The organism is Halobacillus sp. ABH2_015 (genome assembly GCF_056158945.1).
This window is the reverse complement of sequence record NZ_JBSWUG010000002.1, coordinates 2,261,133-2,376,475: the sequence shown is the minus strand read 5'-3', so window position 1 is coordinate 2,376,475 and position 115,343 is coordinate 2,261,133. Positions and strand designations below refer to the sequence as shown.

Below are 115,343 nucleotides of genomic sequence, written 5' to 3'. Positions count from 1 at the left end.
TATCTGAATCGATTGCGGAGGAACACGCGGTCCTGTCGTACAATGTACAGATTCTTGGACAGATCGACTTCATGTTTGCCAGAGCCAAACTCGGACAGCAGATGAAAGCCTCCATGCCTGCCATGAATAATGAAGGCCGTATTAAGATGAAACAGGCGAGACACCCCTTGATTGACGGTGAGGAAGTAGTCCCGAACGATATCGAGATCGGAGAGGATTACACATCCATTGTCATCACCGGTCCGAACACCGGGGGTAAAACCGTCACCCTGAAGCTGGTAGGCTTATGTACGCTTATGGCTCAGTCCGGCCTGCAGGTCCCCGCGCTTGATGGATGTGAGCTTGCGGTATTCAAAGAAGTTTATGCGGATATAGGGGATGAGCAGTCCATCGAACAGAGCTTATCTACGTTCTCTTCCCATATGACCAATATCGTGGATATTTTAGATAAGGTCGACCATCAATCCCTCGTCTTATTCGATGAGTTGGGAGCAGGAACAGACCCGCAGGAGGGGGCTGCTCTTGCGATGTCAATCCTGGATGAGGTCGTTCAACGGGATGCCCGCGTCATCGCAACGACTCACTATCCTGAGCTGAAAGCCTACGGATATAACCGGGACGGGGTCATTAATGCGTCTGTGGAGTTTGATATCCAGACATTGAAGCCGACATACCGGCTGTTGATCGGCGTCCCGGGACGCAGTAACGCTTTTGAGATATCCAGACGTCTTGGTCTGAAGGAAAACGTGATTGAATCTGCGAAAAGCCATATCGGTGTCGATTCACAGAGTGTGGAAAATATGATTGCCTCTCTCGAAGAATCTAAACGTGAAGCCGAACGCGATTATGAAGAAGCCGAAGAGATGCTCGCCGAGGCAGAGAAGCTGAAGCGTGAACTGGAGGAAAAATGGAACCAGTTCGAGAATCAGCGGGAAAAGCTGTATGAAAAAGCGGAGCAGAAAGCGGAAAAAGCGATCCAGCAGGCCCGTGAAGAGGCAGAAACCATTGTCGGCGAAATCCGGAATATGAAAACCCAGTCGCAGATGAAAGAGCACGAGTGGATTGAAGCCCGGAAGATGTTCGACGAGGCGCAGCCAGAACTGGCGAAGAAAAAAGCCAAGGAAGCTCCGACACCTAAAAAGAAAGAAACAAAAGAACTGAAGCCGGGTGACGAAGTGAAGCTGCTTACACTGAACCAGCAGGGCACCATCGTGGATCAGACGGGAAAAAACGAATATCAGGTTCAAGTTGGAGTTATGAAAGTAAAAGCGAAACGAAAAGAACTGGAATTCGTAAAAGCTAAGGAGCCTTATAAAGAAAAGCCGATGGCGACGGTCAAAGGGAAAAGTTTTCATGTAAAACCAGAACTGGACCTGCGCGGGGAGCGTTACGAAGATGCCCTGAACCGGTTGGAGAAGTATGTGGATGATGCACTGCTTGCCGCATATCCGCAAGTGTCCATCATTCACGGAAAAGGTACAGGAGCGCTGCGGACAGCGGTTCAGAACTATGCGAAAAAACACCGGAGCATAGCCTCCCACCGTGCAGGGGGTATGAATGAAGGTGGAAGTGGAGTCACCGTACTGGAACTCCGCTAATGTTCAACGAAAAGGGGAGCGGGAGCGAGTATGACTGATTTTTGGGAACATCCATTAGTGGAAACAGCCGCCAGTTACAGTGTTGTCGTCCTGTGTCTGGTCGTATTCATGGCGATTTTTGAAATTGTGACTTCCTATAACAACTGGGAGGAAATAAAAAAAGGCAATCTCGCCGTAGCTATGGCTACGGGCGGGAAATTATTCGGGATCGCTAACATATTCCGCTTCTCCATTGAACATAATGATGCCCTCACCCAGACGATGGGATGGGGCCTTTACGGCTTCTGTCTTCTGATTGGCGGGTATTTCATCTTTGAATTTTTAACGCCTTCGTTCAAGATAGACGAGGAAATTGCTGCGGACAACAGGGCTGTCGGTTTTATTTCCCTTATCATATCCGTCGGTCTTTCCTATGTGATCGGGGCGAATATTATTTAGGGAGCGAGTCGTTTGGAAACCTTAGCGAAAGTCCTCATGGTCGTTGCCGCTCTATTTCTCATAGTCGGTATTTTGTATTTCATCATTTAGCTGTATCGTGTACTAGAAGAGAACGATTGAATTCATCGGAGACGGACTCCGGTGAATTTTTTTATTTTCTGTAGATTCTTGTCAAATATTCTCAAAATTTTAAATTGTATTTCAAATGTTGGGGAAGTGTCGTTATAATAGAAGAGAAGATAAAAAAGGGGGCATGTGAGTATGACAGACTTTCAGCGTCCATGGCACAAGTACTACCCGCCGGAAGTACCGGTGGAAATGGAGTACGACCAACGTCCACTGCAGGATTACCTGCGCGATACCGCTCAAGCTTACGGAGAAAAGAAAGCGCTTTATTTCATGGGGAAGGAGCTTTCCTATAAGGAAGTGTACGATCAATCCCTGGCTGCAGCCAGTTACCTGCAGCAGCTGGGTGTGGAGAAGGGGGATCGTGTTTCGATCATGCTGCCCAACTGTCCGCAGTCGGTCGTTGCGTATTACGGTGTGCTTCTTGCCGGTGGGATTGTCGTTCAGACGAACCCGCTGTATATGGAGAGGGAACTGGAGTATCAGATGAAGGACTCTGGGGCCAAGGTCATCATTTGTCTCGATATCCTGTATCCGAAGGCGGCGAATGTGAAGCCGGAAACAGATCTGGAACATATCATAGTGACGGGAATTAAGGATTACCTTCCATTTCCTAAGAATAAGATTTATCCTTTTATACAGAAGCGTCAATATCAAGTTCTCGTTAAGCCCGAGCAATCGACGGACACCCATCTCTGGACCCATCTCTTAAAGGAGAGCACACGGGAAGTAAAGCCGGTTGATGTGGATCCTTTGGAGGATTTAGCGCTGCTGCAGTATACCGGCGGCACGACTGGATTTCCAAAAGGGGTAATGCTGACCCATTACAATTTGATCGTCAATACACAGATGGCGAAGAAATGGCTGTATAAATGCAGGGACGGAGAAGAGCGGGTGCTTGCCATCCTGCCATTTTTCCACGTGTACGGCATGACTTCGGTGATGAACTTGTCGGTCATGATGGGCAACAAAATGATCCTTATGCCGAAATTCGATGCGGAAGCCGTATTGAAAGTCATCGAGAAACAGCGTCCGACGCTTTTCCCTGGAGCACCTACCATTTATATTGCGCTGTTGAACCATCCGAACTTGAAGAAGTATGATCTATCCTCGATTGAAGCCTGCATCAGTGGTTCTGCGCCTCTTCCGGTTGAAGTGCAGGAACAGTTTGAGAAAATCACCGGCGGCCGTCTCGTGGAAGGCTACGGTTTGACTGAAACGTCACCGACCACGCATTCCAACCTTATCTGGGGCCATCGGGTCAGCGGAAGCATCGGTATTCCATGGCCGGACACAGACTCGAAAATTTTCAAGATGGATGCGGATGAGGAAGCGGATTATGGAGAAATCGGGGAGATTGTCGTCAAAGGACCTCAAGTCATGAAGGGATATTGGAACCGTCCGGAGGAAACAGCTCAGGTGTTGAGTGAAGATGGCTGGTTCCGGACCGGGGATATGGGCTATATGAACGAAGATGGATATTTCTATATCGTGGACCGTAAAAAGGATATGATCATCGCCGGTGGGTACAACATTTACCCGCGTGAAGTGGAGGAAGTGCTGTATGAACACTCCGAAGTGCAGGAAGCGGTTGTAGTCGGAGTACCGGATCCGTATCGCGGGGAAACCGTCAAAGCTTTCATCGTAAGAAAGCAGGACAGCGATATTACGGAAGACGAACTGAATGAATTCTGCAGGAAGCATATGGCGGCCTTTAAAGTACCGAGGTTATATGAATTCAGAGATGAGCTTCCGAAGACGGCTGTTGGTAAGATTCTGCGTCGTCAGCTCGTCGAGGAGGAGAAGGCGAAATATGAAGAATCCGAAAGTATTCAATAAACATAAAAAAGAAAGTTGACAGAATATTTCCTTGAATGTAATATAATAAGTGAATGATGATTCATTCATTTTCAGTATACAGATCAAGGAGATATCCACATGAAAAAAAACAAACCGAAATTCAAACAGATTATAGATGCAGCGGTCGAGGTCATTGCTGAAAATGGGTACCATTCCTCACAGGTATCAAAGATTGCTAAAAAAGCAGGAGTGGCGGACGGCACGATTTATTTATACTTCAAAAACAAGGAAGATATCCTCGTTTCACTGTTTCAGGAGAAAATGGGGCAGTTCATAGAAAAGATTGAGCAGGAAACCACCTCCAGGCAGTCAGCGGATGAAAAGCTCCATACGCTGATCCATACGCACTTTGAGCAGCTGGCTGCCGATCACCATCTGGCTATTGTCACCCAGTTGGAGCTGAGACAATCAAACAAGGACTTAAGACAGAAAATCAACAATGTCTTAAAGCGCTATTTGAATGTCATCGACCAAATCGTCGAGGAAGGTGTGGAGGAAGGGCTGTTCCGAAATGGCTTGGACCGCCGTCTCGTACGTCAGATGATTTTCGGGATGATGGATGAGACGGTAACCAACTGGGTCATGAAGGATCAGCGTTATAACATAGTAGACCAGGCAAGTGAAGTCCATAGCTTAATTATCTATGGATTAGCCCGGAATCGTGAAGAAGAGGAGAGGTAATGTTGTCAACATTAACGATGGAAATCCAAAACCATGTTGCAGAGATCACCCTGCAGAGTCCTCCGGCCAATGCTTTGTCGAGCCATATTCTAAAGGACCTCTCTGCAGAACTGGATAAGGTGGAGCAGGACGCATCCGTCAAGGCCATCCTTCTGAAAGGCGAAGGAAGATTTTTCTCGGCCGGGGCAGATATTAAGGAATTCACGACCCTGCAGGGCGCGGATGATTACAAGTCCCTGTCCTCCAAGGGACAGAAGCTTTTTCAGCGGATCGAAAACTTCCATATCCCAGTGATTGCATCCATACACGGAGCTGCCCTTGGAGGCGGCCTGGAACTGGCGATGGCGTGTCACATCCGCTACGCCGCAGAAGATGCCAAACTTGGACTTCCGGAAATCAACCTTGGAATTATACCAGGCTTTGCAGGGACCCAGCGGCTTCCGAGATACGTCGGAGCAGCTAAAGCGTATGAAATGATTTTGACGGGTGTTCCAATCACCGGGCAGGAAGCGGCGGCCAGCGGGCTGGTCAACAAGAGCTTCTCTGCTGAGGAAGTGCATGGAGAGGCGGCAAAACTGGCCGCTGCTATTGCAGAGAAGAGTGGTCCGACGATTCATCATGTGATGAATCTCGTTCCTCTGACACATAATCCTCAGTTCGAGGAAGGGAACCGCGCTGAGGCGGAAGCCTTCGGCGATGTCTTTGGGAAAGAGGATGCCAAAGAAGGCATTCAGGCGTTTATTGAGAAGAGGAAACCTGATTTCAAACATTAATGCTTTAGGAGGTCATAGACAATGAACATTTATGTACTGCTTAAAAGAACGTTTGATACAGAGGAAAAGATCGCGGTCAATGGTGGAGCGATTGCTGATGACGGAGCTGAATACATCATCAACCCTTATGATGAATATGCCGTGGAGGAAGCGATCAATCTCCGTGACGCCCACGGCGGTGAGGTTACGGTCGTGACGATCGGCGAAGAGGACGCTGAGAAACAGCTTCGTACAGCCCTGGCGATGGGGGCGGACAAAGCCGTCTTGGTTAATACAGAGGATGACCTTGAAGAAGGTGACCAGTTTACAACCGTCAAGATTTTGGAAGCCTTTTTCGAGGATAAGGAAGCCGACATCATATTAGCTGGTAATGTCGCGATTGACGAGGCCAGCGGTCAGGTCGGCCCACGCCTGGCAGAACGGTTGGATATGGCCTGTGTGACGACGATTACGAAGATCGAAGTCGATGGCAGCACCGTGAATATCGAGCGGGACGTGGAAGGGGATGTAGAGAAGGTGGAAACTTCCCTGCCATTGCTCGTTACGTGCCAGCAAGGGTTGAACGAGCCGCGCTATCCATCTCTTCCTGGAATCATGAAAGCGAAGAAAAAGCCGCTGGAAGAGCTGGAGATAGATGATCTGGACTTAGAGGAAGATGATGTAGAAGCAAAAACAACCACCATGGAGATTTTCCTTCCACCTGCGAAAGAAGCTGGCAAGGTTCTTGAAGGGGAAGTCGACGATCAGGTGAAAGAACTGGTTTCTTTACTAAAAACTGAAGCGAAAGTCCTGTAAATAGACAAAGGGAAAGGAGAATGGGTTATGAGCAAAAAAGTATTGGTCATTGGAGAAGCGAGAGAGGGATCTCTCCGTAACGTCACTTTTGAAGCAATTGCTGCAGCGAATCTCGTCAGTGATGGCGGCGAAGTGGTCGGTGTCCTCTGCGGAGACGGGGATTTGAAGGAAATGGCACAGGAAATGGTGTATTACGGCGCCGCACGTGTCATCACTGTTTCAAACCCGGAATTGAAAACGTATACATCTGATGGATATGCCCAGGCGGTCCATCAGGTGATTGACGATGAGTCTCCGGAAGGGATCATCATGGGGCATACCGCCATCGGGAAGGACTTGACGCCGAAGCTTGCCAGCAGGCTGGAGTCCGGGCTGATTTCAGATGCAACGGAAGTTGTAGTCGAAGGCGGAGACATCGTCTTCACCCGTCCCATTTATTCTGGTAAAGCTTTTGAAAAGAAAAAGATTACAGACGGACTGATTTTTGCTACCATTCGTCCAAATAACATCCCGTCCCTGAATCGTGATGATTCCTTGACCGGTGCGGTATCAGAGAAAGAGGTCCAAATCTCCAACATCCGCACAATCATCAAAGAGGTCCTGAAAAAATCCTCCGATGGCGTGGATTTATCCGAAGCCAAAGTCATTGTAGCCGGAGGACGCGGGGTGAAAAGTGCAGAAGGATTCGAGCCGCTTGAACAGCTGGCCGAAGCGCTCGGCGGAACCGTAGGGGCCTCCCGTGGTGCGTGTGATGCCGGTTACTGCGACTACTCCCTGCAGATCGGTCAGACAGGGAAGGTCGTTACACCGGACCTCTACATTGCCTGCGGGATTTCCGGTGCGATTCAGCACTTAGCGGGAATGTCCAATTCCAAAGTCATTGTAGCCGTCAATAAAGATCCGGAAGCGAATATTTTCAATGTAGCTGATTACGGCATCGTCGGTGACTTGTTCGATGTCATCCCGAAACTGACCGAAGAAATCAAGCAGATGAAAGTAAACGCATAGGAAAAAGCCGGAGCCGATCATTTGGCTTCGGCTTTATTCCATGTTTAAATAGGGTATAAACAAAATATTAGTCACTAACAATAGATAGTGATATACTCTTTACAGACTAAAAGGTCGAGGAGGAATTATAGTATGGCAATTGTAAAAGCGACTGATCAAACATTTACAGAAGAAACAGGCCAGGGACTTGTCCTTGCAGATTTCTGGGCACCTTGGTGCGGACCTTGTAAAATGATCGCTCCTGTATTGGAAGAAATCGATGCGGAAATGAGCGACCAAGTAAAAATCGTGAAACTCGATGTTGATGAAAACCAGGAAACAGCTGGTAAATTCGGCGTTATGAGTATCCCGACACTGCTTCTTTTCAAAGACGGCCAGGTTGTTGACCAGGTTATCGGCTTCCAGCCTAAAGAAGCGCTAACTGAAATCATTACGAAACATGCCTGAGTAAAAAGGTGATCGTAGAAAGCCGCGCTGTATGCAGCGCGGCTTTTATCATGCATAAATGTACCGGTCGTGTGGTATTTTCATTATATATCCTTCTGACAGTATGGAGTGAAAACAATGAATTCAACGATTAAGGAGAAACTGGCCGTTTTACCAGACCAGCCCGGCTGTTATTTAATGAAAGATAAGCACGGGACAATTATTTATGTGGGGAAATCCAAAGTATTGAAAAACCGCGTGCGCTCCTACTTTACCGGAGCCCATGACGGAAAGACCCAGCGTCTTGTGCGGGAGATCGTCGATTTTGAATACATTGTCACCACCTCTGAAATAGAGGCGCTGATTCTTGAGATGAACCTGATCAAAAAGTATGATCCGAAATACAATGTTCTATTGAAAGATGATAAGACTTATCCTTATTTGAAAGTGACCGGTGAACGTCATCCCCGGCTGATCGTAACGAGGAATGTGAAGAAAGATAAGGGGAAATACTTCGGTCCCTATCCGAACGTCATTGCGGCAAGGGAGACGAAGAAGCTGCTCGACCGGCTGTACCCTCTGAGAAAGTGCAACACGATGCCGGACCGTGTGTGCCTGTACTATCATATGCACCAGTGCCTCGGCCCCTGTGAGTTCAAGGTTACAAAACAGACGAATGATGAAATCGTCCAGCAGATTACATCCTTCCTGAACGGTGGTCATAAGGAAATCAAAAAAGACTTAAAGCAGAAGATGCTCGATGCCTCAGAGGAGCTGGATTTTGAGCGGGCCAAGGAGCTCAGAGACCAGATTGAACACATTGAATCGGTCATGGAGCAGCAGAAGATGACCATGAACGATCAAGTGGACCGGGATATTTTTGGATACAGCTATGATAAAGGGTGGATGTGCGTGCAGGTCTTTTTCATCCGCCAGGGCAAGCTGATCGAACGCGACGTCTCGCTGTTCCCGTTCTTTGATGATCCGGAAGAGACCTTCCTCAGCTTCATCGCCAGGTTTTACCTGCATCAAAACCACCCGTATCCAAAGCAGGTGCTCGTGCCTGTGGCGACGAACGTTGATGTTCTGGAAGGCGCCATTGATACGAAGGTGATGATTCCGATGCGGGGGCGCAAGAAGGAACTAGTGGAACTGGCCATGAAAAACGCCAAGATTTCCCTTGAAGAGAAGTTCGCCTTGATTGAGCGTGATGAAGAGCGGACGATCAAAGCCGTGGAATCGCTGGGAGAAAAACTTCATATCGAAACCCCGCACCGGATTGAGGCGTTTGATAACTCCAATATCCAGGGCGCGGATCCGGTTTCAGCGATGGTCGTCTTTACGGACGGCCGTGCCGATAAAAAAGAGTACAGAAAATACAAAGTCCGGGATGTTAAAGGCCCGGATGACTATGAAACGATGCGTGAAGTGATTCGCAGGCGGTACCAGCGTGTCTTAAAAGAAGACCTCCCGCTGCCGGATCTGATTGTGGTAGATGGAGGGAAAGGGCAGATGTCCGCCGCCCTTGATGTGTTGGAGAACGAGCTTGGGGTAGATGTTCCGCTCTGCGGCCTTGCCAAGGACGATAAGCACAAGACGAGCGAACTCCTGTATGGAGATCCTCCTTCGCCGGTGGATCTGGATAGAAAATCGCAGGAATTTTACCTCGTCCAGCGGATTCAGGACGAAGTCCACCGATTCGCCATCTCCTTCCACAGGCAGCTGCGCGGAAAAGGAGCCATCCAGTCCGAGCTGGATGAAATTCCTGGTGTCGGTCAAAAGCGGAGACGCCTCCTGCTTCGTCATTTTAAATCCGTGACAGAAATCAAAGAAGCAGATATTCAGTCAATTACGAAGCTCGGAATTCCGGAACCTGTAGCCAACACGATCCTCATTCATTTGAATGACAACCAGGACGATCCTGATGAACAAGAAGAACCAGCTGAGGAATAACAGCTGGTTCTTTCTTATGCTTTCATCGCTTTGATTTCCACGACATTGTCTTTTTTGTTTACTTCTTCAAAGCACTCATATGTATCATCGGTCATTTGTGTAATGGATTCGGAAAGAAATCCGCATTCCAAACGAAAATCCACGTCCAGCAGTTTTTGGTGGAGGCGTTTTTCGATCATGTGCCCTTTCAGGTGAAAGGTGTATTCGGTCTTCTTTTCTTTTATTTTAACGAGCTCTCCCCAGCCCATGTACTGGAAGAATTCAAAGAGCTCATCGAAAGTTTCAAGACTGGTCTGACGGGCCATGTTTTTCCCCATGTAATAAAGGAGATAAGGGGCATCTTTTCCGAGAAAGTCAGGGAGGGTGAAGTAGCGCATTAAATCGAACCCTGCTCCGGTGCCCACAAGCGATGAAATGTTGCTTGTTGTTAGTTTCGTAGATTCTTTCAAAACGCTCATTCCTTTCTCTCTTTATTATCACTCGAAATCTTCAGTGGTGCAATATGATTTCTTTCATTTTATCAAAAGGAAATAAATGTGTATTTTTGAACATTTTATAATCCCGCTTTCTTGACGCTTATTCGGGATAGAAGTACAATAAACATGTCACAAATTGTACATTCGTCAGACAAGTTTAGGGAATGGGGCTTTTCCTATAATTTTTTTAAGCGGAATTAAAGCGCTTAACTGTCTGAAAAATGTCCATATTCAATCTGTTACTATCTTGAGGGGGGTAAATATGGCGGGAACGCGCGGATACGTCAATCGAAGACTACATTCATTACTGGGAGTTATTCCAATCGGGATCTTTTTGATTCAGCACTTGACTGTAAACTATTTTGCAACACGTGGTCCACAGGCATTCAATGATGCGGCACACTTCATGGAGAGTCTGCCTTACCGGTATGTGCTGGAAACCTTTATCATTTTCCTACCACTGTTGTTTCACGCAATTTACGGTGTGTATATTGCCTTTACAGCCAAAAGCAATTTGTCTAATTTCAGTTATTTCCGTAACTGGATGTTCATTTTCCAAAGAATCACAGGGATTGTTACGCTGATCTTTATTGCGTGGCACGTCTGGGAGACACGGATCGCCATCGGTTTTGGATGGGCGGATCTTAACTATCAGTTGATGGAAGGGATTTTAACGGAGCCGTTCTTCTTCTGGTTCTATGTAATTGGTGTAATTTCCACAACCTTCCACTTTTCCAATGGACTGTGGTCCTTCTTTGTCAGCTGGGGCATCACCGTGTCACCACGCTCTCAGAAGATCATGACCTACGTAAGCATCATCGTTTTCGTTGCCATTTCCTATGTTGGAGTGCGCACGTTGATTCAGTTTGCCTACGGAATTTAAACTATGAACATAACAATGGCAGTTTTATAGATTTTCAGTACTTAAGGGAGTGAGCTTCAATCATGACAAATAAAAATATTGTTGTTGTCGGCGGCGGCCTGGCCGGCTTGATGGCAACAATTAAAGCAGCAGAACAAGGGGTTCACGTAGATCTTCTATCTATTGTGCCCGTTAAACGTTCTCACTCTGTATGTGCCCAGGGCGGAATTAACGGGGCCGTCAATACAAAAGGGGAAGGGGATTCCCCGTGGGAGCACTTTGATGATACGGTCTACGGCGGCGACTTCCTCGCCAACCAGCCACCGGTCAAAGCGATGTGTGATGCAGCGCCCGGCATCATTCACCTTTTGGACCGTATGGGAGTCATGTTCAACCGTACGCCGGAAGGGCTTCTCGATTTCCGACGTTTCGGTGGAACGCAGCACCACAGGACAGCCTATGCCGGAGCTACGACAGGGCAGCAGCTGCTGTACGCCCTTGATGAACAGGTCCGCCGCCACGAGGTGAACGGTCTTGTAACGAAATACGAAAACTGGGAGTTCCTTTCCGCGATTATCGGCGACGATGGTGTCGGCCGTGGAGTGATCGGACAGAATTTGAGCACCCATGAAATTAAAGCGTTCCCTTCCGATGCCGTCATTATGGCAACCGGAGGTCCCGGGATTATCTTTGGCAAGTCCACCAACTCGGTCATCAACACGGGCTCTGCTGCCGGATCCTTGTTTCAGCAGGGTGTGAACTACGCCAACGGGGAGTTCATCCAGATCCATCCGACTGCTATTCCCGGCGATGATAAACTGCGCCTGATGAGTGAGTCGGCACGTGGAGAAGGTGGACGTGTCTGGACATACAAAGACGGGGAGCCTTGGTATTTCCTTGAGGAAAAATATCCGGCATACGGAAACCTTGTGCCGCGTGATATCGCAACGAGGGAAATTTTCGACGTTTGTGTTAACCAGAAACTGGGAATCAACGGAGAAAACATGGTATATCTTGATCTCTCCCATAAAGATCCTAAGGAACTGGATGTTAAGCTTGGCGGCATCATAGAGATTTATGAGAAGTTCGTCGGTGAAGATCCGAAGAAGGTTCCGATGAAAATTTTCCCAGCCGTACACTATTCGATGGGCGGCATGTGGGTCGACTATGATCAGATGACCAACATTCCTGGTATTTTTGCCGCTGGTGAATGTGATTATACACAGCACGGAGGCAACCGTCTCGGAGCCAACTCGCTTCTTTCCTCCATTTACGGCGGTATGGAAGCAGGTCCGAATGCTGTGAAATATCTGGATGGTCTTGAAACCCTTGCGGACGATATGAGTTCAGCGCTGTTTGACAAAGCCGTCAAAGAAGAGCAGGACAAATTCGAGAACATTATGAGTATGGACGGCGACGAAAACGCCTACCAGATTCATAAAGAGCTTGGGGAATGGATGACGGATAACGTGACCGTTGTCCGTGATAATGACAAGCTGCTGGAGACGGATAAGAAGATTGTTGAGCTGATGGAACGTTATGAACGCATCAACATCAACGATACATCCCGCTGGAGCAACCAGGGAGCGATGTTTACCCGCCAGCTTTGGAATATGCTGCAGCTGGCCCGTGTCATCACACAGGGGGCCTATAACCGTAATGAAAGCCGCGGTGCCCATTATAAGCCTGAATTCCCGGATCGTAACGATGAAGAATGGCTGAAGACAACGGTAGCAAGCTACGACAAAGAAAATAACAAGCCGGTTTTCCGTTATGACGATGTCGATACATCCTTAATCGAGCCTCGTAAACGTGACTACTCGAAGAGTAAATAAAGGAGGTAACGATCATGAGCGAAAATAAAATGATTACGATGATCATCAAACGACAGGACGATCCTGATCAGTCTCCGTATGAAGAGAAGTTTGAAATTCCGTATCGTGAAAATATGAATGTCATCTCTGCGCTTATGGAAATCCGCCGTAACCCTGTCAATGCTGATGGGCAGTCGACGACACCTGTCTATTGGGACATGGGCTGCCTGGAAGAAGTATGCGGGGCCTGTTCTATGGTGATCAACGGAACACCACGACAATCCTGTACAGCGCTCGTGGATCAGCTGGAACAGCCGATCCGCCTGGAGCCGATGTCCACGTTCCCGATCAACCGTGACCTTGCGGTTGACCGGAGCCGGATGTTTGATTCCTTGAAGAAGGTCAAAGCCTGGATCCCGATCGATGGAACATACGATCTTGGTCCTGGACCACGTATGGCCGAAAGCAAGCGTCAGTGGGCCTATGAGCTTTCCAAATGTATGACATGCGGTGTCTGCCTGGAAGCCTGCCCGAACGTAAACAGCAAGTCCGACTTTATCGGACCTGCACCATTGTCCCAGGTGCGCCTGTTCAACTCCCATCCGACAGGAGAAATGAACAAGAGCGAGCGTCTGCAGACGATTATGGATGGCGAAGGTCTGATGGGCTGCGGGAACGCACAAAACTGCGTACAGTCCTGTCCGAAAGGCATTCCTTTGACAACATCCATCGCGGCACTGAACCGTGATACCGCCGTTGAATCTTTCAAGAGCTTCTTTGGCAGTGATAAACAGGTATAAATCCCTGCGAAGGACCCCGGAGCCGACCGGGGTCCTTTTTTTACTGTCATTGTCAGGAGGTGGACAGAAAACTTACAAGTTCTTCTGACTATAAGGGGGTTGTAGGACTTGAGAAGGATAGTATAATAGATGTGACTGAAATTCGCTCAAGTAAGAAGGTGAGCCGTAGTATGAAAAACTTCAAATGGTCTCAATGGATTGTTTTGACCTTTTTTATTGTATCAGCGTGCTATTTAATAATCTTATCCGTAACCCAGCCTTATCTTGGGATTGATGCTGAACAGCAGGAAAGCGGCTGGGTCATAACCGACATAGAGAGTGGGGGCTGGGCGGACAGGCAGGACGTCCCCCCGGGATCTGTTATTCTCTCTGTGGATGGGGGGAACCCGGGGCTTCACCATTCTCTTTCTATGTTCAATGAACTGGAAAATGCCCAGTCCTTCAGGGTGGAATCTTCCGGACAAGTACGGATGTACAGGGACATCGACCAGTTCAGCCGGGTCCACTGGGTGTTTTATATTCTGCTTCCTGCGCTATTTTTTGTGGCGATTCTAGGAATCTCTTATCTGGTTCATAAACGGGTGCCTAAACGGTATTCGGCCGAACAGCTGATTTTGTATTTCCTGGCAATTGCTACGGCTTATTTGAGTAACAGTGGAGCCGTGAGGGATGACTTGTATAGTCTTGTTTTGAATACCAGTTTATTCCTGATTGCTCCTGTTATCCTTCTCCATTTCCTGCACAATTACTTTCAGGAATTGAAGGTCGTCTGGTTCTCTAAGAACATTCTCTATTTCTTATACGCTGCCATGGCAGGTGTTTCCCTGCTGGATACGTATTATTTAGTAACTCTTCAAAACCCGTCCTACTTTCAACTGGTGCCGCTCACGTGTCTGCTTGGGTTGTATATCATTACCTTTGTGATCGTCTACAGGGGGGTATATATTTACCGGCATGCCGCTGTCGGACCGGTCTTTAAGTATATGGCGATCGGAATGACCGTTGCGTTTTTCCCTTATATTCTTCTTTACTTGATCCCTGTCCTCGTTTCCGGCGTGACCATTGTGTCGCTGGAGTTCGGTGCCATGTTTCTGATTGCTATTCCAGCCACATTCATGTATTTGATTACACGGGAACAGCTGATTGATATCAATTTCATCATGAACCGCCTGCGCTATTACTTTATCCTTTCTGTCCTCCCGTCTTTCGTACTGACAGCTGTTATCGGGTGGATTGTATCCGGCTTGTCGATGGTGTCCTATATCCAGCTGTATTTATTGATGCACACAGCGTTGATTGCTTTCTTATCCTTAAAGGAAGGGCTTGACGTCCGTATGCAGCGGTTTCTCTTTTCAGCACGGTACAGCTACCAGGAAAGTATGCACCGGCTGGCCAGCGACATGAAGGATCAGTCCAATGCGGTTGATTTGATGAAGGTCGTGAGGGATGAAATTAAAAACGTGATGAGTGTACGCGACATCTACATTTTCTCCAAACACAATAAGCGGAAGATGTACTGTGTCTACAATGAAATTCCCGAGGGGATTGTCGACCATTTTGACGACCACCTGTTCCATCACCCTTATGACATCGGCTCCATCATTGAAACGGATAAAGGATTTGGTGTCGTCGTCGGGCTGTCACTTGAGAAGATGACGATGCTCTGGTGCAGAGGGAAAAAGGACTTTACCACTTTAAACCGGGATGAAAAAACGTATTTACAAACCATCTCCCATCATGCCAACATTGCGATAGAGAATATGAATTTGATTGAGGATCTGGTCAAGGAGCTACGCACGTTAAGAAACGATCAGACGCAGAAGTATCCGGCATGGCTGTCCCGGCTCTTATTTACGATTGCGGAGAACCAGCGGAAGCAGCTGTCGATCGATATCCACGATACGGTGCTCCAGGAGCAGCTGTATCTGTACCGTAAAATGGACGACCTGATCCGCAACCGGACCGATTTATCCACGAGTCTTCATGCTGAGTTGAAGATGTATAAGGAATCTCTTCTGGACAGTATCCACCTCACGAGGGAAACGTGTAACGAGCTGCGGCCGGCCTTCATCGAAGAACTTGGACTCGTGCAGTCATTGAAGAATTTGATCCATCAGTATCAGCTTCGTTCCAATTTCACCGTTTACTTTTCTCATGAACGGTTTGAATCAGAGCTGGATCAAGAAAGGATTCTCGGAATTTTCCGGATTGTCCAGGAACTGTTGACGAATGCCATGAAGCATTCCGAAGCAAAAATCGTCAAACTCTCTCTTTTCAATGAGAAGGACCAGGTGGTTCTCTATTATTCAGATAATGGAAAAGGAATGGATTATTCCATGAAGCGGGACCTGTTTTCCCATATCGGGCTTTCGGGAATTGAGCAGAGGGTCAACGGTTTAAATGGAAGTCTGGAAATCACCACAGCACCAGGGGAAGGATTCAGGACGACCATCACTTTCCCCTATCCGTCACACAAGGAGGTCCAGCACGTATGATTCACGTATTAATAGTCGACGACCACCCCGCTGTTGGAGCAGGCACCAAAGCGATGCTCGAGCAGGAGGGGGATATGCAGGTGGATGTCATCCACGAAACCGATCATCTGGAAAGCTGCCTCGAAAAGAAAGCCTACGATGTGCTGCTTTTGGATTTATATATGCCCGGCCTGAACGGCATTGAACTGGCCAAACGGCTAAGAAAAACGTTCCCGGATATTAAAATGCTGATCTATACCGGGTTCGATTTGAGCACGCACTTCAATATGATTGTGGAAGCGGACATCAACGGCTTTGTCAGCAAAACTGCTGCCAGTGAACAGCTCGTTACAGCGATCAAAGCGGCTCTCAGAGATGAAGTGATCATTCCGCTCCATCTTTTCAAGCAGCTGCGCCGGACAGAAGCCTGCACGGCCGAAACGATCGAGTCAGCTGAAAATAAAGGCATCTCCCTGAATGAGAAGGAGCAGTCGATTTTAAAGGAAGTCGCTTCCGGTTTCACCAACAGGGAAATCGCCCAGACGCTCCATATGTCCCAGCGGAGCGTGGAGTACACGCTCACCGGAATTTTCAACAAGCTGAACGTCCGATCCAGGACGGAAGCCCTTTTCAAAGCCCAGGAACTCGGGCTTGTGTCTAAATCATGAAAGCGTAGCACACGGGGGCTAATCCCCTCATACGATACAAAGACTAAATAATTCCCCTCAAGAAAAGCTCAGGAACAACAAGGAGGGGTACGCTTGTGAAGGAGGACGGCTATCGGCCAACACAAATTCTTACCAAGCGGGAGCGAGAAGTCTTCGAGCTTCTAGTACAGGATAAGACGACAAGGGAGATCGCAAAAGAGCTCTTCATTTCGGAGAAAACTGTGCGGAACCACATTTCAAATGCCATGCAGAAGCTAGGAGTGAAAGGCCGTTCCCAGGCAGTGGTTGAACTGCTGCGTATGGGTGAACTGGAGCTTTAATTCCATGAAGCAGCAGAGGCATTGGCCTGTGGAATGGAGGGAGTCCTTTCAGGTAGGGTCTGTCACGTGGTGATGATCATACCTGAAAGGGTTTTTTTGTATCGCCGGATACATTCACCTTGAAATTTTAGTGAGAAACGACCACAATGATATTTATCAAGTCATTTCGTTAGGAGTGCTGAATGTGGCTGAAACCCAGCAGACATCCATGATCGCTGATGTAGAGAAGGAACTTCGTTACATATCCGGGATCATTAAACAAAGAGGACGAGTTATCCTGAATCATTACTCGATTACAGCTCCGCAGTTTGTTGCGCTGCAGTGGCTGATGGAAAAAGGGGACTTAACGATCGGGGAACTCTCTAATCATATACACCTGGCCTGCAGTACGACAACGGACCTTGTCGACCGTATGGAGAAAAACGAGCTGGTTGAGCGGGTCAGGGACCCGAAGGACCGCCGGGTCGTCAGGATCCATGTACTGAGCAAAGGACAGAAGATCATTCATGAAGTGATCGAAAAACGACAGAACTACCTGGAAAACGTGTTGAGAAATGTTCCGGAAGAAGATGTGGAAACGCTGAACCGTCTGCTCCACGTCCTTCACGGGAACATGATTGAAATCGATGAAGAAGAACATTAAGGCATAAAAGAGGGATGCAGAGTGAAACAGGCAATCGGAGTCATTGATTCTGGCGTCGGGGGACTGACGGTAGCGAGAGAGTTGATGAGGCAGTTACCAAAGGAAACCTTTATCTATCTTGGGGATACGAAGCGGTGCCCGTACGGTCCGCGTTCAGAGGAAGAAGTGCGGGCGTTCACATGGCAGATGGTCAATTATCTGCTTGGGAAAAATATTAAAATGCTCGTTGTCGCGTGTAACACAGCGACGGCTTATACGCTGGCTGAGCTGCAGGAAGAACTGGATATCCCGGTCATTGGGGTCATTGATCCGGGGGCACGTGCCGCCATCAAAGTCAGCCAGAACAAGCGGATCGGAGTTATTGGTACAGAAGGGACCATTGAAAGTAAAGCCTATCCGCAGGCGCTTGCTTCCATTGATCAGGACATCCGGGTGAACGATCTGGCCTGTCCGCCGTTTGTCCCGATGGTCGAAGAGGGGATCTTATCCGGCCCGAAAGCGGAAGGAATCGTTTCCCGAACGCTGCAGCCATTGAAGGACATGAATCATATTGATACATTGATTCTCGGCTGCACCCATTATCCGCTCATCAAGGATCTGGTCCAGAACGAGATGGGGGATCACATCCAAGTGATCAGCTCCGGTGAGGAAACGGCCCGTGAAGCGAGCCTGATTCTTGCCTATCATAAAGCACTGGAAACCGATGACCATACACCAAGGCATGAATTTTACACGACCGGCGATATGGAGAAATTCCGTCTCGTCGCCAACAGCTGGTTTGAAGAGCCGATTCAGATCCTGAAATCGGTAGAACTGGAACACGTATCAAGCTCCGCCTGATTCAGGCGGAGTTTTTTCATATGCTTTTCTCCTCCAAATTACCCTGGTCTATTCCAAACGAGGGCTCGTATACATGGTAGTACAATCTATCTCAGGGGGGAAAAGAATGAGAAAATACAGCTATAAATCCTTTTTGACGGCCCTGGTGCTTCTAATGTGCACGGGGCTGCTTGCCGGATGCCTGTTTGAAGGAGAACAGTCGCTGGAGAAAATGGATGCTCCGGATGAAGCTGTGACAACATCACCGGAAGAGGATGGTTCAGCACCGGAGGAGGATGGAGAGAAAGCAGAGGATTCGACAGAACAGGAATCCACAGCAACCGTCCCTCGTGAGCTTTATTTAATGGATGCCAATGGAATGATCGCCCCACAGACTGTGGAACTGCCGGCTTCTCAGGAAGTCGCTTCCCAGGCGTTGGAATACCTTGTGAAGGATGGGCCGGTCACGAATCTGCTGCCGAACGGGTTTGAAGCCGTTCTGCCGGCAGGAACAGAAATTCTTGGGTTGAATACAGAGGAAAATGGAACGCTTGTCGTTGATGTGTCGGAGGACTTTAAAAATTACGAGGCCAAGGATGAAGAGAAAATCCTTCAGGCCATGACCTACACACTCACTCAGTTTGACAACGTAAAGCGGATTAAGCTGTGGATCAACGGACACGAGCAGGAAGTCATGCCTGTAGACGGCACTCCGATCTCCCAGGGCGTCTCCCGGGCGGACGGGATTAATAATAACGTCGGCGTGCAGCGCGATGTGCTGAACAGCAAGGCCGTTACCGTCTACTTCCCTGCCCAGAACGGGGAGCAGGTGTACCACGTTCCTGTCACCACACGTGTCGCTGAAGACAGTGATGAATATGCGGCAAGAGTGGAGGCCCTTTTTGAAGGGCCTGAACTCGGCAGCTCATTGACCAACCCCTTCCATGAAGGGGCGGAAATGGTCAGCTCCCGGCTGGAGAACGGCGTCCTCGCCCTTTCCTTCAATGAAAAAATCCTGACAGGATCAGATCAGCCGGCCCTGTCTGATGCTGCCCTCGCCAGCCTTGTGTTGAGCATGACGGATCTTGAGGATGTGGAATCGGTCGAAGTTCAGGTCGAAGGATCGGAGCAGGTCATCAATGAAGCGGGTGAGCCGCTCGCCGAACCTGTTTCAAGAACCGACATCAGCGGTGCTGAAGAAATGTAAAACCCGGCGCTTCAGAAGTGAATCACTTTTGAAGCGCTTTTTACGTTCATGAATAACTACCCGCACGTATGTAATTTGTGTTAAGATGGGCAAGGATAATGATGAAGAAAAAGGAGGTCATCATTGATGCGAAATGATCAACGCGAAGTCAATGAATTAAGAACCGTTACAATAGAAACCGATTATGTGAAACACCCGGAGGGATCTGTACTCATCAGCTTTGGAGATACAAAAGTGATCTGTAATGCCAGCATTGAGGACCGAGTGCCTCCTTTTTTACGTGGTCAGGGCAAAGGCTGGATTACAGCTGAATACGCCATGCTTCCAAGAGCCACGGAATCACGCAACATCCGTGAATCTTCCAAAGGGAAAGTATCCGGCCGGACGATGGAAATCCAACGCCTGATCGGCCGCTCTCTACGCGCGGTCGTCGATCTTGATAAAATCGGAGAACGTACCATCTGGGTCGACTGTGACGTCATCCAGGCCGATGGTGGCACGCGGACCGCTTCCATTACAGGTGCCTTTGTAGCTGTCGTGCTTGCTCTAGGAAAGCTTGTGAACAAAAAATCCATCAAAGAGCTGCCGATCACCGATTACTTGACGGCGATTTCCGTCGGGGTACTGCCGGACGGCAAAGAAGTTCTCGACCTCTGCTACGAAGAAGACAGCCGTGCTGAAGTAGACATGAACGTCATCATGACCGGCAAAGGCGAATTCGTAGAGCTTCAGGGAACAGGAGAAGAAGCAACCTTCTCGATGCAGCAGCTTCAGAAAATGCTTTCTCTTGCAGACGAAGGTGTCCAGGAGCTGATCAAGCTTCAGGAAGAAGCGATCGGAGAGTGGGCAGACGTGATTCGGGCGAAAGCCGGAGCCGCCAAAGCATGAAGGAGCTCTTAATCGCCACAAAGAACGAAGGGAAGATCAAAGAGTTCCGCGAGATGTTTTCCAAATACGGCATCTCCGTCGTTTCCCTTCTCGATCATGACCCTTCCATCGATATTGAAGAAACCGGTACAACGTTTGAGGAGAATGCCGTCATTAAAGCAGAAGCGATGATGAACGCTTTGAACATTCCTGTTGTAGCCGATGACTCCGGTTTAGAGGTCGATGCCCTGAACGGAGAGCCGGGGGTTTATTCCGCCCGCTATGCAGGAATAGAAAAAGATGACGAAAAAAATACAGCTAAACTGCTGAACGAGCTGAACGGAGTGTCCGAAGAAGAACGGACCGCCCGTTTCGTCTGTGCCGTAGCCGTCGCACGACCGGGAGAAGCGACGTTTACGAAGCGTGGAACGTGTGAAGGCCGAATTGCCGGGGAGCCGCAGGGAGAGCAGGGGTTCGGATATGATCCTGTGTTCATCCCAGAAGGCTCCAGCCGGACGATGGCTGAGCACACGTCCGACGAAAAGAACGCCATCAGCCACCGTCATCATGCCATCGTGCAGATCGAAGACTGGCTGAAAACTCAATCCTGAAAGTGGGGATGAAGGATGCCGAAAGTACTCATCATCAGTGACACACACGGACTAACCGACGAAGTAATGGAAATGAAAGAACGTCACAGTGACGTGGCTGCTATGATCCACTGTGGCGACTCCGAGCTCTCCTACGGATCGAAGGAGCTGGAAGGCTTTCATTATGCCAAAGGAAACTGTGACTTCGAACCCGAAATGGAAAACGATCAGGTTTTCACTGTCGGAGACATCACATTCCTCGTCACGCACGGGCATTTGTTTCAAGTGAAATCCACCCTGATGCCCTTATCCTACAGAGCGGAAGAAGCTGGAGCCCAGATCGCCTGCTTCGGACATTCACATATTGCAGGAGCGGAAAAGGTGAAGGACGCCCTCTTCATCAATCCGGGAAGCGCAAGACTTCCACGTGACCGCGAAGAACCGACCTACGCCATTCTGGAGTGGGAGGATCTCGATCACGTCCGCCTGCAGTATTACCATGTGAACGGGCAGAAAATTGACGGTCTCTACATGGAAACAGCAGTAGCAGCAAAGAATTAAAATTCTTTGCTGCAATCTGTTGACATATAAGCGAATCCCTAATATAATAATTCTTGTCCGCTTCAAAAGGACGTTAAAAAATATCTTTTGAAACACACATACATAGCTTTACATGCGAGTGTAGTTTAGTAGTAAAACCTCTGCCACGAGCTGAACTTCTGCCGAATCCACTGCGAGTTGCCCCGACGGACTTTACTTCCTTAAGAAGCTTTCAGAGGAAGGGGCATGCTGCGAAAGATAAACGCGGCTGAAACACATTTACATATGCGGGTGTAGTTTAGTGGTAAAACCTCAGCCTTCCAAGCTGATGATGAGGGTTCGATTCCCTTCACCCGCTCCATACATATTTATTTGTCCCAGTAGCTCAGCTGGATAGAGCAACAGCCTTCTAAGCTGTGGGTCGGGAGTTCGAATCTCTCCTGGGACGCTAAACAAAAAAGACCAATCCTTTGTAGTATAAAGGATTGGTCTTTTTTTGTATTAAGGTATTATTAGATTTTTTAGTATAGAGAACTTCTTCTACAAGCTTTGCTATATTTATTGTATATCCTATCTATGTTGGTTTCATATTTGATATGTTCAAAAACAAACAATAACAAAATTATTCAAAAGAAAACAAAAGTATGTTAAGGTAAAACAAACAAATAAATGGAGGTTTTACTTTGGTTGGAAATTTGTGGGACACTCATAATGTGAATTTTGAAAGCGGTTTATCAAGTTTGGTTTATCGTTCTAACCTTCTAGGAACAGATCGATCGATTGCAAATTGGGGAGGCGGCAATACCTCAACTAAGACTTTTGAAAAGAATTTCCGTGGCGAAGATGTAGAGGTCATGTGGGTCAAGGGTAGTGGTTCTGACTTAGCTACGATGGACTCTACTAATTTTACTGCATTAAAAATGGATGACATACGTCGGCTTTTAGCGGAAGACCATATGACGGACGAGGAAATGGTCCAGTATTTAAGTCATTGTATGATTGATTCAAGTCACCCGCGTTCTTCTATTGAAACTCTCCTGCATGCTTTCTTACCATTCAAACATGTAGATCACACTCATCCTGATGCCATCATCAGTATTGCTTGTGCAGATAATGGGAAGGATATAGCCGAAAAAATCTACGGAGACAGGTTTGTTTGGGTACCCTATATCCGTCCTGGGTTCGATCTCTCTAAGTTGATTGCAGAGAGCGTCAAGAACAATCCGAAAGCGGAATTAGTCATTATGGAGAAGCACGGATTGGTAACTTGGGGGGAAACTTCTGAAGAAAGTTACAATCAAACCATTTCTGTCATACAAGAAGCTGAAAAATATATACAAGAACAGTCCGAGAATCAAGAAATTTTCGGGGGGGCCCAACACACATCCCTTACAGAAAAAGAACGTAGGAATACATTAGCTGAAGTACTTCCTGTGATTCGTGGACTCGTCAGTACTGAAAACAAAATGATTGTTACCAATAATGATTCTGAAGAGGTTTTGAAATTTGTTAACAGTAAAAACGCTCACGACCTTTCACAAGTTGGAGCTGCCTGTCCTGATCACTTAGTACACACGAAAAGGGCTCCATTATTTGTGAGTTGGAATCCTCAAAAAGAGGATACCCACGAATTGATTGAGAGCATCAAGAACGGTGTCGAGTTTTTTAGAGAAGAATATAAGTCCTATTTTGAAAAAAACCAATCAGGAAATGAGACGATGTTTGAACCTGTACCTAGAGTCATACTTATTCCTGGTATTGGAATGATCAATACTGGAAAAGACATTAAAGCTGCAAAAGTAAGTGAATCCTTATACCATCGGGCTATTTCAGTCATGAAAGGGGCGACGATTCTAGGAAACTTTGTATCCCTGAAAGAAGAAGAGGCTTTTGCTGTAGAATATTGGCCGCTAGAGTTATATAAACTGAGTTTGGCACCTGCAGAAGCCGATTTTTCACGTCATATCAGTTTTGTTACTGGTGGAGCAGGTGGTATAGGTAGTTCTACTTGTTATCGTCTAGCATATGAAGGATCGCATATCGTTGTGGCAGATATTAATTGGGAAGGTGCTCAAGAACTTGCTGATAATTTAAACAATCAGTTTGGTAGTGAACGGGCTATTGCTGTGAAAATGGATGTGACGAAGGAAGAAGAAGTGGAAGAGGCTATCATGAAAGCCACACTTACTTATGGTGGCCTGGATATTCTCGTCAATAATGCTGGTCTTGCCAGCTCTAGTCCATTTGAAGAGACTACATTAGACAAATGGAATTTAAATATCAATGTGCTTGTGACAGGATATTTCCTTGTAGCTAGAGAAGCGTTCAAGTTGATGAAGAATCAATCTTTAGGTGGAAACATGGTCTTTGTCGGTTCAAAGAACTCCATCTATGCAGGGAAAAATGCAGCTGCTTATAGTACGGCAAAAGCTGCGGAAGTCCATCTAGCAAGGACAATTGCGGCGGATGGAGGCCAATATGGGATCAGGGTTAATTCTGTACTTCCGGATGCAGTCATACGAGGATCAAAAATTTGGGATTCTGAATGGAAAGAAGAAAGAGCTTCCTCTTATGGTATCCAGGCTGATGAGTTAGAAGAGCACTATCGTAAGAGAACAATTTTGAATGAGAATGTACTTCCGGAAGACATCGCTGAATCTATCGCCTTCCTAGCATCTTCGAAATCAGCTAAGACCACTGGATGTATGATTACAGTCGATGGTGGAGTACCGGCAGCGTTTTCTAGATAACCTTATTATATGGGATATAAAGGAGGAGTGTATTGTATGACTGATCAATTATATCAGATTTTTGAGCAACAGCAGGGAGATCGAGGTATTCAACTGGAAGTCGTCAAAGAAAAACTCAAAGCTCTCAATATAGAGACACCCTCATGGGGATATGGTGATTCCGGCACTAGGTTTAAAGTATTCCGACAAAAAGGAATACCTAGAGACCCTTTTGAAAAAATTGAGGATGCAGCTCAGGTTCATAAACATACAGGGATCAGCCCTGGTGTTGCCATCCACATTCCCTGGGATAAGGTAGATGATTATAACCAACTCCAAGTCCATGCGCATGAACACCAAGTTAAAATTGGGGCTGTAAACCCGAATTTATTCCAAGATGACGACTATAAATTCGGTAGTGTAACAAACTCTAATCCTTCGATTAGACGAAAAGCCACAGACCATTTACTTGAGTGTGTGGAAATAGCTAGACAAGTGGGGTCAAAAGATTTAAGTCTATGGTTCGCTGATGGTACTAATTACCCCGGACAAGCAGATCTGCGAAAGAGAAAGCAGTGGATGTACGAATGCTTAAAAGAGATGTATGAGGATTTGGATGAAGATATGAGGATGTTGATCGAGTACAAGTTCTTTGAGCCTGCTTTCTATCATACAGACTTGGCAGATTGGGGCATGTCATTTAATATGGCTCAAAAATTAGGTGGAAAAGCAGATGTCTTAGTGGATACTGGCCACCATGCTCAAGGGACGAATATAGAACATATAGTCGCTTACCTCTTGGATGAAGAAAGGTTAGGAGGTTTCCATTTTAATAGTCGAAAATATGCGGATGATGATTTGATTGCCGGGTCACAAAATCCTTATGAACTATTTTTAACATTTTTCCAGATTATCTCTGCTCAATTTGATGAAAACCCTTCAATCAGATCAAAAGCAGACAAAATTTCTTATATGCTGGATCAATGTCATAACATCGAACCTAAGATACCAGCTATGATAAGGTCCATTACAAATGTGCAAACTCTATATGCTAAATCCTTGTTGATCAACCTTGATGAAGTGGCTGAAGCGCAAGAAAAACAGGATGTATTAGCCGCAGAAAATGCGGTTCGAAAAGCGTTTGAGTTTGATGTATCGCCTCTATTACAAACAGTAAGAGAAGAATTGGGAGTACCTGTGGATCCTATGAGTGCTTATCTTACAAGCGGTTATCAAGAAAAAATCCTCTCAAGAGGTAAAGGCGGGTCTAGTTGGTGAATGTTCTCGCTTTTGATTTAGGAGCTAGCAGTGGCAGGGCTGTAATAGGTCACCTAGAACAGGGTGAATTACAGATTAAAGAAATCCATAGGTTCTCTAATGATCCAGTGCAAGTGGGGCCGCACTTGCACTGGGATATCCTTCGCTTGTTTCTTGAAATTAAGCAAGGGATTTTAAAGGCTGTACAGCTAGGATATAATGATATTGAAAGCTTAGCTATTGATACGTGGGCGGTGGATTTTGGGTTATTGGATAAGAATGGAGAGTTATTAGCTAACCCTTATCACTATCGTAATGATCATACTAATGGTTTAGTAGAAGAGGTAAATCACCTCCTTTCATCCGAGGAGATTTTCTCTAAAACAGGCATTCAATTTATGCCTATTAATACCATTTATCATTTATATGCAATGAAAAAAGCTGATAATGTAGCTCTACATCAAGCGGAAGATTTTATGATGATTCCTGATTTATTACGGTATTTTTTAACTGGAGTAAAATTCAACGAGGTGACGAACGCGACTTCCACTCAACTGTTTAATACGGATTCAATGGACTGGGATGATTCCTTGATAAAAACATTAGGATTACCAGAACATATCTTTAAAGCACCTGTTAAGCCAGGAACGGTTGTAGGGAAAGTTACACAAAGGATTTGTAAAGAATTGAAACTTGAAGAAGCGATTCCGGTTGTGACCGTGGGAGAACATGATACAGCTTCTGCTGTTGTAGCTGTCCCTCATCTCGGTGAAGAAAGCTTTGCCTATTTAAGTTGTGGAACCTGGTCGTTATTAGGAACAGAAGTATTACAACCTATCAAAACCAAACAAGCATTGGAATGGAATATGACAAATGAGGGTGGTGTTGACGATACATTCCGTTTGTTGAAGAATATCATGGGCTTGTGGTTACAGCAGGAGTGCATGCGCGTATGGGAAAAGGAAGGTGAGAGTGTAACCTATCAACAACTAAATGAAGCTATAGAAAAATCCCCTCCTTTTAAAGCATTGATCGATCCTGATGATCAAAGGTTTATAAAACCAGAGCAAATGCCCGAAGCGATCCAGCAATATTGTGTTGAAACAAATCAAGAAGTTCCTCAAACAATAGGGGAGATCTTACGTTGTGTTTTAGAGAGTTTAGCACTAAAATATCGCTTTGTTTTAGAGAGACTAGAAAAACTTACAAATGAAAAGTTCACATGTTTATATATGGTTGGTGGTGGAATTCAAAATCGATTATTATGTCAATTTACAGCAAACGCTATTCAAAAGCCCATTTACGCCGGCCCAATAGAAGCGACATCGATTGGAAACCTGCTAACTCAATATAAAGGGCTCGGATATATAAAAAACTTACAGGAAAGCAGAAATATCGTGAAGAATTCCTTCCCTATCACCCCGTACTCTCCCGCAGATAATGAGGAATGGAATCATGCTTACAGAGTGTTTAAAGAGTTGATAGACACTTAGAAGGAGAGAAAGAAGAGATGATGGTTGCTGAGCGAAGGCAGCAGATAGTAGATATAGTGAATGAAAAAAACAGTGTTCGCGTAACAGAATTAAGCCAGATCTTTTCTGTTACGGAAGAAACAATTCGAAGAGATTTAGAAAAACTGGAAAGCGACGGCAGAATTGCTAGGAGTCATGGTGGGGCTGTTAAAGCACCTAAGCATAAAGCCCTCAATGAAATTCCATATTTTGAAAGGGAAATCATTAACGTCAAAGAAAAGAAGGAAATAGCTGAGGAAGCTGTTAAACAGGTAGATCCTGGAGATAAAATCTTATTAGATGCTAGTAGCACGGCCTGGTATATGGCCAAAAGCCTTAGTGATATACCAATAACCGTGTTGACTAACTCGATAAAAGTCGCCATTGAATTAAGCAATAAAAAACAAATCACTGTCATTTCCACTGGTGGACAGTTGCTACAGAAATCTCTTTCGTATGTAGGGCCCCTCGCGGAGTCCTCGCTGAATTCCTATCATGTTGAAAAAGCTTTTATTTCTTGCAAAGGTTTTGATTTAGAACACGGAATGAGTGAATCCAATGAATTGCAATCCATTATCAAAAATAAAATGATGGATATTGCTGACCTTGTTTATATGATGGTTGACCATAACAAATTTGGGCTTCGCGCATTTTCACAAATCAATAACAAAGAAAAGATCGATTGTGTCATTACGGATCGAGAAACGAATGAGAGCATGACTGAAGCTCTTCGCAAGAATGGTATTAGAGTTATTAAAGTTGAAATGTAATCTGTACCACCCTGCAGCTGAATTCAGAATGAAGCTGCGGGGTGGTTTTTTGTTTCCAAAGCCATGCATTGATTAATTACCCTTAAATTAGTTACTATAGATATGTAGATATTTTAAAGTAAAATTCATTTTTTATTACTCACAATAAAACACAATTAATTCAACATTAAAACAAAATTAATTGTGGTTTTAATGTTGAATTTTCGTTGTTTTGGTGTAGTGTAGAAAATAATAAAAATAAAGGCGTGAGGGTATTTATGGTGGGTAAAACTAATGGAAACAATGAATCATTATTTCATTTAAACGATCGTCAAAGGAACATATCCGATTTAGTAGATAAAAATGGTTCGGTTCGAGTAGCGGATTTAAGCAAACAGTTTAATGTGAGTGAAGAGACCATCCGGCGTGATTTTGAAAGACTTGAAAAACAAGGATTATTAAGAAAAATTCATGGTGGTGCGATTCGAGTAGAAACGAGCACAGAAATTCCAGTACCAAAAAGACAATCCAAACATATGGAAGAAAAAGAAATGATCGCACGTACAGCGGCTACCTATGTGGAAGATGGGGACATTATAGCGATTGATGCTAGTACAACAAGTTTATTGATGACGAGGCATATCAAAGGAAAAAACCTAACAGTAATAACAAACTCCATTGGAGTAACCTTAGAATTAGCAAGTGAGCAGAGTATCCGTGTCATTTTAATTGGTGGATACTTATCTGAAGGGTCCATGTCTTTAGTCGGGAACTTTGCTGAAAGAGTAGTTCAGGATTACCATGTAGATAAATTCTTCTTTTCTTGTTTAGGCGTAGATTTCAAAAGAGGAATAAGTGAAATTCATGAAGATCAAGCGTCGGTCAAAAAACAACTATTATCTATATCCGAAAAATTAATTTTACTTGTAGATCATAGCAAGTTCGGCCAGAAATCATTGATTCGCTTATGTGATTTAACAGCTGTTGATTATTTGATTACAGATAATAGGGTCTCTATCAACACGATTAAAGAGTTGAATGTTCAGGGAATCCGGGCGATTATCGGAGAGCAGTCATAGTATTGACTGCTTTTTTTTTGGCTTTTCAAGGGGGGGATTGTAAAACTCAATAAACAAACTCGATAATGTTATTTAAACCAAATCAGAATTGAGAAAAACAACAATTTTATGTTGTAAACCACAAAATGTAATGCTATAATCAAAATCAACAATATTCTTATAATTCTAAAATTTACATTGGATAAGAAAACATTAATTATTAGTAGGGAGAGAGGGATATGACATCAATTGGACCATCTTTAATGTGTGCGAATATGGGAGAACTCCGAGACACGATTGTTCGTCTTGATCAAGCTGAAGCTGATTTTTTTCATTTTGACATAATGGATGGAAAGTTTGTCCCCAATTTTACTATGGGGCCAGACATGATTAGAGAGTTACGACATTACACAGACAAGATTTTCGATGCACATTTGATGATTGAAGAACCAGAAAGGTACATAAAAGTTTTTGCAGAGGCAGGCTGTGACATGATTTCTGTCCATGCTGAATCGACTATTCATCTACAAAGAACACTCAACCAAATTAAAGAACTCGGTGTAAAAGCAGGTGTTGCATTAAATCCGGCCAGCTCTCTTAATCATTTGGATTATGTATGGGACATTGTGGATTATGTGGTTTTAATGACAGTGAACCCTGGCTTTGCTGGTCAAAAGTTCATTCCACTAACTTTAGAAAAGATCAAGAAGTTGAAAAAATTGATTCAAGAGAATAGAAATTCCATAGAAATTCAAGTAGATGGAAACATCAGTTACGAAATCATCCCTCAAGTATTGAATAAAGGGGCTGATATGTTGGTGTGCGGAACATCATGTTTATTCAGAAAAGATGAATCTTTGGAGTACTCTATGGCTAATTTACACAGTTTTTTGGAAGGGCTTCCAAAAGGGAACGTCGCAAATTCTTAATATGAAAAGAGATGATTGACTATGACAATTACAGTGGTTGGCAGCATAAACATTGACATCGTGGCATTGACAGATGATTATCCCTTGAGAGGAGAAACGATTTTTGGTAAGAAGATCAATTACTTCTCAGGAGGGAAAGGTGCCAATCAAGCGACTGCTGTAGCCAAATTAGGTGAAGAGGTCCAATTAATTGGTGCAGTAGGAAAGGATTATTACGGAGATCAATTAATCCAAACATTAAGAGATTCTAAAGTAGACACCACGCATATTAAACAATCAGAAGATCTAGCGACAGGTACAGCGATCATAACCATTGATAGAACAGCTGAGAACACCATGCTGGTACTGAGGAGTGCCAATGACGACTTGCTTACGGAAGATGTTGAAAACGCCTTCAATAATTCGAGACAGAGTGATGTTTTGCTCGTTCAAATGGAGGTACCTCAAGATACAGTTATCAGAGCTATGCAATTAGCCAAGGAAAAAGGAATGTACGTGATCTTGGATCCAGCTCCAGCGGAAGGGATTACTGTCAAAGCGTTAGAGTATGCCGATATCATCACCCCGAATAAACAAGAAACGAAACATATGCTTGGCATCGATGTGATTGATATTGATTCAGCTATTAAAGCTGCCAAGGCTTTTGAAAGTATGGGAGTAAAGAACTCAATTATTAAAATGGCGGATAAAGGGTCGATTGTGTATCGAAGCGGTGAATGGACTCATATCAATTCTATTCAAGTACAAGCTCTAGATACAGTTGGAGCAGGAGATGCATTTGCAGGAGCGTTAGCTTGCCGTCTATCGAATGGAGATGATTTAGTTACAGCTGCTGAATTTGCAACGATCGTAGGGGCTCTCAAGGTAACTAAATTAGGGGCGCAAGCTGGAATTCCAACTCTAGAGGAAGTTCAAGTCTTCTGTAAGGAAAGAGGATTGACACATCAACTATCTGAAGGAACCACTCTTTAAGGAGGTTACCCATAGTGAGTGACTATATTTTACAAATGAAGAACATAAGTAAGACGTTTCCCGGGGTTAAAGCTCTTGATAATGTTCAACTGGAAGTGAAAAAAGGAGAAGTACATGCCCTGATTGGAGAAAACGGAGCAGGTAAATCTACATTAATCAAAATACTGGCAGGGATTCATCAGCCTGATCCTGGTGCAGAGTTTTATTTTGAAGGTAAAGACGCTGAGATCAAAAAACCTATTGATGCCACTTTGAAAGGTGTTTCTATCATTTACCAAGATTTAAGCTTATTTCCGAATCTCTCCGTTGCAGAGAACATCTACATCGGACGAGATAGTGGTAAGAAGGCCTGGAAAAAAGTGAATTGGAAGCATATCAAACGTATATCTGAAAAAGCATTGAAAGAATTAGAGGTCGATGTTGATATTAATACAAAAGTAGAGCAACTAAGCATTGCCCAGCAACAATTGATAGAAATAGCGAGAGCTATGGCATTCGAGTCCAAGCTTATCGTCATGGATGAACCCACTTCTTCTCTTTCATCAAGTGAAGTTGAAAAACTTTACCGCGTTGTAGATAAGTTAAGTGCACAAGGAATATCAATTATTTTCATAAGTCATAAATTGAAAGAGTTGTTCAGGTTATCAGATCGATTCACGGTGCTGAGGGACGGTAAATATGTCGGGTCGTATGATGTGGATACTATAGATGAAGCTAAGCTTGTTAATTTGATGGTTGGCCGCGAAGTGACCTATGAAAAAAATCAATCTCAAGTAAAGACTGGTGAAGTCATTTTTGAGGTCAGAGATTTTTCTAAAAGTGGAAACTTTAAGGATATTTCCTTTCAGCTTAGAGAGGGTGAGGTTCTTGGCATTACTGGTTTAGTCGGTGCAGGACGGACAGAGTTGGCACAATCGATTTTCGGGATCAACAAAAAGGATCAGGGCAGCCTTGAAATACATGGCGAACCAGTGGATATCCGTTCTTCTGAGGATGCGGTCAAAAAGGGAGTCGCCTATGTACCGGAAGCCAGGCAGACACAAGGATTAGTACTTGATCAATCAATCATCAACAATATATCTCTACCAGTGATTGATAAACTCAATAACAAATTCAAGTTCATTGATAGAAAGATAGAAGTAGAAATGGCGCAACAATATATAAAGTCCCTTGATGTTCGTCCATCTTTGCCAGAATTGCCAGCCTCTAAACTCTCAGGCGGGAACCAGCAAAAAGTCGTCATCGGCAAGTGGTTATCGGCTCAACCGAAAATTCTGATCATTGATGAACCGACGAACGGCATTGATATTGGAGCAAAAACAGAAATTCATAAACTTCTCAGAAGACTTGCTAATGAAGGAATCGGAGTCATCATGATTTCCTCAGAGTTACCTGAAGTATTAGCAGTAAGTGACAGAATTTTAGTCATGCGGAATGGAAAGATTTCAGGAGAGATGGATGTAAATCAAGCAACACAAGAGAAAATCATGAACTACGCTCTTGGAGGGAATGGAAAACAGCACGAATCTGTTGTGATTGAAAAAGAAAAGGTTAGTCAGGAGGTATAGAGTGTGAAATCTTTATTTAAACAAAAGGAATTCAGTATTCTGGCGATCGTATTACTTATCAGTTCCATATTAACCTTTGTCAGCCCTGTTTTCCTAACGGTCGGAAATTTGTTGGACCTCATAGAAGGCAACGTCGTTATAGGGATATTAGCAATAGGAATGACTTTAATTATCATTACCAGCGATATTGATGTATCGGTCGCAGCTGTAACAACAGCAGTGGCCGTAAGTATTAGTTATCTGTTCGGTTTTTTACCTGATAGTTGGATTTCTGTTCTCCTGTTATTTTTATTTGCTCCAGTGATTGGATTAGTGATGGGTCTCTTCAATGGATTACTTGTTTCAAAAATTGAGATTCCAGCGATTGTTGTAACGCTTGGAACCTTAAATATCATAGCGGGCCTTGTACTCTATATCACTAATGGTAACTACGTCAATAGTACCAGCTTCCCTCAATCTTTCTTATCTTTCTCGAATATTGAAATTTTAGGCATACCGATCTTGATTTATCTCCTTGCAATTGTCGCTGTTGGTACTTGGTTCATTCTTAAACATACTCTGATTGGCCGTTCTGTTCTAGCTATCGGTGGTAATACCCAATCTTCTGTTCGTGTAGGCATTAACTATCAAAGAGTGAAGCTTTTCGTTTTTGCTTATATGGGTTTTTTAGCAGGTATTGCAGCTATTGCTCAAACAGCTTATACAAAAGCTGTAGACCCTAACGGCATGATAGGTCTTGAACTAACTGTAATTGCAGCAGTTGTTCTTGGTGGGGCCAATATTCATGGAGGACGTGGAAGTATCCATGGAACATTATTAGGTGTATTGTTACTGGCTATTATGCAAAATGGAATGATTTTAGCACGTATTGATACGTATTGGCAGAATGTAGTTACAGGCGCCATCATCGTCATCGCTGTTTCTTACGACCAAATTAGTTATAAACGTTCTCAGGATAAATTAGCTAACATTGAAGTAGAGGCTTAGGAGGGAGGGGAATAATATGAAGCTTTCTAAAGAAAGTATATTAGGACTGATTGCTCTCGGTACATTTTTATTCATGGCTTTATTGGCACCAGGATTCTTATCTTCGAACAATATTAATAGTATGATGTTCCAAATACCAGAGTTTGGCTTGCTGGCTATTGCTATGATGGTAGTCATTGTTACAGGTGGAATTGACCTTTCCATCACTTATATAGCAGCCTTAGCTGGTGTAGGGGCTGCGTTGATGCTGACGAACGGTTTTGGAATTTTCCCTGCGATCATTATGGCCATTTTATTTGCGCTAGCTTGTGGAGCATTTAATGGATTCATTGTATCCAAAATCGGTGTATCCCCTATTCTAGTTACATTAGGAACAATGGTTTTGTTTGAAGGAGTGATATTGGCCATTACCAAAGGGAGTTCCATTTCTGGTTTTCCAGATGCGTATAGTTTAATTGGGAATGGTTACTACTTAGGCTTAGTTCCTTTCTCTATCGTAATCTTTGCAATCTTTGCTATCATAACTGGTCTCTTACTTAGCAAAACAAGCTGGGGGAGAAGAGTCTACATGTATGGGAGTAATGAAGTTGCAACTCTTTATTCTGGAGTGAAAAACAGTAAAGTACTTATGAAGGTCTATCTGTATGCGGCACTATTAGCAGCCATTTCTGCCATCATCATGACCTCACGTTATAATTCTGTGAAGGTAGATTTAGGGTCTTCATACCTTTTGCAGAGTGTCGCAGCAGCTGTGTTAGGGGGAACAAATATTCATGGGGGTTATGGAAAAGTAATAGGAACAATTTACGCTGTATTTGTTTTCCAATTTATTAGAAATGGTTTGAATTTATTAGGATTTCACTCTTCATTAGTAGACGTAGTAATTGGCAGTATTCTAATCCTCGTTCTGACCATGAATTTCTTTTCTGATAAATTCAAGAAAAAACAAGAACAAAAGAATGCTAGTCAAGCAGCCTGATCCAGGTGATACCCTAGTGGGATTTTCTAGGTATTATAAATGATTACTATATAGGAGGAGTAAAACATTGAAAAAATTAGTCTTCAGTTTGTTGATGTTGATGTTTTTGGTTGGGATTTTGGCCGGTTGTGTTTCGGAAAATACGAGTGGGAGTTCTGAAGAAGGTTCTAATGACAGTGGTGGTGAAGAGAGTTCAGACGATGGTGAAATGAATATTGCAGTAGTACCTAAGCTTGTCGGTATTCCTTATTTTAACGCTTCTGAAACAGGTGCTGTACAAGCTGGTGAAGAGCTAGGAGTGAATGTAGAGTACACAGGTCCAACCCAGGCTGATGCCTCAGCTCAAGTTAAAGTGATTGAAGACTTGGTTTCAAAGAATTCAGACGTTATCGCAGTTGCTCCAAATGACCCTGCTTCTGTAGAGCCTGTGTTGAAGAAAGCTAAAGACCAGGGCATCAAGGTTATGGACTGGGATACACCAGCTGATAAAGAATTAGTCGACCTTTCAGTGAAGCAAGTAGATGATGAAGAATTTGGGAGACATATGGCTGGAAAACTTGTAGAAGCAATGGGAACAGAGGAAGGGAAGATTGCTATCCTTACCGGAGGGCTGTCTGCAGCAAACTTAAATCTTTGGATCGACGCAGCTAAGAAAGAGTTCGATGAAAATTATCCTGATATTGAAATTGTTTCTGAAAAAATTCCCACGGATGAAAAACAGCAAGTGGCATACCAAAAAACACTTGACCTACTTAAATCCTATCCTGATTTGAAAGGTGTTCTAGCTGTATCTACTCCTGCACCTCTTGGAGCAGCTCAAGCTGTACAAGAAAAAGGACTACAAGATGAAGTGTCTGTGGTAGGATCGGCTTTGCCTAATGACTCAGAACCTTTTCTGGAAGATGGTTCTTTAGATACTGCTGTTCTTTGGAATCCTAAAAAGCTCGGTTATTTGACAGCTGCTCTTGGAAAAATGCTAGCAGGAGGGGAAATGCCTGAAGATGGTCAGGAAATTGAAAATGTCGGTGAAATCTCAGTTAAAGATGATGGTAAAACAGTCATTATGGGACCACCTGCAGATTTTACAAAGGAAAACGCAGGAGATTTTGACTTCTAAGGTTTGTTGATATTAAGAAAGGGCCGACCAAACCTGTATATATTTCCTTTGGTCGTGCCTTTTTTTGATGAAGGATCATTTATTTTTCATTAGTTGGAGTGGATAGTATGAACCAGAACTATCAAATCAAGAGTGAAGAGATAAAGAAGAAATTCTTGGCCTTGAAAAAAAAGAGCCCTGAATTATTTGAAAAAAGATTGAATCTCTCTTGGAGTAACTGGGGGTTCGGGTTTGAATCCCTGGAAGATTCTATTGTCCGTTTGAAGAATGCAGGAATTAACTATGTTGAACTGCACGGAAACCATTATGGTGAGGATCTTGGTTATGAAATTGACCGAACATTAACGGTTCTGAATAAGCATCATATGAAAGTTTCAGGTGTTTGTGGAATGTTTTCATCTGAGAATGATTTATCTAGTAATAACCCAAGGAACAGGCAGAATGCCATTGGTTATATAAAAAGGGAAGTAGAATTCACTAATATTGTTGGAGGACATTATTTACTAGTGGTTCCAGGGGCTGTTGGTCGTCCTGAAGCGTACGATGAGATGGAATTTGAAAGAAGTGTTGCAACGCTTGAAAATTTGGGGGATCTTTTCTTGCAAAATCAAATCAAAGCTGCTATCGAGCCGGTCCGAGCTGCGGAAGTAAGCTTTGTTCATACGGTTAAAGATGCACAATATTATATTGAAGCTGTTGGACATGAGGGGATCCAACATATCAATGGGGATATCTATCATATGCAAACCGAAGAGACTCACATAGGAGAAGCAATTATACAAGCAGGCCCCCAATTAACTAACCTGCATTTAGCGGATAGTAATAGAGGTGCACTCGGTGATGGAATGATAGATTTAGATACTATCATTATGTCGTTATACTTAATAGGTTTCAACCAAGAAGGAAAGTTCGTAACTCCTGAACCTTTAGGCCCTGGAGCTGACCCTTATCCTGCAATGAATATGAAACCGAATCATGAAAAGTTAGAATACCTGGTCACTCAGACAGCCTCTTATTTCAGAGGAAGGGAAGCGCATGTTCTAGGGTTATGATGAAAAATTCACAGAAACAGGAAGGTGTTTGTCTTGCTCGATCAATTAAAACAAGAGGTATTAGAAGCAAACCTTTCTTTAGAAAAATATAAGTTAGTCACTTTTACATGGGGAAACGCGAGTGGGATTGACAGAGACTCTGGACTTATCGTCATTAAACCGAGCGGTATCCCATATCCCGAATTATCTTCAGAAGACTTGGCAGTTATTGATTTAGATGGAAATCTGGTAGAGGGAAAGTGGAAACCTTCTTCAGATGCGCCGACTCATCAGGTCCTTTACGATACATTTCCCAATATAGGAGGGGTTGTTCATACTCACTCTTTATGGGGAACGTGCTGGGCACAGTCAGGTAAATCCATTCCTGTTTTAGGTACTACTCATGCTGACTATTTTTATGGAAAGATTCCTTGTACAAGACCTATGGAAAGTGCAGAAATACTGGGCGACTACGAAAAAGAAACGGGTAAGGTGATTACGGAAACTTTCCGGGATTTGGATCCAGACGCAATACCAGGCGTCCTAGTTAATAACCATGCGCCTTTTACATGGGGCAAAGATCCCATGGAAGCCTTGCACCATTCAGTAGTTCTTGAAGAAGTTGCAAAAATGGCGTTGTACACCTATCAATTGGATCATCAAATCAATTCTATAGATGAGAATCTATTAGACAAACATTATTTAAGAAAACATGGATCAAAAGCCTACTATGGCCAATCGTAGTTAAGGGAGGAAGAACATTGAAAAATGGAAAATACACCATTGGTATAGACTTTGGAACAGAGTCAGGAAGGGCTGTAATCGTTTCATTATCAACAGGGGAAGAAATTGCAGAAGATGTTACTTCCTATCCACACGGAGTGATAGATGATACATTACCACAATCTAATATTAAATTAGATTTTGAGTGGGCCCTTCAACATCCAGGAGATTATATGGAAGTTTTAAAATCCTCTGTACCCGCCGTGATTAAAAAAGCGAATGTGGATCCAACTTCTATTATCGGAATAGGTATAGATTTTACCTCCTGTACGATATTACCGATTGATGAAGTTGGTGAGCCGTTGTCTTTTAAAGAAAAATTCACTCATGACCCACATAGTTGGGTGAAGCTTTGGAAACATCATGCAGCTCAAGATGAGGCTAATAAAATCAACAAAATCGCTGCAAGCCGTGGTGAAAAGTTTTTATCTAGATATGGAGGAAAGATATCCTCCGAGTGGATGATTGCGAAAATTTGGGAAATACTTAATGAAGCTCCTGATGTTTATGAAGCCACCGATCAATTCATGGAAGCTACGGACTGGGTAGTATCCAAGTTGACGAATAATCTAATAAAGAATAGTTGTACTGCTGGCTATAAAGCAATCTGGCATAAACAAGAAGGTTATCCAAGCAAAGAATTTTTCAAAGCATTGGATCCACGGATGGAGAATTTGACGGAAACTAAATTACGTGGAGAAGTGGTTCCACTTGGTACAAAGGCAGGAGAACTGACCGAAGAAATGGCCTCCCTCATGGGTCTGTCCCCAGGGATTTCAGTAGCTGTGGGAAATGTTGATGCTCACGCATCTGTTCCCGGAATGGGAGTAGTGACACCTGGTAAAATGGTGATGGCGATGGGGACGTCGACTTGCCATATGATACTTGGAACGGAAGAAGTAGAGATTGAAGGAATGTGCGGCGTTGTCGAAGATGGTATCATCCCAGGTTACTATGGATATGAAGCTGGACAATCAGCGGTTGGTGATATATTCGGCTGGTATGTGAATGAAGCCGTTCCTTCTTATATAAAGGAAAAGGCAGAGCAAGATAAGATGAATACTCATCAGTGGTTAGAAACTCAAGCCAGCAAATACCAACCAGGTGAAACCGGATTGATTGCATTGGATTGGTGGAACGGTAATCGCTCCGTATTAGTGGATGCGGAATTGAGTGGTCTATTAGTAGGGGCTACTTTACAAACCAAGCCAGAGGAAGTTTATCGTACTTTAATTGAAGCTACTGCTTTTGGTACTCGAAAAATAATTGATTCATTTCATGAAAATGGTGTACAGGTAGATGAGCTATATGTGTGTGGTGGCTTGCCGCAAAAAAACAAACTTCTTCTTCAAATCTACGCAGATGTAACGAATCGAACGATTACCATTGCAGACTCTATTCAAACCCCTGCCTTGGGTGCAGCTATGTTTGGTGCTGTAGCGGCTGGGTCGGACGAAGGCGGTTACGATAATATCGTGGAAGCGGCTCAGTATATGGCCAGGTTAAAAGAGGACAAAATAAAACCGATTCCTCATCATGTAGAGATATACGATGAACTTTATCGAGAATATAGTAAATTGCATGATTATTTTGGCAGAGGAGAAAATGATGTCATGAAACGTTTGAAAGAGATTCGCTCAAACACAAACCTTAATCATAAGGTGGGAAGTTCAGCTGAATTCTTATCTCTGTAAGGTTAGTGAAGGTTTTTTAATATATACCAAAAAGCAGTTATACTCTAACTTTGGTTACCAGTTATTTGTAACATCCTTAATACTAATTAAGCTTAATGGGGCAGTATCATATTATTGCCCTATTTTAGATTCAACGATAGATCGATGTGTTTTATATAGTTTTGAAAATGACTGTAATTTAAGGGCAATATAAACTTGTAGTTGTACTTTACTTAATTAAGAGTAAAATAAGGGTCCTATATATACATTAATAGTAATGGTGGATGCGCGCCATAAAGAATTGAATTTTCAGACTAATTAACCTATACTTACAAATATAAACACTATATTTTTTTGACCACTACATACCAACCAGTCAGTATCTAAAGGAGGCTCTTATGAAAACAAACGAAAATCAAACTGATTCCTCTACAGAACAAAAGTCTATTAAGCTTACCGCCCATGAAAGAATTCACCTGCTCGCTGATGACGGATCCTTTCTTGAACTCGGAAAATCTGCCCATTCATCTGTGCCGGGAATGGAAGAACGGACGCCTGCCGATGGGCTGATCGGCGGCTTGATCCGGGTGGACGGACGGGAAGCGGTCGTTCAGGCAATGGATGTGAGTGTGTTGTCGGGAACGGAGGGGGAGGTTCACCTCCGGAAGAGTGAGTATTTTCATCAGTACGCGAAAAAGAGGAAGCTGCCGCTTTTTAATTTGTGTGAAGGTAGTGGGCTGCGGATGCCGGACGGGATGGGTTCAGACGGAATCAGTGACAAGCTTTTTCCGAACTGTCTGCTGGATCACTCCAGAGAAACCCCGATCCTTACCGCCATTCTGGGGGACAGCTTCGGCGGTCCGACGTGGATGGCCGTGACATCGGATTTTGTCACACAGGTGCGCGGAACGGGAATGGCCGTTGCCGGGCCGAGGATGTTGGAGATGGCGAGTGGCGAAGAGATTACAGCCGAAGAACTTGGGGGGCCTGATATGCATGCGGCATATACAGGACAGATTGATCACGTCGCTGACACAGAGGAAGAAGCGATAACGGCTATAAAGCGGTTTTTCAGCTATCTGCCTTCTTCATATGAAGACACGCCTCCTTTTAAAGTATCTGTTCCTTCGCCCTCTTCTTCAGGGGGAAACGCAGCGGCTGTTGTTCCTTCGAACATGAGACATCCGTATGACATGAATAAACTCATTCGTGAGATTGTCGATCCGGAATCCTTTATGGCTTACCGGCCTTTTTACGGAAAAGCACTCCTGACAGGTCTTGCGCGTATGGACGGGAGGGTCACAGGAGTGGTGGCGAATCAGCCGCTTCATATGGCGGGAGCTCCAGGTCCGGAGGAGTGTGATAAGGCGGTGGATTTCATCTGCCTCTGTGATTCGTATCATATTCCATTGATTTTTCTTCACGATACTCCCGGGTTCAGGATCAGCAGTCAGGCAGAAAAGCGGAAAATGCCTTCAAAGATTATGAATTGGAATACTGCGCTTGCTAAATCCACTGTTCCCAAGTACTCCATCGTCATTCGCAAAAGCATTGGAGCGGCGTATGGAAACATGGGTGGTCCAGGCATGGGGGCGGACGTGGTGGCTGCCTGGCCGGAGGCTGAAATTAACTTTACCGGCCCCGACGTCGGTGTGAATGTTGTGTACGGAAGGCAGATCAAACAGGCGGACAATCCTTCTGAAGCCCGTGCGGCTTATTTGGAACAGTGGAGCTTCGACAGCTCACCAGCGAAAGCCGCGGGTAAGTTCTTGGTTCAGGAAATCATCGAGCCGGAACAGACCCGGGATTTTCTGCTTCGGTTTTTACGAACGGCGTCGGATAAAAGTGAAAGACGGCTGGCCGACTGGCCGATGTCCACATAAGGAGGAATCGAATGAAAAGCGAAATGAAACGGCATCAAATAGAGAACATGTACCCTCTTGGAAAACACCCGCTTCTCGTATACGTCCAGCACCACGCAGAGGAGCGCCCGCATGAGGCTGCTTACTTTTATTATGGATCCACACTGACGTGGGCGGAGCTTTTGAATGATATTGAAAAGATGGCTGGATTTTTGTCACAGAAGGGCTTTGAAAAAGGGGACCGGGTCGGGCTTTATATGCAGAACAGCCCGCAGTATATCATTGCCCACTATGCCATCCAGTCGATCGGCGGAATCGTCTGTCCATTGAACCCGATGTACAAAGCGAGCGAGTTAACCTTTTTAATGAAGGAAGTCGGCATGAAAGGACTGTTTACCGGCGGGAAACTGTTAAGTGAGGTGAGAAAAACAGACAGCGATCTTCATGTGGTTCTTGTCGTTTCTTACGAAGATTATATCCCTGGGGAAACCGAATGGGAAGTTCCGGAGGACTTGAGGGTTCCAGATCTAACATTAAATGAAAAGGAAACCCACTGGAGCGATGCTGTAAACGAAGCAGAACCGCAAAAAGCGTCTGAAAATGTCGATTTAAATGATACGGCGCTGCTTGCTTTCACGTCAGGAACGACCGGAAGACCGAAAGCGGCGATGCTTACGTATGAAAATGCTTTGTATAAAACAGCAGCGGCTGTGGAAGCGAATGGGGTGGAAAAGGAAGAGACGTGGCTTGCGGTGATGCCGCTCTGTCATATCGCGGGAATGGTGATGGGTGTGAACATTCCAGCATTTACCGGTTCCCCCTGTGTATTGTTTGCGAGGTTTGATCCTCGGCAGGTGGTCAAAGCACTGACTGATTATGCAGTGACGGTGTGGTACAGCATCGCCCCGATGAATGAGGCTGTGTTATCCGTGGCGGACGGGGAAAAAGCGGATGCTCTGCGACTCAATTTGTGTACGAGCTTCGGTATGCCTGTGACAGAAGATCTGGCAGAACGCTGGCGATCTTTTGCGCCGGACAGTTCGTTGTATGAAGCGGCTTACGGACTGAGCGAGACGCATACCGTGGACACCTATATGCCCGGTGCCGGTGTGAAATTCGGATCTGTCGGCCTTCCGGTTCCTGGGTCATCACTGGCTGTCCGCGATCCATTAACAAAAGAACAGCTGCCCGTCGGTGAGTCCGGGGAAATCGCAGTGAAAAGTCCTGGTGTTTTCAAAGGCTACTGGGGGCGGCCTGAGGCGACAGCGGAAGTGTTGGTGGACGGATGGATGCATACGGGTGATATCGGCTATTTCGACGAAGACGGCTATTTATATTTTCAGGGGCGTCTGAAGGAAATGATCAAATCGTCAGGATTCAGCATTTTCCCTGAAGATGTCGAAGCATTACTGAAGGAACATCCCGCCATCTCCCAGGCGGCTGTCATCGGTGTGCCGGATGAATCAAAAGGGGAGGTCGTCAAAGCGTTCATTGTTCTGAAAGAGGAAGCAGCACTGGAGAAAGAAGCATTGATTCAATGGGCAAAAGCCCATATGGCCCGCTATAAAGTTCCGGGTTTTGTCGAATTCCGCACGTCTCTTCCTCAGACAGGAGCAGGTAAAATCTTAAGGCGCGTGCTGAAAGAAGAATCCTGAGACGGAAAAAGAAGCACAACAAGGTGAGCCTCTCCACTTATAAAGAATACGGGTGATCCCACAGCAGTCATCCCCTGATAAGCAGCACGTGACCATCCATACGAAAGAGACATCCGTAAAAAAAAGAGGCGCAGCTGAATGCGCCTCTTTTTAATGAATTTCTTTTTTCTTAAAGCGTCCGCCCCGCACTTCAGCAATATCCCCGATAGCCATGAAGGCTTGTTCATCGTGCTCCTGGACGAGCGCTTTCAGCTTCGCTTCCTCCAATCGGTTGATGACGCAGAAGATCACTTTTTTCTCGTCATTGGAGAAGGCTCCTTCTCCTTTTAAAAAGGTGACGCCGCGGCCGAGGCGCTGGATGATGGCTTCACTGATGCTCTCGTATTCATCGCTGATGATATGTACAGCCTTCGATTCATCCAGTCCTTTAATCGTAATGTCGATCATTTTATAAGCAACAAAATAGGCAAGCAGGGAATACATTGCCCGGTCCCATCCGAAGACGAAGCCCGCGCTTCCAAGGATGAACAGGTTGATGAACATAATGATTTCCCCGACAGAAAACGGGATTTTGCTGCTGATCAGAATCGCAGAGATTTCTGTCCCGTCGAGACATCCTCCGTAGCGGATGACCATTCCTACACCGATGCCGAGGATAAATCCCCCGAATAATGTCGCAAGCAGAATATCATCGGTAAAGGCAGGCACCGGATGAAGCACAGTTGTGGCCGTTGAAAGGATGGCAATGCCGTACACCGTTGACCAGGCAAATGTTTTTCCAATCAAGTTATATCCAAGAAAGAAAAAGGGGATATTCAATAGGAAGATGAACAGCCCGAGTTTCCATTCCGTCAAATGCGACAGGATAATGGAGATTCCGACGATTCCACCATCGATGACCTGATTGGGAACGAGGAAAATTTCCAGTCCTACCGCCATAATGATGGCACCGAGCGTGATGAAAACCGCGCGTTTCGTAAACTCTTTGGACGTAATTTTCAGATGCTGGACTTGTTGACCGCTGATGGCAGGTCCCTCCATTTAAATGAATTTTTATAAAAAACGTTTCCGGACATCCGGCGTCGGTATCGGGCAGGAGTCGTCTTTTTTTCCGAACCATTTGTAACGATTGGATGCAAACCACCGGTAAAAAGCGTTGCGCAGCGGTGCTGGGATCAGAATCAACAAGTACGCAAGCTGCCAGAATCCTTTCAACTGCCGGCTGATCGTCAAAGCGGCGGTGGATTCCAGGCGGGCTTTTCCGTTCTGGATTAATACAAGGCTGTCGGTGTCATGGGGAATGTTATACTGCAAAAGCAGTTCCCGGCCCTTGTCACTTTGAAGCGATGCAAATTGAAACCGGCTGCGGGGATCTCGTTGAATGATGAACTGGACACTTTTGTCGCAGAAATGGCAGTCCCCGTCGAATAATATGATGGCACTCATAGGTATCACCTCATGTATGATTATACCATTTTATGCAGGGATCCTCTAAGGAATTTCAAGAAAACGTCTGCTTTGGAAAAGCGTCACAGCCCCTCTTTCTCTCATACGCTATGGAGGGAAGGAGTGGTGGATGTGCTGCTTTTCACGTATCTGTTCATCGGCGTGTTTTTCTGCTTTTTTAAAAAAGAACCGGTGCTGAAGGACAAACAGGAGCAGGCGGTATATATGTTTTACCTGCTTGGATGGATTGTCCTGTGGCCGGTGTTTCTTATACGAAGACTCATGCGAGGGATTTAAAGGCAGAACCGCAAAAGATTGCCGGTCATAGTCGGAGGCAGAGGGCAGACAATAAGAGAGGCTTTAAGCCAACCGATTTGAGGAGTGATCAGGATGGAAAAGAATAATGTGCAGTGGCTGCCGGTTATCGCTTCGATCGGTATCGGTGCGGCCACATACAGCATGATGACTGGTCAGGCCGGACAACTGCAGAATGTCATTCCGAGTTTAGCGAAGATGTCCGGGAAACAAGGTACAGCCTCTAATCAGTAAATGAAAAAGGCATGCAGATGACTGCATGCCTTTTTCTACGTCCATTTATATAAGATGTGTGGAATTCTCAGTTGGTAGTTGGATGGATCGTTTATCAATTTCTTGCGTGACTAAGTGAACAAATTCGTCGTCCAGCTGAAGCTTTACAGACTCCAGATAGGTTTCCAGCAAGGTTTGATCATCAAGCAGTGACAAAACGATACAACTCCTTAGCGTATGATTCGTTATTATTTTATTGACATTTACTTATTCTAGCAAAAAAATCTGTTTATTCATGAGTAGAAAGACCTGTTTTGTGGAATTGATGGACGATATATAAATTATTCTCCTATACGATTGATGCAGGTGTGTACGTTTCTGTTTGTTCGTGTCTAAACAACAGGAATAGCGGAAAGTGGCGGTGGGGCACGGGGTTTCCATTGTATTTCTATTGTATTTGCTTTAATATAGCGTAATAAGCTGAGGAACGATGGTTTGAACGGAGCAGCGATAGGAAAGAATAAGGAAACAAGGACGTTTTTTTAGGGAAGGGTGTCTTATGGAGAATAAAAGAGGAAACCTTGTGATGTTTCCTGGATGGAAATCGAGACTGGAGCAGTCGGGACTGGAGGCTCTGAAGGAAAAGCGCTACAAGGAAGCGGCGGAAGCCTTTGAACCACTTGTCGAGTATGATCAGGCCGGCCATGATGTTATCACAGGGCTGTTGATGAGCTGGATTGAGCTCGGTCAGTTCGATCAAGCTGAGGAATTGTGTCAAGAGCAGATGAAGGAAACGATCGACCAGTATTACCATTACTTACATATCTACATTACGATCCTTTTCCAAAGCAGCCGTTACAGCGATATCATCGACCTGCTCGATGAAGTTTTTGAATCCGAGGACATCCCCCACCAGAGCCGTACACAGCTGTGGCAGATGTATGAAGTGAGCAGAAAGCTGCTGGAAGACAGCCGGAAGGAGCAAGGGAAGGAATTATCCCTCGCTTTCAAGGAAGCCTTGGAAACTGATCACATACATAAGCAGTGGCAGACCCTCGATCACTTAAAGAAACAGGACCCCCATGATTATCTGGAGGAGTTTATCGTGTACCTTCAGGAACCAGCCGTACACCCCATGATAAAATCCTCGATTTTGGAATGGTTTAGAGATGGACGTGTGGATAGAGAAGTGGCTTTGACAAAATTCGGCATGGAAATGACCATTGTGCCCGGCCATTTATCGATGCTTCAGCATGATTATATTATGAAGCAGATCCAGATGAGGCTCGGCCAGGTGGAACAGAAAAATCCAACGATGTATGAGATGGTCAACAACTTGTTGTTCCACTACTGCTACGTCCGTTATCCCCTGTTCCCTGATGAAGAGGAAGTGCCGCTGCTCGTCGAAGCGCTGAAGCAGCTCGGCCATGAATACCTGCAGCTTCCCTATAAACCGGATTCCCATTTAGAGGAAGTGGACCGGTATAAATCAGAAATTGAACTGTGTGAGCAGCATTATGTTTTCGTGACCGGTTCCTAGAAAAACCAATGAGAGTCACGCCTTGAAAGCAGCGGGGATTATGTTATAATGTAATGGTTGCAAAAGAGATTCGTATGTAATCAGAGTCATAGAATCAGTAAACCATCGTCTCCGGACGAAAATGTGAATAGATGTTGGAGGGAATTTTTTATGTCAGCAAAATGGGAAAAGCAAGAAGGCAATGTAGGTACATTAACAGTTGAAGTACCTGCAGGCGAGTTCGACAAAGCCCTTGATTCTGCCTTTAAAAAAGTAGTTAAACAGGTACAGGTACCTGGATTCCGTAAAGGGAAAGTACCTCGTAAATTGTTCGAACAGCGCTTCGGGGTAGAATCTCTGTATCAGGATGCTCTTGATATCATCCTTCCGGAAGCTTACTCTAACGCCGTGGACGAAGCAGGCATCGAGCCGGTTGACCGTCCTGAAGTTGACGTGAAGCAGATCGAAAAAGGCCAGGACCTGATTTTCACTGCTGAAGTAACGGTGAAGCCTGAAGTGAAACTTGGCGAATACAAAGGTCTTACTTTTGAAGAAGAAAGCACAGAAGTTACAGACGAAGACGTAGACAGCGAACTGAAGCAGATGCAGGAGCGTCAGGCTGAGCTTGTTGTTAAAGAAGAAGGATCCATTGAGAACGGCGATACAGTCGTTATGGACTTCGAAGGATTCGTTGATGGGGAAGCCTTCGAAGGCGGCCAGGCGGATAACTACTCTCTTGAAGTAGGTTCCGGTTCTTTCATCCCTGGTTTCGAAGAGCAGCTTGTTGGTAAGCAGGCCGGCGAAGAAACAGAAGTGGAAGTCACATTCCCTGAAGAATATCACGCAGAAGAGCTTGCTGGTAAAGCGGCTACTTTCAAAGTGAAAGTTCACGAAATCAAAGGCAAAGAACTTCCAGAACTTGATGATGAATTCGCGAAAGATGTCGACGAAGAAGTCGAATCCCTGGAAGAACTTAAAACGAAAACACGCACGCGTCTGGAAGATCAGAAGAAAACTGATGCAGACAACCAGAAGCGTGAAACTCTTGTAAATAAAGCTTCTGACAATGCTGAGGTTGAAATTCCGGATGCCATGGTCGACACTGAGCTTGACCGTATGGTTCAGGAATTCGAACAGCGCCTTCAGATGCAGGGCATGACGAAAGACATGTACTTCCAGTTCACTGGTCAGGACGAAGACGCCCTTCGCGAGCAGATGAAAGAAGATGCTTCGAAGCGCGTGAAAACGAACTTGACTCTTGAAGCTATTTCCGAGGCGGAAAATGTCGGCGTAACCGATGAAGACGTCAATGCTGAACTGGAAAACATGGCTGGCATGTACCAGACAGATGTAGCTCAGCTGACGCAGATGCTTGGCGGGAACACGGACATGATCAAAGAAGACCTGAAAGTCCGCAAAGCCATCGACGTTCTTGTCGAAAACAGCAAAGCTGAATAATACTGATAGAAGACAAGGTGCCCGGGTACCTTGTCTTCTCATATATTTTCTTCGGAAACACCGTTTAGGCGGGGTGGTTTGTGGGGAAAATAATGATACTTCCAAGCGTTTTTACATATACTATTTAAGATGCTCAGAGGTTTGACTTATGCGTTTTATATCTACATAATGAGGGTGTCGCAGGAATTGACGGCACACCTCTGAAAGGTATTGCTTTTGTGTTTGGAGTTTATTTGGTATGATGGGCAAAAGAAGCGAAACGTTGGCGTCGTATCAGTAACTTCAGTCGCAACGATTGCGTCATTTTATTAAGGGGTGAAACGTATGTTTAAATTTAACGATGAAAAAGGACAATTGAAATGTTCTTTCTGCGGAAAGAGTCAGGAACAAGTCCGAAAACTCGTTGCAGGACCTGGCGTATATATATGTGATGAATGCATTGAATTGTGCACAGAAATTGTGGAAGAGGAGCTTGGCAACGAAGAAGAGGTGGAGTTCAAGGAAGTTCCGAAGCCTCAGGAAATCCGTGACATTCTGAATGATTATGTCATCGGACAGGATCAGGCGAAAAAGAATCTTTCCGTTGCTGTTTACAACCACTACAAGCGTATTAACGCCGGAGTGAAAAATGATGAGGTGGAGCTTGCGAAGAGTAACATTCTGATGCTTGGACCTACCGGAAGCGGTAAGACACTGCTTGCCCAGACCCTTGCACGTATCTTGAATGTTCCGTTCGCTATTGCAGATGCTACGTCTCTTACAGAAGCCGGTTATGTCGGGGAAGATGTGGAGAACATTCTTCTTAAACTGATCCAGGCTGCTGATTATGATGTAGAGAAAGCAGAAAAAGGAATCATCTATATTGATGAAATTGATAAAGTAGCACGTAAATCAGAAAACCCTTCCATTACACGTGACGTGTCCGGTGAAGGTGTCCAGCAGGCGCTTCTTAAAATCCTTGAAGGAACGCAGGCGAGTGTTCCTCCACAAGGTGGGCGGAAGCATCCTCATCAAGAATTCATCCAGATTGACACGACGAATGTCCTGTTTATCGTGGGTGGGGCCTTCGATGGGATCGACCAAATTATCAAACGCCGCCTGGGCAGAAAAGTGATCGGATTCGGCTCCGAGCAGGTGACGGACGAAGCAGAGAAGAAGGATCTTCTGACGAAAGTGCTGCCTGAAGACCTTCTAAGCTACGGTCTAATTCCGGAATTCATCGGACGCCTGCCGGTAATCGGCAGTCTTGAGCAGCTGGATGAGGAAGCATTGGTTGAAATTCTTACAAAACCGAAAAACGCTCTTGTCAAACAGTATCAGAAGCTGCTTCAAATTGACCATGTTGAGCTGGAAATGGAAGAGGAAGCGCTTCGTGAAATTTCCCGTCTGGCCATTGAACGGAAGACAGGGGCACGCGGCCTCCGCTCCATTATTGAAGGCATCATGCTTGATGTGATGTATGAACTTCCTTCCCGCGATGATATTGAGAAGTGTATTATCACGAAAGATACAGTCAAAGCGGAAAACGGCCGTCCGAAGCTTGTGCTTACAGATGGAACCGTAGAGGATGACAACAAACAGTCACCGAAAGAAAGTGCGTAACGCCTGAGGGGGTTATCCCTTGAAAAAGCCGTGCTACGAATAACTGTAGCACGGCTTTTTTATAGGGGCTTTACAGGCACGATCCAAGCATGAAACCGTAGTTTCTGCTTATAATAGGGATACCATAAGGAAAGGTCCCCTGCCTGACTCGAGGCCGGGGCTATGTGTGTTGGCACCATCTGGTATCGTTTCGTTTACTTTCCACTTACATTTCTATATGATTAAATTACGTATCCGCATTTATCGGAGGTGCAAATAGATGACAGACAAACAAAGAAACAATATACCTCTACTTCCTCTCAGAGGGCTGCTTGTCTACCCGTCCATGGTGTTACACCTGGATGTCGGCCGGGAGAAATCTGTCCAGGCCCTGGAGCAGTCCATGATGGATGATAATGAAATTTTTCTTGTTTCTCAAAAAGAAGTGAACATTGATGAACCAGCGTATGAAGACCTTTATTCCGTAGGGACCGTAGCCCGCGTCAAACAGATGGTGAAGCTTCCGAATGGAACCAACCGTGTGCTCGTCGAGGGACTGCACCGGGCAGGCATGGATGAATTCAGTGAGGAGGGCGACTTTTACCGGGCGTCTATTGAGATCATTGAAGATGAACATGAAGATAAAAACGAAGAAGAAGCATTGATGCGCATGCTGCTCGAACAATTCGAGAAGTTTGTAAAAGTATCGAAAAAAGTGACACAGGAAACGTACAACACTGTAGCGGACACGGATGATCCAAGCCACCTGGCTGATATCGTCTCGTCCCACCTGCCGATTAAATTGAAGGACAAGCAGGATGTGCTGGAAACCCGCAATGTGAAAGAACGCTTGAATAAGCTGATTGAGCTGATCGGCAATGAACGAGAAGTACTTCAGATCGAACAGAAGATCGGCCGTCAGGTGAAAAAATCGATGGAGAAAACACAGAAGGAATACTATCTCCGCGAACAGATGAAAGCGATCCAGAATGAACTTGGTGACAAGGACGGGAAAACTGGAGAAGTCGCTCAGCTGAAAGAAAAAATCGACAAGGCTTCCATGCCGGAACGGGTGGAACAGGTGGCTCTTAAAGAGCTTGGCCGTTATGAGAAGATACCTCAGAGTTCTGCAGAAAGCTCTGTCATCCGTAACTACATCGAATGGCTCGTTTCTCTGCCTTGGTCGGAGGAAACGGAAGACAACCTGGATGTGAACCGCGCGGAAGGTATTTTGGATGAAGACCACTACGGACTTGAGAAAGTGAAGGAACGGGTGCTGGAGTATCTGGCTGTCCAGAAGCTCACCCAGACGATTAAAGGGCCGATTTTATGCCTTGCGGGACCTCCAGGGGTAGGGAAGACCTCTCTGGCCAAGTCCATCGCACGGTCCATCAACCGTAAATTCGTCCGTGTATCTCTTGGTGGGGTGAGAGACGAAGCTGAAATCCGTGGTCACCGCCGGACCTATATCGGAGCGATGCCGGGTCGGATCATTCAGGGAATGAAGCGGGCGGAAACCGTCAACCCGGTTTTCCTTCTGGATGAAATCGACAAAATGGCAAGCGATTTTCGGGGAGATCCTTCTTCTGCGATGCTTGAAGTGCTCGATCCAGAGCAGAACGGGACATTCAGTGATCATTTCATTGAAGAAAACTATGACTTATCGAAAGTTATGTTCATAGCTACGGCGAACAACGTAGCCAACATCCCCGGACCCTTGCGCGACCGGATGGAAATGATTACGATTGCCGGTTATACAGAAGTGGAGAAACAGCAGATTGCCAAAGAGCACCTGCTTCCCAAGCAGATTAAGGAAAATGGCCTGAAGAAAAGCCAGCTACAGGTGAGAGAAGAAGCCCTTCTCAAACTGATCCGCCGCTATACCCGTGAAGCGGGTGTCCGGGGATTGGAAAGAGAATTGGCCGGATTGTGCCGAAAAGCGGCTAAGATTATCGTAGCCGGTGACAAGCAGCGCGTCGTCGTCACCGAAAAAATGCTTGAGGAACTTCTCGGCCGTCCAAAATTCCGTTATGGACGGGCAGAGCTTGAAGATCAGATTGGTACAGCCACCGGTCTTGCCTATACGACAGCAGGTGGAGATACACTTTCTATTGAAGTGTCCATCTATCCAGGAAAGGGCAACTTGACGTTGACGGGTAAATTGGGAGATGTCATGAAAGAATCCGCTCAGGCAGCCTTCAGTTATATCCGTTCACGCGCGGCTGAACTTGATATTGATCCGGAATTCGTGGAGAAGAACGATATCCACATTCACGTACCTGAAGGAGCGACACCGAAAGACGGCCCTTCAGCGGGGATAACGATGGCCACCGCTCTTGTATCCGCTCTTACCGGACGTCCTGTCCGCAAGGAAGTCGGGATGACTGGTGAAATCACACTCCGCGGCCGTGTGCTTCCAATCGGCGGCTTGAAGGAGAAATCTTTGAGTGCGCACCGGGCGGGCTTGACGAAAATCATCATTCCTGATGAAAATAAAAAAGACCTGGAAGATATTCCAGACAGTATTAAAGAAGGCTTGACCTTCGTCCCTGTGAAACACTTGGATGAAGTATTGGATCAGGCATTGGCGGAGGGTGCACATGAAGGTTAATACCGCAGATATCGTCATTAGTGCGGCGAGCAGGAAACAGTATCCCAACCAACCGATTCCGGAGATCGCCCTTGCCGGGCGGTCCAACGTCGGTAAGTCATCGTTTATTAACAAGATGATTCAACGAAAGAACCTGGCCCGGACATCTTCCAAGCCGGGAAAAACGCAGACGCTTAACTTTTATATCATCAATGATAAATTCCATTTCGTTGATGTGCCCGGTTATGGCTATGCGAAAGTTTCCAAAAAGGAACGGGCCAAATGGGGAGCGATGATGGAGGAATATTTTGCTGAGCGTGAACAGCTGAAAGCGACCGCGCTCATCATTGACGTCCGCCATAAGCCTTCCGAGGATGACCAGGCGATGTATGACTATTTGAAGCATTTTGACGTGCCGGTGATGGTTATTGCAACAAAGCTGGATAAAATTAAAAAAGGGCAGCGCCATAAGCAGCTGAAAATGATTCAGGAGGTGCTGGAAATGGAAGAAGAGGATACCCTTATTCCATTTTCATCCGAAACAGGTGAAGGAAAAGATAAAGCCTGGAAAGCGATGCTCTCTCATCTGCAGGTATAAAAGAAGACCGTTCTCCCTATGGGAGAGCGGTTTTTTTATGTATTTTTCTATTAAAGAGGAGGAATATCGAGTATTTATAAGGTATATCTAGTATTTATGCATTATATCCGCTGTACCCTTCTATTTACCCATTTTTAGAATCTCACTAATTTTGGGAAATATTTGATAAATCGATATACTTTTAATATTACAGAAAGATGACAAACAGAGAAGGGATGATACAGGGCTGATGAAGAAAATGAATGGGATGCTGCTGTTATTCATGACTCTGGTGCTGGTGCTTTTCCTTGCTGCTTGTGGAAGCAGTGACGATGGTGCTTCCGGAGATGAAGGAGACAGTGGTTCAGAGGATACATCAGAAAATAATACGGATTACGAGCTGGTGGAGGAAGGGACATTTACCTTTGCGGCTTCCGGAGAGTTCCGTCCTTTCAGCATGACAGGGGCCGATGGAGAGATGGAAGGCTTCGATATTGACTTGGCCAATGCCATTGCAGAGGAACTGGGACTTGAACCGAGTCCTCAGAAACAGAAGTTCGCTAGTATTGTAGAAGGGGTGAAAACCGGTCGTTTTGACGCAGCGGTCGCCAGCCATACGATTACAGACGAGCGTAAGCAGGAGGTGGACTTCTCGACACCTTATTATTACTCAGGTGCACAGATTTTCACCCGTGCAGACAGTGACATTGAAACCCTTGAGGATCTGGAAGGCAAAGAAATCGCTCTTTCTAAAGGATCCACATACAGTCAGTATGCAGAAGAAGTGACGGAGAATATCAAGACCTATGACAGTGATGTCGTAGCCCTGCAATCTTTGTCCAAGGGTCGTCACGATGCTGTCATTACCGATTTTTTGACCGGAAAGGAAGCTTCCGGTGAAGGGCTGGATATCGAGGCCAAGGAAATGATTGAACGCAGCGAGCAGGCCGTCGCTGTATCGAAGGAAAACACAGAATTACTAGATGAGATCAATGCAGCACTGGAAACACTTCGAGAAAATGGTACCCTTTCTGAAATCAGTGAGGAATATTTTGGGGATGACATCACAACGCCTCCTGAATAAACCGTGATGTTAGACAGGAACGAAGGTGAAGAGTGCGCAGCCGCGTACTCTTTTTCATATGACAGAGGAGTTGGTGCAGATGTATTTGAATGTTGTTCATTTCTGGGATTCATTGATCAGCAGCCGGGGGATGTTCTTTGAAGCGGCTCAGCTGACGCTCGCCTTAACGGCTGTCTCCATTTTTATTGCGATTTTCATCGGTCTTATGTTTGCTTTTATGAAGATTTCCGATATCAAAGTGTTGGAATGGATAGCGAATATCTACATTTATGTAGTCAGAGGAACACCGTTGATCGTCCAGATTTTTGTTTTCTACTACGGGCTGACCGAAATATGGATGATCAGTGGGTTCTGGTCGGTAGCGCTCGGTCTTGCCTTCCATAATGGAGCCTACATTGCTGAAATATTCAGAGGTTCAATTCAGTCGATAGGAAAAGGACAGACGGAAGCAGGGCGCTCCCTCGGAATGAGTCAGGCGCTTACGATGCGCCGGATCATTCTGCCTCAAGCGTTCAGGCGTGCGTTGCCACCGCTGGGAAATCAGTTTATTATTGGGTTGAAAGATTCATCCCTGGCTGCATTTATCGGGGTATCGGAGATTTTCGCTGTCGCCACCACTCAGGGGGCGAATACCTTTGATTACATGACCTGGCTGCTTGTCAGTGCGGTATGGTATTTGATTCTGGTCTTCCTGCTGACCCTTGTTGTCGGGGCTGTTGAGAAGAAACTGGCGGCCAGCGATTAATGGAGGAGGAAATCGATTGTCTGATTATATGATTGAAGCGAATCAATTAAATAAATATTTTGGAGACCTGCACGTCTTGAAGGATATTGACTTTCAAGTAAAGGAAAGTGAAGTCGTCGTCTTGATCGGGGCCAGTGGTTCCGGGAAAAGTACGATGCTTCGCTGCCTGAATTTCCTGGAAATGAAAAATGGCGGAGAGCTGTACATTCAGGGGAAAGAAATCAATCCGAAGAAGGATAACCTGAACGAAGTGCGCCAGCGGGTCGGAATGGTATTCCAGCACTTTAATCTGTTTCCGCATAAAACGGTGCTCGGGAATGTAATGGAAGCTCCGCTGCAGGTAAAAAAGCTCTCCAAGGCGCAGGCGGAAGAGGAAGGGAAGCAGCTGCTTGAAAAAGTCGGGCTCGGCGATAAGGCGGATGTATTCCCGTCCCGCTTGTCCGGTGGACAGAAGCAGCGTGTAGCCATCGCTCGCGCCCTGGCGATGAAGCCTGAAATCATGCTGTTTGATGAGCCTACTTCAGCGCTTGATCCGGAGCTTGTCGGAGAAGTGCTTCAAACGATGAAGACCCTTGCTCAGGAAGGGATGACGATGGTCGTCGTTACGCACGAAATGGGATTTGCCCGTGAAGTGGCCGACAGAGTCGTGTATATGCACGATGGAAAGATCGTCGAGAGCGGGACCCCACAGGAGATTTTCGAAAATCCGAAAGAAGAGCGGACACAAGCCTTCTTAAGTTCTATCCTGTAAAAGAAAAACAAGGCTGTCGATGAATGTCATCGACAGCCTTGTTTTTCTGCTTCTCTTACGTTTTCTTTTTAAGAAGGTACAGACCGAAGGCAATCAAGGCCAGAGGCCAGAACCTTTCGACTAATAGGAAGAATTGGTTGATCCACTGCATCCAGGCAGGCATGGTGGGTGAAAAAAGGACAAAAGCTCCTGTCCCGAGCAGGACTAGGGCTGGAATGAGTCCTTTTTTTGTTTTTCTATACTGAAGCAGAAAAGCGGCGCCGACAATACAGAGGTACACGCCCCAGTGATCGCGCCAGAAAACCAGCTGATCAACAGCTAGAAAATGAATCCCGAAACCAGTAACGATCGTTCCTGTAAACAGACTGGAAGTATCTTTACTCACATAGCTGTGAAACAAAAAGGCTGCGCCGACCAGCACGAGCAGGAACGGCCACGAGTAAAACGGCTGCAAGTGGGGAATATTGAGATGACGAAGAAAAAAATACGCACCCAGTCCAATGAAGAGAAACCCAAGCAGGGTATGGTTTTTATTCAATGTGCTCACATCCAGTCATTATGTAATGATAATGTTTGTTCCTTGATATTCTCCTGTAGATTTGGTATATTACAAACGAATTATAAATTAGATTCGTTCTAATCTAATAATTATAAGTATTTGATTGAATAACTCTATTTCATCCTATCATAACAGATTCAAGATCTGTTCATAATTGGGACAAAAAATCTTCCGTTATTTATGTTATAATCTACACTACAGGAGAAAATCTGCACGTGTAATGGGGGTATACGAAATGCACATTATAGCCGTCGGTCTTAATTACAAAACAGCCCCTGTGGAAATTCGAGAGAGGCTCACATTTTCTGAAGAGAAGCTTGAGGAAGCTATGGCCCAGTTGAACGGGCGTAAAAGTGTCCTGGAGAATGTGATTATTTCTACATGCAACCGTACGGAAATTTTCGCCGTCGTGGACCAGATCCATACAGGACGGTATTATATTAAACAGTTTTTAGCTGACTGGTTTCAAGTGGATAAAGAGGCGTTCACCTCTTACCTTGCGATATATGAAACAGATGGAGCTGTCGAGCATCTACTGCGCGTCACTTCCGGCCTTGATTCCATGGTTCTCGGAGAGACGCAGATCCTTGGACAGATGAAGCAGGCGTTTCTGCGTGCGCAGAATGCAGGCACGACGGGAACAATTTTCAACCAGCTGTTCCGACAGGCCGTCACCATGGCGAAGAAAGCACATAGTGACACGGAAATCGGTGAAAACGCTGTCTCGGTCAGTTATGCAGCTGTTGAGCTGGCGCGGAAAATCTTCGGTGACCTCGTTCATAAGCACATTGTGATTCTGGGTGCTGGAAAAATGGGCGAACTGGCCGCCAAAAACCTTCACGGATCCGGTGTTCGTAAAGTGACTGTGATCAACCGCACGCTGGAAAAAGCGCGGACTGTTGCCGGTCAATTTAACGGGTATGCCCGGACGATGGATGAACTGGAAGCGGTACTCGCGGATGCGGACATCGTCATCAGTTCTACAGGTGCGTCCGAATATGTGATTACGAAGGAAATGATGGAGCCCGTTCATAAGAAACGGAAGGGCAAGCCGCTTTTCTTCGTCGATATTGCTGTGCCTAGAGACCTGGATCCAGCGATGGAATCATTGGAAAGTGTCTTTCTCTATGATATTGATGACCTTCAGGGAATCGTAGATGCCAATCTGGAAATGCGCAGACAGGCTGCGGAGGAAATCGAGATTATGATGGAAGCGGAAATCGTGGAGTTCAAGCAGTGGCTCCAGACGATCGGTGTAGTTCCAGTGATTTCTGCGCTTCGTTCCAAAGCCCTTGATATCCAGTCGGAAACGATGAAAAGCATTGAACGGAAAATGCCTGACTTATCCGACCGTGAACGGAAAGTGTTGAACAAGCATACGAAGAGTATCGTCAACCAAATGTTAAAAGAACCGATCTCACAGGCCAAGGAACTGGCGGCCCAGCCGGATTCTGAAGAAACCCTGAAGCTGTTCACCCAGATCTTCGGTATTGAAGAGCAGGTGGAAAAAGAGGTCCAGGAGCAGGAAAAAAAGAACAGCTCAGCGAATGAGCGTCATATAGAGGCCGATCATTCTGTTTCCATCATCAGCCCTATGATTCATTCCTGAGGGGGGCGGCTCCATGTTTGAGTTGAAATGGGTGTACGAGCTGATCCTTTTCCTTTATGGACTCAGCCTGATCGGGTATTTTATTGATTTTGTCCAGACAAACCGGAAGGCCAACCGTGCGGCCTTCTGGTTGCTTAGTATGGTCTGGGTTCTGCAAAGCGTCTTTCTGTTGTCCCAGTTTTTCATGAACGACAACTTTCCAATCATGACGGTTTATGACGGCTTATATTTTTATACGTGGATTCTCGTCACGTTTTCTCTATTAATCAACCGGCTGTTCAAAATGGATTTTCTCGTATTCTTTACGAATGTCGTCGGTTTTTTGATTATGATTATTCATATTTTCACAAGGGCTCAGAATGTAATGGAGAAGGAAGGGGTGGCGCTGGTCAATGAGCTTCTCGTCATCCACATCAGCCTGGCGATTATCTCCTATGGCTTTTTCACGCTTTCCTTTATTTTCTCCATCATGTATTTACTGCAGTACCGGCTGTTAAAAAAGAAAAAATGGAATGCCAAATTGTTCCGGCTCGGTGATTTAACAAAGCTGGATCATTTTTCTTATATTGCGGTCATTTTAGGCGTGCCCCTCCTCCTCATTGCCATCATTCTCGGGGTTGTCTGGGGTTATGTTTCAACAGATGTGTTCTACTGGTATGATTTTAAGACGCTCGGCTCTTTCCTCGTGTTGATCGGTTATATGATTTATCTCATTCTGCGGGTGGTTAAAGGGTATCAGGGACGGACCATTTCCATATTTAACGCCGCCGCCTTTTTATTTCTACTTATCAATTTCTTTTTATTCAGCTCCCTATCCAATTTTCACTTTTAAAGAGGAGGAACAAGCATGAGGAAAATCATTATCGGCTCTAGAAAGAGTAATCTGGCCATCACTCAGACGGAATGGGTGATCGATCAGCTGAAACAGATTGATCCATCCTACGATTTCGAAATTAAGCGGATCACGACAAAAGGGGACCAGATCCTTGATGTGACGTTATCTAAAGTAGGAGGCAAAGGCTTGTTCATCAAAGAGATCGAACAGGCGATGTATGACGGTACCATTGATATGGCTGTCCATAGTATGAAGGATATGCCGGCTGTGGTGGCTGAAGGGTTGACGGTCGCTTCCGTACCCATCCGTGAAGATCACCGCGATGCGTTCGTTTCCAACGGTCACGTTGCCTTGAAGGATCTTCCGGAAGGTGCCATCGTTGGGACCAGCAGCCTGCGCCGCGGGTCTCAGATCAAAGCGGTCCGTCCGGATCTTGAAATTAAATGGATCCGCGGGAATATTGACACGCGCCTTAGAAAGTTGAAAGAGGAAGATTACGACGCGATCGTTCTGGCCGCTGCCGGTTTGAAGCGGATGGGCTGGGATGACAACCTTGTTACAGAGTATTTGGAGCCGGAGGTTTGTGTACCTGCTGTCGGTCAAGGAGCGCTCGCTATCCAGTGCCGTGAAGAGGATAAAGAACTGCGTGATTTTCTTATGAAACTGAATCATGAATATACGCAGACGACAGTGGCGGCCGAACGGAAATTCCTTCACGACTTGAATGGCGGATGCCAGGTTCCGATCGGCGGGTACGCTTACCGGAAAGGCGATGATATCGTTCTTACCGCTTTAGTGGGAACGCCGGACGGCGAAACGATTCTTCATGAGACGGTCACTGGACAGGATCCGATTGAAGTCGGGCGTCATGCGGCTGATCTTTTAAGAGACCAGGGGGCACAGGAGATCGTTGATCGTGCCAAAGAGGAGTATGGTCAGTAATGGACGCGCCACTGCAGGGGAAGAACATCCTCATTACTAGAGGCAGATCCCAGGCGGCGCCGTTGAAAGAGCGGATTGAGGAAGCGGGCGGTGTTCCAAAACATACCCCGCTTCTCGCTTTTCAATTGAACGATCAACAGAAAAACGAACACATAGTAGAAGAACTTCACGAATTTTCCTGGATTTTTTTAACCAGTTCCAATGCCGTGAAGTTTTTTTTCAAATGGCTGGATAGGCATGGCCGGGTTCTTCCTGATCAGGTCCGTATAGCTGTCATCGGCACAAAAACAGAACGTGCGCTGCAGAGGTATGGAAGAAAAGCGGATTTTTTGCCTGCATCCTTTCAAGCGGCTAAAATGGAAGAGGAATTTTTTCAAATGTACCCGGATCCGGGAAAGCTTTTATACATACGGGGAAACCGTTCCCGGGACGTTCTTCCGGAAGCTTTTCGTAAACGTGGCGTGTTTTTCAAATCGCTGACCGTTTATGATACGCTGTTATTGACGAGTAATCAAAAAAATATTACCAGCTGGCTGGAGAACGGGGACCTGGATGCCTTGACGTTTACAAGCCCGTCCACCATACAGGCTTTTAAAGCGGTGACGAAGGGCAGCCGGGAAAACGGGTTGTCCCTGCCCTGCTTCTGTATCGGACCGACGACGGCCCGGAAAGCGGAGGCGGAAGGGTTTACCTGCGTGTTCACTCCGCCGCAGTATACCATAGAACACATGGTGGAACAGATGGTTTTCTATTTTAAGAACGAAAGGAATCGATAGGAATGAAAGATCTGCAATTTAAACGGCACCGTCGACTGCGCCGCACGGAATCCATGAGGGCGCTCGTAAGAGAAACACATCTGCGCACAGATGATTTGATCTATCCGATTTTTGTCGTCGAAGGCCGGGATATTAAAAATCCAGTAGCTTCCATGCCGGGAGTTCATCAAGTGTCTCTTGACCACTTGACGTCCGAAATGGAGGAGCTTGTGACGCGAGGCATCCGTTCAGTGATCGTCTTCGGAGTTCCTGGACATAAGGATGACGTCGGGAGTGAAGCTTATAATGAAGAAGGCATCGTCCAGCGTGCGATCCGCCAGATTAAAGAAGAGGTACCTTCCCTGACCGTCATTGCTGATACATGCCTGTGCCAGTATACCGATCACGGTCACTGCGGCATCGTTCGTGACGGGGACATCGCTAACGATGAATCCTTAACCTACATTACCCAGACAGCTGTCACCCAGGCACAGGCCGGTGCGGATATTATTGCTCCGTCCAATATGATGGACGGCTTTGTCGCAGCCATCCGCCGGGGACTTGATGAAGCCGGCTTCAGTCATATTCCAGTGATGTCCTATGCCGTGAAGTTTGCGTCCGCCTTTTACGGTCCATTCCGCGATGCTGCTCACAGCTCTCCTCAGTTTGGAGACCGCCGTGCTTATCAAATGGATCCATCTAACCGACTGGAAGCTCTTAGAGAAGCAGAGTCTGACGTCGAGGAAGGCGCTGACTTCCTTATCGTCAAACCGGCACTGGCTTATCTTGATATCATGCGGGAAGTGAAAGACCGTTACAACCTGCCTGTCGTCGCCTATAACGTCAGCGGCGAATATTCCATGATCAAGGCTGCTGCCCAGAACGGCTGGGTCAATGAAAAAGAAATCGTCCTTGAAAAGCTGACCGCTATGAAGCGGGCCGGTGCGGATTTGATCATTACGTACTTCGCTAAAGATGCGGCAGACTGGCTGAAGGAAGACCAATCATAAGAAGGAAGGTGCTGACGATGAAAAACTTTGATCGTTCCAAACAAGCGTATCAGGAAGCTGTAGAATTGATGCCCGGGGGAGTCAACTCTCCGGTTCGTGCATTCAAATCCGTAGGCATGGATCCGATTTTCATGGAAAAAGGAGAAGGCTCCAGGCTGTTTGATGTCGACGGCAACGAGTATATCGACTATGTTCTTAGTTACGGCCCGTTGATCCTCGGCCATGCCGATGAAAGGGTGACCGACGCTTTAACAAAAGTGACGGCCCACGGGACAAGCTTCGGAGCGCCGACAGAGATTGAAAACCAACTGGCTGATCTCGTCCGCGAGCGCGTCCCTTCTATTGAAATGCTGCGTATGGTCAACTCCGGGACAGAAGCTACGATGAGTGCCCTGAGAGTGGCACGCGGTTATACCGGCCGGGATAAAATCCTTAAATTTGAAGGGAACTATCATGGTCATGGAGACTCTCTGCTGATTAAGGCTGGATCCGGAGTGGCGACACTCGGCCTTCCAGATTCACCGGGTGTCCCAGCTTCCATAGCCCAAAACACGATTACGGTCCCATACAACGATCTGAAAAGTGTCCAATATGTCTTTGAAGAGTACGGGGATGACCTGGCGGCGGTCATTATTGAGCCGGTATCCGGAAACATGGGTGTGGTCCCTCCGAAGGAAAGCTTCCTCCAGGAGCTTCGCCAGCTGACCGAAGACAATGGGACGGTTCTGATCTTTGATGAAGTTATGACGGGCTTCCGTGTCGGCTACCACAGTGCTCAGGGCCATTTCGGTGTCACTCCGGATATGACCTGTCTCGGTAAGGTGATCGGCGGCGGACTTCCTGTCGGTGCCTATGGTGGGAAGCGCGAAATCATGGAACGTGTCGCGCCGGTTGGTGATATCTACCAGGCAGGGACGTTATCAGGGAACCCGCTAGCCATGACGGCCGGGTATCAGACGATATCTGCGATGACAGAGGAAGCCTATGCTTCCATCAGTGAACGTGTGGATCAGCTGATTGAGGGTTATAAAAAGGCGGCCGAAACCTATGACATTCCGCTTACCGTCAACCGCGCAGGTTCCATGGTCGGTTTCTTCTTTACCAACGAACCTGTCTATAACTTTGAAACGGCTAATCAATCAGACCTGGATATGTTCAAGAGATACTATCAGGGCATGATTCAGGAAGGTGTCTATCTTCCACCTTCCCAATTTGAAGGAATGTTCCTTTCCGTGAAGCACACGGAAGCAGACATTGAACAAACGATTGAGGCAGTCAACAAAGTATTTTCAACACTTAACTGAACGCCCCTTTTAGAAAACAGGCAGCCGTTATCATCGGCTGCCTGTTTTTTTGGGGGAGAATACCGGTGGATAGCAGGATGTTTTACGGCGATTCCTCCCATTCATGTATATAACGATATCTTCCGCATAAGGTGTTAGTAGAGAACAGGAATACCTTAGGGAGGGACTCTGGATTGCCGAATAAACAAAATGTATTTTCCTTTTATCTGGATGAATCGATATGGTTTCAGGAAGGACAGGGTGTAAGAGAGCTGATTGGTATTTCTTTAGAGCCAGATATTACGATTGAAGACCGCGGAGATGAAGTCTGCCTGAAGGGGACCGTTGATCTCGGCGGTGAATATATTCCAACGGGCCCTCAATCCGAAGCGGAGCCTGCGGGAGCTTCGGGAGCAAGGGTGATGGATAGTGTCGAAGCGCAGGATGATGGTGTCTACGTCTTTTCCCACGCTTTTCCAGTAGAGATTCGGGTCCCATTGGAGCGTGTTTCCAATTTGGATGATGTGCTGATTGACATTGAGACGTTTGATTATGAACTGCCGGCTGACCGTCAGCTCCGCCTTCACGCACAAATCACGATTAACGGAGTCGAGGAAGCCCGGAATGAAGCGGCCAATGACGATGCGTTCGATGAGCCTGTCCAGGCGGGACCTGTCAACTTCAAGGAGGAAACGCCGGAAGCCGAGCGGGCGGTTCCCGAAAAAGAAGCCCCTGTATTCCGGATGAACGGACAGGAACAAGAGGAACAGGAACAGAACGATGACGGACGTTGGTTTTACAAGAAATCACAGAGCTTTCCTGAATTTTTTGGAACAGAGCAGGAAGCTGTCCATGACATCCAGGCTTCTCCCGACAGTACGTCAGACTGGGGAGAGGTCAGTGTGGAGGAGTCCTCAGAGTCCAGTGAATCGGAGGCGCCCCCTGGTGGGATGGATGGCATCAAACAAATTTTCAAGCACTTGTTCCCGAACCGTGAGGATACGTATACCCGGATGAAAATGTATATTGCCCAGGGGGAGGAGACTTTGACTTCCATCGCTGAGAAGTATGATGTTCCAGTCAGACAGCTGGAGCGTGTGAACAGCTGTGATGAGGATGTAGCCCCTGGACAGATTGTGTATATTCCTGATTAAATCCATTTGTATTTAAAAGCCAGCCACAGACCGATGACGAGTCCGAGAAGGAAAATATCGAAGGTCGTCGGCCAGAAAATGGTACGTAAAGCCTGGAAAATCACAATCGGAAGCAGCGAGGTTTCAATGACAATCAACCACGTTTTACACCATGGTGGCAGCCGGTAGCGGTACATTCGGCTCATCTGTACACCTCGTTTCTTAAATATAGAAGCCCGCAGGCCCTGTCTGCGGGCTTCTGCATATTTTTTGTCAGACAGTTGACTAAAGACGTATGTTCTATATACAATATGTAATATAGTCTTTATACGTGAAATGCTTAGATAGGGAGTAGTACGTAATCATTTCTTCCAGAGAGGAAAACGAATGGTGGAAGTTTTCCATGAACCCTGATTATGAAAGTCGCCCTTGATGCAGCTTCTTTGAACATGAGTAGGAGAAGCCGGTTCGAAGCCGTTATGATTGTGAGTGTGCAGGAGTCTCTCCTGTGAAATAAGGTGGTACCACGGAAATCAAACCCTTTCGTCCTTTTACTGGATGAAAGGGTTTTTTTATTTTCCCGGCTGGTAAACCCCTTGCAGAGTGTAATGACTGATAACAATTAAAGGAGGAAGATCAGAAATGAGTGAACAGGATCTTTCAATGCCAACCAAATATGATCCGGCCGCTGTCGAAAAGGACCGGTACCACTACTGGGTGGATGGGAAATTTTTTGAAGCCGAAGGAGATACGGACAAAGAACCGTATACCATTGTTATTCCCCCGCCGAACGTTACAGGAAAGCTTCACCTCGGCCACGCATGGGATACGACCCTGCAGGATATTTTATCCCGTGTGAAGCGGATGCAGGGCTATGATGTCCTGTGGCTGCCCGGGATGGACCATGCCGGAATCGCTACACAGGCGAAGGTGGATGCCAAACTTCGTGAACAGGGGGTTTCACGACACGACCTCGGCCGTGAGAAATTCCTTGATAAAGCATGGGAATGGAAGCATGAATATGCGAAGTTCATCCGCGCGCAGTGGGAAAAGCTCGGCCTCGGCCTAGATTATTCCCGCGAACGGTTCACGCTTGATGAAGGTCTTTCCGACGCTGTTAAGGAAGTATTCGTTACTTTATATGAAAAAGGCTTGATTTACCGAGGGGAATACATCATCAACTGGGATCCGGCTACACAGACGGCTTTATCGGACATCGAAGTCGAGTATAAGGATGTCCAAGGAGCGTTTTATCATATGCGCTACCCGCTGAAGGATGAAGAAGGGTCCATCGAAATTGCTACGACCCGTCCGGAGACGATGCTTGGGGATACCGCCATTGCGGTTCACCCGGAAGATGAGCGCTACAAGCATCTGATTGGTAAAAAAGCGGTTCTTCCTATTGTGGGAAGAGAAATTGAAATTGTCGCTGATGACTACGTCGACATGGAATTTGGTTCAGGTGCTGTGAAGATTACGCCGGCTCACGATCCGAATGACTTTGAAATCGGGAACCGCCACGATCTTGAGCGTGTGCTGGTCATGAATGAAGACGGTACGATGAATGAAAATGCCGGGGCGTACAAAGGGATGGACCGTTTTGAATGCCGCAAGCAGATTGTCAAAGATCTTCAGGAGCAGGGCGCCCTGTTTGAAATAGAAGATCATATGCATTCCGTCGGTCACTCCGAAAGAAGCGGGGCTGTAGTCGAGCCTTATCTTTCCACACAATGGTTTGTTGATATGAAGCCGCTGGCGGATGCCTCCGTCGACCTTCAAAACGGAGACGAAGCCGTTCAGTTTGTTCCGGACCGTTTTGAAAAACCATATCTGCATTGGATGGAGAACACCCGTGACTGGTGTATTTCCAGACAATTGTGGTGGGGCCATCGTATTCCGGCCTGGTACCATAAAGAGACCGGCGAAATTCACGTAGGCAAAGAAGCGCCGAAAGACCCTGAAAACTGGAAGCAGGATGATGATGTCCTGGATACGTGGTTCTCTTCCGCCCTCTGGCCGTTTTCAACGATGGGCTGGCCGGATGAAGGAAGCAGTGACTATAAGCGCTATTTCCCGACCAACGTTCTCGTAACCGGCTATGACATCATCGGGTTCTGGGTAAGCCGGATGATCTTCCAGTCTCTTGAATTCACCGGCGAGCGTCCGTTCAAAGATGTTCTTATTCACGGTCTTGTCCGCGATGCAGACGGCCGTAAAATGAGTAAATCCTTAGGAAACGGCGTCGATCCAATGGATGTCATAGAGAAATACGGGGCGGATTCGCTTCGTTACTTCTTGTCCACCGGATCATCTCCAGGTCAGGACCTGCGATTCCACTGGGAAAAGGTGGAGTCTACATGGAACTTCGCAAACAAAATCTGGAATGCCTCCCGTTTTGCTCTGATGAACATGGGCGGGTTGAAATTTGAGGATATCGATCTATCCGGAGAAAAATCCGTTGCGGATCAATGGATTCTCACACGACTCAACCAGACGATCGAGCAGGTAACGACCAACATTGATAAATACGAATTCGGGGAAGCCGGACGTCACTTGTATAACTTCATCTGGGATGATTTCTGTGACTGGTATATTGAAATGGCGAAACTTCCATTGTACGGGGAAGATGAGCAGCGTATTCATACCACCCGTTCGATTCTGGCTTATACGCTGGATCAGACAATGAGAATGCTTCATCCATTCATGCCGTTCATTACAGAGGAAATCTGGCAGCACCTTCCTCATGAAGGGGAATCCATTACCCAGGCATCCTGGCCTGTCGTAAAAGAAGATTTCCATAATGAACAGGCGGTTGCTGAAATGGATCGTCTCGTTTCCATCATCCGTTCCGTTCGTAACATCCGTGCCGAAGTAGACACACCGATGTCCAAGCAGATTCAGCTTCTGATCCAGGCGAAGGATGAGGATGTTGTTCAGGAGCTCGAGAAGAACCGCTCTTATTTAGAGAGATTCTGCAACCCGAGTGAACTGACGATTGCCACCGATCTGCAGGCTCCGGAAAAAGCGATGTCTGCCGTCGTTACGGGTGCGGAACTTTACCTGCCGCTCGCAGGCCTCATCAATATCGAGGATGAGATCAAGCGTCTTGAAAACGAGTGGAAGAAATGGGATCAGGAAGTGACCCGCGTGCAGAAGAAACTTTCCAATGAAGGTTTCGTAAGTAAAGCCCCTGAGCACGTGGTTGAGGAAGAGCGGAAGAAAGAAACCGACTATCTTGATAAACGTACGAAAGTCGAAGCGCGTATTAAAGAACTGAAAGCCTAAGAGGAGAAGGAGGGTATTCTACGGAATACTCTCCTCTTTTTAAAGAGAGGGAAGACTTATGAATTACGAAGAAGCGGTGCAATGGATACACGCCAGGGAAAAATTCAAAATCAAACCGGGCTTGAAACGGATGGAATGGATGATGAAGCGTCTGGATCATCCAGAACAGAAGATATCCGCCGTTCATATAGCAGGCACGAACGGCAAGGGATCGACAGTTTCTTTCTTAAGGCATATTCTGCAGGGACAGGGTTTAGCGGTGGGGACTTTTACCTCTCCGTATATTGAAACGTTCAATGAGCGGATCAGTGTGGATGGCCGTCCGATTGCGGACCGTGAGCTCGCAGAGGTTGTCGAGCAGATTCGTCCATTGTCGGAGCAGCTGAAGCAGACCCCGCTCGGAGAACCGACGGAATTTGAAGTGATTACGGCTGCAGCTCTTCTGCATTTTTCACGGATGGACCTGGACTTTGTCCTGATGGAAACAGGGCTTGGCGGGACGTATGACTCTACGAATATCATTCATCCTGTCTTGAGTGTTATTACGAACGTCGGTCATGATCATATGAACATCCTCGGCTCTACGATCCGTGAGATTGCCGGCGAAAAAGCCGGGATCATCAAGCAGGGAGTCCCGCTCGTCACTGGTGCTTCCCAGCAGGATGCGGTTGATGTCATTGCCGCAAAAGCGGAAGAGTGCGGAGCCCGTATGTACAGATACGGGGAGGACTTTCACGCAGATCATCTGGCAAGTGGTGATGGCAGGGAAACTTTCCGTTTTATGAGTCCACCTTTCACCTCTCCTGTTTGGAAAAGCTCTCTGCTCGGGCCCCATCAGGTGACCAATGCTTCGCTTGCGATCCAGGCAGCGGAGGTGTTAAGAGAGCGGGGCGTGCCTTTGGAAGCGGAACAGTATGGAATAGCCATTGAGAAAACGTTCTGGCCGGCAAGATTTGAAACGCTCCGTTGCTGTCCGTTGACGATCGTGGACGGGGCGCATAATGAAGAAGGCACCGATGCTCTTGTGGAAACAGTGATGCGCCACTATTCAGACCGTCGCATTCTGTTGGTTTATGCAGCTTTGGAAGATAAACCGGTGGAGAAAATGTTAGGGAAGCTGAAGGAAGTGACAGATCACCTTTATGTCACCACCTTTGATTTTCCAAGAGCATTATCTTCAGAGGCTTTGCAGGAATTTTCTCCTGTGGCCCATACCGAAGCTTTTGCGGATTATAAGCAGGCAGTCCGGGAAGCAATGGCAGAAGCGGGGGAGGAGGACGTTATTGTCATCTCCGGTTCGCTTTATTTCATCTCTATCGTACGGGCATTTCTTAAGTAATGCTTGTAAAAGTGGGAATTTATAGAAAATTTTTCTATATTATATGGTAAAATATACTATAATGAACGGCGTTTACAGGCAGAGGTGATACGATGTCCAAAGAAAAAATTATTGGTGTCTGGCTGGTCTGGGCGGTCATCTGGCCCCTGGGCCTTGTACTGATCTACAACTTGGAAACGCCGGCGGTCTCCGGAAGCCGGATCAACCTGGTGATATTTGCGCTGCTTACGGTCATTGTGGCTTTGTTTCCATTGCGGATCGGAGACCACCCGGTGTTTTTTACACAGGGAGTAGCTTTCGCCGTATTTCTCCATTACGGGCTGTTTGCAGAAATCGTCATTTCTCAAATTGCTTTAGGGGCGCTGCTCATCAAAGTGAGGCTGAGCAGGCATACGATGTACAGAATTCCCATCAACCAGCTTATGTTTCTGATGATCTCTGTTTTTTCCGCACTCCTTTATGAAGGGCTCGGCGGCGGACATGGTCCTGAGGCTGTGGATGAATTTCATGACCTTTTTCCTATCGTTTCCTATGCCGTCTCCCAGATTGTGTTGAACCAGCTTTTTCTATCGGCCATCTCCAAATGGCTGTATAAACGGCCGTTCAAATGGCTGGATCAAGGGTTGTTATGGGATGTAATGACAGCGGGGCTTGTGCTGCCGATCGGTTTTGTCCTCTTCGTTGTTTTCCTCCCATTTGGAATCAGTGGGATTTTCTTTGTTGGTATTCCTTTTGTGTTCATATCAGGCATGCTGATGATGTATCATAACAGCAGTCAGGTGAATGAGTATTTGAAACGGGCGAGCCGGATCGGCCATGAATTGACAGGCGAGCTAAGCGTGACAGAGGTGCTGAACATATTTGTCGATCACATGTCGGACCTTCTTCCGCTGGATCATTTGTATGTGTTTGATGTGAAGGAAAGGGGCCGTTTGAAACTGATCCGTTTTTTCGACCGGTCGGGCACGTTGAAATTTCCTCCGGTTACCTTGCAAAAAGGGGAGAGTGTGAGTGGGCATACGCTCCAGGCTGGAAAAGGGGCCTACTACAAAAAGCGGACTGAATGGAGAACGCTGGAAAGTCCTTATATACCCGACGCTTCGGAAAGTGTCTTATCCGTTCCGGTCGTCCGGAATAACGAGACGGTTGGTGTGATTACGGTATATTCAAACCAAAAACGGGCGTTTTTGCAGTTTCAGCTTCTCATATTGTCCATTTTGGCCAACTATCTCGGTGTAGCCATTGAGAATGCACGTCACTATGAGAAAACGAAAGCGGAAAGTGAGCGCTGTGCGCTGACAGGCGTTTACAATTACCGCTACTTCGATGATTTTATGAAGCAGTCGTTCCTAAAGCATGAGGAAGATGGACGGGAACCGGTTTCGCTGATCCTCCTGGATATTGATCACTTCAAAAAGGTGAACGACACGTATGGGCACGAAAGCGGAAATGAAATTTTGATTGAACTCGCCGGTCGTCTAAAGGAAGCAGCCGGGGAGGGCATGACACTGGCGCGTTACGGAGGAGAAGAGTTTGTTTTTCTTCTGCCTGGATTCGACGAAAAAGCGGCTCTTGCTTTCGCCCTTCACATCCAAGAGGTCATAACGGAGGCTCCGTTTACCGTAGTTGAACATATTTTGAAACAAGAGGGGCCTGTTTCCGTACAAGTCACCGCAAGTATCGGTGCGGCCTCCTATCCTGACCCGTGTGAGGAACCCCTCGACTTGATTCGTCAGGCGGACAGGGCGATGTACGTCGGAGCGAAACAGAGAGGGAGAAACAAAGTTGCGGGATATAAAGATTTGATGCAGCCAGTCCAATAAAAATTTATTGGACTGGCTTTTTATTTTCTTGAGACAAACCGGGGGATGTGGGCTATAATTTTTATGATCCTCTGCTTTTGAACCCACCGCCTGATCAAACTCCCTTCTCTCCTTTTTTAACAGCTTTTCATTTCTTCAAAAAGGAGATCCGCGTATGTATATCCTTTTCTCTTTCTACTTTTTCCTCGCTGGAACCATCTTAGGCTCTTTCTTTCATGTGGTTGGGGTGCGGCTGCCTCAAAACACTCCGTTTATCCTATCAAGATCTGCCTGCCCGGTTTGTTCGACGACGCTGCATGCCAGAGACTTAATTCCTCTCGCTTCCTACACGCTCGCCAAAGGGAAGTGCCGCCATTGTCAAACACGCATTTCTCTGGTTTACCCGGCCGTAGAGCTGATCACGGGCGTCCTGTTTCTGTCTGCCTATGGTCAATTCGGGTGGTCGGTAGACGTATTGGAGGCTCTCCTCCTGCTTTCATTGGCGGTCATCGTGACCGTCAGCGACGTGAAGTGTATGATCATTCCCAACCGGCTTCTAATGTTTTTTGCCTTTGCGTTTGTCGTTCTGCGGTTGTTTTTTCCTCTGAGTCCGTGGTATGCCTCGCTGCTTGGCGCCTGTACCGGCTTTACAATTGTACTTATAATCATTGTTCTGAGCCGCGGAGGGATGGGGGGAGGTGATATGAAACTGCTGGCCGTGCTCGGTTTGTTTTTCGGGGGCCCGTTGACCCTCTTGACGTTCTTCCTGGCTGTGACAGCAGGAACTTTGATCAGTACATTTCTGCTGGCTGCCAAGGTGATCAGCCGCGGTCAGCCTTTCCCTTTCGGCCCGTTTATCATGGCCGGGGCCGTCATCAGTTATTATTATGGTGACGCTGTACTGGCATTTTACGTGCAAAGCTTTCAATAACAACGAACTGCAGGGGTAAAGGAGAGAAGAGGAGCTTATGAATGAGCTGAAATTGTCGAAGCGGCCCCGACAAAATTAAGCATGGTTTTTATTTCTTCTGTGATAGGGTTGGGACAAACGTTGCAGGAGTGATAACCATGGATTCAAAAAAGAAAATTTCAATTTCATTCCGGCCTGAGAACGGTTCAAAAAACGAAGTGGTCCGTACTCAAAATGAACAGGCGGCGGCTGTGGATCAAGATAAGAAAAAAGATAAGCGGGCCACTCCTGTTTATCCACTTCCTGTGAAAAAGAAGTGGCGGATCCCTGGATCCTACCGGCCGGTCCTTGCTACGGCAGTGATTGCCCTCCTGCTCAGTCTGGGGATTGGTTTCGTGCTGCTGCGGATGTTTGTTTCCTTGACGGATGTCACCACGGCAGGGACAGAAACTCTTCATTCTCCTGAAGCACCGGCCGGAGAGGTACAGGGGGCAGAAGGCGGGTCTGAAAACCAACTGCCGGCCAGTGCGGCAGCCACGCTGGATACATACATTGTCCAGGCCGGTGCTTTTTCTACAGAGGGAAAAGCCGGCGAGTGGCAGAGCCGTTTGAACGCCCAGTCCATCTCGTCAGTCATTTGGAAGCGGGATGGGCAGTATTTTCTGTTTGTCGGAAGTGCTTCTTCCAAGCAGGAGGCTGCTTACATGGCAGAAGAGATGAAGTCTAAAAGTATCGAAACCTATGTGAAACCGTGGGTCGTGACCATTGAAAAAGAGCTTCCTCCGGCGCTGCAGGAAGGAATGAAAACCCACACCCTCGGTTCAATCGATGAGTCCCAACGGAAGGAAATCGCCAAAGCGGCCGGCGAAGAATCCGCCCTTGGCCAGGCCCTTATAAACTGGGAGTCACAGGATGAGAACAACCTGAACTGGCTGAAAGTCGCAAAATCCCTGGAATAAGCGGTTCATTGTAAAAGAAGAGTGGAAAAAGGAAGTTTGCTCACGCAGCCCTTCCTTTTTTCATATCCGGGAATTCGAAAAGGCGGATGTTTCGGTCATCTGCATTTCCGGTTATTTTTAGTATGATACATGTAACCCCATGGATAGAAAGGATGTTTGTTGTGATGAAGACGCTTGTGCTCGGCTCTCAATCCCCCCGTCGGAAAGCCTTGCTGGAAATGGCGGGGGCTTCCCCGCTTATCCGCCCCTCCTATACTGATGAAACGCTGGAGCATGTCATGTCTGCCGAGGAAGCAGCCGCTTTTCTGGCGGAACAAAAAAGCGCGGCTGTCCAATTGAATGAGGAAGAGGTGCTGCTGACTTCAGATACCGTCGTATCCATAGACGGAGACCTTTTAGGTAAGCCTGCTGATACCAGTGAAGCCCGTCGTATGCTGGAAAGGATGAGTGGACGGACGCATCAAGTGTACACAGCTGTATGCCTGCGGACCCTGAAGGAGAAACGGACCTTTACAACGGGGACGGATGTAAGTTTTTATACGTTGACGGACGAGGAGATTGATCACTACCTGAACACGGAAGAGCCCTGGGATAAAGCGGGCGGGTATGGGATTCAGGGAAAGGGCGGCCTGTTCGTCGAGGAAATCAAAGGGGATTATTACAACGTTGTCGGCCTCCCCATCGCCCGTGTCATCCGGGAGTTGAGAGCGTTTGGCATCTTCATCCATTAACAGCTTATTCCCTGGGGAGGATTGAGAAAGGGTGTGAATTTTTGACAACGCCAAACGTAATGATTAAAGATGTTCCAAAGCAGGACCGCCCGCGTGAGAGGTTGATTGAACTGGGACCGTCCCACTTGTCCAACCAGGAGCTCCTCGCCATCCTTCTGGGGAGCGGAACGAAACAAGAGTCCGTGATGGAGCTTTCCAATCGTCTCCTCGTTCATTTTGAAGGGATGACCCTGCTAAAGGATGCGGCCATTGAGGAGCTTACGGCCATCAAGGGCATTGGAGCCGCCAAAGCAGTGCAGCTTCTGGCGGCGGTTGAACTTGGGAAACGGATGCACAAAATGAAGCCGGCGGAACGCTATATGATCCGGAGTCCTGAAGACGGAGCGGATTTTATAATGGAGGAAATGCGTGATTTAAAGCAGGAGCATTTCATCTGCTTGTTCTTAAATACAAAGAACCAGGTGCTTCACAGGCAGACCATCTTCATTGGGAGTCTAAATGCATCCATCGTCCACCCTAGAGAAGTATACAAAGAAGCGGTGAAACGTTCCGCAGCCTCGATTATCTGTGCCCACAACCATCCCTCCGGAGACCCTACACCGTCCCAGGAAGATATCCAGGTCACCCAGCGACTGAAAGAATGCGGGAAAATGATCGGCATCGAACTGCTTGACCACATTGTTATTGGTGACCGTACATTCATCAGCCTGAAAGAAAAAGGCTATCTATGAATGGTCGCGCTTTCTTTTCGTGGTCTTACCAAAGGCTTTCGTATGTTTCTGGAAAAAGTTTAATAGGGATTGTTGTACCACTATCTATTTTTGTAGTTTTTTCGTATAATTGAATAGATGAAAAAGATGAGCGCCATTTATAGGATCTTCTTATAAATCGGCGCTTCTTCTAATCAGACAATTTTGGGGATCTCTCACCCCCGCCTGAGGAAAGCGGGCTCTTAGAAAGGAAGATAGTATTGGGGATTTTTGGATTCTCTCAAGACCTCGGGATTGACCTGGGTACAGCGAATACACTTGTATTTTTGAAAAATAAAGGGGTTATCGTCAGGGAGCCTTCTGTCGTAGCCAAAAACTCTCAAACTGGAGAGATTGAAGCTGTAGGAAATGATGCGCGGAATATGATTGGAAGGACACCCGGATACATAAACGTGATCCGCCCGATGAAGGACGGGGTCATTGCTGATTATGATACGACGGCGCAGATGATGAAGTATTACATTAAAAAGGCGTTGAAAAACCGTTCTTCGTTCGCAAGCAAACCGAACGTTATGGTCTGTGTACCGTCCGGGATTACCATGGTGGAGGAAAGAGCTGTTGTAGATGCAACGAAACAGGCCGGTGCCAAGGAAGCCTATCCGATTGCGGAGCCGTTTGCTGCGGCTATCGGGGCAGGCCTGCCGGTTTGGGAGCCGACAGGAAGCATGGTTGTCGACATCGGCGGCGGAACGACGGAAGTAGCCATCATTTCCCTAGGCGGGATTGTGACGAGCCAGTCCATCCGTGTAGCCGGGGACGAAATGGATGACAACATCATCCAGCATGTGCGTAAAAAATATAACTTGATGATCGGTGAGCGTACAGCCGAAGACGTAAAAATGGAGCTTGGCGGCGCCGGTGAAGTCAAGGATATCGAGGAAATGGATATCCGCGGCCGCGACCTTTTGAGCGGTCTTCCAAAAACGATTACGATTAAGAACGATGAAATTTATGAAGCCATGAAAGATACGGTCGATTCGATTATAGAAACGGTGAAAAACACATTGGAGAAAACCCCGCCTGAACTTGCTGCGGACATTATGGAACGCGGCATTGTCCTGACAGGAGGCGGCGCTCTGCTTAAAAACATCGATACAGTCATCAGCGACGAAACCAATATGCCGGTCTTTATAGCGGACGAACCGCTTGACTGCGTAGCCATCGGAACAGGGAAATCCCTGGAATACATCCATCACTTCCGCTCACAGCCCAATGTGGCCAGCCGGGCGAACATGGAGTAAACGAATAGGTTATGCCTTCTTTATTCCGCAGAAAAAGACTGATGATTGTATTGCTTGGTTTCATAGTACTTGTCACGTTAATTGGATTTTCCATCCGTGATCGGGATTCTCTCAGCACACCTGAAAAATTCCTTCAGGATTCGGTCGGATGGATGCAGACGATTTTTCATAAGCCGGTCAGCTTCGTAGATACGACGGTTGAGAACGTACAGGACATGTTCAACGTATACGAGCAGAACCAGGTGCTGAAAACACGCCTGTCTGAATATAAAGGTGTAATTCAGGAGAATCAGCGTCTTACCAAAGAAGTGGACGAACTTCAGGATACCCTCGGGAAGTCTGAGGGGCTCAGCGATTATTCCTCGATTCAGGCGACAGTCATCGCCCGAAGCTCGGATCGATGGTTTGAGCAGATGACCATCAACAAAGGCGGGGAAGATGGTGTGGAAAAGGACATGGCGGTCATGACGAGTGACGGTCTCGTCGGAAAAGTTAAATCGGCGGGAGCCTTCCATTCCACAGTACTGCTGCTGAGCGGATTTGACCGCTCCAATAAGATTTCCTCCTGGGTGGTCCGGGAAGATAAGGAAGAAGCCTTCGGGTTGATCGAAGGTTATGATGATGAATCGGGTCGTCTTCTCCTTGAAGGCATCAAGCTTGATGAGGAGCTGGAAGCCGGGGACACGGTTATATCCTCAGGGCTTGGAGGTGTCTTTCCAAGTAACCTGAGAATTGGTACGGTCGAGGAAGTGGTGAATGATCAGTATGGTCTGACAAAAACCGCGTACGTGGAACCGTTTGCTGATTTATTCGACATCAACCACGTGATGGTGGTGGATCGTTCAGTGGAAACGATCGATACAAGCAGTGAAGCGGAGGGGGATGAATCATGAGCCGGTATGTCATCCCGCTTTTCTGCCTTTTCCTTCTTGTGATGCAGGGGATGGCAATGAGCCTGCTTCCTGCGAAGCTTGTCTATTCGGATCTCCTGATCACCCCTCACTGGATATTGATCTTTTTGTTTATCATCGCGATTTTTTACGATAAGGATCATACGTACCACGCGGTCTGGTACGGTCTTCTCTTCGGCTTGTTGATTGATGTCGTATACACAGGGGTGCTCGGGGTGTACATGATCACCTACACCCTGATTATTTATGTGGTTCACGGGTTGAAAAAATTGGTTCATGCCAATTTCCCGGCCGCTTTTTTACTTGCAGTCATCGGCCTCATACTGGCGGATGTCCTTCTTTATATCGTGTATTCGTTCGTTCAGATTACGTCAATCAGCTGGGTGGACTATGGTCTGCTTCGTCTGCTGCCTACACTGGCGGCGAATATGATCTTTTTCACCCTGCTTTATCCGCTCGTGAAGGAGAGGGCATATGATTGGTCGGAAGAAATCAGTAACGTTTAGTGTAGTGAATGTCTAAGGTCTTGAGGTGATTGCCAATGTCGGCGAATGGTCAGAGAATCATGATTAAAGGAACGAGAGATGGATTGATCTTGAAATTGGATGACCAGTGTTCATTCGATCGGCTCCTCCGGGATCTGCAGGATAAGCTGTCCATGAATGGAGTCACGGAAGATGAGCCGATGATCCGGGTCATTATTCAAGTCGGAAACCGCTACTTGACAGAAGAGCAGAAAGAAGAACTGTCTGCCGTTGTCCGTGAAAAACAGAAGCTCGTTGTAGATAAAATCGAATCGGACGTTTTGACAAAAAAGGAAGCGTTGGATTGGAAAGAAAACACTGAAATTACCCCCGTAGCCAGAACCGTCCGTTCAGGACAGGTCGTGGACGTGAAGGGTGATCTGCTTCTTGTCGGAGATGTCAATCCGGGCGGCCAGGTGAATGCCACGGGAAACATCTTCGTCATGGGGCGTCTGAAAGGGATTGCCCACGCCGGTTGTGAAGGGGATACGGCTGCTGTGATTGCGGCTGCTTATATGCAGCCCAGTCAGCTGAGAATTGCCGATCAGCTCAGCCGATCCCCGGACTATGAGTCTGAGGGCGTGTATATGGAATGCGGGTTTATTGATAAGGACTTTCAGAAGATTCGTATTGATCGGTTACAGGAAGTTGTAAAGAAGAGACCGAATCTCGTAAGTTTTGAAAGGAGAATGATCAATGGGTGAAGCGATTGTCATTACCTCTGGAAAGGGAGGCGTCGGAAAAACGACTACAACTGCCAATCTGGGGACCGCTTTGGCCTTGCAGGACAAAAAAGTCTGCTTAGTTGATACTGATATCGGTCTCAGGAATTTAGATGTTGTGATGGGGCTCGAGAACCGGATTATCTATGACATTGTGGATGTCGTAAAAGGGCGCTGTAAAACGAAACAGGCACTGATTACAGATAAACGCTTCGAATGCCTTCACGTGCTGCCGGCAGCACAGACCTCTGATAAATCGGAGGTCACGCCGGAAGGCATTAAAGCCATCGTAGAGGAACTGAAGCAGGACTATGATTATGTGGTGATTGACTGCCCCGCTGGTATTGAACAAGGCTATAAAAATGCCGTAGCCGGAGCAGATAAAGCCATCGTCGTTACAACGCCGGAAAAATCAAGTGTTCGTGACGCTGATCGGATTATCGGACTGCTTGAGCAGGAAGATTTGGAAGCGCCGAAACTGGTCATCAACCGGATTCGGAACCATATGATGAAAAATGGGGATATGATGGATGTGGATGAAATCGCCAACGTGTTGTCCATTGATCTTCTCGGTATCGTCATTGATGATGAAGCCGTCATCAAGGCATCCAACAGTGGAGAGCCTGTTGCGATGAAGCCGAACTCTAAAGCGTCGTTAGCCTATCGAAATATTGCCCGCCGGATTCTGGGTGAAACTGTACCCCTGTTGAGTCTGGAAGAGGATAAAGGCGTGCTTGCTAAAGTGAAACGGTTCTTTGGAATGCGCTCCTAAATACGAACCGGCGTCATCAAACGGCGCCTGGAAGCTGTCGAGAATACTCTCGACAGCTTTTTTATATGCAGGCATGTCCCACCGAGAAGGAAGCTGGAACGACACCGGCTCTTCTGAAGCGAGAAAGGATTAATAAACCAACCCCTTGTCCCATAGAATAATAGAAAAAAGGGCCATAGAGAGGGGTTTGAGTGTGAATAAGAACATAAGAGATGTACGGAGGAATATAGCTGGCCGGAAGAAAAAGAGGCTGGACCGGCAGGCACCGCGGACAGGTCCGGTTTATCAGCCTCCCCAGGATGAGGAGGTCCATGGGTTTCCGCCGTTGATAACCAATGATGTTGATGGGGGCCCTCCAAGGGAACCAGCAGAAAACAGCCGGAGCAGCCGGATCGGCCTGCAGGTGTTCTTTTCTGTACTGTTATTTGCCGTCATGGCCGCTGGTACACATTCCAGTGCCGCCCTTTTGAAAGCACCAGCGGACTGGGCGGCTGGACAGATGACGGATGAGTTTCCATTTGCTAAAGTTACGGCCTGGTACAATGACCGGTTTGGGGATCCTCTGCAAGTTATGAAACCGAAAGAAGAGCAGGTGGAAGAGCCCCTTGCCATGCCTGTGAACGGAACAGTGACCACCCCTTTCCAAAACGATGGGAAGGGCATCATTTTGACGACAGCCAGTGATTCCAAAGTGCGCGCTGTCAGAGAAGGAACGGTCGTGTTTGCCGGAAATGACCCCGACTCAGGAAAGACGGTTGTCCTGCAGCACCAGGATGGCACGGAAACGACCTACGGCTATTTGTCCGAGATCGATGTGTATTTGTATGAAAATGTTCAGTCTCAGGGTGGACTCGGTTCTGTGAAAGCAGAAGAGGGAGAAACGGCTGAATTTTTCTTTGCCATAGAAAAAGACAACACGTACCTGGATCCGGTGCAGGTGATTAAAGTAAATGAAGGATCTTAGGGTGGCCGGCTGGCTTCATATCCACCCTCTTTTCTTTCTGCTGGCTTTCTCAGCTATTCTTACAGGAGCCATTCTTGATTTTATTCTTTTATTCTCCATCGTCTTCATTCATGAAATGGGTCATTTTTGGACGGCCCGTCATTTCAACTGGCGGGTGGAAAAGCTTGAAATCTGGTTGTTCGGCGGAGCGGTTGTCAGTGAGGAGCACCACACCCGCCCGTTTAAGGAGCAGGCAGCCGTCGTCCTTGCAGGGCCCCTTCAGCATCTTTGGATCTATCTTCTTCTTTACGGCATTGCAATGGGGGCGGGACCGCACCCTTTCATAACGACGGCCTTGTTTTACAACACCTTGATCCTGTGTTTTAACCTGTTGCCCGTATGGCCGCTGGATGGCGGCAAACTCATCTTCTATTTCTTCTGCCGGATGTACTCCTTCCAAAAGAGCTTGAAAAGGACGCTTGTTTTTTCTGCGCTCATTTTGACAGCGGCGGCCGGGTGGTTGTTCCTTGAACAGCGGTGGACGCTTGCAGCCGTCCTTCTCACTGCCTTTCTCATTACAGAACACGTTCTGGAATGGAGGAAGCGAGCGTTCAGCCATATGCGCTACCTGCTCTTCTGCGCCTATCAAGACAGGGAAGGGATGAAGACGGAATACCAGCACGTGTCTCCGGATATGCGGATCATGGATGCTGTGAAACACGTCCGTCCCAACCGAAGGGTGAAGTATATATTGAAACAGGCGCCCCACTTTTATATAGTAGATGAACAGGAATGTCTGCGCGCTTATTTCGAAAATAAGCAGCCGTACTTAAAGTTTAAGGACATCCGCCAATTTGCTTAAAAAGAGGGATGGCATGCGAACGTTGATCATACAGACGAAAACGACAGATCGAACCGGGCTGCTTGTAGAGGGTGGAAAGGTTCAGGAATATAAAATGGACAGGCCCGGAGCGCGTACGCTCACGGGCTCTATTTACTGCGGTGTGATCGCCCAGATCGATCAAGGCCTGCAGGCGGCCTTTGTGGATATCGGTTTAGAGAAAAAAGCATTTCTCCGGGGGAATTCGATTCCATGGGGAGAAGGGAAAATCGAAAGCAGGGTGAAGGTCGGAGAGCGTCTGTACGTCCAGGTCGAGAAGGACCCTGCCGGTGATAAAGGAGCGAAAGTAACCGCGGATGTGACTCTTGCAGGAACCCATATGGTCTACAGACCTTATGGCGGAACAACGGCGCTCTCCAAAAAGCTGTCCCCATCTGAACAGTCGGACCTCCAGGCTTTATTTCACCCTATTCTTGAAGAACCGGAAGGCATGATTGTTCGAACTGGAGCCAAAGATGCATCCAGAGAATCCTTAATGGAAGAATGGCAGCGTTTAAAAGAGGAGTGGAAGCGTACAGTGGATGGCGCGGCGGAGAAACCGGGGTGCATCTGGCAGGAGGATTTTCTGCCGGACCAGTGGTTGAGGAGGTTCCCGGTTTCCTCCATTGATCAGGTCCTCATCGACGACATCGAGACAGCGAACCGTGTAAAGAAGCGTCTGCCGGCCCTGGCCGGCAGTGTTCAATGGGTCAAAGACTTGGAAAAGCATCTGCCTGTACCGATCCACACGCTCCAAAAGGCTCTCCTTCAGCCGGAAGTTCAAACGAAAGAGGGGATAACCCTCGTTATCGAACAAACCGAGGCTATGGTGGTGATCGACGTCAACAGCAGCCAGTTCAAAGGCCGGTCTTTTTCCAATGCCCAGGCTCTGGATGTGAATCTGAAAGCCGTTGAGGAAATTCAAAGGCAGATCCGTTTGAGGAATCTTTCCGGAATCATTATGATTGATTTCATTTCCATGAACCATCCGGATCATAACAAAAAGCTGGAGCGCATATGGCGGCAGCAGATGAGAAAGGATCCTGTCTCCACCGTCGTCCACGGACTTACAAAACTCGGACTTATGGAGATGACGAGGAAAAAGGAAGAAGCGCCGTCGTTCTCCCTTCTTGCGGCCCGGAAAGAAAATACGTTTACCTATGAGACGATGGTTTTTCAGCTGGAGCGCGCATTGATGGAGCTTGGCGATACAGAAGCTGTCCTTTTGGCTGTTCATCCTGCATGTCTGAAAATAAAAAAACGCTTGTTTTCTGAGGCTGTATCTAGTAAAATTCCACAGGAGCTGTTTGTCAGAGTGGACGACCAAATCCACGGCTGGCAGATAGAGCTTGAAGGGTCTTCCGACATGGTTAAAGAAGTGGCGGAAAGCCGTGATGCACGTGTTGACAACTTGTTTTGATCTGTGGTAACATTATTTTGTTATTCTAGTAGCACCCGCTGCTACAACCGCGCAGAACAGGTTTTAAACCGGAAACGGTACCTGAATGGCGAGTCTGAGTATATTGAGGAGGTGCAGGTATGTACGCAATTATTGAAACTGGTGGTAAGCAGGTAAAAGTTGAACAGGGTCAGGAAATCTACGTTGAGAAAATGGACGTGGAAGCTGGCGAAACGGTCACTTTTGACAAAGTTCTATTCGTAGGTGGAGACGATACAAAAGTTGGTGCTCCATTCGTAGACGGTGCTTCTGTAACAGCTAAAGTTGAAAAACAAGGCCTACAGAAGAAGTTGACTGTCTTCAAATACAAGCCTAAGAAGAACTACAAGCGCAAGCAGGGTCACCGTCAGCCGTACACGAAACTTATCGTTGATGAAATCAACGCGTAAGGATCGTTCCGGATGATTAAAGTATCCATGTTTCGCTCACAAGGGGATATTACAGGTTTTGAAATATCCGGTCATGCAGAAAGCGGACCCTACGGCCATGACTTAGTCTGTGCTGCTGTGTCAGCTGTCTCATTCGGAGCCGTCAATGCTATTGTAAGCCTTTGTGAATTCGAACCTCATGTTGTACAGGGAGGCGAGGGTGGTTATTTGAAAATCACACTCCCCGACAATCTGCAGGAGCCGGTAAAAACGAAAGCCCAGACGCTTTTGGAAGGCATGCAGGTTTCCTTACAAACGATTGAACAAGATTACGATCAATATATTCATATATCCCAACGATAAGGAGGTGAAGACTCATGCTACGTCTTGATTTGCAGTTTTTCGCCCAGAAGAAGGGTGTAGGTAGTACAAAGAACGGTCGTGACTCTGAGTCCAAGCGTCTTGGAGCTAAACGCGCAGACGGACAGCACGCATCCGCTGGTTCTATCCTTTACCGCCAGCGCGGTACGAAAATCTATCCAGGAGCCAACGTTGGCCGTGGTGGAGATGACACATTGTTTGCGAAAGTAGACGGTGTTGTTAAGTTCGAACGTTACGGACGCAACCGTAAAAAAGTCAGCGTTTATCCTGTAGCACAGGAAGCGTAAACGAATAATTTCGTGCAGCAAAAGCCGCGCTTATTGCAGAAAGCAAAGCGCGGCTTTTTTATATCTGCTTTTCCAGGCTCCGCAACCGTCAGGAAACCCCCGGCAGAATTTTCCCGGAACTGTTTTTGCCGGCTGTAATCTCTGCTATACTTTTTATTATTATGGGTGTTCGAGGGAGTTGACACGATGGAGGAGAAAGAGATCATCGGACTGCTTAGACATAAGCGTCATGACTGGATGAATCAAATTCAATTGATTCAAGGGTATGCTTCGCTTGGGAAGCACGATCGTCTGATGGATCTGCTGGATACTGTGAAGGCAGAATCGGAGGAAGAACGCAGGCTGTTGAATGCAGAAGCGGTTGAATTTTCGTTATGGCTTCTCACGTTCAACTGGTCGTACCAGTCGTTCCGCCTCACCTATTCGCTGGAGCAGGGGCTTGATTTATCCAGTCATGATCAGACACTGGCTGCTTATGGCAGGCGTATGATGGAAATAATGGAAAAGTATAAGGATCAAGATGAACTTTATGAAGGGACTGTGACCCTTTATCGTGGAGGACAAGGGGCTCTCGGTGTAAGCTGGGAATGGGATGGACGCTTTCCCGAACCCGATTCCGTGCTGGGATCCCTTCAGGATGAAGGGTTTGTCGCTTCCATTTATGACAGGAAAGAACTTTCTATTGAAATGACAATAGAATGAAGAGGTGAATACAAATGTTTGTCGATCAGGTTAAAGTATTTGTAAAAGGTGGAGACGGCGGAAATGGTCTTGTCGCCTACCGCCGTGAAAAATATGTACCAAAAGGAGGTCCTGCCGGAGGCGACGGCGGTAACGGAGGCGACGTGGTCTTCGAAGTGGACGAGGGCTTGAACACGCTCATGGACTTCCGGTACCAGCACCATTTTAAAGCGGTGCGGGGACAAAATGGAATGAATCAGAAGCAGCACGGAAAAAACGCCGAGCCGCTTGTCATCAGTGTGCCGCCGGGAACAACAGTGAAAAGCGCGGACTCTGATAAAGTCATCGCCGATTTGACGGAACATAAGCAGAGAGCGGTCATCGCCAAAGGTGGACGCGGGGGACGTGGAAACGCCCGTTTCGCAAGTCCGAGAAACCCGGCTCCTGAAATTGCTGAAAATGGCGAACCAGGGGAAGAACTGGATGTCGTGGTGGAATTGAAACTGCTTGCTGATGTCGGGCTTGTCGGTTTTCCAAGTGTCGGAAAGTCTACATTCCTTTCGGTCGTCACCGCAGCACGTCCGAAAATCGCGGATTACCATTTTACGACACTGGCACCGAATTTAGGCGTCGTAGAAAGCCAGGATCACAGGAGTTTTGTGATGGCTGACCTTCCCGGACTGATTGAAGGAGCTCACGAAGGGGTCGGACTCGGCCACCAATTCCTGCGCCACGTAGAACGTACCCGGCTTCTTCTTCACGTCATTGATATGTCGGCTATGGAAGGCCGTGACCCCTACGAGGATTATGTAACGATCAATCAGGAACTATCCTCCTACGATGAGCGGTTGAAGAACCGTCCACAGCTTATTGTCGCTAACAAAATGGATATGCCTGGAGCAGAGGATAACCTTGAGCTCTTCAAAGAGCAGCTCGGGGATCAGGAAATCGGCATCTATCCGATTTCCACCGTGACGCGTGACGGTCTTGATGAACTGCTTTATGCAGTGGCTGATAAGCTCGATCAAATGCCGAAGCAGGAAGAAGAACTGGAAGAAGTCGATGAACGTGTCCTTTATAAGTTTGAAAAAGAAGAAGCTCCATTCAAAGTGACGCGGGCCGATGATGGGGCCTACGTGTTATATGGAGAGAAAATCGAATCCTTGTTCAGACGGACAGACTTCTCCAGGGACCAGTCCATCAATCGTTTTGCCCGTCAGATGCGCACCATGGGCGTGGACGAAGCCCTCAGAAAACGGGGAGCAAAAGATGGCGATACGGTAAGACTCATGGATTATGAATTCGAATTTGTGGATTAAGAAGGGAGGAAGAGGTCATGGCGGATTATAACGAAACGTTTTATTTAGTCCGTAGTGATATTCTCCCGGAAGCGATGATGAAGACGATTGAGGCTAAGGAGCTGCTGGAAAGAGGCAAAGTCGGCTCGATTTATGAAGCGGTCAAGCATGTGGGATTATCCCGGAGTGCGTTTTATAAATACCGGGATGCGGTTTTTCCTTTCCAGGCCATGGTAAAAGAACAGATGATCACTCTTTTCTTCCATTTAGAAGACCGGAGCGGGACATTGTCGAATTTATTGATGACGGTGGCGGAATCAGGCTGTAACGTCCTGACCATCCACCAGACAATCCCCCTTCAGGGCAAGGCCAATGTGACTCTCTCCTTAAATACGTCAGGAATGAAGGAAAGCATCGAGAAATTGTTACAACAGCTCCATAAACTCGATTTCGTCGATCGTGTTGAAATTTTAAGTTCAGGAGCTTAATTGGAGGGGAAATCATGTCGGAACAGCAGATTGGGTACTTGGGACCCAAGGGGACGTTTACAAAAATGGCGGTGGATGCTTTATTTGACGGCGGGTCATTCATGGCTTATGAGAGCATTCCATCCTGCCTGGATGCGGTGGAGCGTGGCGAAATAGGAACAGCCGTTGTTCCGCTTGAAAATGCGATTGAAGGCTCCGTCCATTTGACGATCGATTATTTAGCCCATCAGGTGGATCAGTCTATTATTGCAGAACTGACCGTACCTATTAAGCAGCATCTACTAGTACATCCGGCAAGGAACGGGGAAGAGATCCGAAAGGTGTATTCCCACAGCCACGCCATTGCCCAGTGTCACGAATACCTTCATAAGCACTATCCGAACGCTGAGATTGAGTATACAGCTTCGACGGCTAAAGCAGCCGAGCTTGTGGCAGCCGAGCGTGACGGAGTGGCGGCTATTGCGAACCACCTGGCTGCAGAAGGGAATGGACTGACCTTCCTGGATACGGATATTCATGATTATGATAACAACCACACACGATTTGCTGTCGTCCAGAAGAACCCGCAGACGTTGAAGGTGAAGGACCATCCTGTCAGCAAACATAAGACGACAGTCATGGTGACACTGCCTAAAGATTATGTCGGTGCCCTGCATCAAGTGCTTGCAGCTTTTGCCTGGAGAAAGATGAACTTATCAAAAATCGAGTCAAGACCAATGAAAACCGGTCTTGGCAACTACTTTTTCCTAATAGATGTGGATCAGCCCTATGATCAGGTGCTGTTCCCAGGTGTACAGGCGGAGCTGGAAGCCCTTGGCTGCCGCTTGAAGGTGATTGGGACGTATCCAAGCTATCAAATCGACATCCCTGCGCCTGTCCATAAAGCTTGAACCTGAAAACCCCGGAATCCCTGCTGTGGCAGGGACATCCGGGGTTTGTTTATATTTTATAGAAATTATTATAGGCTTTTTCATCAAACTTTCGGCTTGTGCTGCATAGAGTGTTATGAAGTTATTTTTGTTTTATTGTTCCTCAGCAATGACAGGAAGGGAGTTGCAATTGTGAGAATTCACATTGTACAAAAAGGAGATACACTCTGGAACATAGCCAAGAAATATGGGGTTGACTTTGAGGAGTTAAAATCCGTAAATACCCAGCTTTCCAATCCTGATATGATTATGCCGGGTATGAAAATCAAAGTCCCTCAAGGTACAAAGCCTGTTAAGAAAGAAGCACCAAAGGCTCAGGCGCCTGCAAAGGAAATGCCTTCAGCCCCTTATAAGGAAAAGGCAAAGCCTATTCCCTCCATTAAAGAAGATGAGAAAAAGCCTGCGCCTAAAGGGGTAAAGGAAAAACCGATGCAGCCCATGCAGCCGATGCAGCCGATCCATATGAATATGCCGATCACCATGCCGAGTATCGATCAGCAGATGCAGAATTATTATACAACCTTCCACCTTCCTCAAATGCCGGGGCCGAAACCTGAAGAATCCCCGGAATCACCAGAGTCGCCAAAAGAGGAAGTAAAAGGAGAGCAGTATCAGCCGATGCAGCAGCCCTACTGCCCTCCGATGCAGCCTCAACTGGTTCATACGGATTACTACTGCTGTCCTCCTTATCCGGTTATGATGCCGATGCCATATGGTGGGATGCCGCATCCCATGCAGCAGCCGATGCAGCATCCAATGGGGCAGCCGATGTATGGAGACGACTTCGAGTCGGATGATGATATGGTGCAGGGCGCCCAGTCGGATGAGGACTGCGGCTGTGATGGGGATTCTGTAAAAGGCTATGGTCCTGCGTACGGCGGCCATCATCCTGGACATCACCCATATCACCCTCAACATCCATGGCAGCAGATGCCTTATGGCGGTATGCAGCAGCCGGGCGGCTGGGGCCAGCCATATCCGCAGCACCCTCAGCACCATCAATATCCTCAGCAAGGCTGGGGACAGCAGCCATACCAAGGGTGGGGTCCTTACCCTCAGATGGGACCATGGAACCCTCAACAGGCCGGTCAGGGGATGCCGCAGCCCTGGAGAGACGATGATGTAGATGAAAGCTGAATACAAAAAGGGCGATTCATACACGGATCGCCTTTTTCATTGGATACAAAAAGAAGAAAATCTTCCTGTCGTGTTTGAACGTACCATCAAGCCTAAAGTTTACAAAGTATCGTTTGCAGGAAGACCGATGATTTTGAAGGGCTATCGGAGGCTTCATGTGATACAGCAGCAGATCGACTTCTTTGAACACTGGAATTATGCTTCCCGGACAGCCGCCCGCCCGGTTCCGTTCCGTCCGGAAACCTTCACGCTGGGGAAATTAGGCTGTGACTGGGCTTTGTTTGAACGGATGGAAGGTAGGCATGCAGACTTTGACCGGCATCAGGATCGGAAGAAAGCGGTCCGTATCCTGCATCAATTCCACCGTACAACGAAAGGCATCGCGGTCCTGTCGATCCCGAAAGATCCATTGTATGTGAAATGGGAGCGGAGGCTGGAGCAGTTTTTGGAAACGAAAGATGTTTTTACGGATTTTGGCAGACGCCAGATGTTTCAGGATATATCTTCCCTCGTGGAGCGGAGGCTGGAGGCCTTCTCTGATTGTCCGTGGGGGGAGATAGAAGAACGAGCCTGGGATAATCATGAATGGCTCCACGGGGATGTCGCGCATCATAATTTCATCGTCACTCGTGACCAATCCATCCGTATGATTGATTTTGATCTCCTGCATACGGGACCGCGCGTCTATGATCATATCCAGCTTGCCCAGCGTTTCCTCCCTCACGTGGAATCTGAACGATCCACGCTGGTTCAATATTTTCCTCATGTGAAAGAACGTGAAATCTGGTGGAAAGGTGTCCTCGTGCCTTCTGATCTCCTGCGCGAATGGCTGTACGGCTACAGAAGCTGCTTAAGGGAGGAAAGCTCCTTCGTCCGACAGATAAGGAAGCTGGAAAAAGCCTGGGAGAGCCGGAAGAAGTTTGTCCGATACGCAGAACATATGCTATGATTAGTTATCATATGTGTGAAAGGATGAACAATCCGGTGGAAGAAAAAGTACAGCAAATAACAGCCTGGCTTCAGGATAAAGTGAAAGAAGCCCATGTAGACGGTCTCCTTGTCGGAGTGAGCGGCGGTATTGATTCCGCAGTCGTAGCCAACTTGATTAAAAAAGCATTTCCTGAGCGCTCGCTGGGTGTGATTATGCCCTGCAAGAGCCAGTCAGAAGATCAGGAGCATGCCCGACTTGTAGTGGAAGCCTGTGATCTTCCAGCTTTGACGGTGGATTTGACGGAAACGCATAGCGTGATGTTCAAAAACATTCAAACCCAGCTGGAAGCTGCGGGGCAGTTGAATGAGGATCAATTGAAACTTGCGGATGCCAACCTGAGAGCAAGGCTGCGGATGAGCACCCTTTATACGATTGCCACCAACCATAAGTATCTTGTCGTGGGAACAGATAATGCTGCTGAATGGTATACAGGATACTTTACGAAATATGGAGACGGCGGTGTCGACCTTGTGCCGCTTGCGAACCTGACCAAAGGTGAAGTAAGAGAGATGGCCGAATACTTAGGAGTACCGAATGAAGTCGTTCATAAACAGCCGAGTGCAGGACTTTGGGAAGGTCAGACGGACGAAAATGAAATGGGTACCAGTTACGCCATGATCGACCGTCACCTTAAAGGAGAGGAAATTCCTGAAGAAGACCGTAAAATCATCGAAGCGATGCATAAGCGGTCCGCCCATAAGCGTCAGCTTCCTCCTGCACCATCGCAGTAACTTTGGTGAGATTTGCCAGACTAAAACATTCTTCTTTACCCATAGTAAGGGGAAAAGGAGAATGTTTTTATGTGGAAAATTATTGGAGTGCTGCTTGCTGCCTGTCTCTTTAGCGCGTGTCAATCGGAGGAAGCCCGTGAGCCGGAGGGAACCTCTGATGAAATCTATGAGCCGATCAGCTACGGGGGAGTAGAGGACACGGAAAGAAGCGGCCGGATTCCGACCGGTAAGGACAGCTATTTTAAACGGACCGCCGAAAAGGATTTTCGCAACGCCCGTTACGGGGAGACGAACCGATCTCATGATAATGATTTCAACAATGAAGATGCTATGGCCGTCGTGGAGAAAATTCATGAAATCAAAGAAGTCACGATGGCTCAGGCCTATTCTACGGACGATGCGATGTATATTGCCGTCATGATCAATCCGACAGATCGGAGAGATACCGACGTAACGGAGAAAATCAAGCAGAAAGCCGGGGAACTGACAGAGAAGAAGCTCACCATCTATACCAATAATAACAACTGGGATCACATGAAGGATCTGAATGCCCGTTTGAACGCGGCGGAAGCACCGGACTCCGTGAAAAAACGGATTCGTGAGTTCTTCAATCGGGAGTAAACCTCCTGCTTTTATGCCATAAATTGATTATGGTATAGTGAAAGATAGAAATGTTTTGGGGAGAGGAGAATGTCCAATGGCAGGCCATTCAAAATGGAGCAATATCAAGCATCGTAAAGGGGCTCAGGATGCCAAAAGAGGAAAACTCTTTATGAAGCTGGCCCGTGAAATTTTCATGGCTGCTAAACAGGGCGGAGGGGATGAGGAAACCAATCCTGCCCTCCGGATAGCAGTAGATAAAGCAAGGTCTAACAATATGCCGAAGGATAACATCGAAAGGGCCGTTAAAAAGGCCACCGGGGATCTGGAAGGCGTCAACTATGAAGAGTTCACCTATGAAGGATACGGTCCCGGGGGCGTAGCTGTAATGGTCAAAGTGCTGACGGATAATAAAAACCGTACCGCCGGGGAAGTGCGCCATGCCTTCAGTAAAAATGACGGCAATCTTGGTGAAAACGGCTGTGTCGCCTTTATGTTCAACCGCTCCGGCTATCTTGTCATCGACCGGTCCACAACGGATGCAGGTGAAGAAGACGTCATGCTGGAAGTGATTGAAGCAGGTGCTGAGGAAATGGACACGACAGAAGAGAGCTTTGAAATTTATACAGAGCCGGAAGCCTTTTCTGATGTGAAAGCTTCGCTGGAAGAAAGCGGCTACACGTTTTCTACAAGTGAAGTGACGATGATTCCTGAAACCTATACAGAACTCGATGAAGAGGGCGTAGAAAAAATGCTGAAGCTGATTGATATGCTTGAGGACAACGATGACGTCCAGGAAGTGTATCATAACCTTGATGCCGATGAAGCGGTTCTCGAAAAATTGTCCTGATTCTGCCTTTCTATGATAATAACTTCTATTTCTGGACACACTGGAAATAGAAGTTATTTTTATTTGGGAGGGTGAGTGCTGTGAAAGCTGTCGCCTATGGAATCATCAGCTGGCTTCTCGTATGTCTGATTCTTGCTTCCTGTTCTCCCGCTGTTCTGGAAGGGAAGGACCACACCCTGATGAGAAGTGTGGAACAGACGAAAAAAGAAGCATCAGAACCGAGCGTCGAAACGCTGGTTCAGGCTGAACCTTTGGAGTTGACGATTGTCCTGAAGGAGCACTACCTCGATGGAGTGGTGGAAACAACAACCAAAAAGGAAACAATCTGGTCGATGGTGGATTTCTGGGCTTCATATGAAGGCTGGAGAGTGGAAAATCAGGAGCTGGATCGTATTGTTTTTCAACGGCAGGTGGAGGATATATCACCACTCACGAAACAGCACGGATATTTTGGATTGAATGAGGACGGCGAACTGGCCGTTTTTCAAGGGATTCCCAACGAAGGGAAGGTCATCGAGTCGTTCAAGCCGATTCCTGTAAAGCCGTTGGAGTCCAAGCGTATCGATGTATTGAAGAATGGCATAAAGATTAAGGACTCCGTCCACTTTGAGCAGGTGGTCCACCAGTATTCAGAAGAAAAGCAGATGTAAGGACAAACAGCCGCAGCCTGTCTGCGGCTGTTTTCGGTATGGATACTCTCCCATTTCCATCGGTTTAACCCCCTTCATTTTCCGTGCGTGTACATAGGCGAACATATGGTTCTATGTTACAATAAGAGGGTTAAGACTAGAGAGCAGGAGAGGTTGCAGCAGATGATAAGTTATATCAAAGGTCAGCTGACGACGCTTGAAGAAGGGTCGATCACGATAGAAGTAAGCGGGATCGGTTACGAGATTTTATGTGCCAATCCTTTTCATTTTGAAACACAGATGAATCAAGAAGTGAAAGTACATACGTACCACTATATCCGGGAAGACAATCAATCCTTGTATGGATTTAGGAAAAAGGAAGATAAACAGTTGTTCGGCCAATTGCTCAACGTATCCGGGATCGGACCGAAAGGAGCACTGGCTATTCTCGGGACGGTCAGTGTACCGGAGTTTGTTTCTGCCATTGAGCAGGAAGACGAAAAGTACCTGACTAAATTCCCCGGCGTCGGTAAGAAGACCGCCCGTCAGATGATCCTTGATTTGAAAGGCAAACTGATTGTATGGCTGCCGGATGAGCAGAACGAAGAAACCTTGTTCTATCAGGAGGATTTGACGTCGCGTGAAAAACGTGAGCTGATCGATGACGCCATTGAAGCCTTGAAGGCGCTTGGATATACAGAGAAGGAAGTGAAGGTGGTCCGCACCCAGCTTGAGAAATCCAAGCAGGGTACCGTGGATGATTACGTAAGACAAGGACTTCAGATGTTGATGAAATCATAAAGAAAAGGAGGCATATCCATGGATGAACGGATGATATCCGGTGAGCAGCAGCAGGCCGATCAGGATCTTGAACTGAGCCTGAGGCCGGAAAGGTTAAGTCAGTACATCGGACAGGATCAGGTGAAGAATAACTTGAGCATCTTTATTGAAGCCGCTAAAATGCGTGAAGAACCGCTTGATCATGCCCTTTTGTACGGCCCTCCGGGACTTGGGAAAACGACGCTCGCTTCGATCATCGCCAACGAGATGGGTGTGCAGTTCAGGACCACAGCGGGGCCTGCCATCGAACGGGCCGGGGATTTGGCTGCTATTTTATCCTCTCTTGAGCCGGGGGACGTTCTTTTCATTGATGAAATTCACCGGCTTCCGCGTTCTGTTGAGGAAGTACTTTATCCAGCGATGGAGGACTTCTGTCTTGATATTGTCGTCGGGACCGGGCCGAGTGCAAGGTCGGTACGCCTTGATCTCCCTCCCTTTACGCTTGTAGGAGCAACGACGAGGGCGGGGCTCTTGTCCGCACCTCTCCGGGACCGTTTCGGTGTACACAGCCGCCTGGAATATTACGATACGAAAGCGCTCTGTTCCATTGTAGAGCGGACGGCGGAAATTTTTTCTGTATCGATTGAGAAAGATGCAGCTGTCGAAGTGGCCCGCCGTTCACGCGGGACCCCCCGGATTGCCAACCGGCTCCTGAAACGGGTCCGGGATATTGCCCAGGTCAAAGGCGAAACCGTCATCTCCAAAGCGACGACACAGGAAGCGCTGAGGATGCTTCAGGTCGATGCTGAAGGACTTGATTTTATTGATCACAAACTATTGATGGGGATCATGGACAGCTTTCAGGGCGGCCCTGTAGGACTGGATACGATTGCAGCGACGATCGGCGAGGAATCGCAGACGATCGAAGATGTGTACGAACCGTATCTGCTGCAGATCGGTTATATCCAGCGCACACCGCGCGGCCGGGTTGTGACCCCGAAAGCCTATGCCCATTTCAACAGGGAGGTGCCTGGCTCTTGACGGGGTTTGGCAGAATCTTTATTGTTATAGGGATTGTGTTTATTGTCATAGGAATCGTATGGAGTCTGTTCGGCAGGCTCCCTGGTGACCTTTCTTTCAAAAAAGGAAATGTCACATTTTATTTTCCGATTATGACCTCGATTATTGCGAGTATTGTTTTATCTTTGATTTTTTATTTGATTCGGAGATTTTAGCAGCACCTGCAGGAATCGGGCACGAGAGAAGAAGAATTATCTCAGGAAGAATAGGGGATTTGTATGGATATTAAGCAGTATGATTTCGATCTGCCGGAAGAGTTGATTGCGCAGGTTCCGCTTGAGGACCGCTCCTCTTCCCGATTGATGGTCTGCGACCGCAGCACAGAGAACATCGAGCATAAGCACTTTGCTGATATTACGGAAGACTTGAATTCCGGGGACTGTCTTGTATTGAACGACACACGTGTCCTTCCAGCCCGGTTGTTCGGGGTGAAGGAGGACAGCGGAGGGAAAGTCGAAGTTCTTCTGCTGCATCAGACAGAGGAAGATGAATGGGAAGTCCTTGTGAAACCAGCGAAAAAGGTGAAGGAAGGAACGAAAATCGTCTTCGGGGACGGAAAGCTTACGGCTGAATGTACGGAAATCCAGGAGCATGGCGGACGGAAAGTGAAGTTCAGCTACGAAGGCATCTTTCTGGAAGTCCTTGAATCTCTTGGTGAAATGCCGCTGCCTCCTTACATTAAAGAGCAGCTGTCGGACAGAGAACGGTACCAGACGGTCTATGCGAAAGAAGAAGGCTCAGCAGCCGCTCCAACAGCGGGGCTTCATTTTACGAACGCTCTTTTAGAAGAGCTGCAGGAAAAAGGGGTGGAGCTTGCCTACCTGACACTGCACGTCGGTCTTGGAACATTCCGCCCGGTGAGCGTCGATCATATCGAAGAGCATGATATGCATGCGGAATTTTATCAGCTCAGCCGTGAAACCGCCGATCAGCTGAACAGGGTCCGCGAAAACGGCGGAAGAATCATTTCCGTGGGTACAACATCTACCAGAACACTGGAGACGATCATGAGGGACTACGGAACGTTCACAGAAGCAAGCGGATGGACGGATATCTTTATTTATCCCCCGCAGAAGCTTCAGGCCATTGACGGGCTGATTACGAACTTCCACCTTCCGAAATCCACGCTCATCATGCTGGTGAGTGCATTTGCCGGCCGTGACTTCGTAATGGAAGCCTATCACCGTGCTGTCGAGGAGCGCTATCGTTTCTTCAGCTTCGGGGATGCTATGTTTATTAAATGATCAGGATGATCTATGGAAGAAAGGATAGGAAAAATGGCAATCACATATGAATTAATCAAAACTTGTAAGCAGACAGGCGCGCGCCTCGGAAAAGTCCATACACCACATGGCTCTTTCGAAACCCCGATGTTTATGCCTGTCGGTACTCTTGCTACAGTGAAGACGATGAGTCCCGAGGAACTGGAACGGATGGGGGCTCAGATCATCCTTTCCAACACGTACCACCTGTGGCTCAGGCCCGGGGAGGATATTGTGGAGGAAGCCGGCGGCCTTCATAAATTTATGAATTGGAACGGCTCCATTTTAACGGATTCCGGCGGTTTCCAGGTGTTCAGCTTGAGCGACCTGCGTCAGATCGAAGAAGAGGGGGTGCACTTCCGCAACCACATCAGTGGAGAGAAGCTGTTCCTTTCTCCGGAAAAAGCGATGCACATTCAAAACTCTCTTGGCGCGGATATTATGATGGCCTTTGATGAATGCCCGCCGTATCCAGCTGAACACAAATATATGAAAGACTCTGTAGAACGGACGAGCCGCTGGGCAGAGAGATGTCTGGAAGGTCACAAGCGTCCTCATGATCAAGGCTTGTTCGGAATCATCCAGGGCGGGGAATACGAAGATCTTCGTCAGCAGAGCGCCCGTGACCTGACGTCCATGGACTTCCCCGGCTATGCTATCGGAGGCTTGTCTGTAGGGGAGCCGAAAGATGTCATGAACCGTGTGCTCGACTTTACGACACCGCTTCTTCCGGATGAAAAGCCCCGTTACCTGATGGGCGTCGGTTCACCGGATTCCCTGATCGACGGAAGCATCCGCGGCATTGACATGTTTGACTGTGTCCTGCCGACACGTATTGCCAGAAATGGTACATTGATGACCTCCCAGGGCCGTCTCGTTGTACGCAATGCGAAATATGCCCGCGATTTCCGCCCGATTGATGAAAATTGTGACTGCCATACGTGCCGGAATTACAGCCGGGCGTACATCCGTCATTTAGTCAAAGCCAACGAAACTTTTGGTTTTAGACTTACGACTTATCATAATCTTTATTTTCTGTTAAACTTAATGAGGCAAGTGCGTGAAGCCATTAGAGAAGATCGACTCGGTGATTTTAGAGAAGAATTCTTTGAACAATATGGTTTCAATAAACCAAATGCAAAGAACTTTTAGAAAGGGGGAATAATAGATGGACACATTAGTAGGCCTGTTACCGATTATTCTAATGTTTGTCATTTTCTATTTCCTATTGATCCGCCCGCAGCAGAAGAAACAGAAACAAGTGCAGCAGATGCAGTCGGATTTACAGAAAGGTGACAAGATCATTACTATCGGAGGAATGCACGGTACAATACATGCGATTGACGAAGGTACCCTTGTTATCAGTGTACAAGATGGAACGCAGATGAAGTTCGACCGTTCCTCCATCCGTGAAAAAGCCAGCGAATAATACAGAACCCCGCTCATGGAGCGGGGTTTTCTATTTTTTACCGCTTTGCTGTTTTTTTAGGCAGGTTCACCCCGATCATTCCCCCCAGCCATGCCGCAAGGATCAGCCCTCCGAAATAGCTGAGCTGCGGCAGTGTTACCATTGTATTTTCAAAAATGATTTGGAATAAGGCCATCGCCCCTACAAATACAGCACCGGTTAAGACGCCGGCCAGCCATCCTTTCTGTTCTCCCTTATAGGCGGCCGCCCCACCTCCGAATGCCAGAATACTGATTCCGACGATTAATGCGAGCTGGTTCAATGTGCCGTATTCCATTTCTGTCAGCTTCAGTAACCCGGCCAGTACCCCGGAAAAAACAATCATCAGGATAAAGATGGATCCAATCCCGTAGCCCAGCACACCCTGCATCATTTTCTTCATATCGACCCTCCTGGATTCAGCTTGTCACTTTCACTATATGCGCAAAATCCATAGAGATAGAAGCAGATATTTCTGCCTTCCCGTGAATACGTATATAAAAAGTCCGTATAAAAGGGGAAGATCTATGTCAACCGTACTGGCAATTCTCATATTTACTGCAAGTTACATCCTCATCATGACAGAGAAACTGAACCGGGCACTCGTGGCTGTTGCCGGCGGCGTCCTTTTATTAATGACGAAGGTTTATGCGTGGGAGGATGCTTTCGGTTTTATTGACTGGGAAACGGTCGCCCTCTTGTTCTCGATGATGGTCCTTGTCTCCATTACAAAGAAAACCGGTATTTTTTCGTTCATGGCTGTCCGACTCGTCCAGATCGTCCAGGGGCGGCCTGTTCCATTGTTGATCGTCACCGGCATTTTTACCGCAGTAGGCTCTGCCTTTTTGGACAACGTGACAACGGTGCTTTTATTTGTTCCTGTACTCCTGTCCCTCATCGATGAGTTGAAGCTCCCCGCTTTTCCTTATTTGATTACGACCATTTTCAGTTCCAATATCGGCGGGACAGCAACACTGATCGGGGATCCGCCGAACATTATGATCGGACAAGCCGTGGAGCATTTCAGTTTTGTCTCCTTTATGTACCATCTTGGTCCCATTGTTATTGTCATTTTTGTCGTCATGATGGCCGGCATGATTCTTTTATACCGCAAACGACTCGTTTATGATGAAGCACTGGCCCGGCGGCTGATGGAGAGAAACGCCAAAGCCGATTTGAAGGTCACCCCGCTTCTATTCCAATCGGTGGGTGTCCTGCTTCTGACCATTACTGGATTTATGATGCACCCGTTCATCCATATGGATATTACGACGATCGCTGTCAGCGGTGCGCTCCTGCTGTTGTTCCTCTCTGAAAAAGAGCTTGACGTGGAGCATGTGTTTCAAGAAGTGGAGTGGGTAACGTTATTCTTCTTCATGGGACTGTTCATGCTTGTCGGAGGACTGGAGACGGTCGGCGTCATTGATGAACTGGCCCGTGGAATGGTCTGGCTTTCCGGAGGGGACTTGCCTGTAACCGCCATGGTTATGCTGTGGAGTGCGGGAATCTTGTCAGGGGTCGTGGATAACATCCCATTCGTGGCAGCTATGATCCCAGTCGTCCAGGAACTTCAGGGCTACGGAATGATGAACGTGGATCCTGTTTGGTGGGCGCTGGCGCTTGGCGCGTGCCTTGGCGGGAACGGGACGTTGGTGGGAGCTTCTGCAAACGTGGTTGTAGCCGGACTCGCAGCAAGTCACAACAAGCCGATTCCTTTTCTGAAGTTTTCTTTGTACGGAATCCCTGTTCTGCTCGTATCCCTGCTGATCTGCAGTGTGTACATCTGGTTCCGCTATCTTCTGCCGTTCCTGTCATAAATTTTGAAAAATAGGTGATATTAACAACAAAGGCACGGAAGAGGAAAGGTCGTGGATGGACGTGCTTGTCATCTCTGTAATTTTTCGAACCCTCATCACCTATCTGATTATTCTGCTCGTCTTCCGGTTTATGGGCAAAAGGGAAATCGGAGAGCTGAGTGTCATGGACCTTGTCGTATTTATCATGCTGGCTGAAATTGCTGTTTTTCTTATCGAAGAGCCGGATGAAGAAATCTGGAAGGCGATTGTCCCTATGGCGGTCCTCCTGGCGATTCAAATCGGCAGCGCCTGGATGTCACTTAAAAATCAGGCGTTCAGAAACTGGTTCGACGGAAAGCCCTCTGTGATCATCAAGCACGGGAGAGTGGATGAATATGAAATGAGGCGTCAGCGTTATAACTTCAATGATCTGCTTCTTCAGCTCCGTGAGCATGGCGTTCATGAAGTGCAGGACGTGGCATATGCCGTTTTAGAGCCATCAGGAAAATTGTCTGTCTTTGAGAAAAAGGAAGATGGAACCTCTGATTATGCAGTCGTTTTAATTGCAGACGGAGAGATTCAAAAAAGCGGGCTGAAGATCATCGGAAAAAGCAGACGCTGGCTGTTGGAACGGCTCCACCATCAAGGCCTCACCGAGGTGAAGGAGGTCTCTCTCTGCACAATCAATGATCAGGGAGAGCTTCAGTTTGATCGAAAGAATGAATTCCATTAAAACCAGCTGCCTCTAGGTTGGTTGCTTATGGACCGTCTGTCATCGAAAGGATGCCATGGGCACGATTGGAAACAAACGTAAGCTGAAAAGAAAAGAGGAGGATCTTCTGTTGAACAGAAGATCCTCCTCTTTTCTTTTCAAAATGGTTTAATGCTCCTCTATAGCCGGCAGGGTTACCTGATTACTATTAAGTGAACATGGAACGGGGGCAAGAGTCCATACCGCTCCAGGAGACGCAGGTTCTTATTTTTTTGGCAGGATTTTCTTCCAGGGGATCATTTTCCATTCTTCATTTCGAATCAGCTGGAACACATACGTCAGAAACAGGTAGAGGATGGCAAGCCCGCCGCCCATAATGAGCAGCTGCGAAAGCGGCCGGGTTTCATGGAGCCAGTTAATTTTCCAAATAAAACCGACGATACCGGTCGTTCCGATGACGATGAAAAATTTAAAGAACAATAGAAAAGGAAAGCGTAGGACGTTGTATTTCACAAGGACTTGAAGATGAAGCAGGGTGACAATGACCACCCCGACACAGATGGCCGCGGCCGCTCCGTGTATACCAAATTCAGGACGGGAGGTAAGGGCGACAAGGACGATGAATTTCACAACTGCTCCAATAAGGGTGTTCCACATAGCTGGACGTGCCAGGTCAAGGGCCTGCAGGGTGGCCTGGAGAGGCGTCTGGATATAATGGAGCAGGAAGAAGGGGGCCATGAACTGGAGCATGAAAGAAGCATGGCTTGTCCCATATACTGCGGTTAAAATCACGACAGGGAAAATCATGAACACAATCGTGATCAAACCGCCGGAAGCGATCGACAGACGGATGGACTGCATAATCCTGTAGCGGATGGTTTCCTTATTTCCTTTGGCTGCGGCTTCGCTGATGGAGGGGACGAGTGCTGTAGAAAGGGCATGCGTAAGAAATGTCGGCAGAAAGAGAAGCGGAAGCACATAACCGGTTAATTCTCCATAAAGTTTTGTGGATTCTACAGCTGCAAAACCGGCAAGGGCCAGACTCTGAGCGACAAGGATTGGTTCGAAAAAGTAAGTCAGCGAACCGATAAAACGACTGCCGGTCGTAGGCAGGGCAATGGTCATCAGCTCATTCAATGTCTTCCGCCCTTCGCCAAGGTTCTTTTTCCACGATTTTCGCAGCCGGAAGCTTTTATGAATATTGAACTGCCTGAGCATATACAACAGGGACACCAATTCTCCAAGGACCGCGCTTCCCATCGCACCAGCAGCTGCATACTGCACACCATATGGATAGAGCATCTTCGTAAAAAGAATGACCGATCCGATACGGACGACCTGCTCAATGACTTGGGAAACAGCCTGCGGCTTCATGTTCTGCCTTCCCTGGAAATAGCCCCGGATGACAGAGGAAACAGCAATGATCGGTATGATCGGTGTAACCGCATACAGCGGGGAAAGGGCCCGTGCATCCGTTAAGAAATGATCAGCTATGACAGGGGCCAGCATGAAAATACCGATTGTAAAAACGATGCTTAATGTCGTAGTTACAGCGAGGGATACGATCAAAATCCGCTTGATTTTCCCTTCGTTCCCTGTAGCCTCCGCTTCTGATACACGTTTGGAAATCGCTACAGGAAGTCCGAACTGGGTGATGGTAATCGCCATGATTAAGGTTGGAAGGGCCATCATGTAAAGCCCGACGCCTTCCGGACCCATGACCCGCGCCACGACGATGCGGTTCACAAAGCCGAGGAACCGCGTGATTAATCCGGCGGCAACGAGAATCAGAGCCCCGTGGAGAAAAGTTTGTTTAGACATATTTCGATCCGCCTTCTCAAAGAAATGAAATTCCGATACAATGAAGTATATGCTCAATCGTGGACAAGGCATGACTACGGATTCTACGAAATGATGAAGTGAGGAGTATCGATATGGAACCTTATAAGCGTGTCGGATTGTGGAAAAAGGAAGTAGCTCCTGTGACAAAGAGTAAAGCGGAGGAATTCAGACTGCTTGGTTATCCGCGGGCGACAGAGGCGGAAATCTGGAATTGTCTGATGTCCAAAGTGTGGAAAGGGGAGCCGGAAATGAGGCTTCACCAGGTGGTTCAGGATATTTTTCATTTATCCAGTCATACCTACACAAGTTATCTGACGGTTGAAGCTTATCAAAATGATGATCTGCTCGCGTCTATTGAAGCACTCAACCAGACAGAATCGGGATAAAAACACAGCTTTACACGGATGCTGTTGCGAAAAAAGTAAAAAGTAGTAGAATAGGGACGGGAAAGACCGGACCCTGTTTTGTACAACCATACGGGGGCATTCCCCGTGCCGGGATACATAAAGGAGGAGCAGAAGCGAATGGTGAAACGAGGGCGGATTGTCGCCTTTTTCATCGTGGTGCTGTTGTTGGCAGCTACGATTGGGACGACGATTACTGGAGTTACAAAAGATATCAAACTAGGACTGGATCTGCAGGGTGGCTTTGAAATTCTTTATGATGTGGAGCCTCTCAACGAAGACCAGGAAGTGAATGAACAGGTATTGGAAGCCACGGCGGAATCGCTGAGTCAGCGTGTCAACACGCTGGGAATCAGTGAAACCAACATATCCATTGAAGATAACGGACGGATCCGTGTGCAGCTGGCCGGTGTGGAGGACCAGCAGACGGCAAGGGAACTGCTTTCCACGACAGCGGAATTAACATTCAGAAGTACAGATGGAAAGCTGTTTCTTGATGGATCCGATTTAGTGGAAGGAAGTGCCCAGCAGTCCTTCGATCCAAATACAAATGAACCGGTCGTAACTTTGAAGGTGAAAAGCGCCTCTGATTTTTACGATGTTTCAGAGGAAGTTTATAATACAACGGATGATCCATCGACCCCCTATCCGGACGACCTGCTTGTCATCTGGCTGGATTACGATGAAGAAACATCCTTTGCAGAACAGTACGGATCAGCGGATCCTGAGTATATTTCAGCTCCGTCCTTCCGCGAGAATGGACCGATCCGCAGCAATTCCATTCAAATCAGCGGCGACTTCACCGTTGAGTCCGCCCAGCAGCTGGCAGACGTATTGAATGCAGGTTCTCTGCCTGTGAATCTGGAAGAAACGTATTCCAATTCCGTCGGGGCTCAATTCGGGGAACAGGCGATGAACAAAACGATCATCGCAGGAGTGATCGGCGTAGCCGCTATTTTCCTGTTTATGATTGCCTACTACCGATTCCCAGGTGTCATTGCATCGCTGACGCTGTCCGTCTATATTTATTTGATCTTAGTTGTCTTTGAATTGATGAATGGGGTTCTAACCCTGCCGGGAATTGCTGCCTTGATTCTGGGTGTGGGGATGGCCGTCGATGCCAACATCATTACTTATGAACGGATCAAAGAAGAACTGAAATCAGGCAAGTCGCTCATGTCTGCCTACAAAGCAGGGAATAAGCGCTCGTTGTCCACCATCATGGATGCGAACATAACCACGTTGATTGCGGCCTCCGTGCTGTTCATTTTCGGTACAAGTTCGGTGAAAGGCTTCGCTACGATGCTCATTGTCAGTATTTTGGTGAGTTTTGTAACGGCGGTGTATGGAACGCGCCTGTTTATGAGTCTATGGGTGAAGAGCCGTTTCCTTAATAAACGTCCGCGCTGGTTCGGGGTCAAACCGGAGCAGATTCAAAATATCGAAGATGGTGGAGAAGTGGATGCCACTTTCATGAAGCGTTCCTTTAACTTTGTCGGCAAACGGAAGTTGTTCTTCACGATTTCCATTGTCCTGATCGCAGCCGGTGTTCTTGCGCTGTCTGTATTCCGACTCAATCTCGGGATTGATTTCTCCAATGGTTCCCGTGTCTCCATTTTATCGGACGGGGATATAACCGCTTCTCAAGTGGAGGATACAATGGAAAGTGAATTTGATGTTTCTCCTGAACAGGTGGTCATTTCAGGGGATAACAATGAAATTGCCGTTGCGAGGTTTGATTCTGAACTGAGCAAGGATAAAGTAGCTGACATCCAGTCGTACTATGAAGAGGAGTTCGGCAGTACACCGAATATCAGTACAGTGTCTCCGATTGTGGCCAAGGAACTGGCGAAAAACGCAGCGCTTGCTGTTCTTTATGCTTCGATTGGAATCATCATCTATGTAACGATTCGTTTTGAAATATTCTTTGCGATTACCGCCATTATCGCCCTGCTGCATGATGCGTTCTTCATTCTCGCCTTCTTCAGCATTACAAGGCTGGAATTCGATATCACGATTATCGCAGCCATTCTCACCATCGTCGGTTATTCTGTCAACGATACCATCGTTACGTTTGACCGGATCCGGGAGAACTTGAAACTGAAGAAGAAAGTCAAGTCCTTTACGGAGCTGGCTAAGATTGTGAATGACAGCTTAATGCAGACCTTGGCTAGAAGTTTCAATACGGTGATTACGGTCATCTTTGCAGCGGTTATGCTGCTCGTCTTCGGTGCCTCATCGATTACGAATTTCTCTTTCGCCCTTGTCATCGGACTGCTGGCAGGAACCTATTCGTCCCTGTTTATTGCGTCCCAGCTATGGCTCGTCTGGCGCGGCAGAAATATCAAAGATAAGCCGATCAACTATGTGAAGAAAAAGCGTAATGACGGACCTCAGGTGTAACCGTTCCTTCGGGTAATGGAATGTGGTCCGGATCAAGCGGTCTTTCCTGTTGGAAAGACCGCTTTTTGTTTGTTTGGAGAACGGGTATATTTTAGTAATCGGATATGAAAAAGGAGAGATGCTCTATGAAAGGTCAAACGTATATTATTTCAGCTCTTATTTTTGCTGTTGTGATTGCTGTGTTCGCGGTTATCAACGTCGAGTCTGTGCAGGTCAATTATCTATTCGGAACCGGGGAGGCTCCCTTAATTCTTGTGATTCTCGTTTCCGTGCTGCTTGGAGGTCTTGCTACAGCCTCTGTAGGGGCGGTCCGCTACTTCAGATTAAGAAAAGAGAAACGTTCCTTACTGGAAAAACTGCAGGCATTCGAGAAGGAAAGCGGAGAGAAAACAGAGCCCGCCTCTGAAGCCGGTGAAGAGAATGACTCCAGGGAAAACATCACATAATTGCATTTGCTACCCCTGACCCGCTCTTGTATAATAGATGGGTCAGGGGTGAACTTATGATAGAAAGTAAGATGAAATGGAAAATTACATATAACGATCCGGTCCAGGGAGATAGAAGCAGCCGCCCGGGCGGGCTGACGCCGCTTACGAAACAACTGCTGGAAAAGCGGGGGATTTTTGAGCCGGAAGCGGAACAGCGTTTCCTGCACCCGTCTTTTGAACAACTCCATGATCCATTTCTGATGGAAGGGATGGAAAAGGCTGTTGCACGCGTGAAAGAGGCTGCCTCAGCCGGGGAGCCTGTTCTTGTGTTCGGCGATTATGATGCAGACGGGGTCAGTTCCACTACGCTTATGATTGAGGCGCTGAGAGAGGCTGGCGTGGAATGCGACTTTTATATTCCCAACCGCTTCACAGAAGGTTATGGTCCGAACAAGGACGCCTTCCAATTTGCCTTCGATTCCGGGTACGGCGTCATTATAACTGTCGATACAGGAATTGCTGCTGTCGAAGAGGCGGCGTTTGCTAAAGAACTGGGGCTGGATTTAATTATTACCGATCACCACGAAGTGCAGGAAACCCTGCCGGATGCGTTTGCCATCGTCCATCCGAAAACCTCGGCGGATTACCCGTTTCAGGAATTGGCAGGCGTCGGCGTTGCTTTTAAATTCGCTCACGCTCTTTTAGGAGAATGTCCGAAGCATTTTCTTGATCTTGTGGTCATTGGCACCATTGCGGACCTTGTCCCTCTTGTTGATGAGAACCGTGTCCTTTCCTACTTTGGTCTAAAAGCGATCTCCCAGTCCAAAAGGCCGGGAATTCAGGCTCTCCGTAATGTCTGCTCGATTGAAGGGGAGATGGATGAGGAAACGATCGGTTTCACCATCGGCCCGAGAATCAACGCTGTCGGCCGTCTCCAGGACGCTGCTCCGGCGGTTGACCTTCTGTTGTCCGAAAGTTTGGAAGAGGCTCAGGAAACAGCCGGTTTTATCAACCAGTTGAATCAGGAGCGTCAAAAAATCGTCGCAGCCATTGCCAAAGAGGCAGAAGAGATGGTTGTGAATGAACAAGGCGTGGCTGATGAAGTCATCGTTGTAGCCAAGGAAGGCTGGAACCCGGGTGTGCTCGGTATTGTAGCTTCCAAGCTTGTCCGTCAGTTTGACAGGCCCGCCATCGTTCTTGGCATTGATTCCGAAAAAGGGGTAGCCAAAGGTTCGGCCCGTAGTATCGATGCCTTTGATATGTTTACCAATTGTATGGAAGTCCGTCACCGGTTCCTTCATTTCGGTGGACATGCCCAGGCAGCGGGAATGACCGTAGAACTGGATCAGCTGGATGCCTTGAGAGACGATTTGATCGGTATTGCAAGGGAAAAGCTGTCTGCAGACGATTACCATCAGGTGCTTGACATAGAAACCACAGTAGCCGTGGACGATGTCTCTTTGAAGCAGATTGAAGAAATTGATCAGCTCCGGCCGTTCGGTATGGGTAACCCTAAGCCTTTGTTTCATCTCAAGCATACCCCTAAAGAAGTACGGTTGATAGGAAGTAAGAAAAACCATCTGAAATTTCAATTCCAAGGTGAGCAGGTAAAAGTGGACGGCATTGCTTTTGGCCTTGGAGATTTGTATACACAGCTGTCACCGCATGCTGTTATTGATTTTGTCGGGGAGCTGGGTGTCAATGAGTGGAATGGACGGAAAAACCTTCAGGTCATGATCAGGGATATCAGCGTGTCAGAGTGGCAGCTTTTTGATCACCGCGGGTCCAGGCATCTTGAAAAAAATATAGCTGTCCCTCCCAGGGAAAAGTATGGGGCTGTTAGTTTTCAAGATAAAGAGACAGCTCCGTTCGACCTCCCCGTTCTGAAACCGGAACAGGTCATCGATGAATCTTCGTGGGACGGCCTTCTGATTCTTGATCTGCCGCGGGAAATGAAAGAACTGACATCCATGCTGGAGGCCGTCCAAGTGAAAAAGGTGTATGCCTGTTATCACCTGGAAGAGAGTACCTTCCTAAAAACATGGCCGTCACGGGACCACTTCAAATGGTTTTATGGTATGCTGTTGAAGCGCGGCCGTTTTGACATGAAAAAAGAAGCGGATCTTCTGGCCGGAAGAAAAGGCTGGGACCGATCCATGGTGGAATTTATTTCAGAGGTGTTTTTTGAACTTCAGTTTGTTAAAATAAAAGATGGGATTTTAACGGTTGAATCCGAACCATCTCAAAAAGATTTACGCGAATCTTCGCTTTATATCGAACGCGAAGAACAGTTGAAAATGGAACAAACGCTATATTATTCCACATATAAAGAATTGAAGGAATGGTTCGACCGCTATCTGAACCAACGTTCGAAGCAAGTCAAGGAGGAAGTAGTTAATGGATTATAAAGAACATATTGCAATCGTACAGGACTGGCCGAAAGAAGGCGTCCAGTTTAAGGACATCACCCCATTGATGGATAACGGTCCTGCCTTCAAGTCCGCTGTTGATGAGATTGTAGAGTACGCGAAACAGCTGGAAATTGATATTGTCGTAGGTCCGGAAGCGCGTGGCTTCATCGTAGGATGCCCGGTTTCCTATGCTCTTGAAATCGGCTTTGCGCCGGTACGTAAGGAAGGGAAACTCCCTCGTGAAACCATCAAAGTGGATTACGGTCTGGAATATGGCAAAGATGTCCTGACTATTCACAAGGATGCCATCAAGCCTGGTCAGCGTGTTTTGATTGTTGATGACCTGCTGGCTACCGGTGGAACGATTGAAGCGACCATCGACCTTGTTGAGCAGCTGGGTGGAGAAGTAGCCGGATGCGCGTTCTTAATTGAACTTACGTATTTGAATGGCCGTGAAAAATTGAAAAACAATGACGTATTGACATTGATGCAATATTAATAGAAAAGAGTGCCCTTTCTTTAGGGCGCTCTTTGTTTTACAAGCGCTTGAAGTGTATGACTTTACAAAGAGGGTGCTTTTTTTGATAATGATGACAAATAACTTTAGAAAGTCTTAAAGGAATCAGGGTGATTGAATGGCGAAAGATACAGTTCTAACTGCTGAAGAGGTCATAGAACAGGCGAGTCAGTATTTAAACGAGTCGGACCTGGCTTTTATCCGCCGTGCCTATGCGTTCGCAGAAGAAGCGCACAGCAGTCAATTCCGCAAATCCGGTGAACCTTATATTATCCACCCCATTCAGGTTGCAGGGATACTGGTCAATCTGGAAATGGATCCCGAAACGGTTGCAGGGGGATTCCTTCACGATGTCGTGGAGGATACGGATATTACACTGGAGCAGATTGAAGAAGCTTTCAATGAAGAGGTTTCCATGCTTGTCGATGGCGTTACCAAATTAGGTAAAATCAAATACAAGTCCAAAGAAGCTCAGCAGGCGGAAAACCATAGGAAAATGTTTGTAGCTATGGCGAAGGATATGCGTGTCATCCTTATTAAGCTGGCTGACCGCCTGCATAATATGAGAACACTGAAGCACCTTCCAGCTGAAAAACAGCGGAGAATATCCAATGAAACGCTGGAGATTTTCGCTCCGCTTGCCCACCGCCTTGGGATTTCGACGATTAAGTGGGAGCTGGAAGATACAGCGCTCCGGTATTTAAATCCGCAGCAGTATTACCGGATTGTTCACTTGATGAAGCAGAAGCGGAACGAAAGGGAGCATTACATCGAAGAAGTGATCGATGAAATCCGTGGACAGCTCGACGATGTGAACATTGGTGCTGATTTAAACGGAAGGCCGAAACATCTGTACAGCATCTACCGGAAGATGGTGCTTCAGAACAAGCAGTTCAATGAAATCTATGACTTGTTAGCCGTTAGAATTACCGTGAACAGCATAAAGGACTGTTACGCAGTTCTTGGAATCATCCATACCTGTTGGAAACCGATGCCCGGCCGTTTCAAGGATTACATTGCTATGCCGAAGCCAAACCTCTACCAGTCCCTTCATACAACGGTGATCGGCCCGAAAGGTGACCCGCTGGAGGTTCAGATCCGCACCCATGAAATGCATGAAATTGCCGAGTACGGAATTGCCGCTCACTGGGCTTATAAGGAAGGCAGGCAGACGGTATCCGGACAATCGTTTGAAGAGAAATTGACATGGTTCCGTGAGATTCTGGAGTGGCAGAGTGAAACCCATGATGCCGAAGAGTTTATGGAATCGTTGAAAGTCGACCTCTTTTCCGACATGGTCTATGTCTTCACACCGAAGGGCGACGTCATAGAACTTCCTTCCGGCTCTGTCCCCGTAGACTTTGCTTTCCGTATTCACACAGAAGTGGGGAATCAGACGATCGGCGCCAAGGTCAACGGAAAAATGGAGCCGCTGGACTATGAACTGAAAACCGGCGACATTGTGGAAATTATGACGTCCAAGCATGCGTACGGCCCTTCGAAAGACTGGATTAAGCTGGCCCAGACATCTCAGGCCAAAAACAAAATCAAGCAGTTCTTCAAAAAGCAGCAGAAGGACGAAAACACGTCCAAAGGGAAAGAGCTTGTGGAGCGCGAAATCCGGAACTTCGGTCTTCAACCGAAAGATGTGTATACGCAGGACAACTTGAACCGAGTGTCTGAGAAGTTCAATTTTGCCAATGAAGAAGATATGTTTGCTGCTGTCGGGTACCAGGGCATAACTGCCGCTCAGATTGCGACCAGACTTACGGAGAAGATAAGGAAGCAGAAGCAGAAGGAGCAGGATCTTGAACAGACCCTGGCTGATGTAAGCACAACGGAAATCAAGAAGCCTTCCAGAAAAGGGAAGAAGGATTCCGGTGTCCGAGTGGAAGGTGTCGACAACCTGTTAGTGCGGCTTTCCAAGTGCTGCAACCCGGTACCTGGTGACGATATCATCGGCTATATTACCAAAGGGCGTGGAGTGTCGGTTCACCGTACCGACTGTCCGAACGTGCATGCAGAGGAAGCACAGACACGTCTTCTACCGGTGAAATGGGAGACATCGGTCACCGATTCCAAACAGTATCATGTCGATTTGGAAATCTGGGGCTACGACCGGAGAGGCCTGTTGAACGAAGTGCTCCAGGCGGTCAATGAAACGAAAACCAATATTACTGCTGTTTCGGGTAAATCAGACCGGAATAAAATGGCGACCATCCACATTACGATTTTAATTCAGAACACGAATCATCTAAGGAAGATCGTAGAACGGATCAAACAAATACAGGAAGTATACACGGTACGCCGTGTTATGCAGTAAAAAGGGGAATAGAAGATGAAAGCCGTTGTCCAGCGTGCGGTTGATGCTTCTGTTACTGTTGAAAATGAAACGGTTGGAAGGATCGAGCGTGGTCTCGTAATCCTGCTTGGGGTTACACATGAAGATACAGAGGAAGACGCCCGGTATTTAGCAGATAAGATTCCTCATTTGAGGATCTTTGAAGATGAGAACGGGAAAATGAATCATTCTCTTAAGGACGTCGAAGGGCAGATGCTGTCCATCTCCCAGTTCACGTTGTATGGGGATACGCGTAAAGGCCGCCGGCCGAACTTTATGGGGGCTGCCCGGCCCGATGCAGCCGCTCAGCTCTATGAGTCCTTTAATAAGATGGTGATGGATCAGGGTGTGCAGGTGGAAACCGGTTCTTTCGGAGCGATGATGAATGTGCAGTTAACGAATGAAGGACCTGTCACTCTTATTCTGGATAGTAAAGAACGATAAAAAAACAGCTGCGGGAATCGTTCCCGCAGCTGTTTTTGTTTTGTTATAAGTCCGGCTTATTTAAAATATTGAATAAGTCCCTGGACAACCCCCTGGCTGACTTTCTGCTGGTAGGAGGATGTACGTACGGTCTGCTCTTCACGGGCATCTGAAATGAAGCCAAGCTCCAATAGTGCAGATGGTTTCTGGTTCTCGCGGATCACATGGAAGTTGCCGTATTTAATTCCGCGGTCTCTCAATCCCGTTTTTTGGACCATGCCTGCCTGAAGTGCTGAGGCAAGTTTTTTGTCTTTGGAATGATAATAGTACGTATTCAATCCGGTTGCTGAAATATACAAAGGAGCACTATTGTAGTGAAGACTGATGAATGCGTCAGCACTGGAAGCGTTGGAATAGTAAGTTCTCGCTGATAGAGCGACATATTCATTACTGCTTCTTGTCATCAGGACGTCCGCGCCGGCCTGCTCCAGTTGCTTCTTCAAAATAAGAGCGGTACTCAATGTCAAATCACTTTCGTAACTCCCGGCTCTTCCTACGGCGCCGGAATCACGCCCGCCGTGACCGGGGTCAAGCATGATCGTTTTTCCTTTCAAAGATCCTGAAGAATAATTGGTGTGCTGGGCACCTTTTGTTGTTTCTGTAACAATCCATCCGGCGACATAGGCTGTACTGCCGTTGAATTTGATCTTATACCAGCGTCCTTCTTCTGCTATGACATCAAATTGATCGCCCTTATGAGCCTGTCCTACAACTTTATATCCTGTCGATGGACCACTGCGGATATTGGTGTAGTTGTAGTCCAGAGTGACGGCTGCATCCGCGGCTGTCGTCCCTGAGGAGCTGTTTCCGCTCACAGGATCGACGAGCCAGCCGGCCACCCAGCCTGTCCGGCCGTTCCCCCACTTGATCTGGTACCAGCGATCCTTTTCGTTTATGTATTCATAAACCTCGCCTTTTTTAATCTGCGTCAGGATGGTCCCTTTTGTTGAATTTTGACTGCGGACATTCAGGACCGGTGTGTCCACTTCAATTTTTCCAATAACTGATTGACTGCCGGAACTTTCATTGGATGATGAGTTCCCGGATGAAGACGTGGATGATTTCTTCTGGGCAAGATAATCCCCATGCACCCAGCCTTTGATGCTGCCGTGCTGGATATACACCCATTTTCCGCTGGATTTCTGCGGAGTTACGACATCATTCTTCATCAAGTACCCTTTGATTTTTCCGTCCAGTCCCGCCGAAGAGCGGATCCTTAAGTAATCATACTTGGAATAGTACGTACCGGAAGCCTGTGAGGTTTCCTTCTTTACAGTGGTAAGCCATTCAGCCACCCACCCGGTTTTTCCATTCCAGTTGATTTTCAGCCAGTTGTTCTGCTTCTTGACGATGGTGTACGTCTCGTTGGCATGCACCTGGCCGATCCGGTTGTAGCTTGTGTCAGGACCTGTTCTTACGTTCAGGTAATCCACCTGAATGACGGCTTGCTCCGCATGCACCGTCCTGCTTTCAGCTTCCAGCATGCTGAAAGCTGCTAATAAAAAGACAATAAGAAAAAGTCCTTTTTTCAATATTTTCCCACCTCCTGTTTCTATAAGCTCCTTTCACTATTCGACAAAAGGCTCTTCTATCCTTCAAAGTTTGTGAATTTTTTTCATACTTTTATCGAAGCATCAACTTGACATAAGTGGAAAGGAGAATATATGATAGAAATCAATTCTAACATGAAACGAAAAAACCGTTGAGGGAAAAAGTAATCAGCACCCATGCGGACAGAGAGGGAATACCATAGGCTGAAAGTATCCCCCCGTCACGTGCAGGCGAAAGACATTCCTTAGGTTCTATGTCGAAATCCTTAGAGTAGGCATAGACGTACACAGGCGTTAACTGTTTTGAGCGGGAGCTGCAGGAAGCTCCAATCAGGGTGGCAACGCGGTTAAATCCGTCCCTTTTCTGTAACAGGAAAAGGGACGGATTTTTTTGTGGGAAAAAATGGTTGAAATGACAGGAGGAATTTTAATGACGATCAATGCACCGAGAGGTACGCAGGACATCCTGCCGGGTACATCAGAAAAATGGCAGTACGTAGAGCAGAAGCTGGTGGATTTGTGCCGCCGCTATAATTATAAAGAAATCAGAACCCCGATTTTTGAACACACGGAATTGTTTCAGCGGGGAGTAGGCGACAGCACAGATATCGTACAAAAGGAAATGTACACCTTTGAAGACCGTGGGGGGCGGAGTATTACCCTTCGTCCGGAAGGCACCGCCTCTGTAGTCCGTGCTTACGTCCAGAACAAAATATACGGCCTGCCGAACCAGCCGTCCAAATACTTCTACATGGGGCCGATGTTCCGGTATGAGCGTCCGCAGCAGGGAAGAATGCGCCAGTTCGTTCAGTTCGGCATTGAAGCACTCGGAAGCGACGATCCGGCGATCGATGCAGAAGTACTGTCCCTTGCTTTGAATTCCTACAGGGAACTCGGCCTCTCCTCCTTGAAGCTGGTATTGAACAGTCTTGGGGATGCAGAAAGCCGTGAAGCTCACCGGGCGGCGCTTGTCCGTCACTTCGATCCGCATCGTGAAGAGCTTTGTTCCGATTGTCAGGTACGCCTTGATCAAAATCCGCTGCGTGTGCTGGATTGTAAAAAAGACAAGGATCACCCGGCCATGGAAACGGCTCCTTCCATCCTGGAATACTTAAATGATTATTCTAAAGATTACTTTGAGAAAGTGAAAAGTTACCTGGATGCGATGGGTATTGAATATGTCATTGACCCGAATCTTGTACGCGGTCTTGATTATTACAATCACACCGCTTTTGAAATCATGAGTGAAGCAGAAGGCTTCGGTGCGATTACGACATTAAGCGGAGGCGGCCGTTACACAGGGCTTGTCCAGGAAGTCGGAGGCCCGGAAACGTCCGGCATCGGTTTTGCAATGAGCATTGAACGCCTTCTGATGGCTCTGGAGGCTGAAGGTGTTGAGCTGCCTGTCGATGAGGACCTGGACTGTTATGTCGTAGCTCTTGGCGACGAAGCACAGGTCGAAGCGGTCCGTCTTGCCGATGCCATGCGTCTGGCCGGCCTTCAAGTCGACAAGGATTATCTGGGTAAGAAAATGAAAGCCCAGTTCAAGTCGGCGGATCGGTTGAATGCGAAATACGTACTCGTGCTGGGAGAACAGGAACTCGAAAACGGGGTCATCAATGTGAAGGAAATGGCCACAGGTGAACAGAAGGAAATCGAACTTGGTTCGGTGATTGAATATATGAAAGAACAGATGGCAGGAGGAAAGTAAGATGACACGAACTCAAAGCGGAACGATCCGCAAAGAACATCTAGAACAGGAAGTTACTTTAAAAGGCTGGGTGCAGAAGCGTCGGGATCTGGGCGGTTTAATTTTCATTGATCTGCGCGATCGTTCCGGACTGGTACAGGTGGTATTCAACCCTGAAACATCCGCAGAAGCTCTCAAGACAGCGGAAGACGTAAGAAGTGAGTATGTCCTGGAAGTCAAGGGGCATGTGGTTGCACGTGATCCTAAGACGGTCAATGCGAATCTTGGAACTGGGGAAATTGAAGTCGCTGCCCAGGAAGTGACGATCCTTAACAAGGCTAAAACTCCCCCATTCATGATCGAAGAGCAGTCCGAGGTTTCTGAGGACCTCCGCTTGAAATACCGTTATCTTGATCTTAGAAGAAAAGAAATGCAGGAAACGTTCAAAATGCGTCACCAGACGACCCAGTCCATCCGCAGCTTCCTTAACGAAGAGGAGTTTCTGGATATGGAAACGCCGATGCTTACGAAGAGCACGCCGGAAGGGGCCCGTGACTACCTTGTTCCGAGCCGTGTACATGAGGGTGAGTTTTATGCGCTGCCGCAGTCCCCTCAGTTATTTAAACAGCTGCTGATGATTTCAGGTTTTGAAAAATATTATCAAATTGCACGCTGTTTCCGTGATGAAGACCTTCGTGCCGACCGTCAGCCCGAATTCACTCAAGTGGATATTGAAACATCCTTTATGACTAAAGAGGATATCATGGCCATGACAGAGCGTATGATGAAGCGCGTCATGAAAGAAGTCAAAGGACTTGATATTGAGACGCCGTTCGTACGTATGCCCTACACAGAAGCGATGGAAAGATTTGGTTCAGACAAACCGGACACCCGGTTCGGACTTGAACTGGTCAATCTTTCAGACGTTGTGAAGGATTCCGGATTCAAAGTCTTCCATAGTGCAGTAGCATCCGGAGGACAGGTCAGCGCCATCAATGTGAAGGCACAGGCGGATGCCTTTTCCAGAAAAGATATTGATAAGCTGACCGAAGACGTCAAAGTGTACGGAGCGAAAGGACTGGCATGGCTGAAAGTGAAGGACGGGGAATTCAACGGTCCAATTGCTAAATTCTTCGCCGAAGAAGAAGCCGGGGCCATCCGTGAGAAGCTTCAGGCTGAAGACGGGGATCTGCTTCTGTTCGTTGCAGATAAAACAGATGTTGTCTGGGACAGCCTCGGTGCGCTGCGTCAAAAGCTAGCCCGCCGTCTTGATCTGATTGATGAAACAAAATTCAATTTCCTATGGGTGACGGACTGGCCGCTATTTGAATATGACGAAGAAGCCGGCCGCTATTTCGCAGCTCACCACCCGTTTACGATGCCTGCCGGCGGGGATCTGGAGGAATTGAAAAAGAACCCTCGTGATGTGATGGCAGAAGCATATGACATCGTGCTTAACGGATATGAGCTTGGTGGAGGCTCCCTTCGTATTTATGAAAAAGAAATGCAGAATGAAATGTTTGATGTGCTTGGATTCAGCAGGGAAGAAGCGGAAGAGCAATTCGGCTTCCTGCTTGAAGCTTTGGAATATGGGACGCCTCCACATGGGGGAATTGCCTTTGGTCTTGACCGTCTTGTCATGCTTCTTGCCGGACGGACAAACTTGAGGGATACCATTCTGTTCCCTAAAACGGCCTCTGCGTCCGATCTATTGACGGAAGCTCCCGGCACGGTCAGTGAAGCTCAGCTGGATGAACTTCATCTTCAACTGAAGCCGTCGGAAACATTAAAGTCTGACCAGTAAATTTTCATCTTCATTCTTGATAAGCTCATGTAAATATGCTAAGATGAATTTACAAAATTAAAGAAACCAATCCTGATGTGTACGTTGTTCGAATGTACGTTTTGACCGAACATTTTTGATACGGGAGCCTGGTGTTTCCACATGGAATGCACGCCTCATAACCATCACTGATGGGAGGACGCAAGAAATGTGGAACAGGGCACCCACCTGCCTGGAGCGGGTTCAAAACTCATGATGCAACGGCACGATTGGGATTGGTTTTTTTATGCACAAAGAGGAGCTCTCTGAATAGAGAGCTCCTCTTTTGTATTTATCTGGCGATATTTTCGAGATTCCCGTTCTTTTCCATGCGGAACTGCGGCTTGTACTCCTGTTCAGATTCATCGAACATAACCATTTTTCTGGCTCTGTCCATAATTTGAATCAAGGCCTGATAATCTTCTGTCACGGATTCCAGCTTTCTATGAAGCTGCGTGTTCTGCTCGGAAAGGGATTGATTTTCCTTCTCCAATTCATCGAGGCGGGCCTGAACATCCGTCTGGCCGGAAGATTCCTGCTGAAGCTCCTTAAGGAATTGAATGACTTCGTTCAAGCCGATCTCTTCCTGGAGAGCCATCGAAGGGGGAGCGGGTTCTGCCTTCTCCTGATCTGGAAGTCTGAAATCTTCCGGATCAGGAGAAGGCGGGTAATAAGCGGCCGGCTGAGGTTTCTGATACGCCTGCTGTTCTTTGGCCTCTTTCCTTTTCTTTTCCTTGCGCTGTTTTTTTGCCAGTTCAACCGCCTGTTCGTACTTCTGGCGGACTTCAGCATTCCAGCGGAACCCGCAGGCTGCAGACGTCCGGTTCAACAGATCACCGACCTCATCGAAAGCTTTCAGTTGTGTACTGCCTTCTCTGATGTGCCTCAGCACTGTTTCCGCTAAAAGTAAATCATCTTCATGAGACCAGGCATCCTGCCTTACTTTAGGCATCTTCATCACTCCTAAATCTAATTGAAAAGGTAATAGTTTGTCAGATTTAGTAGTAGTGTAGCCAACATAAGGCAGGAATATACTCAGGTGGTCCGCTGTTTATTAATCCTGCTGTATACCTGCTCCAGAGCCTGTTCAAATTTTCCGGTTTTTTTCGGTTCATAATACCGCTTATTTTTCAATGTGTCCGGCAGATACTGCTGATCGACCCAGGCATTGTCATAGTTATGTGGATATTGATATCCGATTCCACGTCCCAGTGCCTCTGCTCCTTTATAATGCGCATCCTTTAAATGAGCGGGAACATCGCCGCTTTTTCCTTTACGGATATCAGATAACGCGGCATCCAGTGCTTTATAAGCGCTGTTGGACTTTGGTGACAGGGCGAGTTCTGTGACGGTTACCGATAAAGGGATCCGCGCCTCCGGAAAACCGATCCGTTCCGCTGCTTCGACGGCTGCGAGTGCTCTTGGGCCTGCCTGTGGATTGGCCAGACCGATGTCCTCATAAGCGATAACAACGAGTCTTCTGGCGATGCTGTCCAGGTCACCTGCTTCGATTAAACGGCCGAGATAATGCAGGGATGCGTTGACATCGCTGCCCCGGATTGATTTTTGAAAGGCTGACAAAACATCGTAATGAGCATCTCCATTCTTATCGTGGGAAAAGCTTTTTTTCTGCATACATTCCTCGGCGGCTTCAAGATCAATGGAAATGGTTCCGTTGTTCTCCGGTGTGGAGAAGGCGGCGAGTTCCAAGCCGTTCATAGCTGAGCGTAGGTCTCCGTTTGAAGCCCCTGCCAGATGATCGAGTGCGTCGTCGCTGATTTCAATCGATAAATGCCCGAGCCCTTTCCCGTCGTCTTCTACCGCACGGGTAAGGGCCTGTTTAATTTCATCCATCGTCAATTTCTGGAGTTCGAAGAGGTGACAGCGGCTGCGTATGGCCGGGTTGATGGAATGATAAGGGTTGCTTGTTGTACAACCGATCAAGGTAATCCGGTTATTTTCCAGATGGGGAAGCAGAAAATCCTGCTTCGCCTTATCCAGGCGGTGCACTTCATCAAGGATAAGGACGAGCCGGCCGTGCATTTTTGCCTCTTCGACAGCAGCCTCCATATCTTTTTTCTTATCTGTAACAGCGTTCAACATTTTAAAAGGAATACGTAGACTCTTGGCTAAGGCCGTTGCCATCGATGTTTTACCTGTCCCGGGCGGTCCGAACAGGATCATCGAAGCCAGGCGGCCGGCCTTGACCATTCGGTTGATCGTTTTTCCCTCATCAACGAGGTGGGACTGCCCGATGATTTCATGAATATCTTCCGGACGCATCCGGTAGGCAAGAGGTTGCTGACTCATGGTTCATTCTCCTTTAAGGGGTGATAAATGTAAGCGTAGAATGATTGCACATAAAATGCAAGGGACTTGCCATCCATGCTATAATAGCGTTTGGTATAATAGAGAGAGGAGGATGGCCGTGCAATCGACCACGAATAAAAAGCGTGCCCTGTGGCTTCGCTGGAGCTTTTTTTGTATGGGATTGATCATCCTCGGAATGGGCATTTCAATGACTATGCAGGTCAAGGACTTCGGGATCGGTCCATGGGACGTGTTTCACTACGGCCTTTTCCTGCAGCTGGGTCTGACAGTTGGGACATGGTCCATTATCGCCGGTCTTTTCATTGTCGTTGTAAGTTCCGTACTTCAGAAAAGATGGCCGCAGATCGGGACCATCTTAAATATGGTTTTTATAGGTGTATTTATTGATTTCTTTAATTGGCTGCTGCCCGAACCTCACATGTT

At 47.0% G+C, this 115,343-nt stretch carries 111 protein-coding genes, 2 tRNA genes, 1 other RNA gene and 3 other annotated features (2 of these 117 cut by a window edge); of the genes, 103 read left to right on the top strand and 11 right to left on the bottom strand.

Annotated elements, in window-relative coordinates; translation table 11 throughout:
• From ACXAD6_RS12640 to uvrC, 9 genes are all read left to right on the top strand, one after another.
• On the top strand, positions 1–1,598 hold the 3' portion of the coding sequence (locus ACXAD6_RS12640; RefSeq protein WP_474969153.1) for an endonuclease MutS2. It extends 751 nt beyond the left edge of the window; 1,598 of the gene's 2,349 nt are visible here — the last part of the coding sequence; its start codon lies beyond the left edge, outside the window; it ends in the stop codon at positions 1,596–1,598.
• Between the two features lie 30 nt (positions 1,599–1,628).
• Positions 1,629–2,036, top strand: coding sequence for a DUF350 domain-containing protein (locus ACXAD6_RS12635; RefSeq protein WP_474969152.1), 408 nt, complete (start codon positions 1,629–1,631; stop codon positions 2,034–2,036).
• 261 nt (positions 2,037–2,297) lie between these two features.
• The gene (locus ACXAD6_RS12630) at positions 2,298–4,001 is read left to right on the top strand and encodes a long-chain-fatty-acid--CoA ligase (protein ID WP_474969151.1); all 1,704 of its coding nucleotides are present in this window, start codon (positions 2,298–2,300) and stop codon (positions 3,999–4,001) included.
• Positions 4,002–4,100: 99 nt separating this feature from the next.
• Positions 4,101–4,703: a TetR/AcrR family transcriptional regulator gene (locus ACXAD6_RS12625; RefSeq protein ID WP_027955200.1), complete on the top strand. Its 603-nt coding sequence runs from the start codon at positions 4,101–4,103 to the stop codon at positions 4,701–4,703.
• Entirely contained in the window at positions 4,703–5,476 is a 774-nt protein-coding gene (locus tag ACXAD6_RS12620) for an enoyl-CoA hydratase (protein ID WP_474969150.1), read from the top strand. Before ACXAD6_RS12625 ends, ACXAD6_RS12620 begins: the two co-directional genes overlap by 1 nt.
• A gap of 21 nt (positions 5,477–5,497) precedes the next feature.
• Positions 5,498–6,271: an electron transfer flavoprotein subunit beta/FixA family protein gene (locus tag ACXAD6_RS12615; RefSeq protein ID WP_474969149.1), complete on the top strand. Its 774-nt coding sequence runs from the start codon at positions 5,498–5,500 to the stop codon at positions 6,269–6,271.
• A gap of 27 nt (positions 6,272–6,298) precedes the next feature.
• Complete coding sequence (locus tag ACXAD6_RS12610) at positions 6,299–7,279, top strand: electron transfer flavoprotein subunit alpha/FixB family protein (protein ID WP_474969148.1); 981 nt, start codon at positions 6,299–6,301, stop codon at positions 7,277–7,279.
• Positions 7,280–7,369: 90 nt separating this feature from the next.
• Positions 7,370–7,726, top strand: coding sequence for a thioredoxin (gene trxA, locus ACXAD6_RS12605; RefSeq protein WP_280513303.1), 357 nt, complete (start codon positions 7,370–7,372; stop codon positions 7,724–7,726).
• A 117-nt stretch (positions 7,727–7,843) separates the two neighbouring features.
• Complete coding sequence (uvrC, locus tag ACXAD6_RS12600; RefSeq protein WP_474969147.1) at positions 7,844–9,658, top strand: excinuclease ABC subunit UvrC; 1,815 nt, start codon at positions 7,844–7,846, stop codon at positions 9,656–9,658.
• Between the two features lie 14 nt (positions 9,659–9,672).
• On the opposite strand, the gene ACXAD6_RS12595 is transcribed toward uvrC, so the two are convergent.
• The gene (locus tag ACXAD6_RS12595; protein WP_474969146.1) at positions 9,673–10,116 is read right to left on the bottom strand and encodes a YslB family protein; all 444 of its coding nucleotides are present in this window, start codon (positions 10,114–10,116) and stop codon (positions 9,673–9,675) included.
• Positions 10,117–10,396: 280 nt separating this feature from the next.
• Between ACXAD6_RS12595 and ACXAD6_RS12590 the strand changes: the two genes are divergently transcribed.
• From ACXAD6_RS12590 to ACXAD6_RS12445, 30 genes are all read left to right on the top strand, one after another.
• A complete protein-coding gene (locus tag ACXAD6_RS12590; RefSeq protein ID WP_474969145.1) occupies positions 10,397–11,017 on the top strand; it encodes a succinate dehydrogenase cytochrome b558 subunit in 621 nt (206 codons plus the stop codon).
• Positions 11,018–11,079: 62 nt separating this feature from the next.
• The gene (gene sdhA / locus ACXAD6_RS12585; RefSeq protein ID WP_474969144.1) at positions 11,080–12,831 is read left to right on the top strand and encodes a succinate dehydrogenase flavoprotein subunit; all 1,752 of its coding nucleotides are present in this window, start codon (positions 11,080–11,082) and stop codon (positions 12,829–12,831) included.
• A 14-nt stretch (positions 12,832–12,845) separates the two neighbouring features.
• A complete protein-coding gene (sdhB, locus tag ACXAD6_RS12580; RefSeq protein WP_474969143.1) occupies positions 12,846–13,610 on the top strand; it encodes a succinate dehydrogenase iron-sulfur subunit in 765 nt (254 codons plus the stop codon).
• Positions 13,611–13,780: 170 nt separating this feature from the next.
• The gene (locus tag ACXAD6_RS12575) at positions 13,781–16,105 is read left to right on the top strand and encodes a sensor histidine kinase (protein WP_474969142.1); all 2,325 of its coding nucleotides are present in this window, start codon (positions 13,781–13,783) and stop codon (positions 16,103–16,105) included.
• Positions 16,102–16,752, top strand: coding sequence for a response regulator transcription factor (locus ACXAD6_RS12570; protein ID WP_027955211.1), 651 nt, complete (start codon positions 16,102–16,104; stop codon positions 16,750–16,752). The genes ACXAD6_RS12575 and ACXAD6_RS12570 overlap by 4 nt, the downstream gene beginning before the upstream one ends.
• Before the next feature lie 95 nt (positions 16,753–16,847).
• Positions 16,848–17,072, top strand: a complete 225-nt coding sequence (locus tag ACXAD6_RS12565; protein ID WP_008635211.1) for a helix-turn-helix domain-containing protein — start codon at positions 16,848–16,850, stop codon at positions 17,070–17,072.
• Between the two features lie 208 nt (positions 17,073–17,280).
• Positions 17,281–17,715 carry a MarR family winged helix-turn-helix transcriptional regulator gene (locus ACXAD6_RS12560; RefSeq protein WP_160836516.1) on the top strand — a complete coding sequence of 145 codons (435 nt, stop codon included), beginning with the start codon at positions 17,281–17,283 and terminating at the stop codon, positions 17,713–17,715.
• 21 nt (positions 17,716–17,736) lie between these two features.
• Complete coding sequence (racE, locus tag ACXAD6_RS12555; RefSeq protein WP_027955213.1) at positions 17,737–18,555, top strand: glutamate racemase; 819 nt, start codon at positions 17,737–17,739, stop codon at positions 18,553–18,555.
• A 106-nt stretch (positions 18,556–18,661) separates the two neighbouring features.
• On the top strand, positions 18,662–19,741 hold the full coding sequence (locus tag ACXAD6_RS12550) for a GerMN domain-containing protein (protein ID WP_474969141.1): 1,080 nt from the start codon (positions 18,662–18,664) through the stop codon (positions 19,739–19,741).
• Between the two features lie 126 nt (positions 19,742–19,867).
• Positions 19,868–20,629: a ribonuclease PH gene (rph, locus tag ACXAD6_RS12545; protein WP_027955215.1), complete on the top strand. Its 762-nt coding sequence runs from the start codon at positions 19,868–19,870 to the stop codon at positions 20,627–20,629.
• A complete protein-coding gene (locus tag ACXAD6_RS12540; protein ID WP_474969140.1) occupies positions 20,626–21,219 on the top strand; it encodes an XTP/dITP diphosphatase in 594 nt (197 codons plus the stop codon). The genes rph and ACXAD6_RS12540 overlap by 4 nt, the downstream gene beginning before the upstream one ends.
• Before the next feature lie 15 nt (positions 21,220–21,234).
• Positions 21,235–21,759, top strand: coding sequence for a metallophosphoesterase (locus ACXAD6_RS12535; RefSeq protein WP_474969139.1), 525 nt, complete (start codon positions 21,235–21,237; stop codon positions 21,757–21,759).
• Between the two features lie 266 nt (positions 21,760–22,025).
• Positions 22,026–22,099: transfer RNA gene (locus tag ACXAD6_RS12530), tRNA-Gly, on the top strand.
• Between the two features lie 13 nt (positions 22,100–22,112).
• A tRNA-Arg gene (locus ACXAD6_RS12525) sits at positions 22,113–22,186 on the top strand.
• 235 nt (positions 22,187–22,421) lie between these two features.
• Entirely contained in the window at positions 22,422–24,488 is a 2,067-nt protein-coding gene (locus ACXAD6_RS12520) for a bifunctional aldolase/short-chain dehydrogenase (RefSeq protein ID WP_474969138.1), read from the top strand.
• 36 nt (positions 24,489–24,524) lie between these two features.
• Entirely contained in the window at positions 24,525–25,745 is a 1,221-nt protein-coding gene (gene rhaI, locus ACXAD6_RS12515; RefSeq protein ID WP_474969137.1) for an L-rhamnose isomerase, read from the top strand.
• The gene (locus ACXAD6_RS12510) at positions 25,742–27,217 is read left to right on the top strand and encodes a rhamnulokinase (protein WP_474969136.1); all 1,476 of its coding nucleotides are present in this window, start codon (positions 25,742–25,744) and stop codon (positions 27,215–27,217) included. Before rhaI ends, ACXAD6_RS12510 begins: the two co-directional genes overlap by 4 nt.
• A gap of 17 nt (positions 27,218–27,234) precedes the next feature.
• Positions 27,235–28,005, top strand: coding sequence for a DeoR/GlpR family DNA-binding transcription regulator (locus ACXAD6_RS12505; RefSeq protein ID WP_474969135.1), 771 nt, complete (start codon positions 27,235–27,237; stop codon positions 28,003–28,005).
• A 206-nt stretch (positions 28,006–28,211) separates the two neighbouring features.
• Positions 28,212–29,063: a DeoR/GlpR family DNA-binding transcription regulator gene (locus ACXAD6_RS12500; protein WP_474969134.1), complete on the top strand. Its 852-nt coding sequence runs from the start codon at positions 28,212–28,214 to the stop codon at positions 29,061–29,063.
• 218 nt (positions 29,064–29,281) lie between these two features.
• Positions 29,282–29,971, top strand: coding sequence for a ribulose-phosphate 3-epimerase (gene rpe / locus ACXAD6_RS12495; protein WP_474969133.1), 690 nt, complete (start codon positions 29,282–29,284; stop codon positions 29,969–29,971).
• Positions 29,972–29,992: 21 nt separating this feature from the next.
• Positions 29,993–30,943 carry a ribokinase gene (gene rbsK / locus ACXAD6_RS12490; RefSeq protein ID WP_027955224.1) on the top strand — a complete coding sequence of 317 codons (951 nt, stop codon included), beginning with the start codon at positions 29,993–29,995 and terminating at the stop codon, positions 30,941–30,943.
• Between the two features lie 14 nt (positions 30,944–30,957).
• Positions 30,958–32,511, top strand: a complete 1,554-nt coding sequence (locus ACXAD6_RS12485; protein ID WP_474969132.1) for a sugar ABC transporter ATP-binding protein — start codon at positions 30,958–30,960, stop codon at positions 32,509–32,511.
• 3 nt (positions 32,512–32,514) lie between these two features.
• Positions 32,515–33,498 (top strand): ABC transporter permease, encoded by a 984-nt coding sequence (locus ACXAD6_RS12480; RefSeq protein ID WP_027955225.1) that lies wholly within the window; start codon positions 32,515–32,517, stop codon positions 33,496–33,498.
• Positions 33,499–33,514: 16 nt separating this feature from the next.
• Entirely contained in the window at positions 33,515–34,477 is a 963-nt protein-coding gene (locus ACXAD6_RS12475; RefSeq protein WP_027955226.1) for an ABC transporter permease, read from the top strand.
• Positions 34,478–34,544: 67 nt separating this feature from the next.
• Positions 34,545–35,594, top strand: coding sequence for an autoinducer 2 ABC transporter substrate-binding protein (locus tag ACXAD6_RS12470; RefSeq protein WP_027955227.1), 1,050 nt, complete (start codon positions 34,545–34,547; stop codon positions 35,592–35,594).
• A gap of 107 nt (positions 35,595–35,701) precedes the next feature.
• Positions 35,702–36,646, top strand: coding sequence for a sugar phosphate isomerase/epimerase family protein (locus ACXAD6_RS12465; RefSeq protein WP_474969131.1), 945 nt, complete (start codon positions 35,702–35,704; stop codon positions 36,644–36,646).
• 33 nt (positions 36,647–36,679) lie between these two features.
• Positions 36,680–37,369, top strand: a complete 690-nt coding sequence (locus ACXAD6_RS12460; RefSeq protein WP_474969130.1) for an L-ribulose-5-phosphate 4-epimerase — start codon at positions 36,680–36,682, stop codon at positions 37,367–37,369.
• A 17-nt stretch (positions 37,370–37,386) separates the two neighbouring features.
• Entirely contained in the window at positions 37,387–39,102 is a 1,716-nt protein-coding gene (locus ACXAD6_RS12455; protein WP_474969129.1) for a ribulokinase, read from the top strand.
• Positions 39,103–39,479: 377 nt separating this feature from the next.
• Entirely contained in the window at positions 39,480–40,964 is a 1,485-nt protein-coding gene (locus tag ACXAD6_RS12450; protein WP_474969128.1) for an acyl-CoA carboxylase subunit beta, read from the top strand.
• Positions 40,965–40,975: 11 nt separating this feature from the next.
• Positions 40,976–42,598, top strand: a complete 1,623-nt coding sequence (locus ACXAD6_RS12445; protein ID WP_474969127.1) for a class I adenylate-forming enzyme family protein — start codon at positions 40,976–40,978, stop codon at positions 42,596–42,598.
• 150 nt (positions 42,599–42,748) lie between these two features.
• On the opposite strand, the gene ACXAD6_RS12440 is transcribed toward ACXAD6_RS12445, so the two are convergent.
• Entirely contained in the window at positions 42,749–43,639 is an 891-nt protein-coding gene (locus ACXAD6_RS12440; RefSeq protein WP_027955232.1) for a YitT family protein, read from the bottom strand.
• 12 nt (positions 43,640–43,651) lie between these two features.
• Positions 43,652–44,044: a thiol-disulfide oxidoreductase DCC family protein gene (locus tag ACXAD6_RS12435; RefSeq protein WP_474969126.1), complete on the bottom strand. Its 393-nt coding sequence runs from the start codon at positions 44,042–44,044 to the stop codon at positions 43,652–43,654.
• 123 nt (positions 44,045–44,167) lie between these two features.
• Between ACXAD6_RS12435 and ACXAD6_RS12430 the strand changes: the two genes are divergently transcribed.
• The gene (locus tag ACXAD6_RS12430; RefSeq protein WP_281658300.1) at positions 44,168–44,341 is read left to right on the top strand and encodes a hypothetical protein; all 174 of its coding nucleotides are present in this window, start codon (positions 44,168–44,170) and stop codon (positions 44,339–44,341) included.
• A 93-nt stretch (positions 44,342–44,434) separates the two neighbouring features.
• Positions 44,435–44,593: a hypothetical protein gene (locus ACXAD6_RS12425; protein ID WP_474969125.1), complete on the top strand. Its 159-nt coding sequence runs from the start codon at positions 44,435–44,437 to the stop codon at positions 44,591–44,593.
• A gap of 45 nt (positions 44,594–44,638) precedes the next feature.
• Here ACXAD6_RS12425 and sda read toward each other — a convergent pair whose 3' ends face one another.
• On the bottom strand, positions 44,639–44,788 hold the full coding sequence (gene sda, locus ACXAD6_RS12420; RefSeq protein WP_277988129.1) for a sporulation histidine kinase inhibitor Sda: 150 nt from the start codon (positions 44,786–44,788) through the stop codon (positions 44,639–44,641).
• Positions 44,789–45,131: 343 nt separating this feature from the next.
• On the opposite strand from sda, the gene ACXAD6_RS12415 reads away from it, so the two are divergent.
• The 8 genes from ACXAD6_RS12415 (at position 45,132) to ACXAD6_RS12380 (ending at position 54,877) form a co-directional block, all read left to right on the top strand.
• Positions 45,132–46,112, top strand: coding sequence for a tetratricopeptide repeat protein (locus tag ACXAD6_RS12415; RefSeq protein WP_474969124.1), 981 nt, complete (start codon positions 45,132–45,134; stop codon positions 46,110–46,112).
• A gap of 150 nt (positions 46,113–46,262) precedes the next feature.
• A complete protein-coding gene (tig, locus tag ACXAD6_RS12410) occupies positions 46,263–47,549 on the top strand; it encodes a trigger factor (protein ID WP_206935372.1) in 1,287 nt (428 codons plus the stop codon).
• Between the two features lie 324 nt (positions 47,550–47,873).
• Positions 47,874–49,151 (top strand): ATP-dependent protease ATP-binding subunit ClpX, encoded by a 1,278-nt coding sequence (gene clpX, locus ACXAD6_RS12405; protein WP_027955236.1) that lies wholly within the window; start codon positions 47,874–47,876, stop codon positions 49,149–49,151.
• A 259-nt stretch (positions 49,152–49,410) separates the two neighbouring features.
• The gene (lon, locus tag ACXAD6_RS12400; RefSeq protein WP_474969123.1) at positions 49,411–51,741 is read left to right on the top strand and encodes an endopeptidase La; all 2,331 of its coding nucleotides are present in this window, start codon (positions 49,411–49,413) and stop codon (positions 51,739–51,741) included.
• Positions 51,731–52,318 (top strand): ribosome biogenesis GTP-binding protein YihA/YsxC, encoded by a 588-nt coding sequence (yihA, locus tag ACXAD6_RS12395; RefSeq protein WP_474969122.1) that lies wholly within the window; start codon positions 51,731–51,733, stop codon positions 52,316–52,318. The genes lon and yihA overlap by 11 nt, the downstream gene beginning before the upstream one ends.
• Before the next feature lie 229 nt (positions 52,319–52,547).
• The gene (locus ACXAD6_RS12390; protein ID WP_474969121.1) at positions 52,548–53,381 is read left to right on the top strand and encodes a transporter substrate-binding domain-containing protein; all 834 of its coding nucleotides are present in this window, start codon (positions 52,548–52,550) and stop codon (positions 53,379–53,381) included.
• Positions 53,382–53,460: 79 nt separating this feature from the next.
• Positions 53,461–54,126: an amino acid ABC transporter permease gene (locus ACXAD6_RS12385; RefSeq protein WP_051254688.1), complete on the top strand. Its 666-nt coding sequence runs from the start codon at positions 53,461–53,463 to the stop codon at positions 54,124–54,126.
• A gap of 28 nt (positions 54,127–54,154) precedes the next feature.
• A complete protein-coding gene (locus ACXAD6_RS12380) occupies positions 54,155–54,877 on the top strand; it encodes an amino acid ABC transporter ATP-binding protein (protein ID WP_474970424.1) in 723 nt (240 codons plus the stop codon).
• Between the two features lie 55 nt (positions 54,878–54,932).
• Here ACXAD6_RS12380 and ACXAD6_RS12375 read toward each other — a convergent pair whose 3' ends face one another.
• Positions 54,933–55,424, bottom strand: a complete 492-nt coding sequence (locus ACXAD6_RS12375) for a LiaI-LiaF-like domain-containing protein (protein ID WP_474969120.1) — start codon at positions 55,422–55,424, stop codon at positions 54,933–54,935.
• Positions 55,425–55,671: 247 nt separating this feature from the next.
• Here ACXAD6_RS12375 and hemA point away from each other — a divergent pair, with 247 nt between their 5' ends.
• From hemA to ACXAD6_RS12340, 7 genes are all read left to right on the top strand, one after another.
• Complete coding sequence (gene hemA, locus ACXAD6_RS12370; protein WP_474969119.1) at positions 55,672–57,045, top strand: glutamyl-tRNA reductase; 1,374 nt, start codon at positions 55,672–55,674, stop codon at positions 57,043–57,045.
• A gap of 13 nt (positions 57,046–57,058) precedes the next feature.
• A complete protein-coding gene (locus tag ACXAD6_RS12365; RefSeq protein ID WP_474969118.1) occupies positions 57,059–57,877 on the top strand; it encodes a cytochrome c biogenesis protein in 819 nt (272 codons plus the stop codon).
• 15 nt (positions 57,878–57,892) lie between these two features.
• On the top strand, positions 57,893–58,822 hold the full coding sequence (gene hemC, locus ACXAD6_RS12360) for a hydroxymethylbilane synthase (RefSeq protein WP_474969117.1): 930 nt from the start codon (positions 57,893–57,895) through the stop codon (positions 58,820–58,822).
• Complete coding sequence (locus tag ACXAD6_RS12355; protein WP_474969116.1) at positions 58,822–59,598, top strand: uroporphyrinogen-III synthase; 777 nt, start codon at positions 58,822–58,824, stop codon at positions 59,596–59,598. Before hemC ends, ACXAD6_RS12355 begins: the two co-directional genes overlap by 1 nt.
• A gap of 2 nt (positions 59,599–59,600) precedes the next feature.
• Positions 59,601–60,587 carry a porphobilinogen synthase gene (hemB, locus tag ACXAD6_RS12350; protein WP_474969115.1) on the top strand — a complete coding sequence of 329 codons (987 nt, stop codon included), beginning with the start codon at positions 59,601–59,603 and terminating at the stop codon, positions 60,585–60,587.
• 17 nt (positions 60,588–60,604) lie between these two features.
• Entirely contained in the window at positions 60,605–61,891 is a 1,287-nt protein-coding gene (gene hemL / locus ACXAD6_RS12345) for a glutamate-1-semialdehyde 2,1-aminomutase (RefSeq protein WP_474969114.1), read from the top strand.
• Positions 61,892–62,064: 173 nt separating this feature from the next.
• Positions 62,065–63,024 carry a LysM peptidoglycan-binding domain-containing protein gene (locus ACXAD6_RS12340; protein ID WP_474969113.1) on the top strand — a complete coding sequence of 320 codons (960 nt, stop codon included), beginning with the start codon at positions 62,065–62,067 and terminating at the stop codon, positions 63,022–63,024.
• Here ACXAD6_RS12340 and ACXAD6_RS12335 read toward each other — a convergent pair.
• The gene (locus tag ACXAD6_RS12335; protein WP_027955250.1) at positions 63,021–63,209 is read right to left on the bottom strand and encodes a hypothetical protein; all 189 of its coding nucleotides are present in this window, start codon (positions 63,207–63,209) and stop codon (positions 63,021–63,023) included. The genes ACXAD6_RS12340 and ACXAD6_RS12335 overlap by 4 nt on opposite strands.
• Before the next feature lie 126 nt (positions 63,210–63,335).
• Positions 63,336–63,557: a binding site (T-box leader), on the top strand.
• Positions 63,558–63,645: 88 nt separating this feature from the next.
• On the opposite strand from ACXAD6_RS12335, the gene ACXAD6_RS12330 reads away from it, so the two are divergent.
• The 34 genes from ACXAD6_RS12330 to yajC all read left to right on the top strand — a co-directional run bounded on the left by ACXAD6_RS12330 (position 63,646) and on the right by yajC (position 94,172).
• The gene (locus ACXAD6_RS12330) at positions 63,646–66,288 is read left to right on the top strand and encodes a valine--tRNA ligase (RefSeq protein ID WP_474969112.1); all 2,643 of its coding nucleotides are present in this window, start codon (positions 63,646–63,648) and stop codon (positions 66,286–66,288) included.
• A gap of 58 nt (positions 66,289–66,346) precedes the next feature.
• On the top strand, positions 66,347–67,627 hold the full coding sequence (locus ACXAD6_RS12325) for a bifunctional folylpolyglutamate synthase/dihydrofolate synthase (RefSeq protein WP_474969111.1): 1,281 nt from the start codon (positions 66,347–66,349) through the stop codon (positions 67,625–67,627).
• A 92-nt stretch (positions 67,628–67,719) separates the two neighbouring features.
• On the top strand, positions 67,720–69,450 hold the full coding sequence (locus ACXAD6_RS12320) for a sensor domain-containing diguanylate cyclase (protein ID WP_474969110.1): 1,731 nt from the start codon (positions 67,720–67,722) through the stop codon (positions 69,448–69,450).
• A 154-nt stretch (positions 69,451–69,604) separates the two neighbouring features.
• Positions 69,605–70,360, top strand: a complete 756-nt coding sequence (locus ACXAD6_RS12315; protein ID WP_474969109.1) for a prepilin peptidase — start codon at positions 69,605–69,607, stop codon at positions 70,358–70,360.
• Positions 70,361–70,497: 137 nt separating this feature from the next.
• Positions 70,498–71,298, top strand: a complete 801-nt coding sequence (locus ACXAD6_RS12310) for an SPOR domain-containing protein (protein ID WP_474969108.1) — start codon at positions 70,498–70,500, stop codon at positions 71,296–71,298.
• Between the two features lie 164 nt (positions 71,299–71,462).
• Positions 71,463–72,029 carry a Maf family protein gene (locus ACXAD6_RS12305; protein ID WP_474970423.1) on the top strand — a complete coding sequence of 189 codons (567 nt, stop codon included), beginning with the start codon at positions 71,463–71,465 and terminating at the stop codon, positions 72,027–72,029.
• Between the two features lie 59 nt (positions 72,030–72,088).
• A complete protein-coding gene (gene radC, locus ACXAD6_RS12300; RefSeq protein WP_474970422.1) occupies positions 72,089–72,760 on the top strand; it encodes a RadC family protein in 672 nt (223 codons plus the stop codon).
• A 239-nt stretch (positions 72,761–72,999) separates the two neighbouring features.
• Positions 73,000–74,040: a rod shape-determining protein gene (locus ACXAD6_RS12295; protein ID WP_474969107.1), complete on the top strand. Its 1,041-nt coding sequence runs from the start codon at positions 73,000–73,002 to the stop codon at positions 74,038–74,040.
• An 11-nt stretch (positions 74,041–74,051) separates the two neighbouring features.
• Complete coding sequence (gene mreC / locus ACXAD6_RS12290; protein ID WP_474969106.1) at positions 74,052–74,933, top strand: rod shape-determining protein MreC; 882 nt, start codon at positions 74,052–74,054, stop codon at positions 74,931–74,933.
• A complete protein-coding gene (gene mreD / locus ACXAD6_RS12285) occupies positions 74,930–75,457 on the top strand; it encodes a rod shape-determining protein MreD (protein ID WP_474969105.1) in 528 nt (175 codons plus the stop codon). The genes mreC and mreD overlap by 4 nt, the downstream gene beginning before the upstream one ends.
• Before the next feature lie 35 nt (positions 75,458–75,492).
• Positions 75,493–76,179, top strand: a complete 687-nt coding sequence (gene minC, locus ACXAD6_RS12280; protein WP_474969104.1) for a septum site-determining protein MinC — start codon at positions 75,493–75,495, stop codon at positions 76,177–76,179.
• Positions 76,172–76,969 (top strand): septum site-determining protein MinD, encoded by a 798-nt coding sequence (gene minD / locus ACXAD6_RS12275; protein ID WP_474969103.1) that lies wholly within the window; start codon positions 76,172–76,174, stop codon positions 76,967–76,969. The genes minC and minD overlap by 8 nt, the downstream gene beginning before the upstream one ends.
• A gap of 193 nt (positions 76,970–77,162) precedes the next feature.
• Positions 77,163–77,933: a peptidoglycan DD-metalloendopeptidase family protein gene (locus ACXAD6_RS12270; RefSeq protein ID WP_474969102.1), complete on the top strand. Its 771-nt coding sequence runs from the start codon at positions 77,163–77,165 to the stop codon at positions 77,931–77,933.
• Positions 77,920–78,774, top strand: coding sequence for a site-2 protease family protein (locus ACXAD6_RS12265; protein ID WP_474969101.1), 855 nt, complete (start codon positions 77,920–77,922; stop codon positions 78,772–78,774). Before ACXAD6_RS12270 ends, ACXAD6_RS12265 begins: the two co-directional genes overlap by 14 nt.
• 13 nt (positions 78,775–78,787) lie before the next feature.
• A complete protein-coding gene (locus ACXAD6_RS12260) occupies positions 78,788–80,212 on the top strand; it encodes a ribonuclease E/G (protein WP_474969100.1) in 1,425 nt (474 codons plus the stop codon).
• 35 nt (positions 80,213–80,247) lie between these two features.
• Positions 80,248–80,318 (top strand) — a sequence feature (ribosomal protein L21 leader region).
• 13 nt (positions 80,319–80,331) lie between these two features.
• Positions 80,332–80,640, top strand: a complete 309-nt coding sequence (gene rplU / locus ACXAD6_RS12255) for a 50S ribosomal protein L21 (RefSeq protein ID WP_474969099.1) — start codon at positions 80,332–80,334, stop codon at positions 80,638–80,640.
• A gap of 12 nt (positions 80,641–80,652) precedes the next feature.
• Positions 80,653–80,982 carry a ribosomal-processing cysteine protease Prp gene (locus ACXAD6_RS12250; RefSeq protein ID WP_474969098.1) on the top strand — a complete coding sequence of 110 codons (330 nt, stop codon included), beginning with the start codon at positions 80,653–80,655 and terminating at the stop codon, positions 80,980–80,982.
• Positions 80,983–80,996: 14 nt separating this feature from the next.
• Positions 80,997–81,287 (top strand): 50S ribosomal protein L27, encoded by a 291-nt coding sequence (gene rpmA / locus ACXAD6_RS12245; protein WP_027955268.1) that lies wholly within the window; start codon positions 80,997–80,999, stop codon positions 81,285–81,287.
• A 186-nt stretch (positions 81,288–81,473) separates the two neighbouring features.
• Positions 81,474–81,989, top strand: a complete 516-nt coding sequence (locus tag ACXAD6_RS12240) for a Spo0B domain-containing protein (RefSeq protein ID WP_474969097.1) — start codon at positions 81,474–81,476, stop codon at positions 81,987–81,989.
• A gap of 14 nt (positions 81,990–82,003) precedes the next feature.
• Complete coding sequence (gene obgE / locus ACXAD6_RS12235; RefSeq protein WP_474969096.1) at positions 82,004–83,287, top strand: GTPase ObgE; 1,284 nt, start codon at positions 82,004–82,006, stop codon at positions 83,285–83,287.
• A gap of 17 nt (positions 83,288–83,304) precedes the next feature.
• Complete coding sequence (locus tag ACXAD6_RS12230) at positions 83,305–83,754, top strand: ACT domain-containing protein (protein ID WP_027955271.1); 450 nt, start codon at positions 83,305–83,307, stop codon at positions 83,752–83,754.
• Between the two features lie 14 nt (positions 83,755–83,768).
• Positions 83,769–84,644 (top strand): prephenate dehydratase, encoded by an 876-nt coding sequence (gene pheA, locus ACXAD6_RS12225; RefSeq protein ID WP_474969095.1) that lies wholly within the window; start codon positions 83,769–83,771, stop codon positions 84,642–84,644.
• Positions 84,645–84,815: 171 nt separating this feature from the next.
• The gene (safA, locus tag ACXAD6_RS12220) at positions 84,816–85,820 is read left to right on the top strand and encodes a SafA/ExsA family spore coat assembly protein (protein WP_474969094.1); all 1,005 of its coding nucleotides are present in this window, start codon (positions 84,816–84,818) and stop codon (positions 85,818–85,820) included.
• A gap of 70 nt (positions 85,821–85,890) precedes the next feature.
• Positions 85,891–86,769 (top strand): phosphotransferase, encoded by an 879-nt coding sequence (locus tag ACXAD6_RS12215; RefSeq protein ID WP_474969093.1) that lies wholly within the window; start codon positions 85,891–85,893, stop codon positions 86,767–86,769.
• A 35-nt stretch (positions 86,770–86,804) separates the two neighbouring features.
• Positions 86,805–87,542 carry an NAD(+) synthase gene (gene nadE / locus ACXAD6_RS12210; protein WP_474970421.1) on the top strand — a complete coding sequence of 246 codons (738 nt, stop codon included), beginning with the start codon at positions 86,805–86,807 and terminating at the stop codon, positions 87,540–87,542.
• Between the two features lie 69 nt (positions 87,543–87,611).
• Entirely contained in the window at positions 87,612–88,163 is a 552-nt protein-coding gene (locus ACXAD6_RS12205) for a YhcN/YlaJ family sporulation lipoprotein (protein WP_474969092.1), read from the top strand.
• A gap of 76 nt (positions 88,164–88,239) precedes the next feature.
• Positions 88,240–88,992, top strand: a complete 753-nt coding sequence (locus ACXAD6_RS12200) for a YebC/PmpR family DNA-binding transcriptional regulator (protein ID WP_474969091.1) — start codon at positions 88,240–88,242, stop codon at positions 88,990–88,992.
• A gap of 71 nt (positions 88,993–89,063) precedes the next feature.
• The gene (locus ACXAD6_RS12195; RefSeq protein WP_474969090.1) at positions 89,064–89,642 is read left to right on the top strand and encodes a BofC C-terminal domain-containing protein; all 579 of its coding nucleotides are present in this window, start codon (positions 89,064–89,066) and stop codon (positions 89,640–89,642) included.
• A gap of 162 nt (positions 89,643–89,804) precedes the next feature.
• The gene (gene ruvA / locus ACXAD6_RS12190) at positions 89,805–90,422 is read left to right on the top strand and encodes a Holliday junction branch migration protein RuvA (protein ID WP_474969089.1); all 618 of its coding nucleotides are present in this window, start codon (positions 89,805–89,807) and stop codon (positions 90,420–90,422) included.
• A gap of 18 nt (positions 90,423–90,440) precedes the next feature.
• Positions 90,441–91,442 (top strand): Holliday junction branch migration DNA helicase RuvB, encoded by a 1,002-nt coding sequence (gene ruvB / locus ACXAD6_RS12185; protein ID WP_474969088.1) that lies wholly within the window; start codon positions 90,441–90,443, stop codon positions 91,440–91,442.
• Positions 91,439–91,636 (top strand): DUF2905 domain-containing protein, encoded by a 198-nt coding sequence (locus tag ACXAD6_RS12180; RefSeq protein ID WP_027955281.1) that lies wholly within the window; start codon positions 91,439–91,441, stop codon positions 91,634–91,636. The genes ruvB and ACXAD6_RS12180 overlap by 4 nt, the downstream gene beginning before the upstream one ends.
• A gap of 63 nt (positions 91,637–91,699) precedes the next feature.
• Positions 91,700–92,725 carry a tRNA preQ1(34) S-adenosylmethionine ribosyltransferase-isomerase QueA gene (gene queA, locus ACXAD6_RS12175; protein ID WP_474969087.1) on the top strand — a complete coding sequence of 342 codons (1,026 nt, stop codon included), beginning with the start codon at positions 91,700–91,702 and terminating at the stop codon, positions 92,723–92,725.
• A gap of 33 nt (positions 92,726–92,758) precedes the next feature.
• The gene (gene tgt, locus ACXAD6_RS12170; protein WP_474969086.1) at positions 92,759–93,895 is read left to right on the top strand and encodes a tRNA guanosine(34) transglycosylase Tgt; all 1,137 of its coding nucleotides are present in this window, start codon (positions 92,759–92,761) and stop codon (positions 93,893–93,895) included.
• Between the two features lie 16 nt (positions 93,896–93,911).
• Complete coding sequence (yajC, locus tag ACXAD6_RS12165; RefSeq protein WP_027955284.1) at positions 93,912–94,172, top strand: preprotein translocase subunit YajC; 261 nt, start codon at positions 93,912–93,914, stop codon at positions 94,170–94,172.
• Positions 94,173–94,209: 37 nt separating this feature from the next.
• On the opposite strand, the gene ACXAD6_RS12160 is transcribed toward yajC, so the two are convergent.
• A complete protein-coding gene (locus ACXAD6_RS12160; RefSeq protein ID WP_027955285.1) occupies positions 94,210–94,593 on the bottom strand; it encodes a TIGR04086 family membrane protein in 384 nt (127 codons plus the stop codon).
• A gap of 124 nt (positions 94,594–94,717) precedes the next feature.
• On the opposite strand from ACXAD6_RS12160, the gene ACXAD6_RS12155 reads away from it, so the two are divergent.
• Together ACXAD6_RS12155 and ACXAD6_RS12150 are read left to right on the top strand one after the other, a co-directional pair.
• On the top strand, positions 94,718–96,007 hold the full coding sequence (locus ACXAD6_RS12155; protein WP_474969085.1) for an ArsB/NhaD family transporter: 1,290 nt from the start codon (positions 94,718–94,720) through the stop codon (positions 96,005–96,007).
• Positions 96,008–96,062: 55 nt separating this feature from the next.
• A complete protein-coding gene (locus ACXAD6_RS12150; protein ID WP_474969084.1) occupies positions 96,063–96,719 on the top strand; it encodes a DUF421 domain-containing protein in 657 nt (218 codons plus the stop codon).
• 243 nt (positions 96,720–96,962) lie between these two features.
• On the opposite strand, the gene spoVB is transcribed toward ACXAD6_RS12150, so the two are convergent.
• Positions 96,963–98,519 (bottom strand): stage V sporulation protein B, encoded by a 1,557-nt coding sequence (spoVB, locus tag ACXAD6_RS12145; RefSeq protein WP_474969083.1) that lies wholly within the window; start codon positions 98,517–98,519, stop codon positions 96,963–96,965.
• 113 nt (positions 98,520–98,632) lie between these two features.
• On the opposite strand from spoVB, the gene ACXAD6_RS12140 reads away from it, so the two are divergent.
• The 7 genes from ACXAD6_RS12140 to dtd all read left to right on the top strand — a co-directional run bounded on the left by ACXAD6_RS12140 (position 98,633) and on the right by dtd (position 107,488).
• The gene (locus ACXAD6_RS12140) at positions 98,633–98,926 is read left to right on the top strand and encodes a post-transcriptional regulator (protein WP_474969082.1); all 294 of its coding nucleotides are present in this window, start codon (positions 98,633–98,635) and stop codon (positions 98,924–98,926) included.
• A gap of 138 nt (positions 98,927–99,064) precedes the next feature.
• Positions 99,065–101,347: a protein translocase subunit SecDF gene (secDF, locus tag ACXAD6_RS12135; RefSeq protein ID WP_474969081.1), complete on the top strand. Its 2,283-nt coding sequence runs from the start codon at positions 99,065–99,067 to the stop codon at positions 101,345–101,347.
• A 125-nt stretch (positions 101,348–101,472) separates the two neighbouring features.
• A complete protein-coding gene (locus tag ACXAD6_RS12130) occupies positions 101,473–101,793 on the top strand; it encodes a LapA family protein (protein ID WP_474969080.1) in 321 nt (106 codons plus the stop codon).
• Positions 101,794–101,849: 56 nt separating this feature from the next.
• The gene (recJ, locus tag ACXAD6_RS12125; RefSeq protein WP_474969079.1) at positions 101,850–104,183 is read left to right on the top strand and encodes a single-stranded-DNA-specific exonuclease RecJ; all 2,334 of its coding nucleotides are present in this window, start codon (positions 101,850–101,852) and stop codon (positions 104,181–104,183) included.
• Positions 104,173–104,685 carry an adenine phosphoribosyltransferase gene (locus ACXAD6_RS12120; protein ID WP_027955293.1) on the top strand — a complete coding sequence of 171 codons (513 nt, stop codon included), beginning with the start codon at positions 104,173–104,175 and terminating at the stop codon, positions 104,683–104,685. Before recJ ends, ACXAD6_RS12120 begins: the two co-directional genes overlap by 11 nt.
• A 136-nt stretch (positions 104,686–104,821) precedes the next feature.
• Complete coding sequence (locus ACXAD6_RS12115) at positions 104,822–107,026, top strand: RelA/SpoT family protein (protein ID WP_474969078.1); 2,205 nt, start codon at positions 104,822–104,824, stop codon at positions 107,024–107,026.
• A gap of 15 nt (positions 107,027–107,041) precedes the next feature.
• The gene (gene dtd / locus ACXAD6_RS12110) at positions 107,042–107,488 is read left to right on the top strand and encodes a D-aminoacyl-tRNA deacylase (RefSeq protein WP_474969077.1); all 447 of its coding nucleotides are present in this window, start codon (positions 107,042–107,044) and stop codon (positions 107,486–107,488) included.
• A gap of 56 nt (positions 107,489–107,544) precedes the next feature.
• Here the strand turns inward: dtd and ACXAD6_RS12105 are convergent, their stop codons facing one another.
• Positions 107,545–109,059 carry an SH3 domain-containing protein gene (locus ACXAD6_RS12105; protein WP_474969076.1) on the bottom strand — a complete coding sequence of 505 codons (1,515 nt, stop codon included), beginning with the start codon at positions 109,057–109,059 and terminating at the stop codon, positions 107,545–107,547.
• Between the two features lie 161 nt (positions 109,060–109,220).
• Positions 109,221–109,441: a binding site (T-box leader), on the top strand.
• Positions 109,442–109,507: 66 nt separating this feature from the next.
• Between ACXAD6_RS12105 and hisS the strand changes: the two genes are divergently transcribed.
• The 3 genes from hisS (at position 109,508) to ssrS (ending at position 112,830) form a co-directional block, all read left to right on the top strand.
• Complete coding sequence (hisS, locus tag ACXAD6_RS12100) at positions 109,508–110,788, top strand: histidine--tRNA ligase (protein WP_474969075.1); 1,281 nt, start codon at positions 109,508–109,510, stop codon at positions 110,786–110,788.
• A 1-nt stretch (position 110,789) separates the two neighbouring features.
• Entirely contained in the window at positions 110,790–112,571 is a 1,782-nt protein-coding gene (aspS, locus tag ACXAD6_RS12095; RefSeq protein WP_474969074.1) for an aspartate--tRNA ligase, read from the top strand.
• 66 nt (positions 112,572–112,637) lie between these two features.
• A non-coding RNA gene (gene ssrS, locus ACXAD6_RS12090) (6S RNA) lies at positions 112,638–112,830 on the top strand.
• Between the two features lie 51 nt (positions 112,831–112,881).
• Here the strand turns inward: ssrS and ACXAD6_RS12085 are convergent.
• Together ACXAD6_RS12085 and ACXAD6_RS12080 are read right to left on the bottom strand one after the other, a co-directional pair.
• Complete coding sequence (locus ACXAD6_RS12085; RefSeq protein ID WP_474969073.1) at positions 112,882–113,541, bottom strand: RsfA family transcriptional regulator; 660 nt, start codon at positions 113,539–113,541, stop codon at positions 112,882–112,884.
• 83 nt (positions 113,542–113,624) lie between these two features.
• On the bottom strand, positions 113,625–114,899 hold the full coding sequence (locus tag ACXAD6_RS12080; RefSeq protein ID WP_027955300.1) for a replication-associated recombination protein A: 1,275 nt from the start codon (positions 114,897–114,899) through the stop codon (positions 113,625–113,627).
• Between the two features lie 118 nt (positions 114,900–115,017).
• Here ACXAD6_RS12080 and ACXAD6_RS12075 point away from each other — a divergent pair, with 118 nt between their 5' ends.
• A protein-coding gene (locus ACXAD6_RS12075) for a YczE/YyaS/YitT family protein (RefSeq protein WP_474969072.1) crosses the window boundary here: on the top strand, positions 115,018–115,343 show its 5' portion. Its footprint extends 358 nt past the window's final position; the window shows 326 of its 684 coding nt (coding positions 1–326); the start codon lies at positions 115,018–115,020; its stop codon lies beyond the right edge, outside the window.

Bases quoted from the DNA above. Each gene is read 5' to 3' on its own strand.
- ACXAD6_RS12635 (WP_474969152.1), top strand. From the start codon at position 1,629: ATGACTGATTTTTGGGAACATCCATTAGTGGAAACAGCCGCCAGTTAC.
- ACXAD6_RS12630 (WP_474969151.1), top strand. From the start codon at position 2,298: ATGACAGACTTTCAGCGTCCATGGCACAAGTACTACCCGCCGGAAGTA.
- ACXAD6_RS12625 (WP_027955200.1), top strand. From the start codon at position 4,101: ATGAAAAAAAACAAACCGAAATTCAAACAGATTATAGATGCAGCGGTC.
- ACXAD6_RS12620 (WP_474969150.1), top strand. From the start codon at position 4,703: ATGTTGTCAACATTAACGATGGAAATCCAAAACCATGTTGCAGAGATC.
- ACXAD6_RS12615 (WP_474969149.1), top strand. From the start codon at position 5,498: ATGAACATTTATGTACTGCTTAAAAGAACGTTTGATACAGAGGAAAAG.
- ACXAD6_RS12610 (WP_474969148.1), top strand. From the start codon at position 6,299: ATGAGCAAAAAAGTATTGGTCATTGGAGAAGCGAGAGAGGGATCTCTC.
- uvrC (WP_474969147.1), top strand. From the start codon at position 7,844: ATGAATTCAACGATTAAGGAGAAACTGGCCGTTTTACCAGACCAGCCC.
- ACXAD6_RS12595 (WP_474969146.1), bottom strand. From the start codon at position 10,116: ATGAGCGTTTTGAAAGAATCTACGAAACTAACAACAAGCAACATTTCA.
- ACXAD6_RS12590 (WP_474969145.1), top strand. From the start codon at position 10,397: ATGGCGGGAACGCGCGGATACGTCAATCGAAGACTACATTCATTACTG.
- sdhA (WP_474969144.1), top strand. From the start codon at position 11,080: ATGACAAATAAAAATATTGTTGTTGTCGGCGGCGGCCTGGCCGGCTTG.
- sdhB (WP_474969143.1), top strand. From the start codon at position 12,846: ATGAGCGAAAATAAAATGATTACGATGATCATCAAACGACAGGACGAT.
- ACXAD6_RS12575 (WP_474969142.1), top strand. From the start codon at position 13,781: ATGAAAAACTTCAAATGGTCTCAATGGATTGTTTTGACCTTTTTTATT.
- ACXAD6_RS12570 (WP_027955211.1), top strand. From the start codon at position 16,102: ATGATTCACGTATTAATAGTCGACGACCACCCCGCTGTTGGAGCAGGC.
- ACXAD6_RS12560 (WP_160836516.1), top strand. From the start codon at position 17,281: ATGATCGCTGATGTAGAGAAGGAACTTCGTTACATATCCGGGATCATT.
- ACXAD6_RS12550 (WP_474969141.1), top strand. From the start codon at position 18,662: ATGAGAAAATACAGCTATAAATCCTTTTTGACGGCCCTGGTGCTTCTA.
- rph (WP_027955215.1), top strand. From the start codon at position 19,868: ATGCGAAATGATCAACGCGAAGTCAATGAATTAAGAACCGTTACAATA.
- ACXAD6_RS12540 (WP_474969140.1), top strand. From the start codon at position 20,626: ATGAAGGAGCTCTTAATCGCCACAAAGAACGAAGGGAAGATCAAAGAG.
- ACXAD6_RS12535 (WP_474969139.1), top strand. From the start codon at position 21,235: ATGCCGAAAGTACTCATCATCAGTGACACACACGGACTAACCGACGAA.
- rhaI (WP_474969137.1), top strand. From the start codon at position 24,525: ATGACTGATCAATTATATCAGATTTTTGAGCAACAGCAGGGAGATCGA.
- ACXAD6_RS12505 (WP_474969135.1), top strand. From the start codon at position 27,235: ATGATGGTTGCTGAGCGAAGGCAGCAGATAGTAGATATAGTGAATGAA.
- rpe (WP_474969133.1), top strand. From the start codon at position 29,282: ATGACATCAATTGGACCATCTTTAATGTGTGCGAATATGGGAGAACTC.
- rbsK (WP_027955224.1), top strand. From the start codon at position 29,993: ATGACAATTACAGTGGTTGGCAGCATAAACATTGACATCGTGGCATTG.
- ACXAD6_RS12475 (WP_027955226.1), top strand. From the start codon at position 33,515: ATGAAGCTTTCTAAAGAAAGTATATTAGGACTGATTGCTCTCGGTACA.
- ACXAD6_RS12465 (WP_474969131.1), top strand. From the start codon at position 35,702: ATGAACCAGAACTATCAAATCAAGAGTGAAGAGATAAAGAAGAAATTC.
- ACXAD6_RS12450 (WP_474969128.1), top strand. From the start codon at position 39,480: ATGAAAACAAACGAAAATCAAACTGATTCCTCTACAGAACAAAAGTCT.
- ACXAD6_RS12445 (WP_474969127.1), top strand. From the start codon at position 40,976: ATGAAAAGCGAAATGAAACGGCATCAAATAGAGAACATGTACCCTCTT.
- ACXAD6_RS12440 (WP_027955232.1), bottom strand. From the start codon at position 43,639: ATGGAGGGACCTGCCATCAGCGGTCAACAAGTCCAGCATCTGAAAATT.
- ACXAD6_RS12435 (WP_474969126.1), bottom strand. From the start codon at position 44,044: ATGAGTGCCATCATATTATTCGACGGGGACTGCCATTTCTGCGACAAA.
- ACXAD6_RS12425 (WP_474969125.1), top strand. From the start codon at position 44,435: ATGGAAAAGAATAATGTGCAGTGGCTGCCGGTTATCGCTTCGATCGGT.
- ACXAD6_RS12415 (WP_474969124.1), top strand. From the start codon at position 45,132: ATGGAGAATAAAAGAGGAAACCTTGTGATGTTTCCTGGATGGAAATCG.
- tig (WP_206935372.1), top strand. From the start codon at position 46,263: ATGTCAGCAAAATGGGAAAAGCAAGAAGGCAATGTAGGTACATTAACA.
- clpX (WP_027955236.1), top strand. From the start codon at position 47,874: ATGTTTAAATTTAACGATGAAAAAGGACAATTGAAATGTTCTTTCTGC.
- lon (WP_474969123.1), top strand. From the start codon at position 49,411: ATGACAGACAAACAAAGAAACAATATACCTCTACTTCCTCTCAGAGGG.
- yihA (WP_474969122.1), top strand. From the start codon at position 51,731: ATGAAGGTTAATACCGCAGATATCGTCATTAGTGCGGCGAGCAGGAAA.
- ACXAD6_RS12390 (WP_474969121.1), top strand. From the start codon at position 52,548: ATGAAGAAAATGAATGGGATGCTGCTGTTATTCATGACTCTGGTGCTG.
- ACXAD6_RS12385 (WP_051254688.1), top strand. From the start codon at position 53,461: ATGTATTTGAATGTTGTTCATTTCTGGGATTCATTGATCAGCAGCCGG.
- ACXAD6_RS12380 (WP_474970424.1), top strand. From the start codon at position 54,155: ATGATTGAAGCGAATCAATTAAATAAATATTTTGGAGACCTGCACGTC.
- hemA (WP_474969119.1), top strand. From the start codon at position 55,672: ATGCACATTATAGCCGTCGGTCTTAATTACAAAACAGCCCCTGTGGAA.
- ACXAD6_RS12365 (WP_474969118.1), top strand. From the start codon at position 57,059: ATGTTTGAGTTGAAATGGGTGTACGAGCTGATCCTTTTCCTTTATGGA.
- hemC (WP_474969117.1), top strand. From the start codon at position 57,893: ATGAGGAAAATCATTATCGGCTCTAGAAAGAGTAATCTGGCCATCACT.
- ACXAD6_RS12355 (WP_474969116.1), top strand. From the start codon at position 58,822: ATGGACGCGCCACTGCAGGGGAAGAACATCCTCATTACTAGAGGCAGA.
- hemB (WP_474969115.1), top strand. From the start codon at position 59,601: ATGAAAGATCTGCAATTTAAACGGCACCGTCGACTGCGCCGCACGGAA.
- hemL (WP_474969114.1), top strand. From the start codon at position 60,605: ATGAAAAACTTTGATCGTTCCAAACAAGCGTATCAGGAAGCTGTAGAA.
- ACXAD6_RS12335 (WP_027955250.1), bottom strand. From the start codon at position 63,209: ATGAGCCGAATGTACCGCTACCGGCTGCCACCATGGTGTAAAACGTGG.
- ACXAD6_RS12330 (WP_474969112.1), top strand. From the start codon at position 63,646: ATGAGTGAACAGGATCTTTCAATGCCAACCAAATATGATCCGGCCGCT.
- ACXAD6_RS12325 (WP_474969111.1), top strand. From the start codon at position 66,347: ATGAATTACGAAGAAGCGGTGCAATGGATACACGCCAGGGAAAAATTC.
- ACXAD6_RS12320 (WP_474969110.1), top strand. From the start codon at position 67,720: ATGTCCAAAGAAAAAATTATTGGTGTCTGGCTGGTCTGGGCGGTCATC.
- ACXAD6_RS12315 (WP_474969109.1), top strand. From the start codon at position 69,605: ATGTATATCCTTTTCTCTTTCTACTTTTTCCTCGCTGGAACCATCTTA.
- ACXAD6_RS12310 (WP_474969108.1), top strand. From the start codon at position 70,498: ATGGATTCAAAAAAGAAAATTTCAATTTCATTCCGGCCTGAGAACGGT.
- ACXAD6_RS12305 (WP_474970423.1), top strand. From the start codon at position 71,463: ATGAAGACGCTTGTGCTCGGCTCTCAATCCCCCCGTCGGAAAGCCTTG.
- radC (WP_474970422.1), top strand. From the start codon at position 72,089: ATGATTAAAGATGTTCCAAAGCAGGACCGCCCGCGTGAGAGGTTGATT.
- mreC (WP_474969106.1), top strand. From the start codon at position 74,052: ATGCCTTCTTTATTCCGCAGAAAAAGACTGATGATTGTATTGCTTGGT.
- mreD (WP_474969105.1), top strand. From the start codon at position 74,930: ATGAGCCGGTATGTCATCCCGCTTTTCTGCCTTTTCCTTCTTGTGATG.
- minC (WP_474969104.1), top strand. From the start codon at position 75,493: ATGTCGGCGAATGGTCAGAGAATCATGATTAAAGGAACGAGAGATGGA.
- minD (WP_474969103.1), top strand. From the start codon at position 76,172: ATGGGTGAAGCGATTGTCATTACCTCTGGAAAGGGAGGCGTCGGAAAA.
- ACXAD6_RS12265 (WP_474969101.1), top strand. From the start codon at position 77,920: ATGAAGGATCTTAGGGTGGCCGGCTGGCTTCATATCCACCCTCTTTTC.
- ACXAD6_RS12260 (WP_474969100.1), top strand. From the start codon at position 78,788: ATGCGAACGTTGATCATACAGACGAAAACGACAGATCGAACCGGGCTG.
- rplU (WP_474969099.1), top strand. From the start codon at position 80,332: ATGTACGCAATTATTGAAACTGGTGGTAAGCAGGTAAAAGTTGAACAG.
- ACXAD6_RS12250 (WP_474969098.1), top strand. From the start codon at position 80,653: ATGATTAAAGTATCCATGTTTCGCTCACAAGGGGATATTACAGGTTTT.
- rpmA (WP_027955268.1), top strand. From the start codon at position 80,997: ATGCTACGTCTTGATTTGCAGTTTTTCGCCCAGAAGAAGGGTGTAGGT.
- ACXAD6_RS12240 (WP_474969097.1), top strand. From the start codon at position 81,474: ATGGAGGAGAAAGAGATCATCGGACTGCTTAGACATAAGCGTCATGAC.
- obgE (WP_474969096.1), top strand. From the start codon at position 82,004: ATGTTTGTCGATCAGGTTAAAGTATTTGTAAAAGGTGGAGACGGCGGA.
- ACXAD6_RS12230 (WP_027955271.1), top strand. From the start codon at position 83,305: ATGGCGGATTATAACGAAACGTTTTATTTAGTCCGTAGTGATATTCTC.
- pheA (WP_474969095.1), top strand. From the start codon at position 83,769: ATGTCGGAACAGCAGATTGGGTACTTGGGACCCAAGGGGACGTTTACA.
- ACXAD6_RS12205 (WP_474969092.1), top strand. From the start codon at position 87,612: ATGTGGAAAATTATTGGAGTGCTGCTTGCTGCCTGTCTCTTTAGCGCG.
- ACXAD6_RS12200 (WP_474969091.1), top strand. From the start codon at position 88,240: ATGGCAGGCCATTCAAAATGGAGCAATATCAAGCATCGTAAAGGGGCT.
- ruvA (WP_474969089.1), top strand. From the start codon at position 89,805: ATGATAAGTTATATCAAAGGTCAGCTGACGACGCTTGAAGAAGGGTCG.
- ruvB (WP_474969088.1), top strand. From the start codon at position 90,441: ATGGATGAACGGATGATATCCGGTGAGCAGCAGCAGGCCGATCAGGAT.
- queA (WP_474969087.1), top strand. From the start codon at position 91,700: ATGGATATTAAGCAGTATGATTTCGATCTGCCGGAAGAGTTGATTGCG.
- tgt (WP_474969086.1), top strand. From the start codon at position 92,759: ATGGCAATCACATATGAATTAATCAAAACTTGTAAGCAGACAGGCGCG.
- yajC (WP_027955284.1), top strand. From the start codon at position 93,912: ATGGACACATTAGTAGGCCTGTTACCGATTATTCTAATGTTTGTCATT.
- ACXAD6_RS12160 (WP_027955285.1), bottom strand. From the start codon at position 94,593: ATGAAGAAAATGATGCAGGGTGTGCTGGGCTACGGGATTGGATCCATC.
- ACXAD6_RS12155 (WP_474969085.1), top strand. From the start codon at position 94,718: ATGTCAACCGTACTGGCAATTCTCATATTTACTGCAAGTTACATCCTC.
- ACXAD6_RS12150 (WP_474969084.1), top strand. From the start codon at position 96,063: ATGGACGTGCTTGTCATCTCTGTAATTTTTCGAACCCTCATCACCTAT.
- spoVB (WP_474969083.1), bottom strand. From the start codon at position 98,519: ATGTCTAAACAAACTTTTCTCCACGGGGCTCTGATTCTCGTTGCCGCC.
- ACXAD6_RS12140 (WP_474969082.1), top strand. From the start codon at position 98,633: ATGGAACCTTATAAGCGTGTCGGATTGTGGAAAAAGGAAGTAGCTCCT.
- secDF (WP_474969081.1), top strand. From the start codon at position 99,065: ATGGTGAAACGAGGGCGGATTGTCGCCTTTTTCATCGTGGTGCTGTTG.
- ACXAD6_RS12130 (WP_474969080.1), top strand. From the start codon at position 101,473: ATGAAAGGTCAAACGTATATTATTTCAGCTCTTATTTTTGCTGTTGTG.
- recJ (WP_474969079.1), top strand. From the start codon at position 101,850: ATGATAGAAAGTAAGATGAAATGGAAAATTACATATAACGATCCGGTC.
- ACXAD6_RS12120 (WP_027955293.1), top strand. From the start codon at position 104,173: ATGGATTATAAAGAACATATTGCAATCGTACAGGACTGGCCGAAAGAA.
- ACXAD6_RS12115 (WP_474969078.1), top strand. From the start codon at position 104,822: ATGGCGAAAGATACAGTTCTAACTGCTGAAGAGGTCATAGAACAGGCG.
- dtd (WP_474969077.1), top strand. From the start codon at position 107,042: ATGAAAGCCGTTGTCCAGCGTGCGGTTGATGCTTCTGTTACTGTTGAA.
- hisS (WP_474969075.1), top strand. From the start codon at position 109,508: ATGACGATCAATGCACCGAGAGGTACGCAGGACATCCTGCCGGGTACA.
- aspS (WP_474969074.1), top strand. From the start codon at position 110,790: ATGACACGAACTCAAAGCGGAACGATCCGCAAAGAACATCTAGAACAG.
- ACXAD6_RS12085 (WP_474969073.1), bottom strand. From the start codon at position 113,541: ATGCCTAAAGTAAGGCAGGATGCCTGGTCTCATGAAGATGATTTACTT.
- ACXAD6_RS12080 (WP_027955300.1), bottom strand. From the start codon at position 114,899: ATGAGTCAGCAACCTCTTGCCTACCGGATGCGTCCGGAAGATATTCAT.